Consider the following 114,505-nt stretch of genomic DNA (forward strand, 5'->3'; position numbering starts at 1 on the left):
GTGCGCCCATCCGCGGGCGGCGCCGCTGCCAAGGGCCAGGCCAAGGCGGGGTTTTCGTGCCACTGTGCGTCTCCTGTTGTGAGTTGGGGTTCCAGCTTACTCCTGCTTCTCCTGTGCGTCACCCTGCCAGCCTTCGCTGCGGTTGCGACCATTGGCCTTGGCCCGATAGAGGGCGAGATCGGCACGGCGGATGACCTCCTGCAGGCGAACGCCGGGGCCCTGGCGGCAATGGCCCAGGCTGACGGTCACCCTCAGCTCGGGGGCTATCTCGGCCCAGTCGTGTTCCGCAATGCGCAGCCGCAACTGTTCGGCAAGCTGAGCCAGGGGAAGCTCCTTGTCTGCGACCAGCAGCAGAAACTCCTCGCCGCCCCAGCGGACCAGTATGCTGCCTCTCCCCAACAAGGGGCGGCATATCCGCACCAGCTGGATCAGTACCTGATCGCCCACCCCGTGACCGAAGCGATCGTTGACCAGCTTGAAGTGATCGCAGTCGAACATGATGGCGCCGATATGGGTGGTGCCAGCCAGGGCGTGCCGTTGCTCGAAGGCGTTGAAATGATGGCGATTGAAGGCGCCGGTGAGGGCATCGTGACGGGACAGATAGTTCAGCTGCCGGTTCAGCAAACGGGCTCTGAGGCTGGAGATGGCGGCCACCACCAGGCAGAGCAGGGTGAGCAGCGCCGTGGCGGACTGCCAGATCAGTGTCTGCAGCAGGGGCAATAGAGGAATACGGTGGATCAGGGTCAGCGGGGTGCCGGGAATGGCATGGGTGAGCTGGAAGGCTCCTTGTTGCCAGTGATAGCCATCCTGCGCCTCGTCAGGGGTCAGGGGCGGCGCCGTACCCGGTTGGCTGCGAGCCAGGATCTGCCTGTGCTGGTTGACCAGAAACAGGGTACCCGCCTGGGGGGCGGGTTGACGCAGATGCTGCTCGAGGCGACCGAGCAGGATGTCGATGCTGATCACCCCGACCAGGGTCTGTGCCTTTGTAATGGGCTGGGACAGGGTGATCATCTGCCCCTGTCCGGCGAGATCCTGATAGGGGCGTGACAGGGTGGCGTTCCGGGTGTGGGATTGCTGTGCCAGGGCGTCTTGCCAGAAGGACTTGTGATAGATGGCTGGATCGAAACGAAACTGGCTCGAGGGCACCCAGGGATAGAGGTAGATAAAATGATCCACCCCGGTGAAATAGATCCAGGCAGCCTCCTTGCCCAGTATCTTGCTGGTGGTCGAGAGCAGGGGAGAGAGGCTGAGCGCCAGATGAAATCTGTCTTCTCGCTCGCTGCCTGGGGCCGGCAGCGGGCCCTGACCGGTCAGATTGCCAGTGAGGCCGGCAGGCAGATCGGCAGGCACCTTGTCCAGCGTGATCCCGAGCGCAGGTGTGACCTGCAGAGCCCGGTAGAGCTGGTGGGTCAGGGGGGACTGGGAATGGCTGCGCAGGCGTTCCTCGGCTTGGCCACGCATGGCTTCAAGAAAGGTCTCCATCTGCTGGAACTGGGATCCCAACCGGGCCGCCGTGTGGATGGTGTCGCGTCGATTCAGGTCGGTGATCTGGGTGAAGGTGTGTTGCAGCGAGAGCGCCAGCAGGAGTGTCACCAAGACCAGCACCAGCCATTGCAGACGGCGATACCTGGCGAGGGGATGAGACAGTTTGGACATGGGCAGACCGGGACCATGAGTGATATCGGTGCATCAGTTTAGGGCAGAAACGTCTCAGCGTCCCCGTCAGTGGCGAGTTTGATGATCTATCCCATGGGCTGTTACGTTTTGTCACATTTATACATAGTCACGGCATAGTCAGGGGGTAACATGGTGCCATCATTGATGAAGTTCCCTCTTCTTCTTATCTCTTACCTTGCATGGATTGTTTGATGAAAATGCGCGTATGGCTGTGGCTTGTTCCTCTTCTCCTGCTGCTGGGGGCCGGCACCTGGGCTTTCCGGCAGGCCAAACCGGTCAGCAAGCCCGAACCCAGACAGGTCAACATCAGGGCGGAAACGGTCAGGCAGAGCCTGGCGGAGCCTTCCATCAAGCTGGTCAGCAAGCTGGCGGCCAATCGATCCGTGGTGGTCAGCCCCGAGGTCACGGGACGCATCGTCAGGATTGCGGTGCGCTCCGGTCAGCGGGTCAAGCAGGGGGAGACCCTGATCGCCCTGGATGCGGGCAAGCAGCAGGCCGAACTCGCCGAGCAGAGCGCCAGCGTGCGCGACGAGAGCCGCAAGCTGCGGGACATGCGCCGGCTGGTGGCGCGCGGTGCCATCACCACCTCCGAGCTGGAAGGGCAGGAGGCGACCGTGGCCCAGGCCCAGGCCCGGGTCGACGCGGCGCGCTATGAGCTGTCATTGCGCACCCTGGCGGCCCCCTTCGACGGCACCGTCAGCCTGATCGATCTCAGCGAAGGGGCCCTGGTCAACAGCGGCGACGTGCTGCTCCACCTGGACGAGCTGGCCAGATTGCGGCTCGATCTGGCGGTGCCGGAGCGCTACCTCTCCCTCCTCAAACCCGGCATGACGGTGACGGCCACCAGCTCGGCCTGGCCGGATCAATCCTTCTCCGGCGTGCTGGAAACCCTCGACAGTCGCGTTTCCAACGATACCCAGAACATCAAGGCGCGGGTCATCCTTCCCAACCCGGACGGCCAGCTGAGGCCCGGCATGCTGATGAATGTAGATCTCTCTCTGCCCGCCCAGAAGATGACCCTGATCCCCGCCCAGTCGGTGGAGTATGCGGGGGAGCTTCGCTTCGTCTACCGCCTGGAGGCGGACGGCCGGGTGAAACGCATTCCGGTGGAGCTTGGGGATACCCATGGCGAGGAGGTGTGGGTCATCAAGGGGCTGAACGTCGGCGATCGCATCGCGGTGGAGGGGCTGGTCAACCTGCGTGACGGCGCCCTGGTCCGCGATCTGACCGAGGTAAAAGGCTGATGTGGCTCTCCGATATCTCAGTGCGCCGCCCCCTGGTGGCGGTGGTCATCAGTGCCCTGCTCACCGTATTCGGCCTGGTGGCCTTCGCCAAGCTGACGGTGCGGGAGATGCCGGACGTGCAGACGCCGTCCGTCTCCATCACCACCACCTATGAGGGGGCGGCCCCCGAGGTGATGGAGAGTCAGGTCACCAAGCCCATCGAGGATCAGCTCTCCGGCATCAGCGGCATCAAGAACATCAACTCGGTGACCCGCAAGGGACGATCCTCCATCACGGTGGAGTTCAAGCTCGGCTGGAACATGCTGGAGGGGACCTCGGATGTGCGTGACGCCATCTCCCGGGCCAGACCCAAGCTGCCGGACGAGGCGGACGAGCCCATGGTGACCAAGGACAACGGCAACGGTGACGTGGCGATCTGGCTCAACTTCAGCAGCACCCAGATGGACCGCACCGCCATGACCGACTATGCCAATCGCATGCTGGTGGATCCCTTGAGCCTGGTGGACGGGGTGAGCGAGGTGCAACTCTCCGGCGATCTGACCCAGGTGATGTATGTGAGGCTGCGCCCCGCCGACATGGCGGCCCGCGGCATCACGGTGGCCGACGTGCAGGATGCCCTCAAGCGGGAGAACATAGAGCTGCCCGGGGGGGAGATCCGCAACAACAGCATGACAATGGCGGTGCAGATCGCCCGCCTCTACCACAGCGCCGAGGATTTTCGCGCCCTGCCGGTCAAGACTGCCGTCAATGGGCAGAGCATCTACCTGGCGGACATCGCCGACGTGGAGGTGGGGGCCAAGAACGAAGACAGCGCCTATCAGCGCAACGGCCGCGAGAGCCTGGGGATAGGCATAGTCGCGCAATCCACCGCCAACCCCCTGGCGGTGGCCCAGGGCATAGAGCGCAAGATGACAGAGATGCAGCGCTTCCTGCCGGAAGGCGCCACCCTGGAGGTGGACTATGACTCCACCGTCTTCATCAAGCAGGCCATCGACGAGGTGTACGAGACGCTGGCCATCAGCGCCGTGCTGGTGGTGGCCGTGCTCTACCTCTTCCTCGGGCAAGGGCGCACCACGCTCATTCCTGCCATCACGGTGCCGGTGTCGCTCATTTCGGCCTTCATCGGCGCCTGGTATCTCGGTTTTTCCATCAACCTCATCACCCTGCTGGCGCTCATTCTCGCCATCGGCCTGGTGGTGGACGACGCAATCGTGGTGGTGGAGAACATCCACCACCACCTGCAGCGAGGGGAATCCCCCCTGATGGCGGCCTGGCACGGCACCCGGGAGGTGGGCTTTGCCGTGGTGGCCACCACGGCCGTGCTGGTGATGGTGTTCGTGCCCATCGCCTTCATGGAGGGCATGGTGGGGCGGCTCTTTACCGAGTTTGCGATCCTGCTATCGCTCGCGGTGCTCTTCTCCTCCCTGGTGGCGCTCACCCTGACCCCGGCCATGGGCTCCTGGCTGATGCGCACCGTCGACAAGCCCAATGCCATGACGGCGGCGCTGGATCGGGGACTCGGCCGGGTGGAGGTACTCTATCGCCGCCTGCTGGGCGCCGTGCTGCGCCGATCCGTCTGGATGCCGCTGGTGCTGCTGCTCTGCCTCGGCGGCATCGGCGCCCTGTTTGGCAAGCTGCCCGCGAGCCTGACTCCCACCGAAGATCGGGGTGTCATCTATGTGTTCGTGAAAGGGGCCGAAGGCACCAGCATAGAGCGGATGAAGCGCAACATGCAGCAGGTGGAGGCCGCCATCATGCCGCTGCTCGGCAAGGGGGTGGTGCAGGCCATGAGTTTCAGCACCCCGGCCTTCGGGCGCGGCGGCGATCAGACCGGCATGGTCATCATCCAGCTCACCGACTGGGCGGTGCGGGACGAGACCGCCACCGAATTTGGCCGCAGCTTGAGCGGGCGGCTGGCCGGCATTCCGGATGTGATGATCCGCACCTTCCAGCCCGGATTCAGGGGCGGCTCCACCGCGGCCGTACAGTTCGTGCTGCAGGGCTCCGACTATGGGGAGCTCTATCAGCAGGGGCTGGCGCTGCAACAGGCCGCCGGCCAGAGCGGGCTGATGCTGACCCCGGATCTCGACTACGCCGAGAAGACCCCTGAGCTGCAGGTGACCATAGAGCGGGAGCGGGCCAGCCAGCTCGGCATTCCTGTCTCCACCGTGGCGAGCTCGCTTCAGGCCCTGCTCGGCGGCGTCAGCCAGACCACCTATGTGGACAGGGGCGAGGAGTATGACGTCTACCTGAGGGCCAACCAGACCCAGTTCAACGGCATCTCGGATGTCAGCCGCATCTATCTCAAGGCCGCCAATGGCGAGATGGTGAGCCTCTCCACCCTGGCCACCGTCACCCAGGTGGCGAGCCCGCAGCGGCTCAACCACTATCAGCGCCAGAAGGCCATAGCCCTCACCGCGGACGTGGCCCCAGGCCACACCCTGGGGGAGGCGCTCGACTTCCTCGATGGCTGGGCAGGGGAGCATCTGCCGAGCGGTATGACGGTGGATTACGCCGGTGAGTCCAAGGATTATCGCGACAATCAGGGGGAGATGATGATGGTGTTCGGCCTCGCCCTGCTGGTGGTCTATCTGGTGCTGGTGGCCCAGTTCGAGAGCCTGCTGACCCCGACCGTGGTGATGGTGACAGTGCCGCTCGGCATCTTCGGCGGCCTGCTCGGCCTCTGGCTGACGGGACAGGAGCTCAGCATCTACAGCCAGATAGGGATGATCATGCTGATCGGCATGGTGACCAAGAACGGCATCCTCATCGTGGAGTTCATCAACCAGCTGCGCCAGCGGGGGGAATCCTTCGAGGAGGCCATCATAGCCGCCTCGGTGCGCCGTCTGCGGCCCATCCTGATGACCTCCCTGACCGCCATCATAGGCGCCGTGCCGCTGATGGTCTCCATGGGGGCGGGGTATGAGAGCCGGATGGCTGTGGGAACCGTGGTCTTCTTCGGGCTCTCCTTGGCAACCCTGGTCACCCTGCTGATAGTGCCCGCCATCTATCACCTGATCGCCAGAGGGGCGGGGATGACGGGGGCGCGGGATCGGCTGGTGGACGAGGCGCTGGCCGAGGGGAACCCCCCGGGTGTAGAGACCACCCCCGATAGCCGGGACAAGCCGGCGGCCTGATCCGTCCCCCCATCCGGGGGGCGGGATGCAAAAGAGGATGGCAGCCGAAGCCGGGCTGGTTAGCATATGACCAGTTCCCACAGGGGTCATCTTTCATGCTGCCATCCGCCATCTACGAGCCGCTGCCTTTTCTCTATCTGGGCAGCGGCTTGCTGCTGTTGAGCCTTGCCGGGCAACCTACGTTGCTGCTGGCCGGGCTGGCCCTCTATCTGGCCGGTTCGCTCGTCTGGTTCAGGCGCAGTGCCCATCGCAGGCCAGACAAGTCGCGCCAGACGCGGCGACAGGCCTGGCCGCACTGGCTCTACGAGAGCCGCCCCTTCGCCCTCATCCTGCTGGGGGTGCTGATGCTGCGCCTCGCCACTCACCCCGTCTTCCTGGCGCCAGCCTGCATCTGGTGCCTGCTCGGCGGCTATCAGTTGCTGCTGCGCCACCACCACAGGTTCATGCCGGCCCGCTTCTCTCTCTGAGGGCGGTCTCTTCTCCCCTTGTTCTATGGGGGCAAAAAGCCATCGCCCCCGCCTTGCTCTGCCGGTATAATGCGCGACCCGAATTGTTCCAGGTGTTCAAAATGCAGCCGGTTACCCCTCTCTTCTCCTATCCCCGCTACTGGGCCGAGTGCTACGGCACTGCGCCCTTCCTGCCCATGTCCAGAGCGGAGATGGACAAGCTCGGCTGGGACAGCTGCGACATAGTGCTGGTCACCGGCGACGCCTACGTGGATCACCCGAGTTTCGGCATGGCGGTCATTGGCCGTATGCTGGAATCCCAGGGCTTTCGGGTCGGCATCATCGCCCAGCCGGACTGGTCATCCAAGGATGACTTCATGCGTCTGGGCAAGCCGAACCTCTTCTACGGGGTGACCGCGGGCAACATGGACTCCATGATCAACCGCTACACCTCCGACAAGAAGCTGCGCCACGATGACGCCTACACCCCGGGCGATGTGGGCGGCAAGCGGCCGGACAGAGCCACTCTGGTCTACACCCAGCGCTGCAAGGAAGCCTATAAAGAGGTGCCTGTGGTCATCGGCGGCATCGAGGCGTCGCTTCGCCGTATCGCCCACTACGACTACTGGTCCGAGACCATACGCCGCTCCATCCTGCTGGACGCCAAGGCCGACATCCTCATCTACGGCAACGCCGAGCGGCCGCTGATCGAGGTGGCGCACCGCATCGCGGGTGGCGAGACCATCGAGACCATGCAGGACATTCGCGGCACCGCCGTCATCCGCCGTGAGCCGCTGCCGGGCTGGCGCGGGGTGGATTCGAGCAAGCTCGACCAGATTGGCCGCATCGATCCCATCATGAACCCCTATATGGAAGGGGCGCCCTGCTCGGACGATGAAGGCACAGCGCCGGTGGAGCAGGAGGCCAAGCCTATCCTGGTGCAGCCGCCCAAGCAGAAACCCTGGGAGAAGACCTACGTCAAGCTGCCGGCGTTCGAGCGGGTGAAGGAAGACAAGGTGCTCTACGCCCATGCGTCGCGCATCCTGCACCACGAGACCAACCCGGGCTGCGCCCGCGCGCTCTCCCAGGCCCACGGCGATCGCATCATCTGGGTCAACCCGCCCGCCTTCCCGCTGGAAACCGACGAGATGGACGGCGTGTTCGGCCTGCCGTACCAGCGGGTGCCGCACCCGGCCTATGGCAACGAGAAGATCCCGGCCTACGAGATGATCAAGACCTCGGTCAACATCATGCGTGGCTGCTTCGGCGGCTGCTCCTTCTGCTCCATCACAGAGCACGAGGGGCGCATCATCCAGAGCCGCTCGGAAGAGTCGATCATCAAGGAGATCGAAGAGATCCGCGACAAGGTGCCGGGCTTTACCGGCGTCATCTCGGATCTCGGCGGCCCCACTGCCAACATGTATCGCTTACGCTGCAAGAGCCCCAAGGCCGAGCAGACCTGTCGCCGTGCCTCCTGCGTCTGGCCGACCATCTGCCCGCACATGGACACCGACCATACCCCGACCATCAACCTCTACCGCAAGGCGCGGGATGTGAAGGGGATCAAGAAGATACTGATCGCCTCCGGGGTGCGTTACGACATCGCGGTGGAAGATCCGCGCTACATCAAGGAGCTGGCCAAGTACCACGTCGGCGGCTACCTGAAGATCGCGCCCGAGCACACCGAGGAGGGCCCGCTCTCCAAGATGATGAAGCCGGGCATGGGCAGCTACTACAGCTTCAAGGAGCTGTTCGACAAGTATTCCAAGGAGGCGGGCAAGCAGCAGTACCTGATCCCCTACTTCATCTCCGCCCACCCGGGGACGACCGACGAAGATATGGTGAATATGGCGCTCTGGGTCAAGACCAACCGCTTCAAGCTCGATCAGGTGCAGAACTTCTACCCGTCGCCGCTCGCGAACGCCACCACCATGTATTACACCGAGAAAAACCCCCTCAACAAGGTGAGCCGCCAGGGCGGGGACGTGTTCGTGGTGAAGGGGGAGCGTCGCCGTCGCCTGCACAAGGCGCTGCTGCGCTACCACGATCCGGCCGGCTGGCCGATGATCCGCGAAGCCCTGCTGGAGATGGGCAAGGGCCACCTTATCGGCAACGGCCCCGACTGCCTGGTGCCGCCGGAAGGCCGTGGCGAAGCCAAGGCCGAGCGCAGTCGCAACAAGGGCCTCAAGCCTGCCCTGACCCGCCACAGTGCTATCACCCATCAGCGCAGCAATGGGGCGGACAGCAAGAGCGCTGGCGGTAAGGGGGCAGGCGCGCAAGGGGCCGCCGCCCAAGGCAAGACTCGCAGCGACACCCCTGCCGCCAGCAAGGGCGGCAAGGCGGGCAATGGCAAGCCAGTCGGCTCCCAGCTCAGCAAAGGGGCTGGCAACGGCAAGTCTGCTGCACAGGGTGCTGGACAGGGAAAACCGGCAGGCAAACCTGCCCATAAGGGCAAGGCGCCAACCCGCGCGGGCTCTGCCAAGCCGGCCGCCCAGAGTGGCAAGCCTGCTGCAAAAGCTGGAGCAGCCAAGCGACCGGCAAGATGAATTTTCCTTGATGGGGAAGAGATAGAAATTAAAAAGGCGACCAGATGGTCGCCTTTTTAATTACATATAACATACTAATCAACACGATCAATTATTATTTTTTTTGCTTTCTGATTTATATTTTTGTGCTAAGGAAACTAAATCAAAAGTTGAGTATCGTTCTTTGGTTTTTACAGGGTATGTGGAATACACATAATCGACAAACTCATTAAAATACATCGATTGCGTTTTATTTATTACAGCGCTTAGTATGTCTTTTTCTCGTGTGGTCAAGTCGATATGTTCTATATTTCCATTGTAAGATATTACGTACTTGGATGTTCCGAACGTAGTATTCTGATGTTCAATATTAAAACCAATAGCACTATGTGCAGCATCAATTACATCATCGACATATGGGCCATAATGATTGAATACCCATTTGATGTTAGTAAGCTGCTTTCCATCTAGTAGTGCCGAAAACCAATCAGCTAAATAAACCATCTTTGTTAATCTAGCTTTAGTTATCTCTGATTTATGTGGGTATTTACAACATAAAAAAGCAATGATTTGCTGCAGTTTTTTCATACATCAGCCTCCATTGTTTGAAGAATATCATCTTCAACTGAGATGCCTTTACCCTTCTTCTTTATATTAACCTCTTTATCAAAAGACAGGCTATCCCTCACAAACTTAGAAAGCTGGCCTTGATGTTCGCTACAATATTGTCCAATTTTAGCGCACAGGTCATTATCAAAAAAATTTATTTCAGTACTTTCAAATACTATGACACCTATATGAATATCTGCATCGATGATTGCCCTGGCATAATATCTGCAGCTGTGCATTGTTAAAGAGCTAATTTTTTCTGATTCATAGCCATAGCTTGAACGTAGATAATCTACGTAATCCTGATAAGTGCTTGAGTGTGGACATTTATCTTCAATAAATTGTTCATGCTGCCAAGCTTTACTTATAACACCCTGATTTAAAGGGAATTTCTGCCTATGAATTTTCGCATAAGTTGGATTCTTAGAGAATCGCTCTAAAAGGTAAAATTCCTCATCATGTTCATAATAGATAGTAATTCTTGAATTACTATCTAATTGAAGCATTTTTGACATGCCCTTCAACCAAGTTTGAACGAGTTCTCCATGAAGTGAAATTATTCTTGATTTGCTGTCTTGCAATTCTTCTTGAGCTGAATTTAATTCACTCTTTGTATTATTCAATTCTTCGTTTTCTGTAACGAGTTGGTTCATCTTTTTATTCTGTCGGTCTTGATCTTTATACGTACCAATTGCACCGAAAAGAAATAACAAACCACCTCCAATCAATGCAGAGTTAGGATTATATAAGATCAACCAAGCGCATGGCCAGAAATTAGAGGTAGCATTCCAGTTAGTATCGAAGCTATAGCTACCAGCATATGCACCACCCACGGTTAGTAATATAGTCCCGCTAGCTGCACACAAAATGAACAGTCCTTTTCCAATGCCATCTCCAAGGTTTTTGAAAAAGCTTGAACTTCCACTAAAACCAAATTTACTAAACAAAAAACGCTCCTCTATATAAATAATGAAAACGTTATTTTTTAAATTTTAAACGTACGGCATCAAATATATGACTAACTTGTAATAGAAAATTGACTGTTTTATTATAAGGCTAACAGGGCCTTTTCCTGACAACAAATAAGACTTTCAGGTGTGTTTGTATTTTCTATAAAAAATGATGTGTGGGTATTTTTATTTATAGAATAAATTTTTTCTATCCATGAACGTACCAAACTAAATTTTTTATCTATGATATTTATCTACGGGACTGCTTGCAGCTTAGTGCGTTAGTAAATATAGTTTTGAGTTAACTGGCTAGAATAATCGAATGTAAATAATTGTTACGAAATAGAAATTTGGGGCTCCAATGATACCAAACGATTTTTAATGGCGGTTAAATTTTGGACACGCGCAGCTTTAATTTCGCACAGGTCTTCTGATAAAAAATACGCTACCGCCCGTGGATTACAGCTTCCAATTTGCTCGATTGGCCAGTTGTGGTTATAAACCATTGCAACTCAATAGGTTCTGAACCGCTATGGTAAGCCAAATGCTCACTTTCAAGCGAGTATTAAAAAGAAGAATTGGGACTCCCATGTTTCTTAGCTATGAGAAATGTCACCAAATCTCACGCTACCGCCCGTGGATTACAGCTTCCAATATGCTTCCTTGACCCGCGCTGGCAGCAACCCATCGCAGTTCAACAGGTTCTGGATGGCTATTATCAAAATCTAGGACACCCACCTTTTGGGGTGAGGCGTAAAGGGAAAATCTGGGACACCCACTTTTCTGTGTGAGGCGTATCACCACCAAATCCCACGCTACCGCCCGTGGATGACAGCTTCCAATATGCTCCCATGACCCGCGCTGGCAGTAACCCATCGCAGTTCAACAGGTTCTGGATGGCTATGGTAGGCCAAACGAAGCTGGGCCAGCGAGCACAAAACGGAGGTAACCATCAGAAAATCATCGTTTTTTGAACTCTGTCATCAAAGCGCACCACCGCACGCAATCAAAAGCGGCTAGGTAACTGGGACTTTGCTATCTTGGCGACTGACGAAAAGGTAGGAGAGGCATAACGGCCTCTCTCCTGAATATATTGCTGCCCTAAAAGATGGCTGTCCCAAACAGGGGAGGCTTTGTTATCTTGCCGGGTGTGTAGGCAAGGGGGGGAATGTACCCCCTGCATATCTTCCCGCGCAGGAGCAATCGGATGGCGATCAAAGCAAGATCCCGAAGAGAGAAGGTGGGTGGCGGGCTCGGGCTGGTGATGGGGCTAATAGCCTTTAACCTGATTGTGCCCCTGCTTCTGGAATCCAAAGAGATCTCGGATATGAACCGGATGATAGGGGCCATGGTCAGCGCCATGATCTGCTCCGAGCTCGGGGCCCGAATCGGCAAGTGGCTCGATATCAGGGAGCAGGCCAAATCCCCAGAATAGAGGGCGACATGGGTCGCCCTCGTTTGTCGTTTAGCTGCTTCGCCGCTCGGGTTCGCTGCGATGCAAGAAGGTGGTCAGGGTATCGCGCGGTGGCGTGATGCCGCATTGAACAAAAATGCGCCCGATAGCCCCTCTGTGATAGCCGCCGTGGGTCACCAGATGCAGCAGCATTTCCTCGCGGCTCATCTGTCCCCTGTCACCATCCACAAAGTTGAACGAGAGCACGGCCTCGCCATCTGATTGGCTCAAGCTGGCAACGTAATCCAGATACCAGGCATCCAGCGTGCCGATGGCGGTTCGCAACGAAGCCAGGGTCGGCGTCTCCGGGGTATTGGTGGCACTGAAGCCATGGGGCTTCCCCAGCAGATTGCCCTTGAAGATGGCATCGACCACATGGATATGGTTGAAGATGCGAAGGGCCGTGTGGTGCGCCTCGGGATGTCGCTGCGGGTCCAGGGTGGCGAGGGCATCCAGCAGTTCGCCATCGGCCCAGGCCTTGTAGCGAAACAGAGAGTGAAGGGGCGAATTGCTCATGGTCTTCCTTGATGGGGTCAGCGCGGTAAGAGGGCATCTTAGCCAGCGGATGGCAGCAAGAAAACTCCCCACCTGACGGGGTCGGTGACCGGCCAGTGTGCAGGGCATTGGATGTGCCCGGTGCGAGTGAGATGTTACCCTGTGCCATCGCACTCATGACAAGGAGTTCCCATGCGCATTGCCCTGATTGGCCTGGGTGATATCGCCCAGAAGGCCTATCTGCCGCTGCTTGCCAGTGACGAGCGAGTCACCCCGCTGCTCTGCACCCGCAGCCCTCAAGTGCTCGGCAAGCTGGCCCGCCAGTACCGCATTGCCGAGTGCTTTACCGAGGTGGATGCGCTGCTCGGGAGCCGACCGGACGCCGTGATGATCCACGCCGCCACCGCCGTGCATGGCAAACTGGCGGAGCAGTGCCTGCGCGCCGGCATTCCCACCTTTGTCGACAAGCCGCTCTGTGACAACGCAGCCGAAGTGGAGGCGCTTGCCGACCTCGCCCTGGCGCAGGATTGCCCGCTGTTTGTGGGCTTCAACCGCCGCTATCTGCCCGCCATGGCCACCGCCCGCAGCCAAGCGCTCACCGAGCTCAACTGGCAAAAGCACAGGCACTCCCTGCCGGGGCTGCCGCGCCAGTTCCTGTTCGACGACTTTATCCATGTGCTCGACAGCCTCTGCTGCTATGGCGGCGCCCCGAGCGGGGATCTGCACGCGGTGCTGCGGCGAAGTGCCCAGCAGCCCGAGTTGCTGGCCGGGGTGAGCGTCGCCTGGCAGAGCGGGCAGGCGGCGGTGAGCGGTAGCATGAACCGTAGCGCCGGTCTCACCGAGGAGCGCATCGACGCCTATGGCGACAACCTCTCCCTGCATATCGAGAACTGCACCCGGGGTACCCTGGCCCAGGGCAAGGTGGTGCAGACCCTGGCCCCCGACGACTGGCAGCCGGTGCTGGCGAGCCGGGGTTTTGTCGCCATGCTGGCCCACTGGTATCAGCAAATTGAAACGGGCAGGGCCGATGGGGGACTTATCGAGAGCTATCTGCACAGCCACCGGCTGGCGGAGCGACTGGTTGAGCTGGCGGGGGAGTGAGCCCGGCTCGCCCTTCCCATGGGCTGCCGATGGAGTGCAGGGGCGAAAATACAACCAGAGTACTGTACAAGATGACGGATCCCTGTGCGGTTGACAGGGGAGGGCGCCGCCGTGCGAGCCAAGGGGGCGCTTGTTTGCTATCTTGGCGCCCATGAAAGAGCAGCAGAGCAACAGAGTGTGATGAGCAACTTTTCGCAAATGGTGCCTGGCCTGCCACGGGCCCGTGATGAGCGCCCGGTCGTGGCGGACAGGGTGATCCCTTCATGAGCATTATTCTGGGCATAGACCCCGGTTCGCGGATCACCGGCTACGGCGTCATCCGCATCGTCTCCGGCAAGGCGGAGTACCTGGGCTCGGGCTGCATCCGCACCGACCTGGGCGAGCTGCCGTCACGGCTCAAGCAGGTGTATGACGGGGTGAGCGAGATCATCACCCAGTTCAAGCCGGACGAGTTCGCCATCGAGCGGGTCTTTATGGCCCGCAACGCCGACTCGGCGCTGAAGCTAGGTCAGGCGCGGGGCAGCGCCATCGTCGCGGCGGTCAACGCCCTGCTGCCGGTGAGCGAATACTCGGCGACCCAGATCAAGCAGGCGGTAGTGGGCACAGGTGGCGCCGCCAAGGAGCAGGTGCAGCACATGGTGACCCATCTGCTCAAGCTCTCTGCCACCCCCCAGGCGGATGCGGCGGATGCCCTCGGGGTGGCGCTCTGTCACTTCCACACCCGCCAGAGCCTCATCAAGATGGCGGGGCGTGCCACCGGCTCGGTGCGTGGCCGTTACCGCTGATCCCTGACGGGCTCTGGGAGGACGCCCATAGCGCCTGGCACCACCCTGTTGCCAGGCGCGCTGTTCTCAAAAGCGCTGATTGGGTCACAACCTGTCGCACGGTCAGGGGGGACTCTGATGAGAAGTGGGGCGGCGCGGGAGATGAAGCTCCCGCCGAATCAACAACTTGTGATACACGTCACACATTCTGCGTAAAATAAGCCAACTTCGTCTTATGCCACCACACTCCCATAATATGGCGCCTGTTGAATAGCAGTGTCCGTATGAGCCTTTTCCAGGCTCCTGTTCTAGTCATCATCGGGAGATATGAGAGTGAAACCATTTGCAGCTGAATTTATGGGCACCTTCTGGCTGGTGCTGGGGGGCTGTGGCAGTGCCGTGCTGGCTGCCGCTTTCCCGAATGTGGGGATAGGCCTGCTGGGTGTGGCCCTGGCGTTCGGTCTGACCGTGCTGACCATGGCCTTTGCCATAGGTCACATCTCTGGTTGTCACCTGAACCCGGCCGTGACCCTGGGTCTGTGGGCCGGTGGCCGTTTCCCTGCATCGGGCGTCGTGCCTTACATAGTGGCTCAAGTCCTTGGCGGTATCGCGGCGGGCGGCGTGCTCTATGTGATCGCCAGCGGCCAGGCCGGGTTTGACGTGAGCGCTGGCTTTGCCTCCAACGGTTATGGTGAGCACTCACCGGGCGGCTACAGCCTGCTGGCGGCACTGGTGTGTGAAGTGGTGATGACCGGCTTCTTCCTGTTCGTCATCATGGGTGCCACCGACAGCCGTGCACCGGCGGGTTTTGCCCCCATCGCCATCGGTCTGTGCCTGACCCTTATCCACCTCATCAGCATTCCGGTGACCAACACCTCGGTGAACCCGGCTCGCAGCACGGGTGTGGCGCTCTTTGTCGGTGACTGGGCCGTCAGCCAGCTCTGGCTGTTCTGGGTCGCTCCCATCGTCGGTGCCATTCTGGGGGCATTGGCCTATCGCGTGATCGCCACCAAAGAGTGAGCTGTTACTGAACTACGTGTGGTATCGACACGCCTGAGGGCGTGTTTTTTTGTTTCTGGAGGGCAGCGAAACCGGGATGACCCCGGTTCTATTGGTTGGCTGAGGAGAGGGGGGGAGGAAGGCCTTACAGGCCCCGTGCGATCAGCATCTCTTTATAGCGCTGGTGCAGCAGCTTGACCCGTGCCACCTAGGCCCGGGTTTCGGCCATGAATGGGAGGGGATGCCGCCGTGCCTGTGTCTTGGACAGGGCTTACAGGCCCCGGGCGCTCAGCATCTCTTTATAGCGCTGGTGCAGCAGCTTGACCCGTGCCACCTAGGCCCGGGTTTCGGCCATGGATGGGAGGGGATGCCGCCGTGCTTGTTCTTGCACAGGGCTACAGGCCCCGGGCGCTCAGCATCTCTTTATAGCGCTGGTGCAGCAGCTTGACCCGTGCTACATAGGCCCGGGTTTCGGCATAGGGCGGTATGCCACCGTGTTTTTGCACCGCACCGGCCCCGGCGTTGTAGGCGGCCGTGGCCAGGGCAACGTTGCCGTCATACTGCTTGAGCAGGCCCGCCAGGTATTTCACCCCGCCGAAGATGTTCTGCTCCGCCAGCAGGGCATTGCCGACCCCGAGCTCGCGGGCGGTTGCCGGCATCAGCTGGGTCAGCCCCATGGCCCCCTTGCGGGAGACCGCCAGGGGGTTGAAGGCGGATTCGGCGTGGATCAGCGCCCGGATGAGGGCGGGCTCCACCTGATAGGTCTTGGCCGCCGCCGTGATGGTGCTGGCATAGTCGTAGAGGAAGAGGCCGGTGGTACGCCAGTTGACCCTGGAGGCGGGATCGCAGGCGTAGCAGTCGTTGAACAGCAGCAACTCGTAGTGGCCCTGCTCCGGCATCATGTCGGAATAGCGCACCACACCGTTCTTTTGCACCGACTTGTAGACCTGGATCTGGCGCGCGGCGGGGGGTGGTGCGGGCTCTGCCACCTTGGGTGACGGGATCGACTCGGATGTCAGGACCACCACCTCGGCCGGTGGCGGCGTCTGACTCCAGGCACTGAGGGGGAACAGCGAAATGGCTCCCAGCAACATCCATGCTTTCAACGGCTTGCTCCTTAAGCCTTGTTAGCCACGTTGAGTAAAGCATCCGGGGCGAGGCAGAACAAGGGCCCCGGCGACGAGTGGCAAGAAAAGCCCGGGCAGAGGGCGCCAATAGCCCCAGAGGTGGATGACGCAGCCCCGCAAGGGGCCATGGATGGCGGCGCAACTCCCCAGCTGGCTATTGGCTTTTTTGTAAGTTAAAGGCGTGTTATCTTGCTGTTGCTCCACTCTGGTCTGATCTCTTCGTGGGGCCGGTTGATAGGGCAAGAGAGGGCCAGGTGGCCAGAGCGAAATGGGTATGATAAGCAGGCGGGCGATGGAGCTCAGATTCGAAGAGTACTGTGATGCGGATCTTTCCCTGATCAGGGACTATTACGAGACGACGTTTTCCCACTATGTACCGGATCTGGCCGAGCGGATCTTCGTGGTACGGGATGCCCATTGGCTGGTGGGGGCCGTGCGCCTGCGCGACGAACAGGACTATTACCACCTGTGCGGTTTCCGGCTGTTGCCGCACTACCAGTCACTGGGGCTGGGCTCCCGGTTGCTGCAGCATGCCTGCAACGATCTGCTGGACAAACCCGTGATCTGCCACGCCTTGCCCTTCGAGAAACCCTTCTACCTCAAGGCGGGCTTTGCCCACCTTCCCCTGCATGAACTCGACGGACCGCTTCATACCCTCTATCACCAGCAGCGCGAACAGGGTTACCAGATCGAGCTGCTGGTGCGTCAGGCGACGGCCCCTGTCTACAACTGATCCTTCGGCTTGGTCAGCAGGCGGATCTTGCCCGGTGACAGCTCCAGCCCCAGCAGATTCTCCTTGAGCCAGGCCTGGTTGGGATCCTTGTCGTCGAGCTTGTAGACGGGCTGGGTCTCCAGCCGCTTCTCCATGCTCTGCAGCAGCATCCTCAGCATGAAACCGAACTTCTGCTCCGCCGCCGCCGGCTCCAGCTTGTAGTCAATCAGCTTCATGTTATCGAGGAAGAGCGCGCTCTGGGCCTTGTCGTAGCGCGGCCTTGCCTCATAGGTCATGTTCAGCAGCGCGTCGTACTGGGTCTGGTCCGGCAGGGAGATCTTCAGTTTCCCCTTGCCAAAGACCCTGGCGGTATCCGGGCTCTGGCGACCGATCTGGACATCGCTCTGCTCGAGCTGGACATGGGCCTTGATGATGCCGGGCAACTCCAGCTGTTTGTCGACTTGCACCTGGGATTGCAGGTACTGGTTTATCTGTTGCTCATTGATGTCATATGAGCCTTGACCTAGCATGGCCAGACTCAGCAGCATAGATTGCAGGATCATGCTAACGACCTGATAGAATGGGTTTGTCCCACAGCATACCATTGTGGCCCTGCGGGATCTGCCCATGCCCTTTGTCCATTACACCAAGGAGTCGTCTTGCTCGACGGTCTGGAATACGACATTCAGTTGCTGTTCTCCCGCTTTCTTGGCTGGCTGTTGCTGTTGTTTCACACCGTGATAGTGGCGGGGATCTCCCTGCGAGTGGTGATGAAGCGGCGCCCCATCGGCGTCTCCCTCGCCTGGCTGGCGCTCATCTATGCCATCCCCTTCGCCGGGGTCGGCTTCTATGTGCTGTTTGGGGAGATACGGCTCGGCCGCAAGCGGGCCGAACGCGCCCAGGCCATGTATCGCCCTTATGCCATCTGGATCCGCCAGCTCGCCCGCCTCTTTCCCCAGCACTGCTGCGAGGTGGGCAGCAAGGCGCGCCCGCTCCATGATCTGATCCAGGGGCGGCTGGCCATGCCCATGCTCTCGGGCAACCGGATGACGCTGCTGCACAAGCCCGACACCATCATTCAGGAGATAGTACGCGACATCCGCGGCTCCTCCCAGTCCTGCTACCTGGAGTTCTACATCTGGCATCCTGGCGGGGACGTGGACGCCGTGTGCGAGGCCCTTGTCGAGGTGGCGGCGCGCGGCGTGGATTGTCGCGTGTTGCTCGATTCCGTCGGCAGCAAGACCTTCTTCCGCTCCCCATGGCCTAAGTCGTTGCGCGCGGCCGGGGTCAAGGTGGTGGAGGTGCTGCCGGTGGGGGCCTGGCGCATTCCGTTCCAGCGCCAGGACTTGCGCATGCACCGCAAGCTGGTGGTGATAGATGACAGGGTCGGTTACACCGGCTCCATGAACATGGTGGATCCCCGCTTCTTCAAGCAGGATGCCGGTGTCGGTCAGTGGGTCGACATCATGATTAGGGTGCAGGGGCCCGTGGTGCCCCTGATGTGGTCCACCTTCGTCTGGGACTGGGAGATGGAGACCGGCGAGCGGCTGCTCGACAGCCTGCAGCACGAACCCGAGGCCTGGCCGCAAACCAACTATCGGGCCCAGCTCATACCCTCCGGCCCCTTCGTCGGCGGTGACTGCATCCAGCAGAGCCTGTTGCTGGCCATCTATCAGGCGCGCCACCACCTGGTGCTGACCACCCCCTATTTCGTACCGGACGATCCCCTGGCGGCGGCGCTCTCCTCGGCGGCGGCGCGGGGCGTGCTGGTGCAGCTGGTGCTGCCGGCGCGCAACGACTCCCTGATGGCCAACCACGCGAGCAACTCCTTCATGGAGGATCTGCTGGCGGCCGGGGTCGAAATTTACCGCTATGATGCCGGTCTGCTGCACACCAAGAGCGTGCTGGTGGACGACGACTTCGCCCTGGTGGGCACGGTCAATCTCGACAGACGCAGCCTCTGGCTCAATTTCGAGATCACCCTGCTCATCGACAACCCGGTGTTTGTCGCCGAGATGAATCAGCTGGTGCAGGGCTACATGCTGGAGGCGACCCCCATGTCGCTGACCCAGTGGCGGGCCCGCCCCTGGTACAAAAAATTGCTGGAGAACATCTTCTACCTGTTCAGCCCCTTGCTGTGACAGTCGAGAATGGGCCATGAGCCGGGATCTGGCTTGCTTGTGTTCCCATACTCCCCGTAGAGTGCGCCTAGGCACCCGCCATAGAAAAATCAGGAGTAAGAGAGCAGATGAAAAAGACAGTGGCCATGGCTGCCGGAGCGGCATTGGTGGTGGGTGGGCTGGGCGCCTGCTGGTACACGGGCAATGCCTTCGATCGCATCCTGGGGGAGCAGATCGTGAGGGCCAAGCAGGAGAGCGGCGTCGAGATCACCTGGTTGCCCACCAGCGAGAACCTGTTCACCCGTGATGGGGTGCTCAAGGTGGTGGTGACACAGGAGACGCTGGCGAGTATCGATCCCCAGATGGCGGGAAGTGACCCCATCGAGCTGCAGCTGCGCGTCAACAGCCGCCTGCTGCCGCTCTATATCAAGAGCAACATGCTGCTCGACACCTCGGCGGGGACCCTGGCCCCGGTCTTCACCGCCCTCGGCATGCAGCAATGGCAGCTTGGCCTGGAGTCGGCCAGCAGCCTCTGGACCATGAGCAACAGCTCCCGTTTCTGGGCCAGCGACTTCAAGGTCAAGGAGGGGCTCAACGAGTTCAGCTTCCTGCCACTGAGCGGGGATTATCGCGGGGATCTCGATGGCAATGGCCACCTGGTCTTCCAGTGGCTGGGCATGACGGTCCACGATGCGCAGAGCAAGATGGATCTGGCCCTGGCGGATCTCAAGGGCAGCGCCGACATGGCCGAGATCAGCGGCATCTGGCTCTCTCCTAACAGCGAGATGACGCTGTCTGCCCTCTCCTTGCAACTGCCGGAGAGCGTCAAGCTCTCGTTGCAGGGGGTCAGCACCAACACCCAGCTGGCGGGGGACGATGCCCAGACCCTCTCCAGCCGTTATCAGATGAAGGTGGCGACCCTCAATCTGGAGAACGAGAGCGACAGCCTGGCACTGACCCAGGGAAGTCTGGATCTGGCGCTCAAGGGGCTGGATCTGGAGGGCTATCAGACCCTGCAGGAGGCCAGCAGCCAGCGGGTGGACGAGGCGGCTATCCAGCAGGCGCTGGACAAGATGCTGCAACGGGGGGCCACGCTGGAGCTGACCGATCTCAGCGCCCAGCTCAACGGCGAGCCCGTCAGCCTGCAAGGGGAGGCCAAGCTTGCCCCCACCACTCTGGAGCAACTGATGGGAAGCGAGGAGGGGATGCAGGCCCTGTCCGGGCTGCTCAATGCCAGTCTCGGTGACCAGCTGGGCAAGGCGGTGCCGCAGCTGGCGCCCATGCTGGCCCAGTTCACGGCCCTGGGTTATCTGAAGGCGGAGCCGGCGCACCTCAATGCCGAGCTCAAGCTCGACAAGGGAGTGGTCACCATCAACGGTCTGCCCCTGCCTCAATAAGCGCAGGCAGACGAAAAAGGCTCCCTCGGGAGCCTTTTTGCTGGGCGTCGAACGACGGGCTGGGTTACTTGAACACCACCGTCTTGTTGCCGTAGACGAAGACCCGCTCGTTCAGCACCAGCTCCAGGGCACGGCTCAGCACGGATTTCTCCACATCCCGTCCCGCCTTGGCCATGTCGTCGGCGCTGAAGGTATGGCCCACGTGGATCACGTCCTGCTCTATGATGGGGCCTTCATCCAGATCGTCGGTGACGAAGTGGGCGGTGGCACCGATCAGCTTGACCCCGCGATCGAAGGCCTGACGATAGGGGCGGGCACCGATGAAGGCGGGCAGGAAGGAGTGATGGATGTTGATAAGCTTGCGCGGATAGGCCTCCACGAAGCTCGGGGTCAGCACCCGCATGTACTTGGCCAGGATCACGTAATCCGGCTGGTAGCCGTCGATGAGGGTGCGTACCTGCTCTTCATGCTCGGTGCGGCTGAGATCCTCATGGCTCACGGCATGGAAGGGGATGTCGAACTTGCCCGTCAATTCTGCGAGCGTGTCGTAGTTGCCGATCACCGCCACTATGTCCATGTCCAGCGCGCCGGCGTAGTTCTTCATCAGGATGTCGCCGAGGCAGTGGGTCTCCTTGGTGACCAGGATGACGATGCGCTTCTTGCCCGCCTTGACCAGACGGCGCTGGGCGCCCGCCGGCAGGGCGTCGTCGAGATCCGCCAGCAGGGTCTCGTCGTTGAAGCGACCCTCCAGCTCGGTACGCATGAAGAAGCGGCCGTTCTCGTGATCCACGAACTCGTCGTTCTTGTTGATGTTGAGCTGGTGCTTGTAGCAGATGTTGGTGATCTTGGCGATGAGTCCCTTGGCGTCGGGGCAATCGGTCAGCAGTATTTTCTTTTCCATCTCTGTCATGATTCCGTTTGTGGTGTTGGCGCCCGAGTCTGCGCGGGCTGCACGTTTTTGCTGGCACTATGCCATAAACAAAATCAGAAAGGACAGCGCGCCGTGCAGCTGAGTGGCAAGTCGCCAGCGGGGGGCGGTGCACTGCATCCTATTCATCTTTGATGGGTTTTGGGCTGGTATCCTGGGTTTTTTTTCTTTAGGCTGTCTGCGCTTATTCTCAGGGCGGGGTGAAATTCCCCACCGGCGGTATCCCGATCTGACTCGGGGAGCCCGCGAGCGCCCGAGCCTGGTTTGAAACCGGGGTCGGGGTCAGCAGATCCGGTGAGATGCCGGAGCCGACGGTCACAGTCCGGATGAAAGAGGATAAGACAGATATTGCACTCCTGGCTCCCTATGGGCCGGCTGCTGCATACCTATCTCTGTCTGCCTTTCCATGCCCTGATTCTGGTCCTTGTCTTGTTTAGGAGTCTTACCATGAATCAGTCTCTACTCAGTGAATTTGGTGATCCCATTGCCCGCGTCGAAGCCGCGCTGGCCGCATTGCGTGCCGGTCAAGGGGTGCTGGTGGCCGATGATGAAGATCGGGAGAACGAGGGCGACCTCATCTTCGCCGCCGAGTCCATGACCAACGAACAGATGGCCATGATGATCCGCGAATGCTCCGGCATCGTCTGCCTCTGCCTGACCGACGAGCGGGTACGCCAGCTCGAGCTGCCCATGATGGTGGAGGCCAACTCCAGCCATTATCAGACCGCCTTCACCGTGACCATAGAAGCGGCCCAGGGCGTCACCACGGGTGTCTCCGCCGCCGACCGCATCACCACCATCCAGGCCGCCATCGCCGACGGCGCCCAACCCTCTGATCTGCATCGCCCGGGCCATGTCTTCCCGCTGCGTGCCCGCACCGGCGGCGTGCTGACCCGGCGCGGTCATACCGAAGCCACGGTGGACCTGATGCAGCTGGCCGGTCTCAAGCCTTACGGGGTGTTGTGCGAGCTGACCAAGGCCGATGGCTCCATGGCCAGGTTGCCGGATCTGGTGACCTTCGGTCGCCTGCACCGGATGCCGGTGCTGACCATCGAAGATCTGGTGCAATATCGTCAAATGCTGTCTGAACGTTCAGCTTAAGCTTCATACGAAATTGTATTAAGGGCATTTTTTGGTTACGCTTGGTGCGAACCTCATCCAGGGCACTCGTTTTTGACTTAAATTTGCACAAAAAGTGTGCGTTTAAAAAAAAATGAGGGTTTTAATGCATTTATCTGTGATGGGGCCTATCCAAACTCGTATTTATTTGTGCCATAATCACGCCGCTTGCTAAACGTCTGGCGAGTTAAAGGGAGCTTTAAAAATGAAGAAAATGTTGTTGGTAGGTGTTGTTGGTCTGTCTGCCCTGCTGGGCGGTTGTGCAAACACCAGCGAACTGGAAACTTCCGTTCAGAATCTGTCTAACAAAGTTGACCAACTGGCTCAAGATGTTAGCGCAGTTCGTGCTGATCAATCCAAGATGGCTGCTGATATCGCAACTGCTAACCAAGAAGCAGCTCGTGCTAACCAGCGCATCGACAACATGGCTACTTCCTACAAGAAGTAATCCATGCGAAAAAATGGCGCATTTCAATGCGCCATTTTTTTTTGCCTGAAATTCGTCATTTCTCTTATTACTGCACTGCCTGCCTGAACAAGGCAATGCCGATTGCTCGGCATCCCCTGATATCTTCATCGATCAATAAAGCAGGCTGTAGAGCTTGCGGCGATAACTCTGCGCAGCCGGGTGTGCTCCCATGGTGGTCAGAATATCGAGATAGATCTTCTTGGCATCGCCAAACGCCATGTCGCGCTTGAGAATGTTGAACAGCAACGCCAGGGCTTCTTCCTGACGGCCAACCTGACTGTACTGCACCGCCAGCTCCTGGGTGAGGGCGTCGTCGTCCGGTGTCTCTGCGTGACGCTGCTCCAGGGCGCGCAGCTCCGGGCTGTCGCTGGCTTGTAGCGCCAGGGCCAGGCGGGAACTCAGGGTCTGATAGTGATCATCCTGCGCCACCATGGGGATGGTCGCGAGCAGGGCCTGCGCCTCATCCAGCAGAGCCAGATCCAGCGCCGCCTGCACCAGCCAGAGGCTGATGTCGTGACGCTCGGGGGCCAGTCGGTGGGCCTGGGTGAGATGGGCATGGGCCACATCTGCCTGACCCTCAGCCAGGGCTTGCTGACCCTTCTCGAGCAGCAGCTCCTCTTCCTTGGCGGCGAAGGCGGCGAAGTACTGGCGCAGGGTGGCCTCATCTTGAGGCCCTTCCAGGATGGCCTGCTCGTCCGGGCGCCCCTGATGGAACAGCACCAGCGCGGGCAGCGCGCGCAGACCCAGCTGGCTGGCCAGGGGTTGCAGCTGGGGATCGTTCATGTCGACCTTGGCCAGGGTGACCGCGGGATTGGCCGGGCCGACCAGGGTCTCCACCAGCGGGGTCATGCCCTGGCATTCTGGCATCTGCGGGGCGTGGAAATAGATGACGACCGGCTTTTTCATGGACGCATCGATCAGTTCGGCGTGGAAGTTCTGGGGATTGATGTCGACGATCATGAGGCTGACTCTCGGAAAATGGTGTGGATCAACATGGGGTCCAGGGACGTGGATTTCAAGCGCTCATCCAGCAGGTAGCCATTGATCTGGCGAGTCGGGGCGGCGAGGCTCAGCCAGCCGCTGCCAACATGCCAGTCCAGCACCTGATAGCGCCGGGTATCGAGCCGGTTGTCCAGCCGCCACCCCTCTTCCGGTACAAAGCGCACCTTGTCGAGCCCCGCGGCAATGCCGGCCCCCTGGGCTTTCAGCACCGCCTCCTTGCGTGACCAGAGCCGATAGAAGGCCGAGGCCTGCTCCCGGGATGGCAGGGCAAGCAGCCACTGATATTCCTCAGGGGCATAGAAACGCCGGGCCAATGGCAGGACGGGGCGCCGGCGCAAGCCCATCTCCACGTCCACGCCGAGGGGGCCTTGCTGGCAGAGGGCGAGTACTAACCAGTCCCCGCTGTGGCTGAGATTGAACTGCCAGTCATGGCTGATCAGGGTGGGCTTGCCGTGCTCGCCGGTGCGAAACACCAGCGCATCGGGCGGACAGCCAAGCCGCTCGGCCAGCAGGCGGCGCAGCAGTATCCGGCCGAGCAGGTACTCGCGCTGGCGGCCAGGCTGGCGGATCTCGTGCCAATGGCGATATTCGTCCGGCGAGAGCTCTGATTGCAGCCCGATCAACTGCTCGGCGTCGATGAGCGCCGGTTTTAACAAATAGAGATCCGCATAGAGCATAATATTTCACTTTAAAATGAGGTCGAAATAGCGATAACGATCCGTTTTGACAGGGCAAAACCGCTACTTTTGCGATTGTATATTGTTTGGCCATGATCACATTAATCATGCAAAACAGTGCATTTCCTTGCAAAAATGTGAGGTCGATAGGGATTTTCGCTTGCCTCGATAGAATTCTTGGATATAGTCGGGTGCTGTTGCCTTATAAATTGCCCTGTCGGGCTGCATTTTAACAAGTTTCACTCTATTTGCGGGGATAAAGGATTGCGCCACCTGATGCTACTGCTGGTCGCGCTCGGAATGGTGGGTTGTGCTTCTGCACCCCAGCCCGAGGTCGCGAGCAAGATCGAGGTTTCCATGATGGAACCCGTGATTGAACCCGAAGTTTCACCCACACCAGATGTCAACGAAATCCTGACCGTATACAAAGAGTGGCGTGGCGTCCCTTACCGCATGGGGGGCAGCAGCCAGCGAGGCATAGATTGCTCCGCCTTCGCCCGTGAAGTGTTCCGCAATGCCGTCGGCATCGAATTGCCCCGCGATACCCGCTCCCAGGTTCATGAAGGCACCCGCGTTTCCAAGCAGGATCTGGTGGAAGGGGATCTGGTCTTCTTCAAGATCAACCGCCGCCTCAATCATGTGGGCATCTATGTCGGCAACGGTGAATTCATCCACGCCTCCACCCGCGCCGGGGTGACCCGCTCCAAGCTCGACAACTCCTATTGGCGCAGCAAGTTCTGGCAGGCACGCCGGATCGAGATCTGAGTCAGGCTGGACAAACGGCTCGCAGTACGGACTGTTTTTCCAACCTCACTTGAACCGGGCTCCTGGAGGCCCGGTTTTTTATGGTCCTCGTTTAGACTTTCCCTGGCCGACTCTCTATAGTGTGGCCCCCTCGATCCTCGGCAGGCCCAGCATGAAGACCCAGCACAAATCCGGATTGCACCCGCGCAATCGTCATCAGACCCCTTACGATTTTGACGCCCTCTGTCAACGTACCCCCGAGCTGCTGCCTTTCGTGTTCGTGAACGAACATGGCACCCGGACCCTGGATTTCGCCGATCCGGCTGCCGTCAAGGCGCTCAACCGGGCCCTGCTGGCGCTGCACTACGGCATCCAGCACTGGGATCTGCCGCCGGGTTACCTCTGTCCTCCCATCCCGGGCCGGGTCGATTACCTGCATCGGGTGGCGGATCTGCTGGCCGAGAGTGCGGAGGAAGTACCAAGGGGCAAGGGGGTGCGGGTGCTGGACATAGGCGTCGGGGCAAATTGCATCTATCCCCTGCTGGGGGCCCGTGAGTATGGTTGGCGCTTCGTGGGATCGGACATCGATCCCGTGTCGGTCAAGGCGGCGACCCTGCTGGCGGCGAGCAATGGCCTGGGCAGCCAGATAGCGTGCCGCCATCAGGACAACCCCAAGCAGATCTTTCGCGGCGTCCTGGGGCCGAAGGAGCGCTTCGCCCTGACCCTGTGCAACCCGCCGTTCCACGCCTCGCTGGCGGAGGCGAGCAAGGGGACGGAGCGCAAGCTGCGCAACCTCGGCAAGGCGCTGACGGGGGCTCCCGTGCTCAACTTCGGCGGACAGAAGGCGGAGCTCTGGTGCGAGGGCGGCGAGGCGGCGTTTCTGGCCGGCATGATAGAGCAGAGCAAGGAGTTTGCCGGCCAGTGTCTCTGGTTCAGCTCGCTGGTGTCAAAAAAGGAGAATCTGCCTGCCGCACGAAAGGCGCTGGCTCGGGTGGGGGCTCAGGATGTCAGGGTGATCGACATGGCGCAGGGCAACAAGGTGAGCCGGATCCTGGCCTGGAGCTTCCTGGACGAGGCGAGCCGAACCGCCTGGTGGTCTGCTCCCGGCCGCTGAGGAAAAAGGGGGTGTTGAGAGCAAAAACACCCCGAACCACGCCCTTTGCCAGCCTCGAGGTTTTCCGTCTCGTTCCCCTCGTTGCAATCGTTTTTCCGCTGTAAGCCAGCCCGTTTTTCCCTGCGTGTTAGTGACCACTTTCATCCCCGGTACAGTTGTACGCCGAGATTTTTTTGTACTTACCTGTGAAACTTTCATAAAATGGGACTGGTTAGACCTCTTTACAGGCTTTGAATCGAATAGGGATCGGTACATGAAAGTTGTCGATTTTCTGAAGCACAAGCGCGAAATCCTGGCGCAACACCCCTTTGAGCTCAAGGATTGGCTCTCTCCGGCGATCCGTGACTACTGGCGTGAGTTTCAGCAAAAGGCACACCTTCACCCTTTGCTGGGGAGAGTGCTGGATCTGCAGGCCGACCAGTCGCTGGTGCGGCAGCAGCGCGCATCCCAGGTTCAGGCGGTCAACAGTCAGCCGACCCTGATCGAAGATAACCCGGTTGAGCTGAGTGGCGAAGCCGCCACCCTCTATGCCGAGCTGCAGGCCCGGATCGGGGAAGAGACCCATGTGGGTGAGTGGTTGCAGATAAATCAGGGGTTGATCGATCAGTTCGCGGCCGTGACCGGTGACCATCAGTGGATCCACACCGACCCCGAGCGTGCGGCGGCCGAGTCGCCATTCAAGACCACCATTGCCCACGGTTTCCTGACCCTGGCCCTGCTGCCCCAGCTCACCGGCTCGGTGGACGAGGCGGCGCCGGAATTCCCGAGCGCCCGCATGGTGGTGAACTTCGGTCTGGAGCAGGTCCGCTTCCCTTACCCCATCAAGGTGGACAGCAACATCCGTGCCCGTACCAGGCTGTCGCGAGTCACTCCCATCAAGGGGGGGATCGAGTTGCTCAAGGAGATCAAGATAGAGATCGAGGGGATCCGCCGCCCTGGTTGCGTCATCGAGTCGGTCACTCGTATCTATTTCTGACGCCCGTCCCTCACGGCGATACACAGGCCCACTTCGGTGGGCCTGTGTCGTTTCTGGGGGCTAGAAGCTGGCGCCCAGGGTGATGATGTGACGCCACTCCTTCTCGCTCACATCCATGTCCAGGCCGTGGTAGTCGAACCAGACATCGTCCCAATCCAGCTCGCTCGACCAGGAGAGACGCAGGTGATCGTTGAAGTAGTACCTGAGCCCCAGGCTGCCGCTGACGGACTGTTTTCTGGTCAGGTAGGGGGAGGGCTGATCGACGAACTTTTCATAGCTCCCCTTGCTGAACAACTCGAACTTCTCCTCCCAGAAGGTGAGAGGTTGCCGGTAGTCCCAGCCCAGGTTGACGAAGGGGTAATTGATTATCCTGTCGTCAAAAATGTCCGAATTGCTCCACACCTCCGGCCTGAAATAGGCCCGCTCCAGACCCAGCTGGGTGATGAACTCCAGGCGGCGCCGCTTGTCATTCCAGAAGCGGTAGCCGGGGCCAGAGGCATAGTCGATTTCCAGGTAGCCCGCTTCGATCAGGTTGTAGTCGATGTCAATGGAGGAGCTCAGGAACCAGTGATCGTCGAAGAAGAAGTCGAGTTTGGGTTTTAGCTTGTATTCGTGGCTGTCGGTGATGTTGTTCGCCGTCTCGTAGATGTACTCGCCATCCAGGCTGTAACGCCAGTCCAGATTGGCCAGCTCGGTGGAGACCTTGAGGTTGACGTTGTTGGTCTTCTTGGTGTTCTCCTTGAGCTTGATGTTCAGATCGCTGGTGCCGGTCAGGAGCCAGGCATTCACTTCGTCAGGAGCGTCCAGCAAGGGGATCCCCGTCTTGGTCAGCGGCTTTGGCTGCTCCTGCTTGTCCAGGCGCCAGCGCTTGATGGCATGGCGCTGGACGGTCAGGGCCTTGCTGTAGGATGGCTTGATGCGGATCTGATCGTCCGTGATCTCTTCTATGGTACCGGTCAGGCGATCGCCGTTCTGCATCCACAGTATGTCCGCCATCGCGGCTGAGCCGGGCAGCAGGGTCAACAGGAGCGCCAGCAGGGGAAGGCCGCATCTCGTCATGGTGATCTCCGGGAGGATCTTAGCCACTGATGGGGCGGGGCAGTCCGTTCTTGTGGTCGAGCAGGGCCGTCACCCGGGCGCCGTCTATCTCGGGGGCCGCGATAAACTGCTCGACCTCGGGGGAGAGCACCAGGGGCGCCCCCTCGGCCATCTCCGCTTCGGTGCGGGAGAGGGGGGAGTGCACCTCCAGCCAGCGGCGGCCATCGGGCTCGACCGCCATCTTGACCGGCTGGTTGATCACCTGCACCCGGGTACCGACAGGTACCAGGCTGAACAAGGTCTCTATGTCATCCGGGCGCAGCCGGATACAGCCCGCGCTGACCCGCAGACCGACCCCGAACTCCTTGTTGGTGCCGTGAATGAGGTAGTCCTTGTTGCCATAGCCGAGGCGCATGGCGAACTTGCCGAGGGGATTGTCCGGGCCCGGGGGCACCACGGCCGGCAGATCTATGCCCTTTTGCTCCAGCCAGGACTTGCGCACCATGGGGCCTGGCACCCAGGTCGGGTTCGGATTCTTCGCGATGACTGTGGTGGTCATCTCGGGCGTCTCGCGGCCTATGTCACCTATGCCGATGGGCAGCACCATCACCTCCGCCTTGTCCTTGGGGAAGTAATAGAGGCGCAGCTCCGGCAGGTTGATGACGATGCCCTCCCGCGGCACATCGGGCAGCAGCATCTGGGTCGGCAGGGTCAGCCGGGTGCCGGGTGTGGGTAAATAGGGATCTACCCCGGGATTTGCCTCGAGCAGCGCCAAAAAGCCAATCTGGGTATGTTTGCCGACCAGCTCCAGATGATCGCCAGGTTGGACTATGTAATCTTCCAGCTCACCGATGAGACGGCTGCCCGCCGGTGGAAGCGGATAGGTTATCGACCAGGCCGGTGTGGTCCAGAGGCTGGCAGCGGCCAGCAGCAGTGAGACGATACGGATATTGCGCATGGTTTTTCCTATCGGCAGTTCTCGAGGGAAGTGCTTCCCTCCCCAAAAATGAGCGGAGATTGTCAACCAATCGACCGGGGATTACCAGCGCCAGACCGTGCTTCTCCCGGGCCGTATTGCGGCATGTCGAGGGGAGTTTTCGGCCCGCAGCCCCCGGTTTGTCGGGGAAAGGGGCATAAGCCGGGATCGACGCCGGGGTGGCAGGCCCTGGGACCAGGTCCGACACCTTGGCGTCGCATGTCGCCAAGCGAGCCTGGGCCTGGCAAGGGGAGGGCCGCCACAGGCTGACGGTTTAATAGCCAGTCGTCTGATCTGCAACGAGATTTACGTTGATTTCCCGGCTCGGGTTGGGTCAATATGAGGGCCCGCGGAGAGATGCCGGAGTGGCCGAACGGGATTGACTCGAAATCAATTGTGGCAGCAATGCCACCCAGGGTTCGAATCCCTGTCTCTCCGCCATCTTTTGAAAAAGCCCGGTCGATGACTCGACCGGGCTTTTTGCATTTCTTGCTCTGGCTTGGCCAAGCCATGGCCCAGCGTATCTGAGCATCAGGCCATGCTCCTGCCTAGTGTGGCTGATGATGCAATAGGCCTGCGGCCACCATGGCTGTGGTAGCGACAGCGCTGCAGCGAGTGGAATCCGTGCAGGCGGTCGACTCCTGAGCGCTCTGCCCGTCACGTCGGTAGATGGAGACCCCCTCCTTTATCGTCTCTTCGATCCGGATATCGGCCAAAGTCTCGGGCTTGACCTTGAGCGGATTGGCCGAGAGCACCACCATGTCTGCCAGCTTGCCGACCTCCAGAGAACCCTTGTCGTGCTCCTCCTTGTATTGGGTTGCCGCCCACAGGGTCTGGGCCTTCAGTCCATCCAGAGCGGAGACCCGTTGATCCGGCCCGATGGGGCGTCCGGTACGGCTGATCCGGTTGACGGTCGCATAATAGACCCGCATGGCATCAGGCAATGCCACGGGGGAGTCGTGGTGGGAGGTGAAGATCATCCCCAGTTCACGGGCCCATCCGGTGGGAGAGATATGCTGCGCCCGCTCCTTGCCGAGCACGGAATCACTGTGCCAATCCCCCCAGTAGAAGGTATGCATCGGGAAGAAGGAGGGGAAGATGCCGAGTCGCTGGAACGAGGCGACCTGATCCTTGCGGGCTGTCTGGGCATGGATGGCAACAAAGCCGCGATCCGGTTTGCCATGTTGCTTCTCGCTGGCCTCAATCCCCTTGATCAGCTGATCGATAGCCGCATCACCGTTGACGTGGGTGAGCAGCTGCCAACCGTTGCGCTGGGCCAGTTCGATATAGTGGGCTGCCTGTTCGTCACTCATGCTGGGATAGCCCTTGTAATCGGCCTTTTGTCCGGCAGGGGGAACGAAATAGGGCTGGGTCAGCCAGGCGGTCTTGCCCTGAGGAGAGCCATCGAGGTTGAGCTTGGCTCCCGCGACCCGGAACCCGTTCTGGTAGTGGCTGGAGTAGTAGGGAGGGGCGATGACATCCCGCGCAATCTGGATATCGGGATAGGCCGCGACATCCAGGGGCAGCCTGGCTTTCTGGGCCAGCTGGTACATGGTCTTGACCGCGGAGGTGGAGGCGCGTCCCTCCTGGGCCGTGGTGTAACCGAAGCTGGCATAGAGTGTCATGCCTGCCTTGAAAATCGCCTCGTTCTCTTTGTCGTTCAAGTTGGCGAACATCGGCAGCAAGGTGCCAAAGAAGGCCGTCTCCTCCAGTACCCCATTGGGCGTCTTGCCGTCCGCTTCACGGCGGATCTTGCCCCCTTCCGGATCCTGGCTGTCGGGCCCGAATCCGGCCAGCGCCAGTGCCTTGCTGTTGAGTGTCGCGAGGTGACCGGACTGGTGAATGATGAGCACCGGGAGCTCTTGCGATACGGCATCGAGCTCCTGACGGGTGGGGTGGCGCCCCTCCTTGAGCTGGGAGTCGTCATAACCGAAACCCAGAATGATCCCGTGCGCCCTGTTTTGCGGTTTGGCGACCCAGTTTCGCAGCGATTGTTGCAGGGTCGCAATGCTGGTCACTGCTCCATCCGGCGGGGCCAGCAGATTGGCGGAGAGCGCCTGGATCCCGGTGTTGAACACGTGACCATGGGCATCGATAAAGCCCGGGATCAGGGTCTTGCCCTGCAGGTCGACCACCCGGGTTTCGCCATCTCGCAGCGTGAGGATGTCGCGCTCGCTGCCCAGCGCCAGAATGCGGCCATCCCTGATGGCCAGCGCCTGCGCCGTCGGCGCCGCATCATTGACGGTCACGATATCGCCACCGAGATAAATGGTCTGGGCGGTGGGATTGGCTGGGCTGGCGGCATGGGCCGAACTGGCCGCCAGCAATGCGATGGCGATAGGGGTGATGTTCATGTGACATGCTCCATGCTGAAAGGTCACTGGGGGAAGGATCACGGCGTTTGCCCAATCAGGCGCGTTGTGAAGGGAATATGCAGAATATACAAGGATATACCCCGCTCAAATGTGACACAGCAGGGAAATTCATCTGAGCCTCCACACCGGTTCAGAGCACGCCCTCTTCCCGGGCCTTGCCACTCCAGCATGGGCTCACCGTCGTGTCTCGTGTCTGCGCAGTGACAGTGCGCACGTCAAGCACCTGCTGCTTGTTGGCCAGTCTCAGGGCAACCCCCATCGCAGCCAAAGCGTGGCCTCGATCGGCCGGTTGAACCGTCCGTATCAAAGAAGAGGTGGCTATGGCGCGCTACGCGGCTGCCGCGACCCTCCAGGCTGCGCCATGGCCGGGGTTGTCGTGTCGTCACCACCACAAAAAGCGAGGCTGATCCGGCGCCCTGATCGGGCCGCACAGGGTCAGGCAGGGTTGTGTCCAGAGCAGGCCAGCCCGACGGACTGGCCTGGGGGTCAGTGGCCGATAAACCAGCGGTAGTAGGGGTTGGCCCGCTCCTCTGGGGTCATCTGGCCGACCCCGCGCACCCAGGCGTCCCTGTCTCCCTGATAGGCATAGAAGGCCACCGAGTAGAAGTGATCCAGCGACTGCCACTGGCGCTCGACCTCTCCCTTGAAGGCCGCATCCGCCTGCCTTAGCGGGGGCGGTGAGCGCAGCGCCAGCAGTTCGGGCAGCACCCGGGTGATCTCGTTGCGCCTGACCCAGGGGGCGTATTCGATGCGCGGCCAGTCATCGGTGACCGGCTGGGCGTCACCGGCAAAGCGCAGCAAGCCATCCCTGTCCGTGACCCAGGTGGCCAGCAGGGCGGCGGGTGTGTCTATGCCGACTTCGGTCAGGGCCGCGGCCACCCCAGGCTCGGCGAAGCGCGCCCTTATCCGGGGGACATCCAGCGCCAGCGGGTCGAGGGATCCTATCAACAGCATCTCGTGAAACTCGGTCGTCCACAGGGTGGCGTGAGGAAAGACCTCCACGAAGCTGCGCACCAGGGAGCGACTCTCCTCGCTGTTCTGGGTGGGCAGCGGCAACCACTGGGCCACCATGCCCCCCCGATGCAGGCGCCGGGCGGCCAGCTGATAGAAGTCACGGGAGTAGAGGTTCACCACCCCGGCCGCCGAGGGGGGGGGCGGCTCCAGGGTGATGAGATCGTACTGCTCGTCGCTGCGCAGCAGCTCCCGTCGCCCGTCCCGCAACCTGATGTCGAGGCGTGGATCATGGACGGCATCGTAGTTGCCCTTGAAGAGGGGGGCGGCTTCCAGCACCTCAGGCAGCAGCTCGGCCACCACGGGGCGGGTCAGTCCGGGGTCGCGCAGCATGGCGCCGGCCGTGATGCCGGTGCCAAACCCGATGACCAGGGCCGAATCCGGCTGCTGGCCGTGGATCAGCAGCGGCAGCAGGGCTTGCAGCCGCATGTAGCGCAGCGAGGGCATGGCATCCCCGGTGTTCGAGACCCCCTGAATGTAGAGACGCTGGAAGCGGCGATCCCCCTGTCCCTGGGTGACGACGGCCACAGTGCCCCCCTTGCCCTCATGGTAATAGGCAAGGTGCCCGTTTCTGGCCCCGGGCAACAGCTCGGCCAGCCGCTGTGGTGGCGTAAGCGCGCCGAGGAGGATCGTCATCAGCGTCATGGCCAATGTGGCTCCGGCCAGGTAGCGGCGAGGAGCCGGGCTCTGCCAGGTCGCAATGCAGCCAAGCAGGGCCGCCAGCACGGCCAGGAGTGCCAGGGTGCGCACCAGGCCAAGGCTCGGGATGAGCAGGAAGCCGGTCAGGGCGACCCCGGCGATGCCCCCCAGGGTGTTGAGGGCCACCAGGGTGCCCACGTCCCGGCCTATCCGCGAGCTGGTGGCCGCCAGCCGCAGGGCCAGTGGAAAGGCGGCACCGAGCAGTGTGGTGGGGAGGAAGACGGTGGAGAGGGCCACGGTGAGGAAGCGGGCACACATGCCGGCCAGCTCGTTGCCGGTCACTTGCAGGGTCCAGAGCTCCATCTGGGATTGGGCCATCACGAGCCAGCGACCGAGGCCGGCCACCTGCAACAGCGCCAGCAGGCCGGCCGCGGTGATCAGCAGGCCAAACAGGCCCCAGGGGTTCTGGATGCGCTCGGCTCGCCTCGCATAGAGCGCGCTGCCGAGCATCAGGCCGGTGAGATAGGTGGCCAGAACCACGGCGAACGCAAAGGTGCGGGTGCTCATGAACTGCACTATGGACTGGCTCCAGACCACCTCGTAGCCGAGGGCTATGCCCCCGGCCACGCAATAGAGGGCTACGGCCACTCTGGCCCGGGGCGAGGGGCTGCCCTGGGGCGGGGCGACGGGGAGGGGCGTGCGCACCTTGCGACACCAGAGCCAGGCCCCGAGGGCGGCCAGCAGATTCAGGGTGGCGGCGGCGAAGGCGCTGCCATGGACACCGAGTTGGGGCAGCAGCAGGAAGGCGGTCAGCAGGGTGCCGAGGATGGCCCCTGCGGTGTTGGCCGCATAGAGGCTGCCCCCGGCGCTCGCCACCCTGTCACTGGCAGGGGTCAGGGCACGCACCAGGACCGGCAGGGTGCCCCCCATCAGCACGGCGGGCAGGCCGACCAGTACGAAGGGCAGCACCCAGGCGAGCAGGCCCAGACTCGCTTCCAGGCGAGCGAACGGCTCGGCCAGGTGGGAGAGGGCCAAGGTGGCTCCAACGCCGAGCAGCGCCACGGCCAGCTCGAGCCAGGCGTAGAGGCGCACCGGATCCTGCAGCCGGTCGGCTCTGCGACCGAAATAGAGACCGCCGAGGGCAAGGCCGGCAAAAAAGGCACTGATGCCGGTGGTGACGGCATAGACCTCCACCCCCACCACCAGAGAGAGTTGTTTGACCCAGAGTACCTGGTAAATCAGGGCCGCGCCGCCGGAGGCGAACAGGAGAGCAGCGGGAAGCAGCATCTTCAAAGAGGCCCGTTGACGGCAGGGTGCCTCCACCTTGTCACGGCGGTTGGCAACGGGGGAATGGGCGGCTTTGGACATCGAATTAGCCTTATCGGGCGGGACTATCCGCACGAACAGAAGAGAGAAAAGGTGCCCGCCGGGGCGGGCACCTGGCACAATACTTATTGTTTTTGGTTCATTTTTTCTTCTATTTTCTTGTCCACGTCGGCCCGGATCTGGTCGATGCTGAAGCTGGCAGGACGCTGGCTGGGCGGGTAGTCCACGAAGGTCTGCAGGAACTTCGCCGCCTTCTGGGTGCCCTGGAACAGCAGGTAGTCGTTCTTGGTCAGCCAGTCATAGTACTGATCGGAGACGATGTCAGCCCGCTCGTACGGATCCATGCGCAGGTTGAACAGCTTGGGCACGCGCAGGCAGGTGAAGGGCTCGCTCCAGACCTGCAGGCCACCCGGCGCACGCTGTTCGCACCAGACGATCTTCCAGTTGTCGAAACGCATGCCTACCAGCTCGGCATCATCGTTGAAGTAGTAGAACTCCTTGCGAGCCCCCTTGTCGGCCTTGCCGGTCAGCAAATCGAGCTGGTTGTAACCGTCGAGGTGCACCTTGAAGTTCTTGCCACCGAGATCGGTGCCCTTGAGCAGTCTCTCCTTGATGTCGGTGTCACCCACGGCGGCCAGCAGAGTCGGGAACCAGTCAAGACCGGAGAACATCTCGGTAGAGATGACATCCGGCTTGATGTGGCCCGGCCAGCGGACCATGGCAGGTACCCGGTAGGCCCCTTCCCAGTTGGAGTTCTTCTCGTTGCGGAACGGCGTGGTGGCCGCATCCGGCCAGGACCATTGATTGGGCCCGTTGTCGGTGGAATAGACCACTATGGTGTTGTCCGCGATCTTCAGGTCGTCCACCGCCTTGAGGATCTTGCCCACATGGCCATCGTGCTCGAGCATGCCGTCGGCATAGTCGTTGCCCGGCATGCCGCTCTGGCCCTGCATGGATGGGCGAACATGGGTAAAGGCGTGCATGCGGGTGGTGTTCATCCAGACGAAGAAGGGCTTGTCGGCCTTGACCTGTTTCTCCATGAAGTTGATGGCGGCCTGGGTGGTTTCGTCGTCTATGGTCTCCATGCGCTTGCTGTTGAGCGGGCCCGTGTCCTCGATCTTGCCGTCCGCGGTGGAGTGGATGACCCCGCGCGGTGTCGCGGCCTTGGTGAACTCGGTATCATCCTTGGGCCAGAAGGGGCGCTCGGGCTCTTCTTCGGCATTGAGGTGGTAGAGGTTGCCGAAGAACTCGTCGAAGCCATGGGCCGTCGGCAGGTACTCGTCACGATCCCCCAGGTGGTTCTTGCCGAACTGGCCGGTGGCGTAGCCGTGGGACTTGAGGGCCTGGGCTATGGTGACATCACGGGCCTGCAATCCGACAGGCACGCCGGGCATGCCCACCTTGGACAGACCGGTTCGCAATATGGTCTGGCCCGTGATGAAGGTCGAGCGTCCCGCCGTGCAGCTGTTCTCCGCGTAATAGTCGGTGAACATCATGCCTTCCTTGGCGATGCGGTCGATGTTGGGAGTCTGATAGCCGACGACCCCCTTGCCATAGGCGCTGATGTTGGTCTGGCCAACGTCGTCACCGAAGATCACCAGGATGTTGGGCTTGTCTGCCGCCATGGCGGCCGAGGCCCCCAGGGCCGTCGCGATGGACAGTGCCAGCCCGGGCATCCATTTTCTTGCAAATGTCATAGTTGTATCTCCGTATCACGCTACAGTCCTTGTCCGCGACGGCGAGTGCCGGAAAGCTGATGACGGTGCGTCATCCCGAGACATCCTGCGGTCCTCTTGCACTTACTTACGCTACCTGGGCGACTCGAACGGATAGACACGGCGCCACTCTCTGGCCATGTCCACGACGGTCCAGTTACCTCTGTTCGCTGCACTCAAGGCCTTGTCCAGGCGTCCAACCTTGCTGTTCCTGTCATAGGCCCATTCCCGTTTGGCATCGGTGTGATGCACCAGACCGGCGAAGCGCTTGCCTGCCCCCGCCATGGTCCATTGCAGCATCTGCAGGTCGCCATCCGAGTTGCCAAACGCGAAGAGGGGGCGGCGACCTATGATGCGGTCTATGCTCTCCGGCTTGCCGACGCCATCGTCGTTGTGCACCAGCTTGGGCAGACGCTGGATGCTGAGGCGACCCGCCTTCTCCTCGAAGCGGCTGCCGAGGGTGGTGCCTATCACCTGCTCGGGGGGGATGCCGTACACCTGCTCGGCGAAGGCGCGCATGAAGACCACCTCGCCCCCCGACACTATGTAGGTCTTGAAGCCGTTGGCCCGCAGGTAATCGAGCAGCTCCAGCATGGGCTGGAACACCATCTCGGTGAAACGGCGCCCCGTGGTGGGGTGGCGGGCGGTGTCGAGCCAATGCCGGGCATTCTGGATGAACTGCGCCGAGCTCATGCCGCTGTGGGTGGCGAGCACTATCTGGAGCAGGCCCGCCATGCCGCTCTTGGCCAGGGTCTGCTGATCCCCCTCCAGGGCGGCCTTGAAGGGCTGCTGTTGTTTCCATTCCGGGTGCTCAGGTGCCATCCGCTTGAGCTCGGACAGGGCAAACAGCACCTGGAAATAGGCGGGCTGCTCGCTCCACAGGGTGCCGTCATTGTCGAACACGGCGATCCGCTCGGCGGGGGCCACATAATCCTTGCCCCCTTCCGTCGTCACCGCGGTGACGAAGGCCTCGATGGCCTGGCGCGAGGGGCCATCCTGCCAGGAGGGGAGCGGATCGGCGGCCCGTGCCAGCAAGGGCAGTACGAGCAGCAGCAAGGCACACCAGCGCATGAACGACAGCATGGGGGGATGACGCATTATGACCTCCTTGTATGACGACGATGATCCGGTTCATCCAGCCCAGGATGCAGTGGTTGCAAGGCATGGGGCCGGGATCGGCGATCGGTTGCTTCCATCATGGCCCCTTCGAGGGCCGGCACTATCTCCTCGGCGAGGCCGGTGGTGGCGTCCTCTCCCGAGGGCTTGTTGTCAAGGCCGTAGTTGAGTCTGAAGAAGGCTAGCACAGGGTGGAGGCGACTCGTCGGGCCGCTCTTCAGCAAGGGGGCAATGGCCAGCAGCCCGCTGCGCCGCCTCACCCAGAGATAGAGTCCGCCCAGCTCGGCGGGTTGCTGCCGCAACTGGGTGCGTGCGAGGCGCAGTGCGTAGTCGGGGGAGTCGAGCCAGGCGAGCCGGCGGCTTGCCCGCCACCGCTGGAGGCGGTGCCACAAGGCTTGCAGCCGGGGCCGCACCAGCCAGAGGAGGGCGACCGCCATCAGCCCAAGGCCAGCGAGCAGCACTCCCTTACCGGCCAGGGTGATGCGGGCCTGCTGCCCCAGGGCGTGCAGATCCTCGCTGATGGAGAAGGGGGCTTGATAGGTGCCAGCTGCCGCGCTCAGGGCGACCTCGGGAACCGTCAGCTCCTGGGACTGGCCACTGCCTGCATCCCACCAGATGAGCCGGATGGGGGGCAGGGTGAAGTGGCCGCTCTGCTCTATCACATAGCTGACCTTGTCCTCGCGCACGCCCCCCGTGGTGGTCCCGCGGCCGTCGTCCATGGCCATGACACTGGGGGTCTGCACATAACGCCTGAGCCCCTTCACCGCCGCGAAGTGCGGCACCGGCAGCAACATGGCCTGGGCACCCTCCGCTTCGATGCGCAGCTGACGCTGCACGCTGTCACCCACCCGCAGCGGGGTGTGAGAGCGCTGGATCTGCTGGGTGAAGCGCACCTCGTTGGCGACCAGCTGGGGTGTCTTGCCCCCATGAGGCAGGGCCCTGGCCTGGAAGCTCAGGGGCGGGCTGCTGAGGCTGACCGGCCCCGTGCCCTGCCCGGGCTGAACCTGAAACTGCAGGGGGGGGATCTCGAATGTCTGGGCAAGCTGAGGGGTGATGCGGTAGGTGAACCTCATGCCAAAGAAGGTCTTGCCATCGATCTGCTCGGTGAGATGGCTGGCCTCGCTGCTGGGAGGGGCAACCACGGCCCCCGCCAGCTGGAGGGGCGCCAGCACGGGGGCGGCGGTAAACCAGGTGTCCACCAGCAGATCCACCTCCAGATTGAGGGTGCCGCCCACGCTCACGCCGTCGGCGGGCACCAGTCTGCTCTGAATGCGGACCTCGGGCTCGGCTGCCCGGGCAAGGGCGCCGAGGCCGAGCAGCAGGATGAGCAGCAGGGCTCTCATGGGGCAGGCTCCGGCGTGCGCGCGCTGGCCGCATCCTGCAGCAGGAACTTGCGCCTGAGGAACTGGGCCGGCGAGGTGCTGAGGTTGTCGAGCCAGAGCTGATCCGAGCTGGCCTGGGGGGTCTGCTGCTGTTGCGCCTTGCCGCCCTTGGATGGTGTCTGGTCCTCCAGGGTCTGGTCGGCCTTCTCATCCGGTGTGCCGGCCTCCTGCTGATCCTCGTGATCCTGCTGGAGCGCCCGGGCCAACGCCAGGTTGGCCTTGGCCTCGGGGAAGTCGGGTTGCTGCTTCAGGGCCTGCTGATAGGCGAGGATCGCCTCCGGGAACTTGAACAGCTTCACATAGGTGTTGCCGAGGTAGAAGTAGGCATTGGCCGTGTCCAGCCGGGCCAGGCTGGCCTGGGCGAGATCGAAGTCGGCGGCCAGGTAGGCCGAGAGCCCTTTCCAGTAGGGATCCTTGAAATGGGCCGCCGCCTCTGGGTAGTGGCCCTGCTCGAAGGCCCAGCGGCCCTGTTGATCCGGGGTGAAGAAAGCGTCGGCCAGGGCGTTGGCGTGCGCTGGCGCCGGGGCTGCGCCCAGGAGCTGCATCAGCAACACGCCCCCCAGCCAGTGCACCTGCCAGCCCCGGCGCACGCAGCACAGGGCGATCAGTGCCAGGGGCCAGCACAGCCAGTAACCGGCATCCTGCCAGTGGATCTGCTGATCATCTCCCTGGGCGGCCTGAAAATGCTGCTGGGCGTGCAGCCCAATCCAGTCGAGATCGTCATCGCCGAGGGTCAGGCTGCCCAGGGGGGCATTGGCGGCGCTGGCCAGCCCCTTGAGGGCGGCCTCGTCGAAGCGGCTCACCAGGGGGCGGCCGTCAGGCCCTGTGCGGGGCTGACCCTTCGCATCGCGGATCAGGGTGCCATCCTGGCTACCCACCGCCAGGATCAGCACCTGAAGCCGGCTGCCCGCGAGGCGCTTACGGATGGCATCAAACTGGCTGGGGTCGGCGCCGTCGGTCAGCAGGACCAGGGTGCCGGGGGAGTGCTCGGCGGCCAGCACGCGCTGGGCCTCATCGATCACCCCCAGCACGTCCTTGCCGGGCTTGGGCATCAGATCGGTGGCCAGCGCCTGGATAAAGGTGTCCAGCAGGGCGGGATCCTCGGTCGCGGGCAACACCAGGTGTGCGCTGCCGGCATAGGCAATGAGGGCGGTGCGGGCACCGGCCCGGCGCTGGACGAGGTCGTGCAGCTTGTGGCGGATGGCGGCGAGCCGGGTCGGCGGTACGTCATCGGCATCCATGGAGGCGGAGAGATCCACGGCGAGGATGAGCGGGGCCCGATCGTCGAGGAAATCGGGAATATCTTGTTGCCAGGTGGGGCCGGCGGCGGCCAGCCCCCCCAGTACCAGCAGGCTGGCCAGCAGGTGTATGGGGTGCAGGGTGCGCTCCCTGGCCGGGGTGATGACCAGGGATGCCACCAGATGGGGGGCTATGATGCCGCGCAGCTGCCGCTTGATGTCGTGGCGACGCAGCCAGAGCAGCGGCAGCACTATCCCCGGCACCATCAGCAGCAGCCAGAGTGGGCGCAGGAAATGGAAGGCCGCCAGATCGATCGTCATGACTCCTCCTCGATACGGGAGGGGGGCGTGCGCCTGCCGAGCAGGGCGGCCAGGAGGTGGCACACCAGCAGCAACAGCAGGCCGGCCCCCAGCGGCCACCAGAACAGGTCGCGCTTGGGCTGGTGGCTGAAGGTCTTCACCCTATGTGGGGTCAGCTCGTCCAGGGCGGCATAGACAGCGTGCAGTGCCTGGCGATCGTCGGCCCTGAAGAAACGCCCGCCCGTGGTGTTGGCGATCTCCATCAGCACCTGCAAGTCGACCCTGGCATCGCCGCTGGCCGCTGGATCGCCTATGCCAATGGTGTGCACCCTGATCCCCCGGTCGCGGGCCAGCTGGGCGGCGTGGGCCGGGGTGATGGCGCTGCCGGTATCATTGCCGTCCGTCAGCAGGATCAGCACCTTCTCTCTCTCCCGGGTCTTCTCCAGCAGCTTGATGGCCAGACCAATGGCGTCCCCGAGCGCCGTATTGGGGCCCGCCATGCCGATGCCGACCTCATCGAGCAGCAGTTGCAGGCTGGCGTGATCCAGGGTCAGCGGCGCCTGGGGGTAGGCGCCGGTGCCAAAGACGATGAGGCCGAGGCGATCCTCCTTGCGGCGCTGGATGAAGTCCTGCACCGCCCCCTTCACCGCGCTCAGGCGATCGCTCTGGCGGCCATCCGGGGTGGTGTAATCCCGGGTCTCCATGGACTGGGAGATGTCGATGGCCAGCATGATGTCGCGGGTGGGGCTGTCATGGCGAATGGGGGGCTCGATCAGCACGGGGCGGGCGCAGGCCGTCACCAGCAGCGCCCAGACCAGCAGGTTGAGACCAAGCTGCCAGCGCCCCCCGCCCAGGGTGCGGGGAGACTGGCCAAGGGCCTGATCCATGGCGGCGAAGAAGGGCACGCGCAGGGCACTGCGGGCGGCGCGATAGGGGGGCAGATAGCGGTAGGCCAGCCAGGGCAGGGGCAGCAGGAGCAGTGCCCAGGGGGCGTCAAACTGCCACATGATGCTCTCCTATCCAACGTCGGCTGAGCTGGAAGAGCTCATCGATGCGGCCGTGGGGGATGTCCAGCACCCGGCTGGACGGGGCATAGGCCAGGGTGAACAGATCCTCGGCAAAATGGGTGGGCAGGGGGAAGGGGGCGCTGCGGGCCAGGAATGCCATCCAGGCGTCGCCACCGAGCGGCCGGGCGCCCTCGCCGCCGGGCATGGAGATCGCCACCCGCTTGAGCAGGGCGGGTAGTGCCCGCAGGGCCGCCAGACGGGATTGGGGATCGGCGAGGGAAAGACGCAGCGCCTCTAGCCGTGCCTGCGCCTCTCGGCGGTAGCGATCGCGCCGCCATTGCCACCAGCGGCGCCCTCCCCAGAGCAGGATCAGGGAGAGGACGATCAGCAGCAACAGCAGCCAGCCCCAGGTCTGGGGCAGATAGCTGACCGGGGGCGTGGGAATGGCCAGCTCCTTTAGCTGGGCTATGTCGGGGACCTGGGCCGTCATCGAGCGCTCCCGGTCAGGCGGCCGAGCGCCAGGCGCAGTTGCCCCAGCACCTCCTCCCCCGTGCCGAACATCATCAGGGGCACCCGACTGCGGCGCAGCAGTTCGGCCACGTCCCGCAGACGACCTGAGAGGAAGTCGCCGAGCGGCCCGTGTACCTGGCGCTTGTCTACCTGCAGCTCCCGTTGCACCGAGCCCTGGGTGATGGTGATCCTGCCCTTGTCGGGGAATTGCAGGGCGATGGGGTCATAGACCTGCATGGCGATCACGTCGTTGTGGGCGCTGAGCTGGCGCAGCAGCTGCAAGGTCTGATCGCCGGCACCGGCGAAGTCGCTGATGATGCAGATGAGGTGGTCGTGGCCGGCACTGGCGAGGCAGTGGCGCAATACAGTATCTAGCCTGTCCGGCTGGCCGGCCTCCGGCAGGGCGGCATGGAGGGCGTGATTGGCCCGGATCACGGCGGCGCACAGGGCTTCGATGCGGGCGCGGCTGCGCTGGGGGCGGATATGCTCCAGGGTCTCATCGCCAAAGACCAGGCCGCCGACCCTGTCGCCGGCATGAAACGCCATCCAGGCGCAGAGGGAGGCCAGCTGGGCTGCCGCCACCGACTTGAAGCAGTGGCGGGAGCCGAAATACATGTTCATCCGCTGATCCACCAGCAGCAGGGTCGGGCGGTCGCGCTCCTCGGTAAAGGTGCGCACGAAGGGTTTGCCGTAACGCAGGGTGGCGCGTGCGTCCAGGTGACGAAGGTCATCCCCGGGGGTGTAGTTGCGCAGCTCGTCGAAGCTCAGGCCGCGTCCCCGCAGGCGGGAGGCATGGACGCCCGAGAGAATGCTCGACAGGGGCTGGCGGGAGAGGAAGCTGAGCCCGCGGCTGTGGTGCTCCAGCGCCATAAGCTGGGGAAGGGAGGCATATACGAAGCCATCTGGCGGGTGCAGACCCGTCTCTGCTGTCATGGTGCTCCTTAGGCCGGAATGGCCACCTTGTCGAGCAGCCGGTCGATGACATCATCCCCGTTGACCCCGTCGGCGATGGCATCGTAGGAGAGCTGCAGCCGGTGGCGCAGCACCGGGTGCACCACGGCGCGAACGTCATCGGGCGAGACGAAGTCGCGCCCTGACAGCCAGGCTTGCGCCCGGGCGACCCTGTCCAGGCTGATCCCGCCCCGCGGGCTGGCGCCGATGGCGATCCAGCGGGCGAGATCGGCATCCACTTCGGCCGGGTGGCGAGTGGCATTGATGAGGGCCATCAGGTAGGTGTCGATGGCCTCGGAGACATGGATGGCCGCCACCTCGCGCCTCGCCGCGAAGATGACCTCTTGGGGCAGGTGGCTCGGTTGGGGATGTTCCCCCGCCTGCTGCCGATCCTCGCCCCGGATCAGGCGCAGGATGCGGATCTCGTCCTCCACCTTCGGGTAGTCCAGTTGCAGCTTCATCAGGAAGCGATCCATCTGGGCTTCCGGCAGCGGATAGGTGCCCTCCTGCTCTATGGGGTTCTGGGTGGCCAGCACCATGAACAGAGAAGGCATGGGGTAGCTCTGCCCCGCCACCGTGATCTGGCGCTCCTCCATGGCTTCGAGCAGGGCGGCCTGCACCTTGGCGGGGGCGCGGTTGATCTCGTCGGCGAGGATGACGTTGCCAAACAAGGGGCCCTGCTGGAAGCTGATCCGGTTGCCGCTGGGGGTCTGCTGGAGGATTTCGCCCCCTGTGATGTCGGAGGGCAGCAGATCCGGGGTGAACTGGATGCGGCTCATCTGCGCATCGAGGTGGGTCGCCAGTGCCTTGACGGTGCGGGTCTTGGCGAGCCCGGGCAGGCTCTCCAGCAACACATGGCCGTTGGCCAGGAGCCCAAGCAGCACGTGGCGTATGGTATCGGCCTGACCGAATACCAGCTCGGCGACATTGGCCTCCAGCTGGGCAATCTGTTCGCGTGTCGTCACCATTCCATTCCTTGGCAGAGTGAGGTTCGCTCATCGACGGCGTCCCCATGGGGCGGCGCGATGAGCCGTCAGATCCAGACTAACAAGCTTTTTGTTAACAACTGAACAACCATAACACAGCATCTCGGCGCTATCGTAGTGAGAACATTACTGTTTCTCAATTACCCATTTGTGACGCCGAGTGCTGACGCAGACGCCTGGTTCGCGCCAGGCCAGGTCGCCAGGCAGGTGCAGAATGGGGTATGAATGCTCCCCATTCCGAGGGTCACTTGGTCCAGTAGGGTTCGATGGCCAGCAGCCGCGGATCCTGCGGGGCGGCCTTGCGCATCCGCTTGACGTATCCGAAGGCTTCCTCCTGTTCACCGGCAATGGCATGCAGGTAGATCAGGGTGTAGATCAAGTCGGGATCGTCCGGCGCCTGCGCCAGTCCTGCCCGCAGGGCAGCCAGCGCCTCCTCGCGCCGGTTCAGCTGGGAGAGCAGCAGACCCTGGTTGTAGCGGATCCGCACGTTGCCAGGCAGTTCGGCGGCGGCCTTGTCCAGCCAGTCGACCGCCTCTTCGGTCTTGCCCCGCTCCACCAGCAGCAGCGCCAGCATGTAGGCGAGATTGCCATGGTCGGCGACCGGCATCTTGTCCAGGGCGACGCCGTCGCGCAGCAGGGTTTCCGCCTCATCCAGCTGTTGGGCCGCGCTGGCGAGGGTCACCAGGTTGACCCGGGCCGGCACGAAGTAGGGATCCATCCTAAGGGCCTGGTGATACTCGTCCATCGCCTCCTGCTGGCGCCCCTGGCGCGCGAGCAGCACCGCCAGATTGAGGCGCCCGCCCGGCAGATCCGCATTGCCACGCAGGCGCCGCTCATAGTCGGCAAGCAGGCTTTGGAACAGGGCGCGATCCTCGGCGGGCAGGTGCGCAGGCGCAATGTCCGCCAGGGCCCGAATGGCCTCGTCCCGCACCGCCAGGGTCGGGTCCCGCAGCAAGGGGAGGAGGTCGTCGAGTCGTGCCATGGGAGGCGTGTTGGCAAAGCCGGAGACGGCATAGGCCCGTACCAGTGCACTGTCGTCCTTGAGGGCGAGACGCAGCTCAGGGATGGCAGGCAAGCCGAGGTCGGCCAGCTGCTCGGCCGCGGTGGCCCGCACTATGGCGGGCTTGCTCTTGTCCGCCAGCAAGGGGGGGAGCAGGGCAAGGGGGGAGCCCTGGCCGCTTTGTACGGCGTGGAAGCTCTCCCCGTAGTGGGGGGGCCGTTTGGGCTTGCCATACCAGGTGTCGATGGCCTTGGCCGCCCAAGCGGGCTCCTTGTCCTGATGACAGGCGGTACAGGCATCCGGGCTGCCGGTCCTGGCCGCCAGATCCGGGCGGGGGATGCGCAGGCTGTGGTCACGGCGCGGGTCGACCACCATGTAGGTCTTGGTCGGCATGTGGCAGTTGACGCACTGTGCCCCGGCGCTGCCCGGCTCATGGTGATGGTGGGCCTTGCTGTCGTACTCCCTGGCCTGCAGGCTGGGGAAGCGGCTGGTCGGGGGCTGGGGATTGTGGCACTGGAGGCAGAGGCCGTTGCCCTCCAGCTTGACCTTGGTGGTGTGGGGGTTGTGACAATCGGTGCAGCCCACCCCGGCGGCGGACATCTTGCTCTGCACGAAGGAGTCAAACTCGTAAACCTCGCCATCTATCTGGCCATCCGCATGATAGAGGGAGGCCCGCAATGTGGTGGGCAGGCTCTGATCCAGCTGCGGATGACCCGGCTGCTGACCGGTTCCCAGCCCTTGCCGACGGCTGTGGCAGAAGGCGCACTGCTCCACCTGGCCCTGACTGCCGAGGGTCTTGAGGTTGACGGCCAGGCCGTAGTGACCGTCCGCCGCCTTGGCGCCCGCCCCTTCCTTGTGCTGATTGGCCCAGGTCACATGGCTCTGGCTCGGGCCGTGACAGGCCTGGCAGCCGACGGTCTGCTCGTGCCAGGTGGTGGTGAAGCTGTCGTTCTTGTCGTCGTAGCCCTTGTCGAGGGCGGTGGAGTGGCAATCCGCGCACATGGCGTTCCAGTTCTGATAACGCCCGGTCCAGTGCAGGGGATCGCTGGTGGCAAAGCGCTGACCGGGATAGAGGGAGAACCAGCGCTGTCCGCCTTGCGCCCTGGGGCGGCTGTCCCAGGCCAGGGTCAGGGCTTGCAGGCGGCCGCGGGAGAGGGCGACCAGGTATTGCTGCAGCGGATCATGGCCGAAGGTGTAGAGGATCTTGACGTCTACCGGCTTGCCGTCTTCCCCCTCGAGATTGACGAAATAGTCCTCTCCCTTGCGAAAGAAGCGGGCCTTGACGCCAGCCTCGTCGAAATGGGCGTCGTTGAAATCCCCCAGCACGTTGTCAGGGCTGGCGTGGCGCATGGCCCAGGCATGGTCGGACCCCTTCCACTGGGCCACCTGGCTGTCGTGACAACCGAGGCAGCTCGCCTCGGCGGCATAGCCCTCGGCCTTGGCGGCGAGCGCAGGGCGCTGACCTGGGCTGGTCGGCTCCGCTGCGGCATGGGCCAGGGTGGCGATACACCAGATCCCCCCCCAGAGGGCGGATAACAAGCATGTCATGACCCTGCGCGGCAACCCGCCCTGATAACGCCTCTCCCTCACTGATCGCTCCTTGATCCTGTATCACCCCGGATCTGGCTGCTTGCCTGTGTCCGGGATGGTGCTCCCCTGCCGCTCGGCATCGAGGTCGCTGGCGTGGTCATGTGTCCGACATGACTGATTTTTCTGGTTATTTAACTATCACTAAGCGCCAGGACCATCAAGCGCTAAATGGAAACCTGGCCGTGTTCTCGTCAACGCAGGCGGTGACGAGGCCGTGGCGAAGAGGCTGCTGGCGGCCTTTTGCCGTCAGCTTGCAGAGTCTCGAGTCTGCCGATCTCTTGGCCCCCGAACGGCTCGCTGGCGCTTTCTCAAGGCGCATGGAGCAGAGGAGATCGTCTGGGGTAAATGCCAGCGGAAACAAGCCCCTGGACAGGGCCAAGGCCCCTGGATGGGGGGAGGATTCAGGCCAAGTTCAGCGCTCCCCCGGTATGGTGCTCGGCGTCGATGCGAGGCAACGAATGGCAAACTGAGGTGGCTGTAGGCGCAGTCCTGCCCGTTTCTCTTCAAGCCCGCCAGGGCGCGGAGGAACGGCGACATGGGGTGACATCCTGATCCGGGCCTGCTCCCACGGACTACACCCTTTTCTGCCGCGCCGAGCGGCCGCCCCCATGCCGGTCCACGACCTTTTTCTGCCGCACCGGCGCCCCTCATTCTCATGCCGTCCAGGAGGACATATGACCGAAGGCCATCTGCGCAAGTGCAACCCCGCTTCCCTCATTCGCCAGATAGGGATAGGTCTGGCGGCCGGCGCCCTCTGCTTGCTGATGTTGAGCTATGTGAGCCCCACGGCTCGGCAGGACGAGCCCGAGGTGGGGAAGGCCGCTACGGATCAGGTCAGTGGCGCCAGAGCGACGTTGATCCCGCCGGCTGAGACCGGGTTCCTGCCTTCTGCTCCCGAGTCGATCGAACTGCAGGTCGACGGTGCGGCCGGCAAGCTGACCCCCATTCTGGGTATGCCGGCCAGCGGCGCCCTGCCGATCGTGGCCGAAGACGTCGTACAGCCTGAGCCGCCAATACCTGCCCCCTCGGCGCCTCTGGTTGAGGTCGAGCCTGCCATCCCCGAGCCCGTGTCCACGCCTGCCCCGGAGCCTGTGTCCAAGCCGGCAGCGAAATCGCAGTCTAAACCAGCCACCGTGCCCGAGCCGCAAGGCAAGGCATCCGGCAAGGTCAACCTGACACCCGCCAGCGTCCTGCACCAGAAGAACATCAACCACCTCAGCATCCAGCTGATGGGAGCGAGCAGTCTGGATGCCGTAGCGAAGTTTGTGCGCGTCAATCGGCTCGCCGATCAGGTGTGGATCTATCGCACCAACTACCATGGCAGTCCCTGGTATGTGGTGCTGAAAGGGGATTATGTCGGCCTGAGCCAGGCGCAGGCAGCCATTCGCCAGCTGTCGCCAGCCCTGCGGAAGGCACAGCCCTGGCCCAAATCCTTCGCCCAGGTGAATAGAGAATTGAAGCCATAAGCCGGGTGACAGGAGATAGGCCTGAGTGAACAGGCCTCATCCCATGGGCGTTGGGCTACCGGCGCCCTTGGGGGGAGGTGAGCGTTGGCTGACATCGGGTAGGCTGTATGCCCTCGTTCGGGATGTGCCAAACCGCTTGCTGAGTCGCACCGCCGGAGCAGCCCCTGCGCCCCAATGGCACAACCTCTAAAACACCACACCCGCGTCATTCGCGGGTGTGGTGTTTTTGGCATGTCATCTGCTCGATATCTCGGGCTCATGTCGTCAACGGAAGAGAGGTCACCCGAGATAGCAGCAGAACCTCAGCCCTTGCGGCTGGCGAGCTGGCGCAACAGTTGGGTGCTCTGGTGCAGGCTCTGCTGCTGCACTTCGCTCAAGGGGCACTGCTTGAGCACGTATTCGGCGCTGGCCACCACCGTCTTCCAGCGGGGCGCCTTGGGCAGGGTGTCCAGGCTCAGGTATTTGTCGAGGGTGCGGGTCTGGGGGCTGGATCTGTCCATGTAGACGCGCCACAGCTTGCTCTTCTCCGCCAGCACTATCTTGCCCTTGCCGGTGCTCTGCTGCCAGGTCTCCAGGGTGAGGCGCATGGTGTCCACCAGGGCCCGGCGCAGGGGCTCGTCATCCTGCTGGCGAATGAGGTTGTCCGCCAGCGATCTGAACTCCCCTCCCAGCCTGCTCAGCTCCCCCAGCAACTGGCCATCTTCGATGATGGCCTGGCGCGACAGGCTCTTGAGGGCGTTCTCCAGGGCCATCACCCTGTTGTCGTCCTGGCGCTGCTCGGTGCTGAGGGTCAGCGCGAAGGCGTGCTGACCTCCCAGGCTGATGGGCAGGGCCCGGGCATTGAGCCCGTCCTTCTGGCCCGCCACCAGGAAGCTCAGATCCTGCTCCGGCCGCGCCGCCATGTCGGGCCACTGGCTCGCCAGCGGGGTCGCCAGCCACTCGTCCAGCGGCAGCCCCTCCATGGCTTCCGGCTCCTGGCCCAGCAAGCGGGCCAGGGCCCGGGAGGCAAACAGCACCACCCCTTGCTCGTCGATGAAGACCATGGGGTCGGCCCCTTCCCCGAGCAGCGCAAGCAGCCGCTCCTGATCCTGATGCAGCTGGGCCTGCAGCCGCAGGCGGTGCTCTATCTCCTGCTTGAGCAGGTGATTCTCCACTAGCGAGGCGCGGCCGGCGCTGGCCTCCAGCAGGGCCCTGACCCGGGCAAACAGCTCCTCCTTGCAGAAGGGTTTCACCAGGTAGTCGTTGGCCCCGGCGTTGAAGCCCTCTTCGATCTCCTTGGGCTGGTTGAGGGCGGTGAGCAGCAGCACCGGCAGCTTGTCCTTGGGATGCTGCTGGCGCAGCCGGCGGCAGACGTCGAAGCCCGACAGGGTCGGCATCATCACGTCCAGCAGGATGAGGTCCACCGGCTCCTGGGCCAGCTTGGCCAGGGCGTCGTGGCCGTCGCTGCTCGGTAGTATGCGGTAGCCGCAGGGTTGCAGCAGGTGGCGGAGGATATGCAGGTTGATGGGCTCGTCATCCACCACCAGGATGAGGGGCGCGCCAGGTGGGGGCGGGGGCAGATCGTCGCTCTCCCAGTCCGGCAGTATCAGGGGCTGCTGGCGCATCAGCTGATGCTCTATCTGGCGGCTGTCGAGCGTCAGGCTGCCCGCCTTGCCGCTGGCGAGCGGCAGGGTGAAGGCGAAGGTGGAGCCGACGCTCGGCTCGCTCTCGACGAACAGCTCGCCCCCCATCAGGTGCACCAGCTGACGGGTGATGGAGAGGCCAAGGCCGGCCCCCTGCTTGCTCACTTCCGGGCTCATCTGCACCAGGGGTTCGAAGATGTGTTCCAGATGATCTTTGGCGATGCCGATGCCGGTGTCGGTCACCCTGATGCGCAGGAAGTTGCCCTCCACCAGGGCGCTCAGCACCACCTTGCCCTGCGGCGTGTACTTGATGGCGTTGCCCACCAGGTTGTAGAGGACCTGCTCGAGGCGCTGTTCGTCCGCCAGCACCGGAGGCAGCTCCGCCGGGCTGATGTCCACCAGGGTGAGGGGCTTGGCCTGCACCAGGTGCTGGCAGAGATCCAGCACCAGCCGGATCACCCCCTTGGAGGAGACGGGCTGGGGGTGGATCTCCAGCTGGCCGTAGCGCATCTGGTGGTAGTCGAGCAGATCGTCCACCAGCCGGGCCAGGCCGTCGGCGCTCTTGATGATGAGGCCGAGCTGCTTCTGCTGCCCCTCGGTCAGATCCTGCTGGCTGGCGAGCATGGACTCGGCCATCCCCTTGATGCCGTGGATGGGGGTGCGCAGCTCGTGGGAGGTGTTGGCTAGGAGCTCGTCTTTGAGCTTGTCCGCCTGTTGCAGGCTGAGGTTCTGCTTGTGGGTCAGCTTGACCTGCTGTTGCAGCTCCTGGGTCTGGCGTTCGATGAGCTCTATCTTGTCCTTCACCGAGCGCTGCATGTGGCGGAACGCCTGGGCCAGCCGGTCTATGTCGTCGTCGGTGCGCGGTATGGTGATGGGGTGCTCCAGGGCGCCATCCGCCACCTGCTCGGCGGCGGCGGTGAGGGAGCGTAGGGGCGCCGTGATGGAGTGGGAGAGCCAGCGGGAGAAGAGGATCAGCAGCAGCAATGAGCCCGCCCCCAGCAGGATCACCAGCGTCTCAAGCTGGCGTATGGGGGCATAGGCCTCGCTGGTGGAGATCTCGGCGATGAAGGCCCACTCGGTGTCGAATACCTTGACCTGGGTGTAGGCGGCCAGCACCTCGTCGTCGTGATAGGAGAGGAAGGGGCCGACCCCCTGCTCGCCGGAGAGGGCCTTGATGACGAGGGGGGTCTGCAGCGGCCGGAAGTTGGGGCTGAAGCTGTTCTCCACACTGAATTCGGGGGCCAGCCAGGCGTTGGCGCGCATCCGCTTGTCCGGGCCTATGAGGATGGTCTCGCCGGTCTCGCCGAGCCCCTCCCGCTCCGCCATGATCTGGTTGAGCTTGTCCGGCAGCAGCTCGAAGATCACCACGCCGCGCACATAGTCGTACTGCATCACGGGGGCGGCCAGATAGGCGACCACCTGGCCGGTCAGCTCGTTGCGGCCAAAGTCGGTGAACTCGAAGATCTGCTGGGGCTTCTGGCCGCCGTCGAGGCGGCGCTTGATCTTGGCGAAGGTGTTGCCAAGACCGCTCGCCTGATAGGGGCCGGAGAGCAGGTTGGTGGCGAAGTTGGGGTGCTTGGTGACCGAGTAGACAACGTCACCGTTGAGATCCACCAGGAAGATGTCGCTGTAGTTGGACTTGCGCACCATGTCGGCGTAGCCGCGGTGAAAGCGCTGGTGCACCCGGCCATACATCTCGTCAGCGAGGATCAGGGCGCTGATGGACGGCTCTATGTCCACCTGGCTGTCCGGCTGTTGCAGCTTGTCCCAGGAGCCGGGCACATAGCGGGCCTGGGCGCGGGCGCGGGCCTCCTGCGGCGTGGTGCCGAGCTTTTCGAAGGCCCCGGTGAAACCGTAGAAGCGACCGATACTGTTGCCGGCAAAGTCCTGCTGGGAGAAGTTGATGATCTGCTCCTTGAGGTTGCCGAAGTAGTCTTCCAGCTGGCTCTTCTTGATGTTGCGCACCGACACCAGATGGTTTGACGTCTGGGTGGTGAGATCCTTGCCGTGGCTGTAGAGGAAAAACAGGGTGACGACCAGGAAAGGCACCAGGCCCAACATGAAGAAAGCCAGCATCAGCTGCGGTCTGAGCCCACGAGGCCTGAAAATCCATTTCATGGTGTGAATTTCAATTGAGAATCCAGTTACTAAGCGGCTTGAGTTTCTGACTAAAGACTAACTATTTCAATGGCTTTATCTTAAATTCGCTCGTCGGGTCACAGGGAATGGCGGGAATTTCGACCAAGGCGTTTAAAGCCTGAGCAAACGCTCCCAAAAAGCGCTCAAAGTCATAAAAAAGGGTTGTGCCCGGGCTCGGGGTACGTATAATGCGCCTCGTTGTCAGGCAACTGGCATCATGCAGTCAGGCGGGAATAGCTCAGTTGGTAGAGCACGACCTTGCCAAGGTCGGGGTCGCGAGTTCGAGTCTCGTTTCCCGCTCCAATTTTCCATGGCACCAATCATGGATATCACTTTCAAGACAATCAGTCTTGTCAGCATGGCGCGTTAGCAAAGCGGTTATGCAGCGGATTGCAAATCCGTTTAGTCCGGTTCGACTCCGGAACGTGCCTCCATCTTCTTCCTCGGTTTCATTCTTGTTCCATGCCAGGTTTCATCCCAAGAACCTCTTTCGGCATATCCCCTTGCGTTCAATATCCTTGCTGGGTCAATAACAGCTCGCAGCCCTGATGGCGCCACTCTCTTTGCAGATAGTGACTTATCTCGTCGAGGGATTGCCCCCGATACTGAAGTTGCAGCTCGGCGGCGTGGTCGGTCAGATCGGCCATCTTCTGCTTCAGTTGACCGCATTGCCACAGGCTGACGACAGGCACCCCCTGATACGCCAGCGTGATGGCGTCGTTCTGGTTGAGCCGCCACTCCTGCCACTGTGACCAGGCGAGCAGACCCAGTACGCTCAGGACAGCAATGTCTGCCAGTTTCATGCGCTTCTCCCCCCATTTACCTCTCCATGTTCTAACTCTTGCCCAAGGCGTGGTTTTTGCCAGCCTTGTTACTCTTTGGTTAAATAATGTAACCCAGTTTCACTTTCTGGTTTTTAGGCGGTTTTTTTATAAAAAAGTGGGCTTGTTGGTGTAGTAATCCTACAGATTGTGGAGTAATCTTTGCTCAGTGGTCTTACCAGTGAGGCGTTAAATCATGTTTCATCCCTTCTCCCTGACTCAGATAATCCTTCGCCGCATCTTCGTACTGATGGTGGGTCTGCTCGCCTTCCCTGTGATGCTGTTTCGCCGCGATCGCGCCCGCTTCTACAGCTACCTGCACCGGATCTGGAACAAGACCAGCACCAAGCCGGTGTGGCTCAAGATGAGCGAACGGGGTGAGCGGATCTTCTACTGATCCCCGTCGCGTGACCTGCCTCGTCCGGCCCATGTCGGCGCAAAAGGAAAACAGGGCGCACCTCCCGATACAAAAAACCGACACCAAGGGTGTCGGTTTTTTTATGGGTATCATACAGCCACAGCACGCCTTGCGGCTGGTCGCTGGCCCGGCGCTGGCTCCCATCTCATCCCATCTTCACTCTCCTCACTCCATACCTCAGAAGGGGCCGCCAAGCACCGCACAGCGCCCGCGCCATTCGGGTGCCGGCAGAAATAGGATTGCCTGACCGGAAATGGCCAGCATAGGGCTGCGCCATGGCTAAGATGGTGCCTTTGATCAGAGGGAGTGCCGTGATGAACACCGATTTCAGGATTCAGGGGTTAGAGAAGGGTCTGTTTGCACGCTTCATGGCGATGAGCGAGGAGGAGCTGCAGGGCATCAACGCAAGATGGGTGACGGCCGATGCCAGACCCGGTTACCCGTGCCGGGTTTCCCTGCAGGATGCCATGCCGGGGGAGAGGGTACTGCTGATCCACTTCCTGCACCATGACGTCGACTCTCCCTATCGGGCAGGGGGGCCCATCTTTGTGCGCGAACACGCCGACACTGCGGTGCTGGGTGTCAATGAGATACCGGAGATCCTGCCAGGGCGCCTGCTCTCGGTCAGGTCCTATGACAGGGCGCACATGATGATCCACGCCCAGACCATTCAAGGCAGTGAATTCGAGCGAGCCATTCGTCAGCAGCTGTCGAATGGGGAGGTTGCGTACATGCAGGTACACAATGCCAGCCCGGGTTGTTTCAGCTGCACCGTCAGCCGTGCCTGAGCCAGCTCTGGTTCATGCACCGCTCAAGGCGCAGCCCTGTCTTCAGGGCGGGTCGTGCTCCTTGCCCCGCCGGACAACCGCTCCTCTTGCGAAATGGCGCCCCGTCATGCCTCCCGGCCGAATTCGGCCAGCGCCGCGCGCAGGCGGGCGAGACCTATGGGTTTGAACAGGCAGTCGTTCATGCCGGCGGCGAGGCAGAGCTCCCGCTCCCTGGGCAAGGCGTGGGCGGTAAAGCCCCAGACTGGCAGCTCATGGCCACGGGCCCGCAGGTTGCGGGTCAGTTCGAAGCCGTCCATCACCGGCATCTGGCAGTCGGTGATGACGAGATCGAAGGGGTGGCTGCCGACGGCCCGCAGCGCCTCCAGCCCGTTGCTGCGCACGCTCACCTCGTGTCCCAGGTGCTTGAGCTGCTGGCGCAGCAGGATCTGGTTGGCATGGTTGTCATCCACCACCAGTATCCGCAGCCGGGGCCCTGGCTCCCGCGGGGGGAGGGGGGCCATCACCTGGGGGCGATCCGGGGTGGCCAGGGTCAGGGGCAGTTTTATCTCGAGGCGGGTCCCCCGTCCTGGCGCACTGTCGACGCCTATCTCTCCCCCCATCAGCTGGCACAGGATGCGGGCCAGGTTCAGGCCGAGGCCGCTGCCCGGGTACTGCTCGAGGGAGTGCGCACGGTAGAAGGGGGTGAACAGCCGGGGCAGCTTGTCCGCCGGGATGCCGACCCCGGTGTCTGCGATGACCAAGTGCAGCACGGGGGCCTGCTGGGGGTTTCCCGTCAGGGCGGCGCTGATGCTCACCTCCCCCTGCTCCGTGAACTTGATGGCGTTGCCGATCAGGTTGAAGAGGATCTGGCGCAGCCGAAGGGAATCGATCAGCACGGTCGGCAGGGGGGCGCCGGGCAGCTCGACGCGATAGGCCACCCCCTTTTGCCCGGCCATGCCATGGAACACCCGGGTGACCGACAGTAGCAGCGGCGTCAGCTCGCAGGGGGTCGGGGTCAGGGTCATCTGGCCCGCCTCTATGCTGGCGATATCCAGGGTATCCCCGAGCAGATCCAGCAGACCGTGGGCCGAGTCCGCGGCGATGCGCAGCAGCTCGGCGCTGTGACGACTGAGGGCGGGATCCTCGGTGGCCAGCTCCAGCATGCCGAGGATGGCGTTCATGGGGGTGCGGATCTCGTGACTCATGGTGGCGAGAAAGTCGCTCTTGGCACGGCTGGCGCTGTCGGCCTGCAGCTTGGCCTGGCGCAGGGCCTCCTCCAGCCGCTTGCGGTCCGTGATGTCGATCCAGCCGTCGATCACCCCGCTGATGGCCCCCTCGGCATCGAAGTAGGGCACCATCCAGTGATAGATGTGGGTCTGCCTCCCTTCGCGGTTGAAAATCCGATCGGCGAAGACGGGCTGGCCATGCTGCAGCACCTTTGTAAAGTCCTGCTCCAGGGCGGCGATGCTCCGGGGTTCGATGAGCCCCTCCAGTCCCTGGACAAAGGGGTGCCCCATGACGTCTTCCGGGCGGGCACCGAGCTGGGCCAGGTATTTGCTGTTGCACAGCAAGACCTTGCCGCTCTTGTCCCGCACCACTATGGGGTGGGGCTGGCTCTCCCCGAGCGCCTTGATGAACCTCACGTGGGCCTCCAGCTGCTGGCGGGAGGCCTGCTCGGCGCGGGCCAGCCCCTTGAGCATGAGGTTGCGATAGAGCAGCACCAGGGCCAGGGCGAAGAGCACAGCAAACAGCAGGTAGAAGGCGTGGGCGTGGCGCTCCATGAAGCCGGGCATCGGCAGTTTGCGGTTGCGCCACTCGTAGCTCGTCATGGCCAGCTCGTTGGGCGGGATGGCGAGCAGGGTCTTGTCGAGGATCCCCATCAGCATCTCGTTGCCGGGCTGGCTGGCAAAGCCCATCCGTATGGGCTCGTCATCGGCGGGCCCCGCGATGCGCAACCGGGTTTGCGGATCGTTGTCCAGGGCGTGGCGGGCAAAATAGAGCGGCACTATGGCGGCATCCAGCCTGCCCCCCTCGACGGCCTGCATCGCCTCCTCGGCGCTCTCCATGGTGGTGAGCCGGCTGCCCTTGAGCTGATCGGCGAGCGGGTTGTAGCGGGTCATCCCCACGCGCTTGCCCGCCAGACCCTGCAGCGAGCCCATGCTCTCCTCCCCCTGATGGGTGAGGATCACGTAGATGTCGTCCGTGGCATAGGGGACCGAGGGGCGCAGGCCATAGCGCTCGGCCACGGGCCGGGAGATGGCACCGATGAGATCGAGGCGCCCCGAGCGGATCGCCTTGTCCCGCTGCCGGTCGGAGTCGAAGCGGATGAACTCGAAGGAGAGGCCGGTGCGCTTGCTCACCTTGGCCAGCATGTCGACCGTCATGCCGGTGAGCTGGCCGTCGTGATCCAGGGCGCCATAGGGGTAGAGGTTGTCCATCAGCCACACCTTGATGGGGGGAGACTGGCGCATCCAGGCCTGCTCGGCGGCGTCATAGCGCTCGCTCGCGCCGTCGTTCATGTCACGTATGGGCCCATTCCACTGGCTGAAGATGGCATTGCGGGTCCCGTCGTCGATGGCGTCCAGGCCGCGATTGATGAGGCCGAGCAGGGCCGGCACGCGGGCGGAGACTGCGAAGCGAAAGTCGGCCGGAGCCAGGCTGGGCTGTGCCTCGCCGCGCTGCCTGAGGTGGTCGAAGCGCTCGCTGTTGAGGTAGTGCATGGCGTGGGCGTCGCTGAGCAGTATCTCCTGGCGGCCGAAGAAGACGGCGTCGAAGGCCTCCATGTTGGAGTCATGGGTCACCAGGGTGAGGGTGGGGTAGTAGAGCCTGAACCGCTGCGCGTCTATCTGGCCCTTTACGGCGGCGACGCGCTGGCCCGGGGTCAGCAGTGGGCCCTGATAGGCTTTGGGGGCCGAGAAGACCAGGGCGCTGCTGAAGTAGGGTTGGCTGAGCCGGATCCCGGAGGCCTCGGTGTCCGCCAGGGTCAGGTTGCCGAGGTTGACCAGATCGATTTCTCCCCGGTGCAGGGCGAGCAGGGCGCTCTCCTTGTCGGCGAAGAGCTGCAGTGACAGGGGCTTTTGCAGCATATGGGCGAGGATGCCGAGGTAATCGGCGGAGATCCCCTCGAACCTGTGCCGGGAGACGATCATGCTGAAGGGGCGGTAATCCTGTGCGAGGAGGCCGACCCGCAACTGCCCGGCCTGCCGCAACCAGCCCTGCTCGGCCTTGGACCAGCGGGGAGGGACTATCTCGGGATGGTGGCGGCTGTGCAGGGTCAAGGCCAGCGCAGGCTGGCCGAACAGCAGACAGAGCAGGATCAGTGATCGATAGAGGTTCATCATGCCACCTGGAACGGGACAGCCATCCTTGCCGGGTCTGGGCCAAAGACGGCCATTCTACCGGAAAATGGCTATAACGAGTCCCCTATTTGGTCGCAGCCAGCATGAAAGGCACAAGCATGGCGGTGTGCGCCGCCATGCTTGTCCAGAGTTGCCGGGATCAGCCGAACCGGTAGGCGCCCATGTAGAGGCTGCCATAGTCCCAGCTCTGGTGCAGCCTGGTCGGCCTGTCGTCTCCCGCCGCCCCGAGCGCCACGAACAGCGGGCGCAGGTGATCGTCATGGGGATGGGATTCCACGGCACCCGGTGCCCGGGCCCGATAATCTTCCAGCGCCGCCCTGTCACCCTCATCCATGGCCTGCTCCAGCCAGTGCACGAAGGCGCTCGCCCAGCGGGGCACCGGGCTGTCGTCCGGCCCGAGCGCCCTCAGGTTGTGGGTGATGGCGCCGGAGGCGACTATGGCTATGCCCTGCGCGCGCAGGCCCTGCAGCGCCTCCCCCAGTTGCCACAGCTGGGCCGGGGTGAAGCCGGCCGGAATGGAGAGCTGCACCAGGGGGAGCTCGCTCTGGGGATCCATCAGGGAGAGGGGCGACCAGACCCCGTGATCCAGCTCGCGCTTGACCGGCGTGGCGGGCAGGCCCGCCAGCAGCAGCTGATCGCTCACCGCCTCCTGCAGCCACTGGGGGCTCCTGGCCGGCCAGCGGATCTGGTAGAGAGGATCGGGGAAGCCGTAGAAGTCGTACATCAGGGCCGGGTTCGGCTCGACGTTGAGCTGCGGCTCGCTGCGGCTGAACCAGTGGGCCGAGATCACCACCAGCCCCCTGACGCCCTCGAGGCGCAGCTGTTTCAGGAACCGGGTGGCAGGCTGATCCCGCAGGACCAGATCCGGGGCGCCGTGGGAGATAAACCAGACGGGGGCGATAGCCATGACAGACTCCATATGCGTTATGCCGATGCGTGCTGCGCACCGAAAACCCGAGGTCAGGGCGACATGCCGCTGACGATGTGGTCATTATCTGCCCCAATGATTGGGTTAACAATCAGGCTTTATGGATAAGCACCGTTCACTTTTGGTTGATAGTCTGAGCGGAAAGGACGAACGAAATGGCGCAGAAACGACAACGCCGGCGCATTGCGCCGGCGTTGTGATCAAGGTCCGTCGGAAGTAGCCCCTGACGGGATGCCCCGCAGCGCCACCTCCAAGATCAGCACGGGCCCTGTCGGGTTTATTGAATACCCAGCAGTTCCACATCGAAGATCAGCACCGAACCTGGCGGTATCTTGCCGGCGGCGCGGTCGCCGTAGGCCAGGTTGGCGGGAATATAGAAGCGGGTCTTCTCCCCTTCCACCATCAGTTGCACCCCTTCGGTCCAGCCCTTGATCACCTGGTTGAGGCCGAACTCGATGGGCTCGCCGCGGGCGACCGAGCTGTCGAATACGGTGCCGTCCAGCAGCTTGCCCTCGTAGTGCACCTTCACCTTGCTGGTGGCGGTGGGGTGAACCGTGCCGCTGCCCGGTGTCAGCACCTCGTACTGCAACCCGGAGGCCGTGGTGGTGACCAGGGGCTTCTCCTTGTTGCTGGCGAGGAACTCGGCCCCCTTGCGCACGTTCTCTTCGGCCAGTTTTTTGTTGTTGCTGCTGGAGTAGAAGTAGTAGGCGGCGCCGGCGATCAGCAGGGCGATCAGAATGAATTTCATCGGGTTTTCCTGTTCCTTGAAATCAGAGTGCAATGAAGGGGCATCTTATCCCAGCCGGGGAGGGAGGGCGAGGGGGGATGCCGGAGGATGTGACCGGACGGGCAAGGCACCGGGGGCATCATGCCCCCGGTTCGGATTTACTTGGCGGCCACCATCATCAGGGCGGGCAGGGCGAAGAAGAGCCCGGCCACGTAACCCAGCGCCAGCAGCTTGTTCTCGCTGCCCACCCGGGCCAGGGTCTCGGCGGCCTTGATGGGCAGCTCCCGCAGGAAGGGAACCCCGTAGATGAGCACCACGGCAAACAGGTTGAACAGCACGTGGACCAGGGCGATGGTCAGCGCCAGCTGGGCACCTGCACCGCTGATGGCGGTGGCGGCCAGCAGGGCCGTGATGGTGGTGCCGATGTTGGCCCCCAGGGTGAAGGGGTAGAGCTGACGGGTGGTGAAGACACCGCCGCCGGCCAGGGGGATCATCAGGCTGGTGGTGGTGGAGGAGGACTGCACCATCACCGTCATCAGGGTGCCGGAGGCGATGCCGGTCAGCGGGCCACGGCCCAGCGCCTTGTGCAGCAGCTCCTTGGCGCGGCCCACCATGACCCGTTGCAGCACCTTGCCGAGGCTGGTGACGCAACCCAGGATCAGCAGTATGCCGATGACGATGGTGGCGATGGCGGGGCCCTTGCCCGGCAGGAAGGCGACGGCAGCGTCGATGAGATCCAGGGACGGCGAGATGAGGGGCTTCATGAAGTCCATCCCCTTCATCGACATGTCGGCGGAGCCCATCAGCAGGCCGGAGATCCACTCAGCGCTCTGTTGCAGCAGGCCGAACATCAGCTCCAGCGGCAGGAAGATGAAGACCGCCAGCAGGTTGAAGAAGTCGTGTACCGTGGCGGCGGCGAAGGCGCGGCGAAACTCGCCTCTGTCCCGGATGTGACCGAGGGAGACGATGGTGTTGGTGATGGTGGTGCCGAGGTTGGCCCCCATCACCATGGGGATGGCCATCTCCATGGGCAGGCCACCGGCCACCAGACCGACGATCACCGAGGTGACAGTGCTAGAGGATTGCACCAGGGCGGTGGCCAGGATGCCGAGCAGCAGGGCGACGAAGGGGTTGTTGGCAAAAGCGAAGATCTGGGCCGCGCCCTCGGCGCCACCGGAGAAGCCCTTGAAGCCGTGGGAGACGGCGCCAACGGCGACCAGGATCAGGTAAATCAGCGTGATCACCGCGAGCCAGTTGAACAGGGGGCCGGGACGGCGGGTCTGCTGGGGTGCGGAAGATGCGGTGCTGTGCATATGGCCTCTTGGGGTCGTTCTGCGTTGAAATGGACGGGCGCATTAAAGCAGCGCTCCATGACAGAAATATGACAAAGTGACACTTTTATGATGTTTTGGTGACAGGGCGGCAGGGGGCGTCGCAGACAAAAAGTGTCGGAGCAAACGCCGATATGGCGCCATCCGGCTCAGCGCCGGTCTCCGTCCTTGCACTGAGGCCTCTGGGTTATATGCTGCCAGGCTTTCCTGTCTTCAAACTGAGGAAGTGATGATGCGTGCATGGGTTTTGTGTCTCTCCCTGGGTCTGCTGTCTGCCGGTGCGCAGGCCAGCGTGTTCAAGTCCGAGTGCAACCTCGACAAGGCGGCCAGAAACGAGGCGATGAATGCGACCCTGGGGGTCAAGGGCAACTGCGATGCCGACAAGCTGGTGCGTCAGCAGAAGGAGAAGGCCAAGGCCGAGGTGAAGAACACCACCACGGACGCGCTGGACAAGAAGACGGCGGGGCTGAAAGAGGCGAAGCAGAACACCAAAGCGGCCATGGACAAGCAGAGTGCCGATCTGAAGCAGGCGCAGGACAAGGTCAACCAGACCCGCAAGGACGTTAACGCCGTGGCCAGGGATCCGGTCAAGGCGGCCGCCACCGCGGTGATCAACCAGGGGTGAGGAAGAGTCAGGCGCAGGTCTGCATGCAAGAAGGGGAGCCATGGGCTCCCCTTCTGTTTGGCTGTCGTCGGGCCGGTCTTACTGGCCGTCGGCCGTCTCCTCGTACTGACGGAAGGGGATGCGGAACACGGCGAGGCGCAGGAACAGGTAGGTGACCCCGATCCCCGCCCAGATGAGACCAAGCTCCAGGGAGCTTTGCTCCAGGTTGATCCAGAGCGCCCCTATGGTGGCGGCCCCCAGCAGCGGCAGCACCAGGAACAGCAGGTGCTCCTTGAGGCTCTTGTTGCGCTGCTCGCGCACCCAGAACTGGCCGATGACCGACAGGTTGACGAAGGTGAAGGCCACCAGGGCGCCGAAGTTCACCAGCGCCAGCGCCATGTCCAGATCGAACGACACCGCGGAGAGCGCCAGGGCCCCCACCAGCAGCACGTTGATGGCCGGGGTGCGCCAGGTGGGGTGGATGTAGCCGAACACCCGCTCCGGGATCATGCGATCGCGCCCCATCACGTAGAGGATGCGGGACACGCCGGCGTGGGCCGCCATGCCGGAGGCGAGCACGGCCGCCGTGGTGCACACCAGCACCACGCTCTGGAACAGGGTGCCGCCGACGTAGAGGGCGATCTCCGGCAGCACGGCGTCCGGCTCCTTGAAGCGGGCCAGATCCGGGAAGAAGAGCTGCAGGCTGTAGGAGACGGTGACGAAGATGATGCCGCCGATGAGGGCCGTCAGCACGATGGCGCGAGGGATCACCTTGCCGGCGTTCGGGGTCTCTTCCGACAGGGAACTCAGGCCGTCGAAGCCGAGGAAGGAGAAGCAGAGAATGGTGGCGCCGGTGAACAGCGGCAGCATGCCGGCGGACTCCAGGTGGAAGGGGCGGCTGCTCAGCAGGGTGCCCGTTCCTTCGCCGTGCAGCAGTCCCCAGGCGATGAGGCCGAGGAAGGTGAGGATGATGGCGACCTGGATGAAGACGATGAAGCCGTTGAGGTTCGCCACCAGCTTGATGCCGCGCAGGTTCAGGAAGGTCATGACCGTCACCAGGCCGAAGATGAAGATCCAGGGATCGACGTTCGGGAACATGGCGGTCAGATAGATCTTGGCCAGCAGGATGTTGATCATCGGCATGAACATGTAGTCGAGCAGGGAGGACCAGCCCACCATGAAGCCGACATAGGGGTGGAACACCTTCTGGGCATAGGTGTAGGCGGAGCCCGCCGAGGGGAAGCGACGCACCAGGTGGCCGTAGCTGAAGGCGGTCAGCAGAATGCCGCCGAGCGCCAGCAGGTAGGCGGTGGCGACCCGGCCCTCGGTGATGTCACCGACGATGGCGAAGGTGTCGAACACGGCCATGGGGGTCAGATAGGCCAGGCCCATCACCACCACTTGCCACATGCTGAGGGTTTTTATCAGACGAACGGGTTGCTGGCTCACTCAGGCTCCCTCCTTGCACGGCTGGCAGGAGGTGGAATGGCGTGAGGCCATGGGACTGGTTTCTCGCATCCGCAGCGAAGCGGTATGCAAACCACAGACGTTGGTCGCGCGGCGACCAAAGCAGGTTCCGGTGGCAACCGGAGACAAAGCCAATAAGAGCCCCATGTTTTTCCTCATTGCGGCATTAGGTTCATCTGAACCTAGATATCATTTCCGGAATGGTTCCGGCCTCGAAGTAGACACTTGTTTTCAAAATGAAAAATAACCGATGTGAGGATCACATCGGTTATTCAAATCGGCGCGCATTTTGCCCCAGATGGGGGGGGATGACAAGCCAGGATCGGCATTCCCGGCAAGAGAATGCACAAGGACAGGGTTTACATCAATAAACCGCGCCTATTCAGGTGTCGACGGCAGGGGGGCCAGCCCGCTGCTGGCAAGGCTTGCCGCCTGCTGGCTCGGCAGCGAGACCCGCCAGACCGTGGTGCGCAAAAACAGGTAAATCCCGCCGATGGCGGCCCAGATCAGCCCCAGCACCAGGGAGGTCTGCTCCAGGTTGAGCCAGAGTATGGCCACGGTCCCGGCCCCGAGCAGGGGCAGCACCAGGTATTGCAGGCGATCCTGCCAGGTCTTGTTGCGCCCCTGACGCAGGTAGTAGCAGGAGATCACCGACAGATTGACCACGGTGAAGGCCACCAGGGCGCCGAAGTTGATCAGCGCCAGGGCGATCTCCAGATCGAAGCTGACGGCCGACAGGGCCAGCAGGCCCACCAGCAGTATGTTGAACACCGGGGTGCGCCACTTGGGATGGATATAGCCGAAGGTGCGCTGGGGCAGCACCTTGTCCCGCCCCATCACGTAGAGGATGCGGGAGACCCCGGCGTGGGAGGAGAGCCCCGAGGCCAGCACCGCCACGCAGGCACAGACCAGCACCACGCTCTGGAACAGCTTGCCGCCGACGTAGAGGGCGATCTCCGGTAGCACGGCGTCCGGCGCCTTGAAGCGGGAGGCATCCGGGAAGTAGAGCTGCAGGGCATAGGCCACCACCACGAAGATGAGGCCGCCAAGCAGGGCGGTCAGGATGATGGCTCTGGGGATCACCTTGCCGGCCTCCGGGGTCTCCTCGGAGAGGGCGCTCAGGCTGTCGAAGCCGAGGAAGGAGAAGCAGAGGATGGTGGCCCCGGTCAGCAGCGGCAAGATCTCTGTGCTGCCGCTGTAGATGGGCTGCAGGCTGAGGGTGCCGAGCCCTTCCCCCTGATAGACCCCATGTGCGATCAGGCCGAGGAAGACCAGCATGATGGCCACCTGGATGAAGATGATGAGACCGTTGAGATTAGCCACCAGATCGATGCCGCGCAGGTTGATGGCGGTCATCAGCACCGTCATGCCGAGGATGAAGATCCAGGGCTCGACGCCGGGGAAGAGGGCGCTCAGATAGATCTTGGCCAGCAGCATGTTGATCATCGGCAGGAAGATGTAGTCGAGCAGGGAGGACCAGCCCACCATGAAGCCCACCACGGGGGAGAACTCCCGCTGGGCATAGGTGTAGGCCGAGCCCGCGATCGGGTAGTGACGCACCATCTTGCTGTAGCTGGAGGCGGTGAACAGCACCCCGACCAGGGCCAGCAGGTAGGCGGTGGTGACATGACCCTGGGTGATGTCGGTGACGATGCCGAAGGTATCGAACACCACCATGGGGGTCATGTAGGCCAGGCCCATCACGACCACTTGCCACAGGGTCAGGGTTTGTTTCAGTCGCGCAGGGCGTGGGGCCATGGGGCCTGTCTCCTAAGAATGCAGTGGTGAAGGGCCCGCCTGCCGAGCAGGGACAGGGCCCTATGACAGGGTGACTGGTCACAGAGGGAGCCAAGTGCTCCTGCCATCATTTTTTGGGGGCGAGATGATACCGTATAAGCAGGCCATCCGCGATGGACGGCCTGTCGTTATCTGACGATATTGTTCGTGCCAGCGAGAACCGCGGGCACTAACCCTGACTGGCGGCGGCCAGCGCCTGCTCCAGCAGGTCGAGTCCCTCGTCGATCAGCGCCGGGGAGGCAGTGAGGGGGGCGAGGAAACGGATGACGTTGGCCCGCACGCCGCAGGCCAGCAGCACCAGGCCGCGCTTGCCTGCCTCTGCCACCAGCCGCCTGGTGAGATCCGGGTCCGGTTTGGTGGCATCGCGCCCCTTGACCAGCTCCATGGCCACCATGGCGCCGGGGCCGCGGATGTTGCCAATGCTGTCAAACCGCTCCGCCAGCTGGTGCAGACGCCCCTTGATCTGCTCTCCTTGCACCAGGGCTTGCTGGTTCAGGCGCTCCTCCTCGATGACCTCCAGCACCGCCAGGGCGGCGGCGCAGGCGATGGGGGATCCCGCATAGGTGCCCCCCAGGCCACCGGGCTTGGCGGCGTTCATCACCTCGCTCTTGCCCACCACGGCGGAGAGCGGGAAGCCGCCCGCCAGGCTCTTGGCCAGCGTCATGATGTCCGGCTCGACGCCGCTGTATTCGGTGGCGAAGGTCTTGCCGGTGCGACAGAAACCTGTCTGGATCTCGTCGCAGATGAGCAGGATGCCGTGCTGATCGCAGATCTTGCGCAGGGCTTGCAGGAAGCTCGGGGAGGCGACATAGAAGCCCCCCTCACCCTGCACCGGCTCTATGATGATGGCGGCCACCCGGGCCGGCTCTATGTCGGCGCTGAAGCAGAGATCCAGCGCCGCCAGGGCATCGGCCTCGCTCACCCCCAGGTAGTCGGCCGGGAAGGGCAGGTGATAGACCTCCCCCGGGAAGGGGCCGAAGCCGGTCTTGTAGGGCACCACCTTGCCGGTGAGCGCCATCCCCATCATGGTGCGGCCGTGGAAGCCCCCCTTGAAGGCGATGGTGCCGCTGCGACCCGTGTGGGCGCGGGCGATCTTGATGGCGTTCTCCACCGCCTCGGCGCCGGTGGAGAGGAAGAGGGTGCGCTTGGGGGTCGGCCCCGGCACCAGGGCGTTGAGCTTCTCGGCCAGCTTGATATAGCCCGGGTAGGGGGTGACCTGGAAGCAGGTGTGGCTGAACTTCTCGAGCTGCTCGCGCACGGCGGCGACCACCCTGGGGTGGTTGTGACCGGTGTTGAGCACGGCGATGCCGGAGGCGAAGTCGATGTAGCGGTTGCCCTCCACATCCCACAGCTCGGCGTTTTTCGCCCGGTCGATGAAGACCGGCAGCAGGGTGCCGACCCCCTGTACCACGGCCGCTTCGCGGCGCGCTTGCCACGCCTGGTTTGAATGCTGTTCTGACTGACTCATCTTTCCTCCCTGAGGGGCATGGGCCCCTGATATTCCTGTGCAATCTGCTCATCGATTGAACCGCGCTGCCATCTGGCAGGGCGGCATGTCCGGTGCGGTGCGCGGGTGGCGTGCCGCAGGGTGCCGTCGACGCTCTCGTGAGGCCGAGCGAGCGCCCATGTCTATCTATAAAAACGATGGACGGGTGTCAGAGGCATCTTTTTCGGCGATGCCTTTGTGGGTCATGGGCATCAGCGGATGCCGCCGAAGCAGAGGTATTTGGTCTCGAGGTACTCCTCCAGCCCCTCTGCCGCCCCTTCCCGACCCAGCCCCGACTCCTTGATGCCGCCAAAGGGGGCCAGCTCGGTCGAGATGATCCCCTCGTTGATGCCCACCATGCCGTACTCCAGCTGCTCGGCCACCCGCCACACCCGGGCGATGTCGCGGCCATAGAAGTAGGCGGCCAGGCCATAGGGGGTGTCGTTGGCGATGGCGATGGCCTCGGCCTCGGTTTCGAAGCGCACCAGCGGCGCCACCGGCCCGAAGATCTCCTCCTGCAGTATGGGATTGTCCGGGGTCACGCCGGTCAGGATGGTGGGGTGGTAGAAGAGCGGGCCGGCGGGGTGGGCTTGCCCCCCCACCAGCACGCGAGCCCCGGCGGCCTCGGCCTGGCTGACCAGGGCGGCGACCTTGTCGGCGGCGGCGGCATTGATGAGGGGGCCTATCTGGGTGCCTTCCCCCATGCCATCCCCCACCTTGAAGGCGCGCACCGCGGCGGCCAGCTTCTCGGCGAAGGCGTCATGGACGCTGGCCTGCACCAGGATGCGGTTGGCGCAGACGCAGGTCTGGCCGGCGTTGCGGTATTTGGAGGCGAGGGCCCCGGCCACGGCGGCGTCGAGATCCGCATCGTCGAACACGATGAAGGGGGCGTTGCCACCCAGCTCCAGAGAGAGCCGTTTCATGGTGTCGGCGCACTGGCGCATCAGGAGCTTGCCGATGCGGGTGGAGCCGGTGAAGGAGAGCTTGCGCACCCTCTTGTTGCTGCACAGCTCATTGCCCACGGCCGCCGCCTGATGGGAGGTGACTATGTTGATGACCCCGGCGGGGATGCCCGCCTGCTCGGCCAGGGCCGCCAGCGCCAGCGCGCACAGGGGGGTCTCGGCGGCGGGCTTGATGACGATGGTGCAACCGGCGGCGAGTGCCGGGCCCGCCTTGCGGGTGATCATGGCGATGGGGAAGTTCCAGGGGGTGATGGCGGCCACCACGCCCACCGGCTGCTTGATGGTGGCCAGGCGCCGGTCACCGGAGAAACCCGGGATGGTGCGGCCATAGGCGCGCTTGCCCTCTTCCGCGAACCACTGGATGAAGCTGGCGCCGTAGGCCACCTCCCCCTTGGCCTCCGCCAGCGGCTTGCCCTGCTCGCAGGTCATGATGCGGGCCAGTTCATCCTGACTGGCCATGATGAGCTCGAACCAGGCGTGGAGCCGGCTGCCGCGCTCCTTGGCGGTGAGGGCGGCCCAGGCGGGCTGGGCTTTGTGGGCCGCCGCGATGGCGAGCCGGGTGTCCGCCTCGTCCATGTCGGGTACCTGGGTGATGAGCTGGCCGGTCGCCGGGTTCAGGACCTCGAACCTTTGTCCGCCATGGGCCTCGCACCAGCGGCCATCTATATAGGCAAGGGACTTGATCAGGGAGAGAGCGGGTTGTGATGCTGACATAGATAGGAAGCCTCGATTGTTGGTCTGGGTGGCCGACTCATCCCGTGGTGCCACCGTATAGAATAATAAGCACCTAACGACCATAAAGTGAGCCGAAATGTTTTTCAAGTGTTAAATATATTTGAGTGAACGGGGCGCTGCATGCTAGAAATGGGGCTGTCAGGACGATTCTAGCGTCTCTCATTGTGTTGGGTGTGCAAAATAATGAACGCTCTCGGCTGTGCAGGATAGCGAACAGGGTGCCGGGATTGACGCATTATATTAACCAGCCGCCACAAGGTATTCGAATGGCCATACAAGGAGGTGGGGATGCAGCAACCACAAGGTGAGGTCCAGTGGCAGACCATGACGGATAACCCCTTGTCTGACAAAGGGATGGATAAAACCATGGGGGAGCGGCTCGCCCTCCTTCGCCGTAGTCTCGGGCTCTCCCAGCGCCGGGCCGCCGAGCTGAGCGGCCTGACCCACGGTGCCATCTGCATGATAGAGCAGAACAAGGTGAGCCCCTCGGTCGCCTCGTTGCAAAAATTGCTCTGCGTCTACGAGCTGCCGCTCTCCCGCTTCTTCGCCGAGGAGGAGGCGCGGGCGCCGAGCGTGGTGATCAAGGCGGAGCAGCTCATCGAGCTGGGCAGCCAGGGGGTCTCCATGAAGCTGGTGCACAACGGCAACAATCGTCGCCAACTCGGCTTCATGCTGGAGACCTATGCCCCCGGCACGGACACCGGGGGCCAGGTCAAGCACCTGGGGGAGGAGGTGGGCACAGTGCTGGAAGGCTCTGTCGTGCTGAGCCTGGCCGGGCAGACCTATGAGCTTTGCGCCGGGGACAGCTATGTGATCGACACCGGCGAGCCCCACAGCTTCAGCAATCCGTCGGGGCAGGTCTGCCGCATCGTCAGCGCCCACACCCCCGCCAGCTTTTGACATTGAACAGCGCGAATATTGGAAACGAACCGGTAAGGAAACAGGGATCATGACCGAACATGTAAAGAGTTACTACGCAGCCAGTGCCAACAAACACGCCCCCTATCCCACGCTCACCGAGCAGCTTGAGTGCGACGTCTGCGTCATCGGGGCCGGGTATACCGGTCTCTCCAGTGCCCTGCACCTGGTGGAGAAGGGCTACAAGGTGGTGGTGCTGGAAGCCGCGCGAGTCGGCTTCGGCGCCAGCGGTCGCAACGGCGGCCAGATCGTCAACTCCTACAGCCGCGACATCGACACCATAGAAGCGAACTGCCCGCCGGATCAGGCCAGGCTGCTCGGCTCCATGTTGTTTGAGGGGGGAGAGATCATCCGCGAGCGGATCCAGCGCTACAACATCCAGTGCGATCTGCAGCAGGGGGGCGTCTTTGCCGCCGAGACCGAGAAGCAGCTCCACGAGCTCAAGGCACAACATGCTCGCTGGCAGAAGTGGGGCAACGATCAGCTGGAGCTGCTCGATGCCGACGGGGTGCGGGAGGTGGTGGCAAGCGATCGCTACGTCGGTGCCCTGCTGGACAAACGCGGTGGTCATATTCACCCCCTCAACCTGGCGCTCGGGGAGGCGGAAGCCATCCGCATGCAGGGGGGGCAGATCTTCGAGCAATCCGCCGTCACCAGCATCACTCCCGGCCAGCCGGCTCTGGTCAAGACCGCCAAAGGGGCGGTGAAGGCGCGCTTCGTGGTGGTGGCCGGCAACGCCTACCTCGGCAACCTGGTGCCCGAGCTGGCGAGCAAGAGCATGCCGTGCGGCACCCAGGTCATCGCCACCGAGGTGCTGGGGGAGGAGCGGGCCCGCGCCCTGCTGCCGCAAAACTACTGCCTGGAAGATTGCAACTACCTGCTCGACTACTACAGAACCACTGGGGATCACCGGCTGATCTACGGCGGCGGCGTGGTCTACGGCGCGCGGGATCCGGCGGACATAGAGCGGCTGATCATCCCCAAGATGCTCAAGACCTTCCCCCAGCTCAAAGACGTCAAGGTGGAGTACACCTGGACCGGCAACTTCCTGCTCACCCTGTCGCGCCTGCCGCAGTTTGGTCGCATCGGCCCCAACATCTACTACATGCAGGGTTACAGCGGCCACGGCGTCACCTGCACCCATCTGGCGGGCAAGCTGCTCTCCGAGGTGCTGAGCGGTCAGGCGGAGCGCTTCGATGCCTTTGCCAGGCTGCCGCACTACCCCTTCCCGGGCGGCCGCCTGCTGCGTATCCCCTTCACCGCCGCAGGAGCCGCCTGGTATACCCTGCGAGACAGGCTGGGGGTGTGACGCCCATAAAGGGCATAGCGCTATGGCGCCATGACTGTTGAATGGTGAAGGACGTGAGTCTCTGGTGATTAGGCTGTCGCATAAGGGAAGTGGCAAGCCATTCCCTGTATCGCAGCGAGGGCACCCCAGGCACTTCTTTCAGGGGAAGCGGCTGCCCACAGGTGCCCGCCGGCAGCCAGGAGGCAGAACGACAGAGGGAGGCATCATGCCTCCCTCTGTTCTGGGTGAACAACCTGGATCCGCTTCAATGGCATGGGACCCTCATCTGCCCGCTCAGGCTGCATCGACTCGCCGCTCTCAGAACCTATAGGGGAAACGCAGCCCTAGGCTGTAGTCAGGCGCATCCGTGGTGAGCCCTGCCGACCAGTTGACTGCCATGGAGAGCTTGTCCGTGATGGCCCAGGTGGACCCCATACCGAAACTGGCCGCATTGGCATCGGAGCCGGTCACCTTCTCCATGTCAAAGCCTTCGGCCCCCTGGCTGGATTCGAGGGTGATGCGCTGGTTGATGTTGAAGGAGAGGCTGAAGCGCTCGTTCAGTGCAAACGCGACCCCCAATCCATATTCATACCAGTCACCGAGCTGGATGCTGCCGGGTTGATCGCCGGGCTGGTAGGAGACATCGTCAAAGTCTTGCTTGAGGCTGTGGCCATAGTTGAGGTTGGCGAACAGGATGGCGGGATCCAGGGTCTTGACCAGGGAGAAGCCGGTGGACAGCTGCCAGAGCCCGTTGCCGGTGGCGAGCTCCTTGGGGACCATCAGGTTGCCAGATTCTGAGGTCATGAGCTCTATCCCGTAGGGATCCTTGCCGGTCGGCGCCTTGGCCCGCAGGTTCCAGACCAGATCCGGCCAATCTTCATCCTCGGCCAGGACCCTGTAGTAGATGGCGAGACTGAGATCGCCGAGCCCGCCATCGCTGACGCTCTGCTCCTCAAAGTCGCGGCTGGAGTTCTCCTTGCCGGTGCTCTGATAGTTGGTGTTGCGATACATGTAGGGCACCGCAAGTTCCAGCTGCCAACGATCATTGAGGGTGTAACGGGTCACCAGATCGGCCGTCCATTGATCCGAGCGGACCCTGTCCAGGTTGATTTCGCCCAGGAAGATGGCGTCCAGCGCCAGGAAACCGCGCAGGGCGAGATCCTTGCGGTTGTAGTGCTGATAAGAGAGGCCGAAGTCGAGGGTCAGCGCGCGATCGAACACGTTGTGTTGCTCGATCATCAGGTCTTCGGTACTGCGACCGACTTCCGGCGTGCGCCGTGCCGTATCGGGTTGGGAGGAGGCTGCGACGGCGGCCCCGCTTGTTCCTGCTGTGGCGGCAGGCGTGGCCCCCGAGGCCTTGACGGCCTCCAGGCGAGCCTGTAACTGATGGAGGGCCTGATTCTGCTGGATCAATTGCTGACGCAGCTGATCCAGCTGTTGTTGCAGGGCCTCTTCTTCTGCAGTTGCGCCCCAGCAGGTGAAGGGGGTCAGTGCAATCAACAGCATGGTCGACTGTTTCATCGAGATACGTCCTTGTTGTTTATTATCCTTTTTATTGTTCAGCCAATGGGGCTCATCTGTTCTCAGCGAGAGAACCAGATCCGGGTCTGATTGAGGGTCTGCAAACCGTCACCCTTGACTCTATTGAGTTGCAGCAGACCTCGACTGAAGTCGGTGCCTCTCAGACTCTGTTCCAATCGAACGCGTCCGTCGGAGGAGTTTAGTTGCAGCCCCGCATAATTGCCTGACACGCGGTAACTGGCAGTACCAAGGTTCCCCTGGTGCTCGTAATTGCCTGCGGAGACGATCTGCCCCGTCATTGCGGGGGGCGTCAGTGTAATACCTGCCTGGTTCACCGAGCTGTTGCCGCTCCCCTCCAGTTGCACGACCTGCACCAGGCCTGCGCCTTGTACGGAGGCACTCTGGGGCGTCGTTGTGACAGTCTTGACCTCATCCTTGATGCGGACATCCAGCTTGGGCTTGTTTTGCACCACGCTCAGCGCCAGGTTCATGGCGGCCGTTTGTTGAGCCTGGGCCGTGGTCAGGGATGAGATGAACTCGATGCCGAAGTAGCTGATCCCGTGGCTGCTGACGTAGCGGCCACGCAGATGGGCCAGTTCCCCATCGGCCAGTTCGGGGGCAAAGCTGTCTGACAGCAGTGCCAGAGGATCCGGGGCGGCCAGCAGCGGAGAGGCAAAACCACCCAGACTGCAGATGAGGCATATGGCGGGTCGGGTATTCATGATGACCTCACATTAACTCTTTGTGCTGAAAACCAAATTCCAGCAGGGATGTTTCATTGAGGGGGGCGAACAGCCCATCTTTTCCTCTGGCAGACAGGGGAGGAGCAGGGTTGGCAAGGGGCGCATCAGGCCGATAGCCAGCGCCGATCACGGCAAGCAGTATGCCGTTCCAGCTCTCCTTGAACTCCTTGAAGGTGATCACTCGATTGCCGAGGGCGGGGTCTGCCAGATAGACACGGTCGTGGCGATCGATGGCGCGCAGCACGGCAAAGTGCTGGTAGCCGCGAATATTGAGCAGCACTATGGTGGGGACTCTCACCTGCCGCAATTTTTCATCTCCCAGGCGATAGCCTCTGACACGCATGCCGAGCATCTGCAAATATTGCTTCATGTCGAGCATGGAAAAGCCGTAATTCTTGACCTGTTCAGGGTCAGCCATGGCCAGCATGCCATCCATCACCCAGCGTTCATTCGTTACGTGGCCGTAGGAGTAGCGCAGTATGGTGGCGACTGCGGCGGCCCCACAGCTGAAATCTGTCTGTTGGCGCTCGATATTGGCATAACGGCGCTCCAGAATGCTCTGTACCGGTTTGTTGAGATCCCCCAGTGCCGGGAGATGTTCTCCCAATGGCATATTGGCCGACCAGGCAGCAGGGCAGAATAACAACAGCAGTAGCCAGCGCATTGAGACCTCCATGTCCTGAAAAAAGGGGGCGCAAAGGCCCCCTCTGAAGTGCATTACTTGGCAAAACCTGCGGCCAGCGAGAGGTTGTTCGCTTGCAGGTTGTTGGTGCCCGACGACACGTTCACCCCGATGTTGCCCACGGCACCGTTGAAGGCGCCGCCATCGATGGTTGCCCGGTTGAAGGTTTCGCGGCTGGTGTAGGTGTTGACCACGGGAATGAAGCCGGTGGCATAACCGCTCAGCTTGATATCACCCTCTTCTTCGAACTTGAACTTGGAGTCCTTGCTGCCATCATCGTCCTGATTGTCATAGTCGATGTGGCCCCAGAGACTGCCGCCATTGGGATGATCACCATCCTTCCAGATTTCCGGATAGACGTTGTTGGTCTGCTTGCTCGTTCCTTCGTACTCACCCTCGGCTTTGAGCTTGAGGAAGATGGGGTTGTAGTCCACGGTCTTGGTGGCGCTCAGGCTCTTGTTCTCGGTCATGTTCTTGGACACGCTCTGGCTGTTTGCCACCGTGGCCACGGCCATGTTGCCGGTGGACACCGAGGCAGCCATGTTGTTGGCCTGAACGTTACCCGAGCCAGACGTCACGTTGGCACCTATGTTGCCTGCGGCATCCTTGAATGCCCCATCGCCTACCCCGGCCTTGTTCTGATGACCGTGGTTGGTAGTCCAGTTCTGGCTGGCGCTTTGGGTGGAGAAGATCTCGGCATCCGAAGATCCACCGGCCATGCCATGTTGCTGGCCACGACCCATGATGAATTCGGCATCGACTTCGTCATAGGCGGCCAGGGCGCCACTGTTGCCTTGTACGTTGGAGTCACCGGCTGCCACGTTGGCGCCGACGTTACCGGATGCACCCTTGAACGAGCCGTCAATCTTGCTCGTGTTTTCTGTTCTTGAGTTAGCAGTGCCGATCATGGAGCTGGATTGCTGGTTGTCCACCACCGCCATGCCGAGTTTGTTGACATTGATGTAGCCGCCGACATTGACTCTGCCTTCGTACTCCACATCGACTTCTGCCTTGACCTTCTTGGTCAAGGTTGCCCCTGTCTCATCCCTGTCACCGCGGTAATCGGCGGAGGCGGTGCCTGACATGGCCATGACAACCGCAGCGGCTAATGAGCTATAAATAAGTCCACGCATAATGAGTCTCTCCATTGAACTTTCTGTGGAAGATTTGCCCATCGGCTGAATCTAAGCCCCCGGACTCGGCTTCCGATCCCTGCGACATCATGGGGATGTCGTTACTGCGCCAGCCAGAGGCAGGGAGACCATGTTGACTGCCTGGTTTCCCTGTCCCGTGACCTGGTTCACCTGGATGACGCCTTTGCTGCCCGTCAGGGCGTTGTCATCCAGATAGATACTGGTGGTGGTGTTGGGGGGCACCTTGCCTGAAGGTGTCTTTGCCACACTGGTGCTGAGGTTGATGTCGGTCACCACGCCGATGCCGCTGTCATCCAGCGACAAGGCGAAGGCATTCAGCTGCTGGTTGGCTTCACCGGCGCCCTGATTGATCCCGACCAGCCCCTGGCTCTGGCTCAGCGCCGAGTCCAGAATGGCCACGCTCTGGTTGCCATTGAGATTGGTAGTGGATTGATTCTGCTGGCTAAACTGAATGATGGCCGGCCCTGATAGGGCGATGGCGGCGAGGTTGCCCTGCTGGTTGTTATCACCGGCAACCATATTGACACCCATGGCGCCACGAATGTTGCTGAGTGCTTGCGAGCCGAGATCAACCCGATTCTCTGCTTGTGACTGAGGTGCGAATGCGGAAAGGGAAATAGTTGCCAATGCAATATATGTTTTCATGCTCTGTCTCCATATGCCAGGAGGGCTTATTAGAGAGAGCAATGAATGTGCCACTTGGTAATTTATTGATATGTATTGCTTTCGTATTTTAGTTATTTGTTTTTAAGTCTCAATTTTGATAATGAACTTTTATATGATTCATCAACACATTGTTTATTAATGACTTTATTGTTTCTCATCGTTAATTCTGCTGTCTCATGATTGTGTTGCCACTAGTCCAAATGCGGGATGGTTTATAGTTATCATCGTTTGGTTGCCTTGGGTTGGCGTCACTTGATAATAACCATGCTCTTTCCAGATGAAATAATGGGTCTCAAAGAGAAATGGTCTGACTCTCTCGTGCAGAGGCGATAACAAGGAGTTTCCCTATGACAGAAACGGCATTGTTACTCATCAATTCATGTGCCGTGCTGGAAAGCCTGCTGATAAAAGGCGAATGGCAAGTGGAGCAGGCGAGCTCCCTGGCGGTGGCAGAACAGAAATTGCAGGAAAAGGCGTATCCCCTGGTGCTGGTGGCCATCGAGCCGGAGCAGCATGACGCCTTGTATTCCCTGATTGGCCAACACTCCAGCAGCCTGTGGATTGGCCTGATCGAGCGTGATTGCCTGGCCAGCGAGGCCCTGCGCAACCTGCTTGCAGCCTGTTTTCATGATTTCCACACCTTCCCGCTCGATCAGGAAAGACTCTCCCACAGCCTGGGTCATGCGCTGGGAATGGCGCGGTTGATCCGGCGCCATCGCCCCAAGGCGCCGGCTCAGCTGCGCTTCATCCAGGGGGAGAGCAGCGCCATTCGCCAGTTGCGCGAGCAGATCATGCGGCTGCAACATTGTCGCCTACCCGTGCTGGTGACCGGGCCCAGCGGCACCGGCAAGGAGCTGGTGGCTCGTGAGCTGCACTACAGCACCTTCGGCGAAGACGGCCCCTTTGTGGCCGTCAACTGCGGTGCCATGCCCCATCAGCTGATCCAGTCCGAGCTGTTCGGCCACGTCAAGGGCGCCTTCACCGGTGCCCAGAGCCGCAAGATAGGCAAGATTGAGGCGGCCGATGGCGGCACCCTGTTCCTCGACGAGATCGGGGAGTTGCCACTGGAGGATCAGGCGACCCTGCTGCGCTTCCTGCAGGAGCAGAGCATAGAGGCCGTGGGCAGTCATCTGACTCGGAGTGTGGATGTGAGGGTCATTGCCGCCACCAATATCGACGTGGAGCAGGCGGTGGCCAACGGCGGATTTCGCATGGACCTCTACTATCGGCTCAATGTGGTGCGGCTGCGCACCCCTGCTTTGTGCGAGCGGGCCGAGGACATCCAGCTGCTTGCCGATGACATCCTGGCAGAAGTGCGGGGAGGGCGGGTGCTGAGCTTTACCCACAAGGCGCGTCAGGCCATGCAGTCCTATTGCTGGCCCGGCAATGTCAGGGAGCTGCGCAACCGGGTGCAGCGGGCAGCCGCCCTGTGTTCGGGCCCCTTCATCGAGGCCGATGACATGGAGCTGACCAACATGGACACCCTGTTGATCTGTGGCTCGCTCAAGGCCGTGCGTGAGGGGGCAGAGCGCCAGGCGCTGCAACGGACGCTGGCCCGCTTCCCGGACCAGCTGGAGGAAGTGGCGCGCACCCTCGACATCTCGCGCGCCACCCTCTACCGGCTGCTGGACAAGCACGATCTGCTGTAGTCCCCGTCATTGCGTGCATGGCGGTCCTTGCCCATGCCGTTTAGTGCCAAACCCCGGGCAACAGGCCCGGGTTTTATTTGTGCCAATATGCGCAAACCGGTCGGGCGATGGATGCGCTCGAGGGGGTCGTCAGGAGGCGTGCGTTGCCAGCTGGCACAGACGGCGCGCCGCCTCCTCTTCACTTTGGACCACCTGATGGGCGCCGCGGATCAGCAGGTGATGCACCTCTTCCGCCTGGTGACCACAGGCGGCAATGCGCAGCAGGTCTCCCTGTTCACGGGCTCTCGCAGCAATTTCTCCGGCCAGCAGGCTGTCATCCAGGGTGATGAGCAACCAGCTGGCATCGGGGAGCGCCACCGAGAGCAGGTCGTTCTGGATGGGGTGGCCTGCGAGGCAGGTGATCCCCTGAGCGCGCCAGGGTTCCAGCAACTGCTCATCCGGATCTATCACTACCATCTCCCTTCCTTGCTCATGCAACTGCCGAATCAAATGGCTGCCGATGGCGTCGGCCCCGACCACCACCACATGACCGTGCAGGGGACAGAGGGAAGTACCGGTCTCGACCCGGGGCTCAGGCTTGCTTCTTAGCCAGCGCTCGACCTGGTTGAACACCAGTGGATTGAGCATGATGGAGAAGCAGGCGCCTACCAGCACCAGATCGCGCGCCACATCGGGTACCAAGCCGAGCATGGCACCCAGCCCCATCAGGATGAAGGAGAACTCCCCCACCTGGGCCAGGCTGGCCGAGATGGTCAGTGCCGTGCGCAGGCTGTGGCCAAACAGGCGCACTATGGCGAAGGCTGCCACCGACTTGCCGATGACGATGACAAAGAGGGTTGCCAGCACCGCCAGCGGCTCGCGCAGCAAGATGGTGGGGTCAAACAGCATGCCCACAGAGACGAAGAAGAGCACGGCGAAGGCATCCTGCAGCGGCAGGGTATCGTTGGCGGCCTTGTGGCTGAGGTGGGAGCTGTTCATCACTACCCCGGCGAAGAAGGCGCCGAGGGCGAAGGAGACACCGAACAGCTTGACCGCCCCGAAGGCGATACCCAGGGAGCAGGAGAGCACTGCCAGGGTAAAGAGTTCGCGGGAGCCGGTGGCGGCGGTGCGGGCCAGCATCCAGGGGATGAGGCGGCGGCCCCCTATGGTCATCAGTGCGATGAAGGCGGCCACCTTGGCCAGGGTGAAGCCCAGATCCCGGAGCACATGGGCCAGGGTCAGGGTCTCGCCTCCGGTCTGCAGGTTCGCCAGTATGGGGAGCAGCACCAGGGCCAGCACCATCACCAGATCCTCGACGATAAGCCAGCCGATGGCGATGCGCCCTTCCTTGGTATCCAGCTGCCCCCGGCTCTCCAGCGCCCGCAGCAGCACCACTGTGCTGGCGGTGGAGAGTGCCAGCCCGAACACCAGGCCGGCGGTGATGCTCCAGCCGAGCAACTGGGAGAGGCCGAGCCCGAGCAGGGTCGCCAGGGTGATCTGCACTATGGCGCCCGGGATGGCGATGTGTTTGACCGAGAGTAGATCTTTCAGGGAGAAGTGCAGGCCGACGCCAAACATCAACAGAATGACGCCGATCTCCGCCAATTCGGGGGCGAGTCTCAAATCGGCTACATAGCCGGGGGTGAATGGGCCGCACACGACCCCGGCCGCCAGATAACCCACCATGGGGGAGATGCGCAGGCGTTGAGCCAGCATGCCAAAGAGATAGGCGAGCACGAAGCCGCCAACCAAGGTTGTTATCAGGGGGAGTGAATGGTCCATGTCGTCACCTCGCTAATGGCAGTCAGGGGCTACCAGATCACCAGGAGGCGAAGAGGGCAGCTGTCAATGAGCAGGGGGCGAAAGAGACAGAAGTTGGCCGCATCAAGCACAATATCTTGGGGACAACAGATGCCGTTTCCATTGAAAAATAATGTATTTTTACTTCTCGAGCAACACTTATCCAAGTTTCAGATCTAATTTGACTTCAAGCTCATATAAAACATTGTTTTATGGGTGATTAAATAGTCTTTCCCGGTAAATATTGGCAGGAGTAATCAATCCTTGATGGGTTTTTGGCTCGCCGGGGAGCCCAGATGATTGAGGCGGCCTCCGGGCCGCCTCCGTTGATGCGCGCCAAGGGATCACTCGCCCCTGGCAATCCCCTCCCGCCTCGGGTCTGCGGCGCCAAACCAGCCGGTGGCGTTGCGCTGTACCCCCTGCAAGCCCGAGGTTTGCTCGCTGAGCACGATTTCGTGACCCCTGGCCTTGAGTCCCTGGATAACGACCTCGGGCGTGCGCCCCTGCTCCAGCTCGGTGGGGCCGTTGCGGCTGCCGAAGTTGGGCAGGTTGATGGCCTGCTGCAGGTTCAGCCCCCAGTCCTGGGTGCCGAGCAGCGCCTTGCCCACGTAGTTGATGATGGCCGAGCCACCCGGGGAGCCCAGGCTCATCTCCAGCTGCTTGCTCTGCTTGTCGAACACCAGCAGGGGCGACATGGAGGAGCGCGGGCGCTTGCCCGGCTCCACCCGGTTGGCCACCGGCAGGCCGGCGGCATCCACCGAGGTGAAGGAGAAGTCGGTGAGCTGGTTGTTGAGCAGGTAGCCATTGACCATCAGCCGGGAGCCGAAGCCGTCCTCGATGGAGCTGGTCATGGAGACCGCCATGCCGTCTCCATCCACGATGGAGACGTGGCTGGTGGAGGGCAGCTCGGGGGTGGCATCCTGGCCACGGGCCAGTGCCTGCGGCGGCGTGCCCGGTTGGGCGATGCCCATGGACCTGGCGCCGATGAGTCGACCCCGCTCGGCGAGATAGCCCTTGTCCAGCATGCCGCGCACCGGCACGGCGACGAAGTCGCCGTCGGCCACGTACTGGTTGCGATCGGCGAAGGCGAGCCGCGCCGCCTCGCTGTAAAGGTGGATTGCCTCGCTCGAGGCGGCCAGCCGGCCATCCGGTCCGGGCACGGGTTTGAGCGCTGCCATGTCTCGGCTCTCCAGCATGCCGAAGATCTGGCCGAGGGCCAGGGTGCCCGAGGAGGGGGTCGGGAAGCCGCACACCTCGCTCTGGCGATAGTCAAAGCAGAGGCCGTCCCGCAGCCTGGCGCTGTAGCTGGCCAGATCCGCGGCGCTCAGCACCCCGGGGTTGGTGGGATGGGCGTGCACCTTGGCCACCATGGCCTCGGCGATGGGCCCTCGATAGAAGGCATCGGCACCGTCCCGTGCCAGCGTCCTGAGTACCCCGGCCAGTGCCGGGTTGGTGAGGCGGGTGCCCGCCGTCTTGGGGCTGCCGTCCGCCTGGTAGAAGTAGGCCCTGGCCTCGGGGTCTTTGGCCAGATAGGGATCCTTGGCGAGCAGGGTGGCCAGGCGTGGGCTTATCACAAAGCCCTGCTCTGCCAGGGTGATGGCGGGTTCGAACAGGCTGGCCCAGGGCAGCTTGCCATAACGCTCGTGGGCCAGGGCCAGGGCGCGCACCGTGCCGGGGGCGCCGACCGAGCGACCGCCCACCACGCCGTCATAGAACGCCATGGGTTTGCCGTCCTTCATGAACAGCTGATCCGTGGCCGCCGCTGGTGCCGTCTCACGGCCATCCACGGCCGCCACCTGCTTGCCATCCCACACCAGCATGAGGGAGCCGCCGCCGATCCCGGAGGATTGCGGCTCCACCAGGGTCAGTACCAGCTGGACGGCGATGGCCGCATCGACGGCGCTGCCTCCCGCCTTGACGATCTGGTAGCCCGCATCCACCGCCAGCGGGTTGGCCGCGGCCACCATGAAGTCGCGCCCCTGCCAGCCCGCCTTGTCGGTCCAGCCGCTGGCCGCCTCCGGGGCGATCAGTGTCTGAGGAGGGGGGGCATAATGAAAGGCACTCTGGGGGGCGCAGCCGGTGAGCAGGCCGAAGGCGACCAGCAGGGCGAGGGGTTTGAGGGACATGACAGGCTCCTTGTCGGTTTCTTGTACACTCGTCGAAATGTGGCACAGTTGGAGCCCGATTGAAAGATTGTCTTTATACTCATATGGTTACAAAAATATCAAGGAGGAGCCCAGGATGCACAGAGAGGAGCTGGTGAGGCGTTGCGTGACGGGGCTGCTCTGCCTGCTGCTGGCCGCCTGCGGGGAGCCAGGGCTTAGACCCCTGGCGGCGGGGGAGACCATATTGGCATTTGGAGACAGCCTGACCGAGGGGCGCGGGGTCAACCCGGCCCAGAGCTACCCCAGCGTACTGGCGAGCCTGAGCGGTCACCCCGTCATCAATGGCGGGGTCTCGGGGGAGTTGAGCCGGGCCGGGCGGGCCCGCCTGCCCGGGTTGCTGGCCGAGCACAGGCCCGCTCTGGTCATACTGCTGGAGGGAGGCAACGACATACTGCACGGCAGCGGGGAGGGGGCGCTCAAGGCCAATCTCGCCGCCATGATAGAGGCGGTGCAGGGCAGCGGTGCCCAGGTGCTGCTGGTGGCCGTGCCTCGCAAGTCCCTGTTTGCTGACGGCGCCCCCCTGTACGGGGAGCTGGCAGAGCAGTACGGGCTGGTGCTGGACAACGACAGCCTTGGCGAGCTGCTGCGCACTCCCGGGCTCAAGTCCGACACCGTGCACTTGAACGCGCAGGGATATGGCACCCTGGCCGAGCGGCTGCACCGGCTGTTGCAGGCCCGCGGCGCGCTATGAGGGCGGTGTTCCTGCGCGTCGGCGGGGCAGCCCGGAATAAAAAAAACCGCCGAGGCGGTTTTTTTACAGGCAGGGGACAACTCAGAGGGACTGCTCTTCACCACCCAGGGCGGCAAACAGCGCCGGGATGAACTGGGCCAGCTCGGCGGTCACCAGGGCGAAGTCCGCATCCAGACGGGCGGCGGGATCCTCGCTGGTGACGTCGTCGTTCTGCTCGCGCAGCTCCTCGCTGAACTTGAGGCGCTTGATGGAGAGATCGTCCCCCAGCACGAAGCTCAGGGTCTCGCCCCAGTTCAGGGCCAGCTTGGTCACCAGCTTGTCGTTGGCCAGGTGATTCTTGATCTCCTCGCTCATGAGATCCTGCTGCTTGCAGCGGATGATGCCGCCGTGCTCCATGGCACTGCGCAGCTCGGCCTCGTCTTCCAGGGTGAAGCTGGCGGGCAGATTACCCTCGTTGAGCCACTCGGTCATGGTGATCTCGGGCGGGTTCTTGAGGGCCACCGGCACCACCGGCAGGGTGCCTATGCTCTTGCGCAGCAGCGCCAGCAGATCGTCCGCCTTCTTGGCGGAGCCGGCGTCCACCACCATCAGGTTGTCGGCGGGACTTATCCAGGCGAAGGTCTGGCTGGTGCGGCTGAAGGCGCGGGGCAGCAGGGTATGCATGATCTCCTCCTTCAGCGCCTCCTTCTCCTTCTTCTTGAGGGCGCGGCCCTGTTCGAATTCGATCGCTTCCACCTTCTCCGCCAGCATCTCCTTGACTACTGTGCCCGGCAGCATCTTCTCTTCCTTGCGGGCGCAGAGCAGGATGTGACCGGAGGCTGAATGGGTCAGGGTGGAGCCGAATTTACCGAGGGGCTTGACCCACCCGAACCGGGAGATGTCCTGACTGCCGCACGGGGTGAAGGCACAGGCCTCGAGCTGGGTTTCCAGCTGATCCACGGTCAGGTCAAAGGGGCGGGTAAAGCGATAAATCTGCAGGTTTTTAAACCACATGGCGTCCTCGGTCTCATAGATTGTCCGGCGGGCATTGTACTAGAGAGGCGCTTTGTGATCAGCCAATCATTCTCGCTAAATAAAGGGCGATCGACTTCACATGGCCTCATCTTGACCGCCCGTCTTGTCATCGAACTCCCCTAGACTGCGAGTGTTCAAATTGTTAACAAGGATGCGAATATGTTGAGAGCGAGCCGGCCGGAAGACATGGAAGAGATCGTCGAGATCTGGCTGCTGGCATCCTTGCAGGCCCATGATTTCGTTGACGCTTCCTGCTGGTGGCAGGCTCAGGAGGAGCTGCGTACCCGCTACCTCGACCATGCCCGCATCTGGGTGTTCGAGGAGCGCGGCGAGCTGCTCGGTTTCATGGCCCTGGTGGATGACTACCTGGCCGCCCTCTTCGTGCGACCCGACCGCCAGGGGCGCGGGGTCGGCCATGCCCTGCTGCAGGAGGCCAAGCAGCAGGGGGGCGCGCTCCATACCCGGGTCTTCGTGGAAAACGAGCCGGCGGTGCGCTTCTATCGCCGCCACGGATTCAGGATCGGGAATGAAGTCTCGGATCCCCTGACCGGTCATCCCCAGTATGAGATGCATTGCCAGCCCGTCTGAATCTGACGTCAGCGGCCTGTTTTGCTTGAAAAAAGAGGGGCGTATCCTCATCTTGTCCTCATCGGGTACCACTGGCACCTCCCCTCTTATCTTTCGAGCCGTTTTTCATGAAGATCCTGCACACAGCCGACTGGCACCTTGGCCATCAACTCCATGGTCATGAACGCCGCTTCGAACACGATGCCTTTCTCGACTGGCTGACCGACACCATCAAGACGCGGCAGATCGATGCCCTGCTGGTTGCAGGGGATCTGTTCGATACCGCCAATCCTCCCGCCAGCGCCTGGCAGCAGCTCTATCGCTTCCTGGCCAGGCTGCGCGCCGAGATGCCCCGTCTCAACATGGTGCTGATCGGTGGCAACCACGACTCCCCCTCCAAGCTGGACGCCCCCCACGAGCTGCTGCGGGCCTTCGACCTGCACCTGGTGGGCAGCATCAGCCGGGACGGGGAGGGCAGGCTCGAAACCGATCGCCTGCTGGTGCCGCTGCAAGACAGGGAGGGCAAGGTGGCCGCCTGGTGCGCCGCCGTGCCTTTTCTTCGCAGCAGCGATCTGCGGGTGGAGCCGCTCGAAGAGGGGCAGGATCGGCTGATCGAGGGGGTTCGCCAGATCTATCAGGACGTGCTGACGCAAGGCCGCGCGCGCTGCGAGCCCGGCCAGGCCCTTATCGCCATGGGCCACGCCTACCTGGCGGCGGGCCAACTCTCGGAGCTCTCCGAGCGGCGGGTGCTGGGGGGCAACCAGCACGCCCTGCCTGCCGACATCTTCGCCACCGCCGACTACACGGCCCTTGGCCACCTCCATCTGGCCCAGAGCCCGGCCGAGGGGGTGCACTATAGCGGCTCGCCGCTGCCGCTGTCGCTGGCCGAGGCCAACTACAACCACCAGGTGCTGGAGGTGACGTTTGAGGGGGGCAAGCTGGCGGGGCTGGAACGGATCCCTGTGCCCCGTGCGGTGGAGATGATCCGCCTGCCCCAGGGCACGCTCGAGGAGGCGCTGAACGCCATAGAGGCGCTCTCCCTGCCCGAGTGTCCCCAGGAGGCGCAGCCCTTCCTCGAGGTGCGGCTGCTGCTGCCCAAACCCGAGGCGCGCATCCGCGAGCGCATTCTGGCGGCCATGGCGGGCAAGCCGGTGCGTCTGGCCCGCATCAGCACCCAGTATCAGGGCTCGGGGGCGGGGCTGGCCGATGGTCGCGAGCGGCGCAGGCTGGATGAGCTCGCTCCCACGGAGGTGTTCCGCCTCTGCTATCAGCGGCAGTTCGAGGGGGAGCCGGCGGCCGAGTTGGTGGCGTCGTTTGAAGAGATCCTGGAGCAGGTGAAGGAGTCCAACTCATGAAAATCTTGTTGCGCTCCGGTGAGGGCCAGGCGGGAACAAGCCGCCCCGAGCATAAAGAGATGCGGATGAAGGAGTGCCATTCATGAAAATCTTGTCTCTGGCAGGGGAGAACCTGGCCAGCCTGACCGGGGCTTTCACCATCGACTTCACCAAGGGGGCGCTGGGCGCCGCCGGGCTCTTTGCCATCACCGGCAATACAGGCGCGGGCAAGAGCACCTTGCTCGACGCCATCTGCCTCGCCCTCTATGACGAGATGCCGCGCTTTATCGCCAATCGCAAGCACGTGGCCGAAGTGGGCAGGGCGGATGACGAAGAGAAGCTCAAGGCCAACGACGTGCGCGGCATCTTGAGCCGTGGCCACGCCAGTGGCTGTGCCGAGGTGCAGTTTCGCGGCTGCGACGGCCGCATCTGGCTGGCGCGCTGGGCGGTGCGCCGTGCCCGCAATCGCTCCGAGGGGCGCTTCCAGGCCCAGGAGCGCAGCCTGACCGACGTCGAATCGGGGCAGGTGTTCAGTGGCAGCAAGCGGGAGCTGCAGGATCGCATCGACGAGCTGGTGGGCCTCTCCTGGGAGCAGTTCCGCCGCGCCGTCATCCTGCCCCAAGGGGAGTTCGCCGCCTTCCTCAAGTCGAGCGCCGATGAGCGCTCCGCCCTGCTCGAGCGGATGACGGGCACCGAGCTCTACTCCGCCATCTCCATCCAGACCCATGAGCGGGCGCGGGCCGAGCAGCAGGCGCTGGCGACCATACAGCAGCGGCTCGGCGACGTGGCCTTGATGGACGACGAGACGCGCGAGCACTGGGTCGCCCAGCAGCTGAGTCTCTCCACCAGCCTCAAGCACGAGCAGCAGCAGCGTCAGCTGTTGCAGGACTTGCGGGATCTCAACGGACGGATTGCCGCCCAGTTGCAGGCCTGCCGGGAGGGACAGGAGGCGCTGGCCGCCGCGGAGGCGGCCCACGGCGAGGCGGCGCCCGGGCGGGAAGAGTTTGCCCGCGCCGAGCAGGCCCAGGTGGCCCGCGCCGATCACGACGAACTGGCCCGCCTCACCCTGGAGGTGCAGCAGCAGGAGCTGCAGATAGGCCAGCTTGCGTCCCAGCTGGAGCAGGTTGAACCCGTGTTGCAGCAGGCTGCGCTGCGCGAGCAGCAGCTGCTGGCCGACAAGATTACCGCAGAGCGGGAGTGGGGCGCCCTGCAACCCGAGCTCAAGCGGGCGCAGGAGCTCGATACCCGGCTCAAGGAGAAGAGCCAGCAGTTGCAGGAGACCCGGCAGCAGGGGACCCAGGCACGGGCCCTGCAACAGGCGCTGCAGCAGGAGTGGCAGCAGCAGGCGAGCCGGGTCGAGGCCCTGACGGTGCGCCGTCAGCAGTGGGCTCTCTGGCTCGAGGAGCGTAAGGCCCTGGCCCCGTTGGCGCGTCAGTGGCAGCCCTTGCTCGCGGCCATCCAGGACTGGGCGGCGGACAGAGAGCAGTTGCAGCGCGTGCTGCAAATCCGCGAGCACAAGGGTCATGCCCTACGGGATCTCGTCAGCCGGCTGGCGCTGGGGCAGCAGGAGCGTGACTACTGGCAGCAGGAGCGTACCCGATTGCAACAGCAGCACGATGAGCTGCAGGGGCAGGAGTGGGACGCAGAGGTGGCCAGGGCGCAGGAGCAGCGTCAGGCCCGGACCGAGCAACTGGCCCGGGTTCGCCAACTGCTGGAGCTGGCCCAGGCGGGCCGCAACCACAGCGAACAGCAGGAGCGCTTGCTGCAGGAGATGGCGCAGCTCGAGCTGCATCTTGCCCGGCTGAGGGCCCAGCATGAGGAGCTGGCGCCGGCGCTGGCGCGGCTTGCCACTCAGCGCGGGGAGGCGCGCCATGCCCTGGAGCAGGCCCGCGCCGTGGCGAGCTTCGAGCAGTATCGTCACGTGTTGAGCGACGGGACGCCCTGCCCGCTCTGCGGTGCCGAGGAGCATCCCTACACCCGAAGCCAGCCCCAGGTGGCCGGCATACTGGCGCAACTGGCCGAGCGTGTCCGCCAGCTGGATCTGGAGTGGGAGCAGCTCAACCATCAGCATATTCAGGGGGAGAGCGAGCGGGTCGAGCTGGCGCGTCAGCTGGCCGTCCGTCAGCAGCATCAACCCGAGCTGGAGGCACGGTCCGAGCAGTTTGCCCTGCGCTGGCTGCAACTGGGAGGGGATGCCCTGCCGGGGCAGGGGCTGCCCTTGCGGCAAAGCCCGGCGCAGTGGACCGAGCTGCTGGCTCGCCTGCTGGCACAGGGGGAGGCTCTGGAGTCGGATCTCGTGGCCGGGCAGCAGAAACTGCAGCAGGCCCAGCAGGGGCAGCAGAGGCTGCTGGGGCTGCGCAACCAGCTGACCGAGCTGACCGCCCGCCATCAGCAGTTTGAGCAGCAGTGGCAGGAGGCTGAGCGGCAAAGGATTGAGTGGGAGGCCGAGCTGAAGGCATTGGCCGAACAGGAGGCGTCACTGCGCCAGCGCCTGGCACTGGGGGAGGCCCGCCTCGATGAACAGATGGGGGCAGAGCCCTGGCGCCAGTGGCTTGGCAGCCGGCAATGGCAGGAGTGGCAGCAGACCTGCGAGGCGTATCTGCGTGGACAGAGTGAGTGGGAGCAACTGGGCGGCGAGCTGGCCACTCTGACCCCGGCCCTGAGCGCCCAGGAGGCGCGGGTGCAGAGCCAGAACGAGCTGCTGCACAAGCTGGAGCGCGACTACAAGGAGCATGAGCAGCAGCGTCAGGGGCTGCTCGCCAGCCGGGAGGCCTGCCTCGAAGGCCGATCCATAGCCCTGGTCGAGCAGGAGTGGCAGCAGCGGCTGCAACTGGCGGCCAGCCAGCTCGAGGAGGCGGTGACGGCGCTGCGGGTCGCCCGGGAGAAGCAGACCGAGCTCAAGGCCAGGCTGGCCCATCTCGAGCAGGACAAGCAGGTGAGCAGCCGTCGTCGCCGTGAGGCGCTGGGGCGCTGGGCGGCCCATGCCGGCACCCTTGGCATCGCCGAATATGATCTGCGTCGACTGCTGGCGATCACGCCGGATGAGCTCAGGGCTCGCCGCAGCGCCTTGCAGCGCCTGGACGATGCCCTGGCCGAGGCCCGCACCCGGCTGACCGAGCGTCAGCGGGCGTTGGCCCAGGAGGAGGCCAAGCTGGCTCGCTATCGGGAGCATCATGGGGAGCTGACCGCCCTCACGGCCGAGGCCCTTGCCGAGCGCCTGGGGGCCTGCGAGGCCCATTGCCGAGAGCTGGAAGAGCAGCTGTTCCAGTGCAAGAGCACCCTGGCCCAGGCCGAGGCCGCGGCGCTGAAGGCGGGGAGTCTGCAGGAGGCGCTGGCGGCCCAGCAGGCGGTGGCGGATCACTGGCAGCAACTGTCCGAGCTTATCGGCTCCGCCAGCGGCGCCAAGCTGCGCACCTTCGCCCAGAGCCTCACGCTCGAACGTCTATTGTTGGAGGCCAACGCCCAGCTTGGCGAGCTGTCGCCGCGCTATCGGCTGGAGCGGGTGCCCGGCACGGATCTGGCGCTGCAAGTGGTGGATCTGGACATGGGGGACGAGGTGCGCTCCGTGGACTCCCTCTCCGGCGGCGAGAGCTTCCTGGTGTCGCTGGCCCTGGCGCTGGCACTATCCAGCCTCTCCTCCCGCCAGACCCAGGTCGAGTCGCTGTTCATCGACGAGGGGTTTGGCACCCTGGATCCGGACAGCCTGGATCTGGCGCTCTCCAGCCTGGACTCCCTGCAGGCGGCGGGCCGCCAGATCGGGGTCATCTCCCACGTTCAGACTCTGGTGGAGCGGATCGGCGTGCAAATAAGGGTCGAGGCCCTCGGTGGGGGGGAGAGCCGGGTGGTATTGCCCTGAGGATGATGTGCGTCCATGGCAAAAGGCCCCTGTCACCGGGGCCTTTTGTTGGGAGAGGGGCGAGCGCCGCCCATAAAAAAACCGAAGCCAGGGGCTTCGGTTTTTTGTTGCGGCAGCTGGCACCCGCCAGCGGCGCATTATTTCTTGATGCGGATAACCGGGGTCTCGCCCACGGTCACGGCGCCAGTCATCTTGATCAGCTCTTTGATCTCATCCATGTTGGAGATGACGACCGGAGTCAGGGTGGACTTCGCCTTCGCTTCCAGTACGGCCAGATCGAACTCGATGATGGTATCACCGCGCTTGACCTTCTGACCTTCCTGGGCGATGCGGGTGAAGCCTTCGCCTTTCAGCTCGACGGTGTCGATACCGAAGTGAACGAACAGCTCGATACCAGAGTCGGATTCCAGAGAGAACGCGTGGTTGGTCTCGAAGATCTTGCCGATGGTGCCGTCGCACGGTGCAACCATCTTGTTGCCAGCCGGCTTGATGGCGATGCCGTCACCAACGATCTTCTCGGCGAAGACAACGTCAGGCACATCTTCGATCGGCACGATTTCGCCAGACAGCGGAGCAAAGATTTCGATGCCGCCGGTGTCAGAACTGTCATCGGAGACCAGTTTCTTCAGTTTATCAAACAGACCCATAGTAAAAGCTCCTAGAGATGATTGTCGCTGTTTGCAGCCGATCTTAGCAGACTGCCTTCTGCTTAATAAAGTTATCTACACAGGCTTCGATTTCGGCGGCGGTCGCATAGCTCAGTGCCTGGTCTGCCATTGCCTTCACATCTTCGAAGTTGGTGTTGCGGATAAGCTTCTTGATACGCGGTACAGAGATGGCGCTCATGGAGAACTCATCCAGACCCATACCCAGCAGCAGCAGGGTGGCGCGTTCGTCACCAGCCAGTTCACCGCACATACCGGTCCACTTGCCATTGTCATGGGAAGCGTCGATTACCATCTTGATCAGGGTCAGGACGGAGGGTGACAGCGGGTTGTACATGGCGGAAATCATCTCGTTACCACGATCGACGGCCAGGGTGTACTGGGTCAGGTCATTGGTACCGATACTGAAGAAATCCACTTCCTTGGCCAGATGATGAGCCATCACGGCAGCAGCCGGGGTCTCGATCATGATACCCACTTCGATGGATTCATCAAAGGCTTTGCCGTCGGCACGCAGTTCGGCCTTCAGCTGTTCCACGGTTGCCTTGAGGCTGCGGAACTCTTCGACGGAGATGATCATCGGGAACATGATGCGCAGTTTGCCGAAGGCAGAGGCGCGCAGTATGGCCTTCAGCTGGGCGTGCATGATGTCTTCGCGATCGAAGAAAATACGCACTGCACGCCAGCCCAGGAAGGGGTTCATCTCTTTCGGGAAATTCATGTAGGGCAGTTCTTTGTCGCCGCCGATGTCCATGGTGCGGACGATGATCGGCTGATCCGGCATGGCCTCTGCCACTTCTTTGTAGGCCTTGAACTGCTCCTCTTCGGTCGGCAGCGCATCACGATCCATGAACAGGAACTCGGTGCGGTACAGACCCACGCCTTCGGCGCCATTGCGGATGGCACCCTCGGTATCCTTGACGGTACCTATGTTGGCGCAGACTTCGACCTGATGACCATCCAGGGTGATGGCGGGCAGGTCTTTGAGCTTGGCCAGTTCGTCCTTCTCGGCCTGGAACTGGGCCTGGAATTTCTTGGCTTCAGCCAGCTGCTCTGCGGTCGGGTTGATGATGATCTGGTTGTTGATGCCATCCAGTACCAGCATGTCACCGTTGTTGACGCGCGCAGTGATGTCGTTGGTGCCCACGATGGCCGGCAGCTCCAGGGAGCGGGCCATGATGGAGGTGTGGGAGGTACGGCCACCGATGTCGGTAACAAAACCCAGCACGTATTTCAGGTTGATCTGAGCGGTTTCGGACGGGGTCAGGTCTTTGGCGACCAGGATGACCTCTTCGTCTATGGTGCTCAGGTTGACAACGGCGATGCCCAGCACGTTCTTCACCAGACGGGTACCGATGTCACGGAAGTCGGTGGCGCGTTCGCGCAAGTAAGGGTCATCCAGCTCGGCCATCATCTTGGCGTACTGTTCGATCACCTCATAGATGGCTTTGTCGGCGGACGCCTTGTTGTCTTTGATGAAGGATCTGATATCCCCTTCCAGCTCCTCATCTTCGAGCAGCATGATGTGGCCTTCGAAGATGGCCTCTTTTTCTTCACCGAAGGTACGACCGGCCATCTCTTTGATGGCTTCCAGCTGTGCGGCTGACTTGGTGCGGGCTTCGAGGAAGCGGTTGATCTCGACGTCAATCTGGTCAGCAGAAATCTTGCCCTGATTGATAACGATTTCATCTTCTTTCAGAAGAAGCGCCTTACCGAATGCGATACCGGGGGACGCAAGAATGCCAGATATCATAATCCTTCCTATTAAAACGACTGTGGGGGAGGAGTAAAGCTGGATTACTCCAGCTCGTCCATCAGGGCAACCAGCTTCTCAACGGCTTTCTGAGCGTCCGGGCCGTCGGCCTGGATGGTCACGTTGGTGCCTTTGGTCAGGCCCAGGGTCTGCAGCTTGAACAGGCTCTTGGCGCTGGCGGATTTGCCACCGGAGACCACAGTGATCTCGCTTTGGAATTCTTTGGCTTCTTTCACGAACTGAGCTGCGGGACGGGTGTGCAGGCCGTTTTCAGCAGTAATAACAACAGACTTCTCGTACATGGTTTCACCCCATATTATTGATATTGTGTGGAGAGATGGTCGCTAATGAGGCTTCCTGTCTCACCGTGTCAGTATGGATATGTTGTAAAGTAACGAAATCAGACCTGCAATGGTTTAATCCAGGTCAATTTTCTGTGCAGTATTCGGCGTCCAGGCTAAGTCTTTTCGTTATCAGGCTGCAAGCCGCGTCAGGACTGGCCTGAAATTAATTTATAACGAAAAATAACACTTTGTTACCTTGTGATACCTAGCCGGTAAACACCTCGTGACGCGGCACAGGATATGAGATTTATCACAGAATGTCTGCTTTTTTTGTCAGACCCAAGTTTGTTATTTTACCCCAAAAAATAAGGGGTCGACTGACACTGATGGCTACTGAGTTTAGCGCATAATGAAAACGGCGCCCCAGGGGCGCCGCTGTTTTGATGTAAGACGATCAATTACTGCTGCAGTTCCTGCTCGCTGAACACGCCGGCGAACAGGGCGCTGGAGAGATAGCGTTCGGCGGCGCTCGGCAGCACGACGACGATGGTCTTGCCCTCGAACTCCGGCAGCTCGGCCAGACGGGCGGCAGCCACCACGGCGGCGCCTGAGCTGATACCGGCCAGTATTCCTTCCTCTTCCATCAGACGGCGAGCCATCTCGATGGAATCCTCGCTGCTCACCTGTTCGACGCGGTCCAGCAGGGTCAGGTCCAGATTGCCCGGAATAAAGCCGGCGCCTATGCCCTGGATCTTGTGGGGACCGGGCTTGATCTCTTCACCCGCCAGTTTCTGGCTGATGACGGGGGACTCGGAGGGTTCGACCGCCACGGAGACGATGGCCTTGCCCTTGGTCTGCTTGATGTAGCGGGAGACCCCTGTGATGGTGCCGCCGGTGCCGACGCCGGCCACAAACACATCCACCTCGCCGTCGGTGGCGTCCCAGATCTCGGGACCTGTGGTCTGCTCATGGATCTCGGGGTTGGCGGGGTTTTCGAACTGCTGCAGCAGCACATACTTACCCGGCTCGGATTCCAGGATCTCGTTGGCCTTGGCGATGGCGCCCTTCATGCCCAGCGGCCCTTCGGTCAGCACCAGGTTGGCACCGAGCGCCTTGAGCAGCTTGCGGCGCTCCAGGCTCATGGTGGCCGGCATGGTCAGGGTGATGGGATAGCCACGGGCCGCAGCCACGAACGCCAGGGCAATGCCCGTGTTACCGCTGGTAGGCTCGATGATCTCCTTGCCCTTGGTCAGCACGCCGCGTTTCTCGGCATCCCAGATGAGATTGGCGCCGATCCGGCACTTGACGCTGAAGCTCGGGTTGCGGCTCTCGATCTTGGCCAGCACGCGGCCCTTGGTAACACGGTTGAGACGAACCAGCGGGGTGTTGCCTATGGTCTGGCTGTTGTCCTCAAAAATTTTGCTCATGGTGCTATCCCTGTGTTTGTTAAGGCGATGAAACAAGATTACCCTGTGGTTTCTGAATGAGAAGTGACGAATCGTTATAACAATATGTTATTACAACATATAGAAATTATTCTCTCTCGCCGAAGGACCCCCGGGGTTCTCCTGCGACCAAAGGAATGGATCTCATGGGATTTGCAGGAAGCGATCGCTATCTCGCATCAACGTCACTGAGTATGACCGTCAATGCCGCCATCGTGCTGGAGAAGCCGCTGCTGATAAAAGGTGAGCCGGGCACCGGCAAGACGGTGCTGGCGGAGGCGGTGGCCGAGTCGCTCGGTGCCGACCTCATCAGCTGGCACATCAAGTCCACCACCAGGGCCCAGCAGGGGCTCTATGAATATGATGCGGTGGCCCGGCTGCGGGACTCCCAGCTCGGGGATCCGCGGGTCGGGGACATCAATCACTACATCCGCCGTGGCAAGCTGTGGCAGGCCTTCGCTGCCTCGCAGAGGCCGGTGCTGCTCATCGACGAAATCGACAAGGCGGACATCGAGTTTCCCAACGATCTGTTGCTGGAGCTGGATCGGATGGAGTTCGACGTCTATGAGACAGGGGAGCGCGTCAAGGCGCGCCAGCGTCCCGTGGTCATCATCACCTCCAACAATGAGAAAGAGCTGCCGGACGCCTTCCTGCGCCGCTGCTTCTTCCATTACATCCGCTTCCCCGACAAGGCCGAGATGCAGGCCATAGTCCAGCTGCACCATCCCGACCTCAAGGAGAGCCTGCTCGGCGAGGCGATGGATCTCTTCTTCGAGCTGCGTAACGTGGAGGGGCTGCGCAAGAAGCCCTCCACCTCCGAGCTGCTGGACTGGATCCGCCTGCTGCTGGCCGATGACATCGCCCCCGAGGCGCTGCGCAGCCGGGAGCCCGGCAAGCTGGTGCCCGCCCTCTATGGTGCCCTGCTCAAGACGGAGCAGGACTTGCACCTCTTCGAGAAGCTCGCCTTCCTGGCGCGTAGCGGCGGCTGAATGCTGATCGACTTCTTCCTTCACCTGCGCCGTCACAAGCTGCCCTGCAGCCTGCGCGAGTTGCTGGATCTCCACGGAGCCCTGGCGGCCGGACTCGCCAGCGTGGACATGGACGACTTCTATCGCTTGTCCCGCAGCCTGCTGGTGAAAGACGAGGCTCACTATGATCGCTTCGATCGCGCCTTCGCCGAGTACTACCAGGGGCTGGAGGCCATCCCCTTGCTGCCCGAGACGCTGCCGGACGACTGGCTGCGCCAGGAGTTCGAGCGGCTGCTGAGCTCTGAGGAAAAAGCCTTGCTCGGATCCCTCGGCGGGCTCGACAAGCTGCTGGAGACCCTCAACCAGCGCCTGCGGGAACAGAAGGCGCGCCACGCCGGCGGCAACAAGTGGGTGGGCACCGGGGGCAGCAGTCCGTTCGGCCATGGCGGCTTCCACCCCGAGGGGATCCGCATGGGAGGCGAGGGCCGGCATGGCAAGGCAACCAAGGTGTGGGAGGCGCGCCACTATCGCAACTTCAGCGACGACTCGCCGCTCGGCCAGCGGGCCATCCAGCTGGCCCTGCGCAAGCTCAGGCGCTGGGTGCGCAAGGGCAATCCCTCGGAGCTGGATCTCGACGACACCATCCAGAGCACGGCCCGCCAGGGCTGGCTCGATGTGAAGCTCAGACCCGAGCGCCACAACGGGGTCAAGCTGCTGGTGTTCTTCGATGTGGGGGGCTCCATGGATGCCCACGTGGCCGAGGTGCAGCGTCTCTTCAGTGCTCTGCGCCACGAGTTTAAACACCTGGTGTTCTTCTATTTTCACAACTGCCTCTATGACGTCGTCTGGCAGGACAACAGCCGTCGCGCCCAGGAGCGCGTCGACACCCTGAGCTTGCTGCGCACCTACGGCAGCGACTATCGGGTGATCCTGGTGGGGGACGCCAAGATGGGCCCCTACGAGATCACCTGGCCCGGTGGCAGCGTGGAGCAGTGGAACGAGGAGCCCGGCCAGGTGTGGCTGGAGCGACTGCAGCACCACTTCCCCAGGTTGGTGTGGATCAACCCTGTCTCCAGGCAGGAGTGGCTCTGGCACCCCTCCATCAGGCTGATGAATGACGTGATTGGCGGGCGCATGCACCCGCTGACCCTGGCTGGTCTCGCCAGAGCGATCGACCAGCTGTGACCCTCTGACCCCTAAAAAACAGACAAGCCGGGATTGCACCCGGGCAGGAGCAAAGATGACCTCTATCGTAATCAGTGGCTCAGGCCTCTATACCCCGCCCTTTGCCGTCAGCAATGAAGAGCTGGTGGCGGCCTTCAACCAGTATGTGGATCTCTACAACGAGGAGAATGCCTCCGCCATCGACGCCGGCCAACTGCCCGCCAAGCAGCATTCGAGCTGCGAGTTCATCGAGAAGGCGTCCGGCATCAAGAGTCGCTATCTGGTGAGCAGGGAGGGGGTGCTGGATCCGGACATCATGCAGCCCCTGCTGGCGGAGCGCCCCGATGACCAGCCCTCCATCATGGTGGAGATGGCGGTGGCCGCCGCCGAGCAGGCGCTGATCGCCGCCGGTCGCGAGCCGGGGGAGATAGATCTGGTCATAGTCGCGGCCTCCAACATGCCGCGTCCCTACCCGGCGCTTGCCATCGAGCTGCAGCACTATCTGGGGGCGAGCGGCATGGCCTTTGACATGAACGTGGCCTGCTCTTCAGCTACCTTCGGCATCAAGACGGCGGCGGATCTGCTGGCGGCCGGTACCGCCAGACTGGCCCTGGTGGTGAACCCCGAGATCTGCTCTGGGCATCTCAATTTTCGCGATAGAGACAGCCACTTTATCTTCGGTGACGCCTGCACCGCCGTGCTGCTGGAGCGGGAAGAAGATTGCAAGGTGGCCAACCCCTGGCAACTGGTGGCCAGCAAGCTGGTGACCCAGTATTCCAACAACATCCGCAACAACTTCGGCTTCCTGAACCGCTTCAGCCCGCGTACCCGCTATGGGGATGACAAGCTGTTCCGCCAGCAGGGGCGCAAGGTGTTCAAGGAAGTGCTGCCCCTGGTGTGCACACAGATAGAGGAACAGCTGGGGGAGCAGGGCTGGCAGGCGGGGGAGCTGAACCGCCTCTGGCTCCATCAGGCCAACCTCACCATGAATCAGTTCATCGGCCGCAAGCTGCTGGGTCATGACGCCAGCCAGCAGGAGGCACCGGTGATCCTGGACAGCTACGGCAACACCAGCTCGGCGGGCTCCGTCATCGCCTTCCACCTGTTCAACCAGGACTTGCCGAGCGGGGCCCGCGGGGTACTCTGCTCCTTCGGCGCTGGTTACTCCATCGGCAGCCTGCTGTTGCAGCGTCGCTGAGTGCCGCCATCCGGCGGCGGCAGCAAAAAACCACCCGAGCGGGTGGTTTTTTTATGGGCCTGGGCTGGCGAGGAGAGGATCAGGCGGGCTCTATGGCCGACACCAGGCAGTCTGGCTCGCGGATGCGAAAACGCACATTGAGCTCGAACAGCCGGACCCCGTACTCCTTGTCGTCCGGCTTGCCCTTCTTGTAGGCGGGACGGGGATCCTGGGCCAGCACCTCGCTCACCAGCTGGCGCAGCTCGGGGTGGGTCTTGAGCCAGGGCATGAGCTGCTGCTCCGCCTCTGGGCTGAAGCTCACCGCCAGCGGCGGAGTGGGGGCCTCGGGGGCGAAGCCACCCCGGGCCTGGGGCAGGCTGTCGGCATAGGGAATGTAGGGCTTGATGTCGACCACGGGGGTGCCGTCCAGCAGATCCACGGCGCCGAGGTCGAGCCACAGCTTGCCCCGCTCGCGGCCCACCCCGTGCAGCTCGACCACGGAGAGGCCGAGAGGATTGGGGCGGAAGGTGGAGCGGGTGGCAAAGACCCCGACCCGCTCGTTGCCGCCGAGGCGTGGCGGACGCACCGTCGGGTGCCAGCCCTGGGCCATGGTCTGGTGAAACACAAAGCTGAGCCAGAGGTGGGAAAACTGCTCTATGCCGCGCAGCACGTCCGGCTGATCGTAGGGAGGCAGCAACTCCAGGCGGGCACGGGCCGATTTGACCAGGCCGGGTTGGCGGGGGATGGCGAACTTCTCCTTGTAGGGAGAGCGGATGATCCCTAGGGTGTCGATGTCGAACTTCATGGCGGATCCTGGCTGAAAACCCCGGCAATGTAGCACAGGCGGACCGAAAACGCAGGCGTCGCCACAGTCGTGGGCCCCTGTGATCCCGGTCGCAGAGCGCGGCATCCGAGGCTGTGCCCTGGCGTCAACTTGCGTAGGGTGGAGGAAGAACAGGGATTGGCCGGGGTCATGGCACCGCGGCGCACAGGAGAGACAGGGATGAAACTGCTTATTATCGGCGGCACCGGCTTTTTGGGTCGCCACCTCACCTCGCTGGCACTGGATTGGGGCCATGAGGTGACGCTGTTCAATCGGGGTCACCGCCAGCACCCTGACTGGCGCGAGCTGACCCAACTGCAGGGGGACAGGGATCAGAGCCTGGATCCCTTGCTGGGGGAGGAACTGCACTGGGATCTGGCCATCGACACCTGCTGCTATGACCCAGCCCAGGCGGCCAGCCTCTCGACGGCCCTGCTCGGGCGCTGCGAGCGGCTCATCTTCATCTCCACCATCAGCGTCTATCGGGACTTCGCCCGGCCCGAGATGGATGAGTCGGCGCCGCTGCACCAGGTGGCCCCCGGCGAGTCCGCCAGCGGCTACGGTCCGCTCAAGGTTTTGTGCGAGGCCGAGTATCGGGCCCGCTGGGGGGAGCGACTCTGCATACTGCGCCCCGGCGTGCTGTGCGGCCCCTTCGACCCGACCGGTCGCCTGGCCTGGTGGGTGCAACGGGTGCAGCAAGGAGGACCCTGGCTGCTGCCGGGGGAGGGGCAGGACAGGCTGCAATACCTGGACGTGCGCGACTGCGCCGAGTTCGTGCTGCGGGCCGCCGAGCAGCGGCTGGAGGGCTGCTTCAACCTCGTCAAGCCCGGCATCTTGCTGGTGGACTGGGTGGAGCGTCTGGCGGCCCGCCTGATACCTGCCTCCCCCCTGCAACTAGAGTGGACCCCCTGGCCTGCCCTGATCGCGGCCGGGGTCGAACCCTGGCAGAGCTATCCCACGCTGCTGCCCAACACCCAGGCCGAGTTTGCTGGCTATGGCAGCATCAGCGCCGAGGCCGCCATCGTCCACGGTCTGAACTTCCGACCGCTGGAGGAGACGGTGGCCGATCTGGTGGCGTGGCTGGCCAGCAACGAGCAGGCGACTACGGCGGGCATGACCCTGGCCGAGGAGGCGGCGCTGCGGCAGCGGGTGCGGGAGCTTTCACCGTCATAGGTCGGCAGGGGGAGGCGTAGAGGCAAAACGAGAGAGGGCAGGGTGCCCTCTTTGCCCTGGCGTCAGCGCAGCAGCGCGCCGCACTCTGCCAGCAGTGCCTTGAGCACGGCGCGATGGCAGCGGGACTCCTGCTCGCAGTAGCAGCCCACTGACAGGTTGGTGGTGTGGGAGAGGGCCGCCAGCAGCGCCAGATCGTGGCGGGCAGCGGGGCTCGCCATCTCGGCCTTGTACTGCTTGCAGAAGGCGGCCCACTGGGCCGGGGTCTCGGCGGCCTGACCGAGCTTCATGGTCTCGGCGCTGGGGGCCAGGTTGGGGAACCAGACGTCGTACCAATCCTGGCTGGCAAAATCGCTCTTGGGCACGCCGCGGGGCGGGCGGCGCACTGTGCCGATGCGCAGCCCCTCATCGGGGAGACGGGGGCTGCCGAGGCGGACGATGGCGAGGGCCATGTCGAGACCTTACTTCTCTTCGGCCACTTTCAGCGCCTGGCCGTAGCAGATCACCTGCTTCAGGCAGCCCGGCACATCGCTGAACTCGGCGCACTTGTCGAAGCTGACGCCGTTGCCGCCCATGTCGGCCACGCGGCGGCGGGCCAGGGTGCGGGCCTCGCCGGCATTGGGCACCGCCTGATTGGCGTCGGCCTGGCAGGACTCGCCCTCGACTGTGCCGAGGTAGAGGTAGTTGAGGTCGGCGAGCTGGTTCTGCTCATAGATCCGGACGCCGCCCGGCTTGAAATACTCGTCGAAGTTTTCCTTGTCCAGATTGCTGTTGAAGGCGAAGTCGGCACAACCGGAGGCAATCAGGGGCATCATCAGGATCAGGCGTTTCATGTCGAGGTCTTGTTGAACAGTGAGGGGGCCATTATAGGGGTCAGTCGCTGCCTGCGACCAGCCCCATTTTTCGCCCGGGAGGCGAGCTGTGACGGGGATCTTGGCACTCTCCACAAGACAAGGGGCAGATCCCTGCCCCTTGTTCATTGGCTTTCATCAGGCGGGAGCCAGCCGCTGGTGCAGGCTGCGGTAGTAGTCATCTTCCAGCAACGTCTGGTGCGGGGCGCAGAGGCGGATCTTGCCCTCTTCCATCAGGGCCACCCTGTCCATCTGCTCCAGCCCCAGCAGGCGGTGAGAGATGAGCAGCAGGGAGCGCCTTGCCCCCAGCTTGAGCAGCAGGGCCATGATCTCCCGCTCGGTCTGGCTGTCGAGACCTTCGGTCGGCTCATCGAGCAGCCAGAGCGGGGCGTCGTGCAGCAGGGCGCGGGCGATGCCGATGCGGCGGCGCTCGCCGCCGGAGAGGGGGCGGCCGCCATCCCCGAGCCAGGCGTCCAGTCCGCTCTCGGCCTCTTCATCTTCCCCTGCCAGCAGGGTGGCGAGACCCACCTGGGTGAGGACCTCGATCAGCCGCTCGTCGCTGGCGTCGGGGGCGGCCAGCTTGAGGTTGCCGCGCAGGGTATCGGCAAACAGATGCACCCGCTGGCTCACCACCGAGCAGGAGGCGCGCAGTGCCCCTTCGCCATACCGGGTCAGGGGCTTGCCATCCAGCAGTATCTCGCCGGTCTGCGCCGTCCACTCCCGGGTCAGCAGCCCCATCAGGGTGGACTTGCCACACCCTGTCTGCCCCAGCAGTGCCAGCTTCTCGCCGGGGTTCAGTTGCAGGGTGCAGCCTCGCAGCACGGGGCCGTCCTGGCCCGGGTAGGCGAAGTGGAGATCCCGTATCTGCAAGGCGCCTTGAGTCGCGGGGGCTTGCTCCTCTCCCCACTCTGGTGCCTTGGCCTCCTGCAGTATCTCGTTGAGACGACGGGCCGAGGTGAGGCTGGTGGAGAGGTGCTGGAAGGCACCCGCCAGGGGCAGCAGCGCCTCGAAGCTCGCCAGGGTGGCGAACACCATGAGCGCCGTGATGGGATCCGGGGTGCCACCGCCGACGCCGTGACCGGCGAGCCACAGCATCAGGGTCAGGGTCCAGCCGCTGAGCAGCTGGACCGAGAAGCTGGCGAGGCCGCTCACCCTGGCCATGCGGGCCTGGGCCTGGATCAGGGCCTGCTCGGCCTGTTGCAGCTCGGCCAGCGCCTTGGGGGTGGCGGCGAACATCTGCAGCTCGGCATGGCCGTCCAGGTAATCCACCATGCGGGTGCGCATGGTGGACTTCTCGGCGATGAGTCGACGACCGGGCGACCGGCCGGCGAAATAGAACACCAGCGGCAGGGCCAGCATGCCAAAGAGCAGTATGGCCCCCAGGGTCAGCGCCAGGCGGCTGTCGAAGAAGGAGAGGAAGAACACCAGCCCGGCACAGCTGAGCAGGGCCGCCCCTATGGGAGTGACGAGGCGCAGGTAGACGTGATCCATGGCGTCGATGTCGGCCACCAGACGGTTAAGCAGATCCGCCTGACGAAAACCGGCCAGGGTGCCGGGGGAGAGGGGGGAGAGCCTTTGCCAGAACCAGACCCGCAGCCGGGTGAGCACCCGGAAGGTGGCGTCGTGGCTCACCACTCGCTCACCCCAGCGGCTGGCGGTGCGCACTATGGAGAAGAAGCGCACGCCGCCGGCCGGGGTCATGTAGTTGAAGGTGTCCCGGCTGGCGACCGCCAGCCCCGCCACGGCGGCGGCGGAGAGGAACCAGCCTGAGAGGGAGAGCAGCCCCATCCCGGCCACCAGGGTGACCAGGGCCAGCAGCAGGCCGAGGGAGAGGCTGAGCCAGTGCTGGCGGTAGAGACGCAGGAACGGCAGTAGATCAGTCATCGAGAGAATCCCCTGAACGTTGGGATAGCAGACGGGCGAAGGGCCCCTGTGCCTGGCAGAGTTGCGCGAAGTGGCCTTGCTCCACCAGCTGGCCGCGCTCCAGCACCAGTATGTTGTCCATCTGGCTGAGCTGATCGAGGCGGTGGGTGATCATCAGCAGGGTCTGGCCTTTCGCTGCGTCTTCGAGCGTGCTCATGATGGCGCGTTCGGAGTGGCGATCCAGGCTGGCAGTGGGTTCATCCAGCACCATCAACTGGGTGGACTTGAGCAGGGTGCGGGCCAGGGCGAGGCGCTGGGCCTGGCCGACGGAGAGGCCACCGGCCTGATCCCCGACCGGATAGTCGATACCCTTCTCCCTGGCAAATTCCCAGGCCTGGGCCCGCACCAGGGCGGCTTCCAGCTCGGTGTCGCTGGCCGTGGGCCTGGCCAGCAGCAGGTTGTCTCTCAGGGAGGCGTGGAACAGCTGGGGGTTCTGGGAGAGCCAGCCCAGTTGCAGCCGCCACTGGCTCATGTCCAGCTCGGCGAGCTCCTGGCCGTTGACATGGAGCGAACCGCGATAGGGGGCAAAGCCGAGCAGGGCGTTGACCAGGGAGCTCTTGCCGGCCCCGCTGATCCCGACCAGGGCTGTGCGCGTGCCTGCCTCAAGGGTGAAATCGATGGGGCCGACCAGTACCTTGCCCTCGGCGCTCAGCACCTCCAGGGCGCGGGCCTCCACCCTGATGGGGCCATCGGCCTGGAAGGGGGCACTCCCAGAGGCCGGTTCGCTGACCTCGGCCTCGAGAAACTCCAGCAACTGCTCGGCGGCGCCTATTGCCTGCGCCTTGGCGTGGTAGTGGGCGCCGAGTTCCCGCAGCGGCGCGTAAAACTCGGGAGCGAGAAACAGCACGAACAGGCCGGTAAAGAGCGTTACCTTGACGCCATAGTTGCCGAAGTTGAGGTGATCTATGTAAGAGAAGCCGAAGTAGACCGCCACCAGGGCCACCGCGATGGCGGCGAAGAACTCCAGCACGGCCGTGCTCAGGAAGGCGAGCCGCAGCACCTCCATGGTGCGCTCCCGAAAATCTTCCGAGGCGTCGCGAATGGCCTCACCCTCCGCCTGGGTACGCATGAAGAGCTGCAGGGTACGCAAGCCCTTGAGGCGATCGAGGAAGTGGCCGGAGAGCCGCGCCAGGGACTGGAAGTTGCGGCGGTTGGCATCGGCGGCGCCCACCCCCACCAGGATCATGAAGAGCGGGATGAGGGGCGCGGTGCCGAGCAAGATGATGCCGGCGGCCCAGTTGACCGGGAACACGGCCACCAGGATCACCAGGGGAATGAAGACGGCTATGGCCATCTGGGGCAGATAGCGGGAGAAGAACTCCTGCATCTCTTCGATCTGCTCGAGCAGCAGGCTGGCCCAGCTGCCGGCGGGACGGCGCTGTATATAGGCAGGGCCGAGGCGGGCGAGGCGGGTGAGCACCAGCTCGCGGATGGCCTGGCGCACCGCACTGCCCGCCCTGAAGCTTGCCACCTCACGGCCATAGGCTAACGCGGCCTTGGTCAGGGTCACCAGCAGCAGGGCAATGAAGAGGGGAATGGACTGCTCGGGCGTGGTGCCCTCGATGATGAAGCCGTGGAGCAGGGTGGCAAGCAGCCAGGCCTGCATCACCATCAGTATGCCCTGGCCCATGCCCAGACCAATGGAAAGACCGATCCAGCGCCGGCCATGACCCGATTGTTTGCGCAACCAGCCATAGAGATGTTTCTGCTTGTTCTTGTCCATTACCACCCTCCTCGGTCGAGTGGCGCAAGACTATCGTCGCCCCCACGGCTTGGCAACCTCGCAGATCCGGGAGTGTGAACGTCTTTGTTTGAAAAAGCAGCGCCATGCTCAATAGTTGGCCGAACAGCTTGATTTATGGCAAAAAACACGAAGGCGGTGATTGCGCTCGCCGGCAAAATGCATATAGTAGAGGCCACTGACGCGGGTGTAGTTCAATGGTAGAACGGTAGCTTCCCAAGCTGCATACGTGGGTTCGATTCCCATCACCCGCTCCACATTCTGATACCCGGTACCTGTCCCGTCTCGTTGCTGCCTCCTTCTGGCACGTCTCTTCAGACGCCGATTCCATGCCTTGTATCTGCTGCGTTCCTGATGCCTTGCGGGCATCGTATAATGGCTATTACCTCAGCCTTCCAAGCTGATGATGCGGGTTCGATTCCCGCTGCCCGCTCCAGCTTTCATGCAAAAAGCCCACTCGACTGAGTGGGCTTTTTGTTTTGGCGGATCCGCGCGGTGGAGGAAACAGAAGAGGCGCCCGCAGGCGCCTCTCGCTTCACCGGGCAGGGATTATTCCTGCTCCAGCTCGCCACAGAAGCGGTAGCCTTCGCCATGAATGGTGGCGATGATCTCCGGGGTGTCGCCCACGCTCTCGAAGTGCTTGCGAATGCGGCGGATGGTGACATCCACGGTACGGTCGTGGGGCTTGAGCTCACGGCCTGTCATCTTCTTGAGCAGTTCGGCACGGGTCTGGATCTGGCCCGGGTTTTCGCAGAAGTGCAGCATGGCGCGGAACTCGGAGCGGGGCAGCTTGAACATGTCGCCCGCCGGGCTGACCAGGGCACGGCTGTTGATGTCCAGCGCCCAGCCATTGAACAGGTAGCGCTCCACCAGCTTCTTCTCTTCGCCACCGGCGGCCACGTTCATGGTGCGGCTCAGCAGGTTGCGGGCACGTATGGTCAGCTCGCGGGGGTTGAACGGCTTGGTGATGTAGTCATCGGCGCCTATCTCCAGCCCCAGGATCTTGTCCACTTCGTTGTCACGGCCGGTCAGGAACATCAGGGCGATGTTGTCATCTTCACGCAGCTCGCGTGCCAGCAGCAGGCCATTCTTGCCCGGCAGGTTGATGTCCATGATCACCAGGTTGATGGTGTGACTGGTCAGGGCTTGGTGCATCTCGTCGCCATTGTTGGCTTCCAGCACTATGTAGCCTTCGGCCTCGAAGATGCTCTTGAGGGTGTTGCGGGTGACCAGCTCGTCTTCGACGATCAGAATATGTGGTGTTTGCATGAGTATTCCCAGATTCTTATCAGTTAATTATCGAAATTTTAACACTCTTTGGCGTTATCCGACCGGTCCTGAAAATTTATTACGTCATCCTGGGTATGAATATCAGGTCGAATCATCGCGAATTTGGTATCTATGTTGGCAAACATCCCTGTGCCGCACATAGGCTCTCAACAAGTCTGATCGAGAGGAGCCTGGAAGGGTAGTCCATTACAAAAGTTGCTGCATTTTATCAGTTAACAGGCGCATAACAACACTCTTTGCCGTCAGATAGCAACTTTTTAACTCAGGTTTGATATAAGTCAATCCCGAGGTTCGCTGCATCATACTTGGGCTGGCCCGCTTTTTCGCCCTTAAGAAATGTAATGGGATGCAACATGTGGTTGACATGACTTTGTGGGAAAACTACAGAAATGTGTGTTTTATTGCCCCCTTCGCCCCGCCCCCCTGGCCTGCCTACGCCATCGTCACGGCCTGGAATCCGGCCAGTCGGTGGGTGGGGATGCGCCGCAACGCCCGGCGTCAACGCGCACTGTCACGTCAGCTTGCCGATGCCCTGGTGATGGGGCCCGTGTGGGGCAGCGATCCGGATGAGCGCTGGCAGGAGGCATCCCTGTTGCTGCGTCTTCCTCGGGCCGAGGCCATTCGGCTGGCCGCCCGCTTCGGCCAGAACGCCCTCTACTGGGTGGAGGAGGGCGAACTCTGGCTGGTGCCCGTCCTGCTGAAGGGAGCGCCATGCCACCTTGGCAAGCTGGCGTCCCGCTGGACTCTCAGCGCCTCTGCATGATGAGAGGCTGAATGGGCCTCACACCATACGGGGATAGCGGCTGCTTGCTGGATTGTCAGCCTGTCCACATGATGAAAGAATGAGCGGACTCATTCACTCCATGGAAGGATGCTGACAATGCTGGATCTACTGCCCGACCTTTGCGATCAACATGGCGATACCCTGCAGGTGGCAGAGCCGCTGTTTCACGATTATGGCGGCAAGCCGCTGTTTTACGGCCAGGCGGTCACCCTCTCCTGCTTCGAGGACAACAGCCTGGTGCGCGAACTGGTCAACCGTCCAGGTCATGGCAAGGTGATGGTGATCGACGGGGGCGGCTCCCTGCGCCGGGCGCTGCTGGGGGATCAGCTGGCCATCAAGGCGGTGGAGCAGGGATGGGAAGGGATCCTTATCCACGGTGCGGTGCGGGATCTGGGCACCCTGGCGACGCTGGCGCTCGGGGTCAAGGCGCTGGCGGCCTGTCCGGTCAAGACCGAGAAACGCGGACAGGGGGAGCTGGATGTGGTGCTGTCGTTTGCCGGGGTGAGCATAGCGCCAGGGGACTATGTTTACGCCGATCTCAATGGCGTGCTGGTCAGTGGCGCCAGGCTCCTCTGAGCCCTCAGAAGTTGAACCCCACCCCCAGGGTGAGGAAGTGCTCCGTGCTGAAGGCGCTGAGGCCGTAGTTGGCCGTGATGGCCAGCTGCGGCGTCACCAGCAGGCTGCTGTTGAGCTCCACCAGGGTGCTGGCCTTGCTCACTTCCAGCTGCTTAAGCTGGCTGCCGATGTTGAGCGAGGGGGAGAGGCGGTAGCGCACCCCCGAGCTGATATTGAAGCCGGCCTGCTCGCTGTGGCTGCCCACCGCCGGCCCGGCCTCCATGTAGAGGCTGATATTATCTTCTACCGGATACTGGTAGCCGGTGTTGATGAGCCAGATATCGAAATTGTCGCCGGTATGGGCCTGATTGCCGAGCAATACGCCGGAATAGCTTTTCACGTAGAGCTGGCTGTCGGCTTCGTTTTTGAGGAAATCCCAGTCGGCAGCCTGGGCCGAAAAGGCGAGGCTTGATGCGAGTGCGATAACGAGAGACTTGACCATTCGTTTCCCCTCCTTGGGTCCGAACAGGACTACAAGCATGGCACATGCCAGCAGGGAGTAAAGGGAACCCCGATCACAATAAAAGAGTTTTAATCGGCGCCAGAGTCGTGATAAACAGGCCCCTCACTCTGTGTCTTCACGACTTTCTCCATCACGAGGTGAACTCATGAACAAGAAACTGACCCTGCTGGCCGCGCTGGCCCTGGGAGGCTGCGCCATAGCAACGGGTTCCACCCTGGCAGAGCTGCAAGCATCCACCTGGCAGTTGCAAGGGGCGAGCGGTGATACCTTCACCCTGCAGGTCGCCGGCGACAAGGTGGCGGGCAAGGGCGGCTGCAACCGCTACTTTGGCGGCATCACCCAGCAGGGCGACGGGGTATTGACGCTGGGCGCCATGGGCTCGACGCGCATGATGTGCACAGGGGATCTGGCCGGCAAGGAGATGAACTACCTGCAAACGCTGGAGAAGGTGGCGAGCTTCCAGATAAGCGGCAAACAGCTGGTGCTGAAGGATGCCGGCAAGGCCACGCTGCTGACCTTCGATGCGGTGAAATAAGCGGGTTTGTCGTCAGGGGCTGTCGCAGCCTGACGCCAGAAAAAGGGACGCCACGGCGTCCCTTTTTGCTGTTTCAGCCGGGTTCATCCCCCCCGCTGAAAGCGAAAGCGCTTCTTGCGCCTGTAGGGATAGACATCCTCGAACACCCCCTCCTTGATGTTGCCCTGCAGCATCTTCCAGTAGTTGGCATCGAACAGCTCCTTGTGCAGCTGCATCATGATCTCCCGCACCTGGGGCTTTTGCAGCAGGAAGGTGGCGAACTCCTCGGGGAAGATGTCGTTCGGGGCGACCGAATACCAGGGCTCGGCGCTCCACTCGTCCTCCGGGTAGCGCGGCGGCGGGATCTGGCGGAAGTTGCACTCCGTCATGTAGCAGATCTCGTCGTAGTCGTAGAAGACCACCCGGCCGTGGCGGGTCACGCCGAAGTTCTTGAACAGCATGTCCCCGGGGAAGATGTTGGCCGCCGCCAGCTGGCGGATGGCGTTGCCATACTCCTCCAGGGCGAGCCGGGTCTGCTGCTCGTCTGCCTGATCCAGATAGAGGTTCAGCGGGATCATTTTGCGCTCTGTGTAGAGGTGCTTGATCACCAGCTTGTCGGCGGTGATGGTGAGCGCCGAGGGGGCCACCGACTTGAGCTCGGCCAGCAGTTCGGGGGAGATGCGGTCCAGGGGAAACTCGAAGTTGGTGAACTCCTGGGTGTCGGCCATTCGGCCCACCCTGTCGTGCTGTTTCACCAGCCGGTATTTCGCCTTCACCTGCTCGTGGCTCACATCCTTGGGCGGGGTGAACTCGTCCTTGATCACCTTGAACACCACATCGTAGGAGGGGAGGGTGAACACGCTCATCACCATCCCCTTGATGCCGGGGGCGATGACGAATTGCTCCCGGCTCTGGGCCAGGTGCTGCTGGTAGTGACGATAGAGCTCTGTCTTGCCGTGCTTCTGGCAACCGATGGCGTTGTAGATCTCGTAGTCCGGCTTGCGGGGCATGATCTGGCGCAGGAAGAGCACGAACAGGGCCGGCACAGGGGCATAGACCATGAAGTAGGCTCGGGCGAAGCCGAATACGATGGAGGCGAGCTCAGGCTCGAAGATGACGGTGTCCACATAGATGCTCTGGCCCGTGCTGAGCAGGGGCAGGATGAAGGGATGCACCTCGCCCTTCACCCGAATGAGCCCCACCAGATAGGCCCCCTTGTTGCGGTAGAACACCTCCTTGAGCAGCTCGATGGCGAACGGCTCCTCGTGCAGTATGGCCGGGCCGCTCTCCGCCAGATGGCGATGAATGTCGAAGATGTCCCGCTGTTTGTCCTCAAAGGGCAGGGTGAAGCTGTAATCCCCGAGCAGCTGGCTCAGGGTCTGGGGCAGGTGGGCAAGGTCGGTGCGATAGACTCGCAGCAAGGCGCTCAGATCCGGGTGCTCACCCCGGCTGCGAAAGGGGTGGATGTAGAGGTTCTCGTCGCGGATGTTGCGATGGCGGAAGATCCGGCGATAGACGGAGTTGAAGAAGGACTCCGCCACCTCGAAGTTGTCGCAGCGGGGCAGCAGATCGCTGAAGGCCCCCTTCACCTGCTTGAGCAGGGCCTGGGTCGGCAGCAGCTCCCCCATCATCTGCTTGATGAGGGCCGTGGTGGCGCCGACGTGATGATCATAGAGGCGAATGCGCTCGCGCCCGGCGAGCTGCACCCCCAACCAGTCGCTGTTCTCGAAGCGGCTCTTGCTGCCCTGGGTTATCTCGAGAAAGCGGCTGTAAAACGATTCGAAACGCTGCAAGATCGTCTCGGCGACCGCCTGTTCCAATGGCTGCTGCATCTCTCTCTTCCTTGTGATGTATCGGGCCCATGGCGTCTGTGCCGGTAGGGCGGGGACCCACTCGTCCGGCCACTATGGCAACATCCAAACATCTGTTCAAGTGGCAATGTTCGGGGATAAACGGTAGATTGCGCCCCTGTTTTGCCGGCGGTTTGCTGCAGTTCGCGGCGCTGGCCCTGTTCAGGAGAAACCCGATGAAACTCTATTTTGTACTGGTGGCCCCCGCTCGCGCGGCGAACGTGGGTGCGGCCGCCCGCGCCATGAAAACCATGGGCTTCGATGCCATGCGACTGGTAGGGAGCCGGGTACACGAAGAGGAGGAGGCGAGCTGGGTCGCCCATGGCGCCCAGGAGATCCTGACCGAGGCAGAATCCTTCGACACCCTGGAAGCTGCTCTGGCCGACATGGATCTGGTGGTCGCTACCACGGCCCGCCAGCGCGGCCGCTATCAGCACTACCTCACCCCGGCCGAGATCCGCGATCAGATCCGCGCCAAGCCCTCCCTTGGGAAGGTGGCCATCGTCTTCGGTTGCGAGGAGTCTGGTCTCTCCAACGAACAGCTTGCCCAAGTGGATCTCATTAGCTATCTGCCCCTCAAGGTGAGTTATCCCTCCTTGAATCTGGGGCAGGCGATCATGCTGTATGCCTACGAGATGAGTCCCCTGCTGGACGAACCCCAGGCAGTAGCAGAAAATTTTGATGGTGTCGGGCAGGTTCGCGTACTCAAATCAAAAACAGCAGAATTGCTTGGTGAACTCGGAGTTTATCAGGATGAAAAACTGCATCAATGGGTGATGGACCGAGTGCCCATGCTGCCGCAGCGGGATCTGAATATGCTGCATCTGCTCTGCAAAGACCTCGCCCGCAAGTTTGGCAAGGAGGTTTAGGTTGACAGCCCAAGGTCCGGCAAGGTATTGCTAACAACCAGTTTCGTTCAAGAGTGTTCGTCATGCAGCTATTCACCAACATCACCACCACCACCATTATTACCGGTACCACCACAGGTGGCACTGGGGCCGGTTGATGCGCTGACGAACAAGCACAGAAATCTTAAAAGGCCCGTACCCACCCAGTACGGGCCTTTTTGTTGGATTGGTTTTTAGATTGAATTTCATAGATTTACAGGGAGAGAAAGCGATGAGAGTGTTGAAATTTGGCGGGTCGTCACTGGCCGACGCAGAGCGTTTCTTACGGGTCGCCGATATCGCGGTGAACACCCACGGCCAATCCCAGGTTGCCCTGGTGCTGTCGGCACCGGCCAAGGTGACCAACCACCTGGTCGCCCTGGTGGAGCAGACGAGTCGCGGCATGGATGCAAGCAGTACCCTGTTCGAGATCAACGGCATCTTCTCCCGCCTGCTGGCGGGCTTGAAGGCAGCCTACCCGGCGCTGGATGACAAGGCGCTGCAGGCTCGTCTCACCGCCGAGCTGGAGCAGGTGGAGCGCCTGATGCAGGGCATCCGCCTGCTGGGGCTCTGCCCGGACAACGTCCAGGCCCGCATCCTGAGCCGGGGGGAGAACCTCTCCATCGCCTTCATGCACGAGTTGCTGCGGGTGCGCGGCCTCGAACTGGATCTCATCGTGCCGGAGCAACTGCTGGTCACCGACGGCGGCTATCTGGAGGCTCACGTCGACATCGAGGCCTCCCGCCTGCGCTTTGCCGCCAAGGGCTTGCGCTCCGACTGTCTCTACCTGATGCCAGGCTTCACCGGCGGCAGCGACAAGGGCGAGACCGTGCTGCTGGGCCGTAACGGCTCCGACTACTCCGCCGCCGTGCTGGCCGCCTGCGTGGACGCCGAATGCTGCGAGATCTGGACTGACGTGGAAGGCTGCTACAACTGCGACCCGCGCCTGGTGCCGGATGCCTACCTGCTGAAAACCCTCTCCTATAAAGAGGCGATGGAGCTCTCCTACTTCGGCGCCAAGGTGCTGCACCCGAAAACCATCGCCCCCGTGGCCCAGTTCCACATTCCCTGCCTCATCAAGAACAGCTTCAACCCGCAGGGGCCGGGCACCTTGATCGGCCTCGAGCAGGGGGATGATGACCTGAAAGTGAAGGCCATCTCGGATCTCTCCGGCATGTGCATGTTCAACGTCTCCGGCCCCGGCATGAAGGGCATGGTGGGCATGGCTGGCCGCATCTTCTCCGCCGTCTCCCGCGCCGGGGTCAGCATAGTGCTGATCACCCAGTCATCCTCCGAGTACAGCGTCAGCTTCTGTATCCACAGTTATGACAGCGACAAGACCCGCAAGGTGCTGGAGCGCGAGTTCGAGCTGGAGTTCAAGAACCAGCTGCTGGATCCGCTCGAGATCATGACAGATCTCGCCATCATCTCCCTCATCGGGGATGGCATGCGCACCTCCAAGGGGATGGCGGCCCGCTTCTTCACCTCTCTGGCCCAGGCCTCCATCAACATAGTTGCCATCGCCCAGGGCTCGAGCGAGCGATCCATCTCCGCCGTGGTGCGGGATCGCAAGGTGGCGGAAGCCATCAAGGCATGCCACCAGAACTTCTTCGGCAGCCAGCAGTTCATCGATCTCTTCGTGGTCGGTGTGGGGGGGGTCGGTGCGGCCCTGGTGGATCAGATTGCCCGCCAGCAGCCGGTCTTGGCCGAGCAGGGCACCGGCCTGCGGGTGGTCGGCATCGCCAACAGCCGCCAGATGGCGGTCAACAAGGATGGCCTGAGCCTCGCCAACTGGCGTGAACAGCTGGTGGAAGCCCGTGACAGTTTCAGCCTGGAGGCGGTGAAGAAGCTGGTGGAAGAGAGTCACCTCATCAACCCGGTGATCGTCGATTGCACCTCGAGCGAGGCCGTCGCCGTCCAGTATGCCGACTTCCTGGCCGCCGGTTTCCATGTGGTCACCCCGAACAAGAAGGCCAATACCGGATCGCTGGATTACTACAAGGCGCTGCGCCGCACCGCCCGCCAGACCCGCCGCAAGTTCCTCTACGAGACCAACGTGGGCGCCGGCCTGCCGGTCATCGAGAACCTGCAGAACCTGATCAAGGCCGGTGACAAGCTGCGCGCATTCGACGGTGTGCTGTCCGGGTCGCTCTCCTTCATCTTCGGCAAGCTGGATGAGGGCATGGCGTTCTCCGAGGCGACCAATATTGCCCGCGGCAACGGCTTCACCGAGCCGGATCCCCGCGACGATCTCAACGGCATGGACGTGGCCCGCAAGCTGCTGATCCTGGCCCGCGAGGCCGGCATGGCGCTGGAGCTCTGTGATGTGGAAGTGGAGCAGGCGCTGCCGCCGGGCTTTGATGTGAGCGGCGACGTGGAGTCCTTTATGGCCCGCCTGCCGGAAGCCGACGGCTGGTTCCGCGACCAGTTCGCGGCCGCCCAGCGGGAAGGCAAGGTGCTGCGCTACGTCGGCTCCATCGAGGGTGGCAAGTGCAAGGTCGCCATCAAGGCGGTCGGTGCCGACGAGCCCCTGTTCAAGGTAAAGGACGGGGAGAATGCGCTCGCCTTCTTCTCCACCTATTACCAGCCCATCCCCCTGGTGCTGCGCGGCTATGGCGCAGGGACCGAAGTGACCGCCGCCGGTGTCTTCGCCGACGTGCTGCGCACCCAGAACTGGAAGCAGGAGCTGTAACATGAGTTCAGCGATGAACCCCGATTTTGAACAAGATACCATGGCGCAAGGCGGCAGCGTGGTCGCCTATGCCCCGGCCTCCAGCGCCAACCTGAGCGTGGGCTTCGACGTACTGGGGGCGGCGCTCGCCCCCGTGGATGGTTCCCTGCTCGGGGATCGCGTCCAGGTAAAGGCGGCCGATGTGGCGTTTGCCCTCTCCTCCGTGGGCCGCTATGCCCACAAGCTGCCGGATGATCCAAAGAAGAACATCCTCCATGACTGCTGGCTTGCCTATGGGGAGGCCCTGGAGAAGCGCGGCCTGAGACTCAAGCCGCTGGAGATGGTGCTGGAGAAGAACCTGCCGGTGGGCTCGGGTCTGGGCTCCAGCGCCTGCAGCGTGGTGGCGGCGCTGGAAGGCCTCAACGCCTTCCACGGCGCCCCCCTTAATGAACACGACATGCTGCTGCTGATGGGGGAGATGGAAGGCAAGATCTCCGGCTCGGTTCACTACGACAACGTGGCGCCCTGTTATCTCGGCGGCATGCAGCTGGTGCTGGAAGAGCACGGCGTCATCAGCCAGGGCATTCCGGTGTTCGAGCAGTGGTACTGGGTGGTCTGCTATCCGGGGACCGTGGTCTCCACCGCCGCCGCCCGCGCCATACTGCCGGCCCAGTATCGCCGTCAGGATTGCCTCACCTATGGCCGCCGCCTGGCGGCCTTCGTGCACGCCAGTTACACAGGGCAGGAGGGGTTGGCGGCCAGCGTGCTCAAAGACGTGATCGCCGAGCCGTACCGCGCGGCCCTGATCGAAGGCTTCAACGAGGTGCGGGCCCAGGCGGCCCAGAACGGGGCGCTCGCCACCGGCATCTCGGGCTCAGGTCCCACCGTCTTCGTGGTGATGAAGGATCTGGCCCAGGCCGAGCGGATGAAAGAGTGGATGGAAGCGCATTTCGTGCGCAATGAAGATGGATTTGCCCGGGTCTGCAAACTGGACATGGCCGGGGCACGGGTAACAGGAAGCGAGCTATGAATCTTTACAATATCAAGGACAAGAGTGAACAGGTGAGCTTCGCCCAGGCGGTGCGCCAGGGTCTGGGCCGCGAGCAGGGGCTCTTCTTCCCCGAAACCATCGCGCCCCTGGCCGATGTGGATGCCCTGCTGGCGCTGCCGCTCGCCGAGCGCTCCTCTCGCATCATCAGCCACCTGCTGGGGGACGAAGTGCCCAAGCCTAAGGTGAGCGAGCTGATCAATGCCGCTTTTACCTTCCCGGCGCCCCTGGTGAAGCTCAAAGACGGCACCTATGCCCTCGAGCTGTTCCACGGCCCGACCCTGGCGTTCAAGGACTTCGGCGGCCGCTTTATGGCCCAGTGCCTCGCGACCTTCAGGACCAACGACAAGATCACTATCCTCACCGCCACCTCCGGCGACACCGGCGCCGCCGTGGCCCACGCCTTCTACGGCCTGGAGGGGATTGAGGTGGTGATCCTCTACCCCAAGGGCAAGATAAGCCCGCTGCAGGAGGCGCTCTTCTGCACCCTGGGCGGCAACATACGTACCATCGCCATCGACGGCGACTTCGATGCCTGCCAGGCGCTGGTCAAAGATGCCTTTGACGACGAGGCGCTGAAGAAGGCGATTGGCCTTAACTCCGCCAACTCCATCAACATCAGCCGCCTGCTGGCCCAGGTCTGCTACTACTTCGAGGCCCTGGCCCAGCTGCCCAAGGCCGACCGCGCCAAGGCGGTCATCAGCGTGCCGTCCGGCAACTTCGGCAACCTCACCGCGGGCCTCATCGCCAAGGCGCTGGGTCTGCCGGTGAAGCGCTTTATCGCCGCCACCAACGCCAACGATACCGTGCCGCGCTACTTGAAAACCGGCAGTTGGGAGCCGCACCAGACGGTGGCGACCCTGTCCAACGCCATGGACGTGAGCCGCCCCAACAACTGGCCGCGGGTAGAGGAGCTTTGCCGCCGGGAAGGCTGGGCGCTGGAGACCCTGGGCTCCGGCATGCGCAGCGATGCCGAGACTCGCGATGCGCTCAAACGCCTGCATCAGCAGGATTACCTGTGCGAGCCCCACGGCGCCATTGCCTGGGATCTGCTGAACGAGCAGCTCGCCGAGGACGAGGTCGGGGTGTTCCTGTGCACCGCCCATCCGGCCAAGTTCAAGGAGTCGGTGGACGAGATCCTGAATCTGGATGTGCCGCTGCCGGGCCCGCTTGCCAAGCATGCCGCGCTGCCGCTGCTCTCCCACAACCTGCCCGCAGACTTTGGTCGCCTCAAGACCTTCCTGCTCGGCTAAGTCGCCATGAGACGCTGAAGATCCCCCGCTTTTATCACGAGAGCGGGGGATTTTTTATGTCTGGCAGAGGGCGGGAAACCCCGCCCTGGATGATGACCCTGAAACAAGGAGCACGACATGAGCCAGCATCCCCTTCGCACCTTGATCGAGACCTGCGACGCCGCCATCTCCCGGCGCGACTTCGATGCCCTGATGGCCTTCTACGCCGAGGATGCCGCCCTGGTGGTCAAACCCGGCATGGTGGTGCGCGGCATTCCCGCCATCCGCCGCGCCTTCACCGCCATCTCCGATTACTTTGACGGCCGCCTTGAGGTGACCCAGGGTGCCATGGAGGTGATAGAGGGGGCCGACAACGCCCTGGTGATCATGGAGACCCGGCTGCGCTACCCGGGCGGCGAGGGCTGGATTGATGAAACCCGCCGCGCCACCTATGTGTTTCGCAAAGAGCTCGGCGGGCAGTGGCGCTGCACCATAGACAACTCCTACGGCGCATCCCTGCTGGCGGCGCAGCAGCCCGGCGATCGGCCTGCAAACGATTAGGGGGAAGTTGGGAGGGATAAGTTGGAGGAGGAGGGGTTAGTTGGGACACCCACATTTTTGACACTGACAAAGCTGTGTGTCCCAGATCCACTCCCAGATCCCTACCTCACTCGCGACGTGTAAGTCGGGACACCCACCTTTTTGACAGCGGTTTAGTCGTGTACTTGGCTTGAGAGGTTACAGCCCAGGGGGTGAGCCATGACCATTGCCCGTTCACGTCAAATCAGCCTGCAAGATACGCCTTACTACCATGTGGTCAGCCGCTGCGTGCGGCGAGCTTTTCTATGCGGGGAAGATGCCCATTCTGGTCAGAGTTACGAGCATCGTCGCCAATGGGTGGTCGACAAGCTGGGCCAACTGTCGCGACTGTTTGCCATCGGTATTTGTGCTTATGCGGTGATGAGCAACCACTATCACCTGGTGCTCAAAGTGGAGCCCGACACCGCAGCAAGTTGGAGCGAGCGGGAGGTGGCCGAACGTTGGGCGGCACTGTTCCAGTGGCCGCTATTGGTACGGCGCTGGTATCAGGGGGAATCCCTGATTGAGCCCGAGCGGACTGTGGTGCAACAACTGATAGGGCAGTGGCGGGAGCGGCTTCATTCCATCAGCTGGTTTGTGCGGCTGCTCAATGAAAATCTGGCACGGCAGGCGAATCGGGAAGATGGCTGCAAGGGCCATTTCTGGGAAGGACGCTTCAAGAGTCAGGCTCTGCTCACCGAGCCAGCCCTGTTGGCCTGCATGGCCTACGTTGACCTCAACCCGATACGGGCGGCATTGGCTGACCGACCTGAGGAGAGCGATTACACCAGCATCAAGCAACGCTTTGAGGGAGAGCAACCAGACGCGCCATTGCCACCTTTATTGCTGCCATTCGCAAGCCAAGCCCAACCGGAGGGCCTGCCTTATGCCTTTACCGATTATCTAATGCTGGTGGATTGGACAGGTCGCGCGATAAGAGCTGACAAGCGGGGCTATATCCCTGCTCACCTGGCTCCCATTCTGGCGCGATTGGGCCTTGATGGTGC

At 62.5% G+C, this 114,505-nt stretch carries 93 protein-coding genes, 5 tRNA genes, 1 pseudogene and 1 riboswitch (2 of these 100 cut by a window edge); of the genes and pseudogenes, 45 read left to right on the forward strand and 54 right to left on the reverse strand.

All coding sequences use genetic code 11. The annotated features are described in order from the left end of the window. Positions 1 to 63: the beginning of a patatin-like phospholipase family protein gene (locus AAHB08_RS03660; protein WP_139438218.1), read on the reverse strand. Its footprint begins 801 nt before the window's first position; only the first 63 of its 864 coding nucleotides appear in the window; it begins with the start codon at positions 61 to 63; its stop codon lies off the left edge, out of view. 33 nt (positions 64 to 96) lie between these two features. Further along, positions 97 to 1,656, reverse strand: a complete 1,560-nt coding sequence (locus tag AAHB08_RS03665) for a sensor domain-containing diguanylate cyclase (protein ID WP_342058130.1) — start codon at positions 1,654 to 1,656, stop codon at positions 97 to 99. A gap of 212 nt (positions 1,657 to 1,868) precedes the next feature. On the opposite strand from AAHB08_RS03665, the gene AAHB08_RS03670 reads away from it, so the two are divergent. The 4 genes from AAHB08_RS03670 (at position 1,869) to AAHB08_RS03685 (ending at position 9,050) form a co-directional block, all read left to right on the forward strand. Next, positions 1,869 to 2,921, forward strand: a complete 1,053-nt coding sequence (locus tag AAHB08_RS03670; protein ID WP_342058131.1) for an efflux RND transporter periplasmic adaptor subunit — start codon at positions 1,869 to 1,871, stop codon at positions 2,919 to 2,921. Beyond that, complete coding sequence (locus tag AAHB08_RS03675) at positions 2,921 to 6,058, forward strand: efflux RND transporter permease subunit (protein WP_342058132.1); 3,138 nt, start codon at positions 2,921 to 2,923, stop codon at positions 6,056 to 6,058. Before AAHB08_RS03670 ends, AAHB08_RS03675 begins: the two co-directional genes overlap by 1 nt. 95 nt (positions 6,059 to 6,153) lie before the next feature. Next, the gene (locus AAHB08_RS03680; RefSeq protein WP_342058133.1) at positions 6,154 to 6,525 is read left to right on the forward strand and encodes a hypothetical protein; all 372 of its coding nucleotides are present in this window, start codon (positions 6,154 to 6,156) and stop codon (positions 6,523 to 6,525) included. Positions 6,526 to 6,626: 101 nt separating this feature from the next. Beyond that, positions 6,627 to 9,050: a YgiQ family radical SAM protein gene (locus tag AAHB08_RS03685; protein ID WP_342058134.1), complete on the forward strand. Its 2,424-nt coding sequence runs from the start codon at positions 6,627 to 6,629 to the stop codon at positions 9,048 to 9,050. An 87-nt stretch (positions 9,051 to 9,137) separates the two neighbouring features. Here AAHB08_RS03685 and AAHB08_RS03690 read toward each other — a convergent pair whose 3' ends face one another. After that, positions 9,138 to 9,617, reverse strand: coding sequence for a Panacea domain-containing protein (locus AAHB08_RS03690; protein WP_342058135.1), 480 nt, complete (start codon positions 9,615 to 9,617; stop codon positions 9,138 to 9,140). Further along, complete coding sequence (locus AAHB08_RS03695) at positions 9,614 to 10,585, reverse strand: hypothetical protein (protein ID WP_342058136.1); 972 nt, start codon at positions 10,583 to 10,585, stop codon at positions 9,614 to 9,616. The genes AAHB08_RS03690 and AAHB08_RS03695 overlap by 4 nt, the downstream gene beginning before the upstream one ends. A 1,210-nt stretch (positions 10,586 to 11,795) precedes the next feature. Here AAHB08_RS03695 and AAHB08_RS03700 point away from each other — a divergent pair. Next, entirely contained in the window at positions 11,796 to 12,023 is a 228-nt protein-coding gene (locus AAHB08_RS03700; protein ID WP_342058137.1) for a hypothetical protein, read from the forward strand. Between the two features lie 30 nt (positions 12,024 to 12,053). Here the strand turns inward: AAHB08_RS03700 and AAHB08_RS03705 are convergent, their stop codons facing one another. Next, positions 12,054 to 12,557 carry a DinB family protein gene (locus tag AAHB08_RS03705; protein WP_342058138.1) on the reverse strand — a complete coding sequence of 168 codons (504 nt, stop codon included), beginning with the start codon at positions 12,555 to 12,557 and terminating at the stop codon, positions 12,054 to 12,056. 171 nt (positions 12,558 to 12,728) lie between these two features. Here AAHB08_RS03705 and AAHB08_RS03710 point away from each other — a divergent pair, with 171 nt between their 5' ends. From AAHB08_RS03710 to aqpZ, 3 genes are all read left to right on the forward strand, one after another. Then, positions 12,729 to 13,637: a Gfo/Idh/MocA family protein gene (locus AAHB08_RS03710; protein ID WP_342058139.1), complete on the forward strand. Its 909-nt coding sequence runs from the start codon at positions 12,729 to 12,731 to the stop codon at positions 13,635 to 13,637. Positions 13,638 to 13,900: 263 nt separating this feature from the next. After that, a complete protein-coding gene (gene ruvC / locus AAHB08_RS03715; RefSeq protein WP_139438236.1) occupies positions 13,901 to 14,422 on the forward strand; it encodes a crossover junction endodeoxyribonuclease RuvC in 522 nt (173 codons plus the stop codon). Positions 14,423 to 14,734: 312 nt separating this feature from the next. Next, entirely contained in the window at positions 14,735 to 15,421 is a 687-nt protein-coding gene (gene aqpZ, locus AAHB08_RS03720; protein WP_025327805.1) for an aquaporin Z, read from the forward strand. Between the two features lie 250 nt (positions 15,422 to 15,671). Here aqpZ and AAHB08_RS21135 read toward each other — a convergent pair. After that, positions 15,672 to 15,764, reverse strand: a pseudogene (locus AAHB08_RS21135) (lytic transglycosylase domain-containing protein); the annotation flags it as partial. 31 nt (positions 15,765 to 15,795) lie between these two features. Continuing rightward, positions 15,796 to 16,494, reverse strand: a complete 699-nt coding sequence (locus AAHB08_RS03725) for a lytic transglycosylase domain-containing protein (RefSeq protein WP_202047142.1) — start codon at positions 16,492 to 16,494, stop codon at positions 15,796 to 15,798. A gap of 325 nt (positions 16,495 to 16,819) precedes the next feature. Here AAHB08_RS03725 and AAHB08_RS03730 point away from each other — a divergent pair, with 325 nt between their 5' ends. After that, a complete protein-coding gene (locus AAHB08_RS03730; protein WP_263685730.1) occupies positions 16,820 to 17,260 on the forward strand; it encodes a GNAT family N-acetyltransferase in 441 nt (146 codons plus the stop codon). Here AAHB08_RS03730 and AAHB08_RS03735 read toward each other — a convergent pair. Continuing rightward, a complete protein-coding gene (locus AAHB08_RS03735; RefSeq protein WP_161507403.1) occupies positions 17,251 to 17,802 on the reverse strand; it encodes a DUF1439 domain-containing protein in 552 nt (183 codons plus the stop codon). The genes AAHB08_RS03730 and AAHB08_RS03735 overlap by 10 nt on opposite strands. A gap of 96 nt (positions 17,803 to 17,898) precedes the next feature. On the opposite strand from AAHB08_RS03735, the gene cls reads away from it, so the two are divergent. Both cls and AAHB08_RS03745 read left to right on the forward strand, forming a co-directional pair. Then, on the forward strand, positions 17,899 to 19,380 hold the full coding sequence (gene cls, locus AAHB08_RS03740; protein ID WP_139438243.1) for a cardiolipin synthase: 1,482 nt from the start codon (positions 17,899 to 17,901) through the stop codon (positions 19,378 to 19,380). A 107-nt stretch (positions 19,381 to 19,487) separates the two neighbouring features. Continuing rightward, positions 19,488 to 20,756, forward strand: coding sequence for a DUF945 family protein (locus tag AAHB08_RS03745; RefSeq protein ID WP_342058140.1), 1,269 nt, complete (start codon positions 19,488 to 19,490; stop codon positions 20,754 to 20,756). A gap of 64 nt (positions 20,757 to 20,820) precedes the next feature. Here the strand turns inward: AAHB08_RS03745 and purU are convergent, their stop codons facing one another. Continuing rightward, positions 20,821 to 21,657, reverse strand: a complete 837-nt coding sequence (purU, locus tag AAHB08_RS03750; protein ID WP_139438247.1) for a formyltetrahydrofolate deformylase — start codon at positions 21,655 to 21,657, stop codon at positions 20,821 to 20,823. Positions 21,658 to 21,866: 209 nt separating this feature from the next. Beyond that, a riboswitch (FMN riboswitch) is annotated at positions 21,867 to 22,026 on the forward strand. A gap of 105 nt (positions 22,027 to 22,131) precedes the next feature. Here purU and ribB point away from each other — a divergent pair. Then, positions 22,132 to 22,785: a 3,4-dihydroxy-2-butanone-4-phosphate synthase gene (gene ribB, locus AAHB08_RS03755; protein WP_319913216.1), complete on the forward strand. Its 654-nt coding sequence runs from the start codon at positions 22,132 to 22,134 to the stop codon at positions 22,783 to 22,785. Between the two features lie 223 nt (positions 22,786 to 23,008). Beyond that, the gene (locus AAHB08_RS03760; protein WP_025327798.1) at positions 23,009 to 23,251 is read left to right on the forward strand and encodes an Lpp/OprI family alanine-zipper lipoprotein; all 243 of its coding nucleotides are present in this window, start codon (positions 23,009 to 23,011) and stop codon (positions 23,249 to 23,251) included. 132 nt (positions 23,252 to 23,383) lie between these two features. Here the strand turns inward: AAHB08_RS03760 and AAHB08_RS03765 are convergent, their stop codons facing one another. After that, entirely contained in the window at positions 23,384 to 24,232 is an 849-nt protein-coding gene (locus tag AAHB08_RS03765; protein WP_342058141.1) for a tetratricopeptide repeat protein, read from the reverse strand. After that, the gene (locus AAHB08_RS03770; protein ID WP_342058142.1) at positions 24,229 to 24,951 is read right to left on the reverse strand and encodes a 4'-phosphopantetheinyl transferase family protein; all 723 of its coding nucleotides are present in this window, start codon (positions 24,949 to 24,951) and stop codon (positions 24,229 to 24,231) included. The genes AAHB08_RS03765 and AAHB08_RS03770 overlap by 4 nt, the downstream gene beginning before the upstream one ends. 276 nt (positions 24,952 to 25,227) lie before the next feature. On the opposite strand from AAHB08_RS03770, the gene AAHB08_RS03775 reads away from it, so the two are divergent. From AAHB08_RS03775 to AAHB08_RS03785, 3 genes are all read left to right on the forward strand, one after another. Further along, positions 25,228 to 25,716 (forward strand): C40 family peptidase, encoded by a 489-nt coding sequence (locus AAHB08_RS03775; RefSeq protein WP_162519271.1) that lies wholly within the window; start codon positions 25,228 to 25,230, stop codon positions 25,714 to 25,716. A 151-nt stretch (positions 25,717 to 25,867) separates the two neighbouring features. Beyond that, positions 25,868 to 26,809, forward strand: coding sequence for a 23S rRNA (adenine(1618)-N(6))-methyltransferase RlmF (rlmF, locus tag AAHB08_RS03780; RefSeq protein WP_342058143.1), 942 nt, complete (start codon positions 25,868 to 25,870; stop codon positions 26,807 to 26,809). 253 nt (positions 26,810 to 27,062) lie between these two features. Next, the gene (locus AAHB08_RS03785) at positions 27,063 to 27,785 is read left to right on the forward strand and encodes a MaoC family dehydratase (RefSeq protein ID WP_202046868.1); all 723 of its coding nucleotides are present in this window, start codon (positions 27,063 to 27,065) and stop codon (positions 27,783 to 27,785) included. Positions 27,786 to 27,845: 60 nt separating this feature from the next. Here the strand turns inward: AAHB08_RS03785 and AAHB08_RS03790 are convergent, their stop codons facing one another. Both AAHB08_RS03790 and AAHB08_RS03795 read right to left on the reverse strand, forming a co-directional pair. Beyond that, the gene (locus AAHB08_RS03790) at positions 27,846 to 28,844 is read right to left on the reverse strand and encodes a DUF481 domain-containing protein (RefSeq protein ID WP_202046867.1); all 999 of its coding nucleotides are present in this window, start codon (positions 28,842 to 28,844) and stop codon (positions 27,846 to 27,848) included. 19 nt (positions 28,845 to 28,863) lie between these two features. Continuing rightward, on the reverse strand, positions 28,864 to 29,781 hold the full coding sequence (locus AAHB08_RS03795) for a L,D-transpeptidase family protein (protein ID WP_139438264.1): 918 nt from the start codon (positions 29,779 to 29,781) through the stop codon (positions 28,864 to 28,866). Between the two features lie 369 nt (positions 29,782 to 30,150). On the opposite strand from AAHB08_RS03795, the gene AAHB08_RS03800 reads away from it, so the two are divergent. Continuing rightward, positions 30,151 to 30,240, forward strand: a tRNA-Ser gene (locus AAHB08_RS03800). 107 nt (positions 30,241 to 30,347) lie between these two features. Here the strand turns inward: AAHB08_RS03800 and AAHB08_RS03805 are convergent. The 11 genes from AAHB08_RS03805 to AAHB08_RS03855 all read right to left on the reverse strand — a co-directional run bounded on the left by AAHB08_RS03805 (position 30,348) and on the right by AAHB08_RS03855 (position 46,903). Continuing rightward, positions 30,348 to 32,153, reverse strand: a complete 1,806-nt coding sequence (locus AAHB08_RS03805; RefSeq protein WP_342058144.1) for an amidohydrolase — start codon at positions 32,151 to 32,153, stop codon at positions 30,348 to 30,350. A 507-nt stretch (positions 32,154 to 32,660) separates the two neighbouring features. Next, positions 32,661 to 35,192, reverse strand: coding sequence for a fused MFS/spermidine synthase (locus tag AAHB08_RS03810; protein WP_342058145.1), 2,532 nt, complete (start codon positions 35,190 to 35,192; stop codon positions 32,661 to 32,663). 83 nt (positions 35,193 to 35,275) lie between these two features. Next, positions 35,276 to 36,847, reverse strand: a complete 1,572-nt coding sequence (locus AAHB08_RS03815; protein WP_342058146.1) for an arylsulfatase — start codon at positions 36,845 to 36,847, stop codon at positions 35,276 to 35,278. Positions 36,848 to 36,958: 111 nt separating this feature from the next. Next, positions 36,959 to 37,963: an HAD family hydrolase gene (locus tag AAHB08_RS03820; RefSeq protein WP_247626985.1), complete on the reverse strand. Its 1,005-nt coding sequence runs from the start codon at positions 37,961 to 37,963 to the stop codon at positions 36,959 to 36,961. Then, positions 37,963 to 39,324 (reverse strand): hypothetical protein, encoded by a 1,362-nt coding sequence (locus AAHB08_RS03825; RefSeq protein WP_342058147.1) that lies wholly within the window; start codon positions 39,322 to 39,324, stop codon positions 37,963 to 37,965. Before AAHB08_RS03825 ends, AAHB08_RS03820 begins: the two co-directional genes overlap by 1 nt. Then, positions 39,321 to 40,922: a VWA domain-containing protein gene (locus AAHB08_RS03830; protein WP_342058148.1), complete on the reverse strand. Its 1,602-nt coding sequence runs from the start codon at positions 40,920 to 40,922 to the stop codon at positions 39,321 to 39,323. The genes AAHB08_RS03825 and AAHB08_RS03830 overlap by 4 nt, the downstream gene beginning before the upstream one ends. Continuing rightward, entirely contained in the window at positions 40,919 to 41,908 is a 990-nt protein-coding gene (locus tag AAHB08_RS03835; protein WP_342058149.1) for a vWA domain-containing protein, read from the reverse strand. The genes AAHB08_RS03830 and AAHB08_RS03835 overlap by 4 nt, the downstream gene beginning before the upstream one ends. Beyond that, the gene (locus AAHB08_RS03840; RefSeq protein WP_342058150.1) at positions 41,895 to 42,398 is read right to left on the reverse strand and encodes a DUF4381 domain-containing protein; all 504 of its coding nucleotides are present in this window, start codon (positions 42,396 to 42,398) and stop codon (positions 41,895 to 41,897) included. Before AAHB08_RS03840 ends, AAHB08_RS03835 begins: the two co-directional genes overlap by 14 nt. Further along, positions 42,395 to 43,351 (reverse strand): DUF58 domain-containing protein, encoded by a 957-nt coding sequence (locus tag AAHB08_RS03845; RefSeq protein WP_342058151.1) that lies wholly within the window; start codon positions 43,349 to 43,351, stop codon positions 42,395 to 42,397. Before AAHB08_RS03845 ends, AAHB08_RS03840 begins: the two co-directional genes overlap by 4 nt. A gap of 8 nt (positions 43,352 to 43,359) precedes the next feature. Beyond that, positions 43,360 to 44,337 carry an AAA family ATPase gene (locus tag AAHB08_RS03850; RefSeq protein WP_139439653.1) on the reverse strand — a complete coding sequence of 326 codons (978 nt, stop codon included), beginning with the start codon at positions 44,335 to 44,337 and terminating at the stop codon, positions 43,360 to 43,362. Positions 44,338 to 44,599: 262 nt separating this feature from the next. After that, a complete protein-coding gene (locus AAHB08_RS03855) occupies positions 44,600 to 46,903 on the reverse strand; it encodes a tetratricopeptide repeat protein (RefSeq protein ID WP_342058152.1) in 2,304 nt (767 codons plus the stop codon). A 716-nt stretch (positions 46,904 to 47,619) separates the two neighbouring features. Here AAHB08_RS03855 and AAHB08_RS21140 point away from each other — a divergent pair. Continuing rightward, positions 47,620 to 48,411, forward strand: coding sequence for a hypothetical protein (locus tag AAHB08_RS21140; RefSeq protein ID WP_446699507.1), 792 nt, complete (start codon positions 47,620 to 47,622; stop codon positions 48,409 to 48,411). Between the two features lie 302 nt (positions 48,412 to 48,713). Here the strand turns inward: AAHB08_RS21140 and AAHB08_RS03865 are convergent, their stop codons facing one another. Then, positions 48,714 to 52,151 (reverse strand): ATP-binding protein, encoded by a 3,438-nt coding sequence (locus AAHB08_RS03865; RefSeq protein ID WP_342058153.1) that lies wholly within the window; start codon positions 52,149 to 52,151, stop codon positions 48,714 to 48,716. A gap of 248 nt (positions 52,152 to 52,399) precedes the next feature. Between AAHB08_RS03865 and AAHB08_RS03870 the strand changes: the two genes are divergently transcribed. Beyond that, positions 52,400 to 52,475 (forward strand) — tRNA-Gly (locus AAHB08_RS03870). 57 nt (positions 52,476 to 52,532) lie between these two features. Further along, positions 52,533 to 52,606: transfer RNA gene (locus AAHB08_RS03875), tRNA-Cys, on the forward strand. A 75-nt stretch (positions 52,607 to 52,681) separates the two neighbouring features. Here the strand turns inward: AAHB08_RS03875 and AAHB08_RS03880 are convergent. Then, a complete protein-coding gene (locus AAHB08_RS03880) occupies positions 52,682 to 52,975 on the reverse strand; it encodes a hypothetical protein (RefSeq protein ID WP_202046854.1) in 294 nt (97 codons plus the stop codon). Positions 52,976 to 53,189: 214 nt separating this feature from the next. Between AAHB08_RS03880 and AAHB08_RS03885 the strand changes: the two genes are divergently transcribed. Both AAHB08_RS03885 and AAHB08_RS03890 read left to right on the forward strand, forming a co-directional pair. After that, on the forward strand, positions 53,190 to 53,390 hold the full coding sequence (locus AAHB08_RS03885; RefSeq protein WP_025327782.1) for a YbfA family protein: 201 nt from the start codon (positions 53,190 to 53,192) through the stop codon (positions 53,388 to 53,390). Positions 53,391 to 53,725: 335 nt separating this feature from the next. Beyond that, the gene (locus AAHB08_RS03890; protein WP_247626975.1) at positions 53,726 to 54,199 is read left to right on the forward strand and encodes a DUF1203 domain-containing protein; all 474 of its coding nucleotides are present in this window, start codon (positions 53,726 to 53,728) and stop codon (positions 54,197 to 54,199) included. 104 nt (positions 54,200 to 54,303) lie between these two features. Here AAHB08_RS03890 and AAHB08_RS03895 read toward each other — a convergent pair whose 3' ends face one another. The 4 genes from AAHB08_RS03895 to AAHB08_RS03910 form a co-directional block, all read right to left on the reverse strand. Beyond that, entirely contained in the window at positions 54,304 to 57,516 is a 3,213-nt protein-coding gene (locus AAHB08_RS03895) for an ATP-binding protein (protein WP_342058154.1), read from the reverse strand. A 160-nt stretch (positions 57,517 to 57,676) separates the two neighbouring features. Next, the gene (locus tag AAHB08_RS03900; protein WP_342058155.1) at positions 57,677 to 58,444 is read right to left on the reverse strand and encodes a DODA-type extradiol aromatic ring-opening family dioxygenase; all 768 of its coding nucleotides are present in this window, start codon (positions 58,442 to 58,444) and stop codon (positions 57,677 to 57,679) included. A gap of 298 nt (positions 58,445 to 58,742) precedes the next feature. Next, positions 58,743 to 59,213 carry an FKBP-type peptidyl-prolyl cis-trans isomerase gene (locus tag AAHB08_RS03905; RefSeq protein ID WP_005331844.1) on the reverse strand — a complete coding sequence of 157 codons (471 nt, stop codon included), beginning with the start codon at positions 59,211 to 59,213 and terminating at the stop codon, positions 58,743 to 58,745. Positions 59,214 to 59,350: 137 nt separating this feature from the next. Continuing rightward, positions 59,351 to 60,505, reverse strand: coding sequence for a sodium:phosphate symporter (locus AAHB08_RS03910; protein ID WP_025327778.1), 1,155 nt, complete (start codon positions 60,503 to 60,505; stop codon positions 59,351 to 59,353). A gap of 250 nt (positions 60,506 to 60,755) precedes the next feature. Between AAHB08_RS03910 and AAHB08_RS03915 the strand changes: the two genes are divergently transcribed. Further along, positions 60,756 to 61,148 carry a hypothetical protein gene (locus AAHB08_RS03915; protein WP_139437520.1) on the forward strand — a complete coding sequence of 131 codons (393 nt, stop codon included), beginning with the start codon at positions 60,756 to 60,758 and terminating at the stop codon, positions 61,146 to 61,148. A gap of 78 nt (positions 61,149 to 61,226) precedes the next feature. On the opposite strand, the gene AAHB08_RS03920 is transcribed toward AAHB08_RS03915, so the two are convergent. The 4 genes from AAHB08_RS03920 to AAHB08_RS03935 all read right to left on the reverse strand — a co-directional run bounded on the left by AAHB08_RS03920 (position 61,227) and on the right by AAHB08_RS03935 (position 67,553). Continuing rightward, positions 61,227 to 62,537: an APC family permease gene (locus tag AAHB08_RS03920; RefSeq protein ID WP_139437586.1), complete on the reverse strand. Its 1,311-nt coding sequence runs from the start codon at positions 62,535 to 62,537 to the stop codon at positions 61,227 to 61,229. Positions 62,538 to 62,972: 435 nt separating this feature from the next. Then, positions 62,973 to 64,352: an APC family permease gene (locus AAHB08_RS03925; protein ID WP_139437521.1), complete on the reverse strand. Its 1,380-nt coding sequence runs from the start codon at positions 64,350 to 64,352 to the stop codon at positions 62,973 to 62,975. A 208-nt stretch (positions 64,353 to 64,560) separates the two neighbouring features. Next, a complete protein-coding gene (gene gabT, locus AAHB08_RS03930; protein ID WP_342058156.1) occupies positions 64,561 to 65,859 on the reverse strand; it encodes a 4-aminobutyrate--2-oxoglutarate transaminase in 1,299 nt (432 codons plus the stop codon). A gap of 230 nt (positions 65,860 to 66,089) precedes the next feature. Then, positions 66,090 to 67,553 carry an NAD-dependent succinate-semialdehyde dehydrogenase gene (locus tag AAHB08_RS03935; protein ID WP_342058157.1) on the reverse strand — a complete coding sequence of 488 codons (1,464 nt, stop codon included), beginning with the start codon at positions 67,551 to 67,553 and terminating at the stop codon, positions 66,090 to 66,092. Positions 67,554 to 67,862: 309 nt separating this feature from the next. Here AAHB08_RS03935 and puuR point away from each other — a divergent pair, with 309 nt between their 5' ends. Both puuR and AAHB08_RS03945 read left to right on the forward strand, forming a co-directional pair. Further along, positions 67,863 to 68,474 (forward strand): HTH-type transcriptional regulator PuuR, encoded by a 612-nt coding sequence (puuR, locus tag AAHB08_RS03940; protein ID WP_202046845.1) that lies wholly within the window; start codon positions 67,863 to 67,865, stop codon positions 68,472 to 68,474. Between the two features lie 49 nt (positions 68,475 to 68,523). Continuing rightward, positions 68,524 to 69,801 (forward strand): NAD(P)/FAD-dependent oxidoreductase, encoded by a 1,278-nt coding sequence (locus tag AAHB08_RS03945; protein ID WP_265436334.1) that lies wholly within the window; start codon positions 68,524 to 68,526, stop codon positions 69,799 to 69,801. 297 nt (positions 69,802 to 70,098) lie between these two features. On the opposite strand, the gene AAHB08_RS03950 is transcribed toward AAHB08_RS03945, so the two are convergent. From AAHB08_RS03950 to AAHB08_RS03970, 5 genes are all read right to left on the reverse strand, one after another. After that, a complete protein-coding gene (locus tag AAHB08_RS03950) occupies positions 70,099 to 71,301 on the reverse strand; it encodes a transporter (protein WP_342058158.1) in 1,203 nt (400 codons plus the stop codon). 62 nt (positions 71,302 to 71,363) lie between these two features. Further along, positions 71,364 to 72,023, reverse strand: a complete 660-nt coding sequence (locus tag AAHB08_RS03955) for a hypothetical protein (RefSeq protein ID WP_342058159.1) — start codon at positions 72,021 to 72,023, stop codon at positions 71,364 to 71,366. Positions 72,024 to 72,030: 7 nt separating this feature from the next. Then, positions 72,031 to 72,657, reverse strand: a complete 627-nt coding sequence (locus AAHB08_RS03960; RefSeq protein ID WP_342058160.1) for a C39 family peptidase — start codon at positions 72,655 to 72,657, stop codon at positions 72,031 to 72,033. 104 nt (positions 72,658 to 72,761) lie between these two features. Beyond that, positions 72,762 to 73,754 (reverse strand): hypothetical protein, encoded by a 993-nt coding sequence (locus AAHB08_RS03965; RefSeq protein WP_342058161.1) that lies wholly within the window; start codon positions 73,752 to 73,754, stop codon positions 72,762 to 72,764. Between the two features lie 192 nt (positions 73,755 to 73,946). Beyond that, the gene (locus tag AAHB08_RS03970; protein WP_236661678.1) at positions 73,947 to 74,399 is read right to left on the reverse strand and encodes a hypothetical protein; all 453 of its coding nucleotides are present in this window, start codon (positions 74,397 to 74,399) and stop codon (positions 73,947 to 73,949) included. Positions 74,400 to 74,893: 494 nt separating this feature from the next. Between AAHB08_RS03970 and AAHB08_RS03975 the strand changes: the two genes are divergently transcribed. Continuing rightward, positions 74,894 to 76,195, forward strand: a complete 1,302-nt coding sequence (locus AAHB08_RS03975; protein ID WP_202046838.1) for a sigma-54-dependent transcriptional regulator — start codon at positions 74,894 to 74,896, stop codon at positions 76,193 to 76,195. A 129-nt stretch (positions 76,196 to 76,324) separates the two neighbouring features. Here the strand turns inward: AAHB08_RS03975 and ybaL are convergent, their stop codons facing one another. Beyond that, positions 76,325 to 77,956, reverse strand: coding sequence for a YbaL family putative K(+) efflux transporter (gene ybaL / locus AAHB08_RS03980; RefSeq protein WP_342058162.1), 1,632 nt, complete (start codon positions 77,954 to 77,956; stop codon positions 76,325 to 76,327). Between the two features lie 362 nt (positions 77,957 to 78,318). After that, the gene (gene ggt / locus AAHB08_RS03985; protein WP_342058163.1) at positions 78,319 to 80,100 is read right to left on the reverse strand and encodes a gamma-glutamyltransferase; all 1,782 of its coding nucleotides are present in this window, start codon (positions 80,098 to 80,100) and stop codon (positions 78,319 to 78,321) included. Positions 80,101 to 80,215: 115 nt separating this feature from the next. Between ggt and AAHB08_RS03990 the strand changes: the two genes are divergently transcribed. After that, positions 80,216 to 80,830 (forward strand): GDSL-type esterase/lipase family protein, encoded by a 615-nt coding sequence (locus tag AAHB08_RS03990; protein WP_342058164.1) that lies wholly within the window; start codon positions 80,216 to 80,218, stop codon positions 80,828 to 80,830. 81 nt (positions 80,831 to 80,911) lie between these two features. Here the strand turns inward: AAHB08_RS03990 and rdgC are convergent, their stop codons facing one another. Then, positions 80,912 to 81,823: a recombination-associated protein RdgC gene (gene rdgC / locus AAHB08_RS03995; RefSeq protein ID WP_139437535.1), complete on the reverse strand. Its 912-nt coding sequence runs from the start codon at positions 81,821 to 81,823 to the stop codon at positions 80,912 to 80,914. 180 nt (positions 81,824 to 82,003) lie between these two features. On the opposite strand from rdgC, the gene AAHB08_RS04000 reads away from it, so the two are divergent. From AAHB08_RS04000 to AAHB08_RS04010, 3 genes are all read left to right on the forward strand, one after another. After that, on the forward strand, positions 82,004 to 82,432 hold the full coding sequence (locus AAHB08_RS04000; protein ID WP_005331882.1) for a GNAT family N-acetyltransferase: 429 nt from the start codon (positions 82,004 to 82,006) through the stop codon (positions 82,430 to 82,432). A gap of 107 nt (positions 82,433 to 82,539) precedes the next feature. Next, a complete protein-coding gene (locus AAHB08_RS04005) occupies positions 82,540 to 83,766 on the forward strand; it encodes an exonuclease SbcCD subunit D C-terminal domain-containing protein (protein WP_342058165.1) in 1,227 nt (408 codons plus the stop codon). An 82-nt stretch (positions 83,767 to 83,848) separates the two neighbouring features. Then, positions 83,849 to 87,601, forward strand: a complete 3,753-nt coding sequence (locus AAHB08_RS04010) for an AAA family ATPase (protein ID WP_342058166.1) — start codon at positions 83,849 to 83,851, stop codon at positions 87,599 to 87,601. A gap of 137 nt (positions 87,602 to 87,738) precedes the next feature. Here AAHB08_RS04010 and crr read toward each other — a convergent pair whose 3' ends face one another. The 4 genes from crr to cysK form a co-directional block, all read right to left on the reverse strand. Then, positions 87,739 to 88,248, reverse strand: coding sequence for a PTS glucose transporter subunit IIA (gene crr, locus AAHB08_RS04015; protein ID WP_005325875.1), 510 nt, complete (start codon positions 88,246 to 88,248; stop codon positions 87,739 to 87,741). Between the two features lie 43 nt (positions 88,249 to 88,291). Further along, positions 88,292 to 90,019 carry a phosphoenolpyruvate-protein phosphotransferase PtsI gene (gene ptsI, locus AAHB08_RS04020; protein ID WP_139437541.1) on the reverse strand — a complete coding sequence of 576 codons (1,728 nt, stop codon included), beginning with the start codon at positions 90,017 to 90,019 and terminating at the stop codon, positions 88,292 to 88,294. A 44-nt stretch (positions 90,020 to 90,063) separates the two neighbouring features. Beyond that, the gene (locus AAHB08_RS04025; protein ID WP_005303128.1) at positions 90,064 to 90,321 is read right to left on the reverse strand and encodes an HPr family phosphocarrier protein; all 258 of its coding nucleotides are present in this window, start codon (positions 90,319 to 90,321) and stop codon (positions 90,064 to 90,066) included. Positions 90,322 to 90,761: 440 nt separating this feature from the next. Continuing rightward, positions 90,762 to 91,730: a cysteine synthase A gene (cysK, locus tag AAHB08_RS04030; RefSeq protein WP_342058167.1), complete on the reverse strand. Its 969-nt coding sequence runs from the start codon at positions 91,728 to 91,730 to the stop codon at positions 90,762 to 90,764. 164 nt (positions 91,731 to 91,894) lie between these two features. On the opposite strand from cysK, the gene AAHB08_RS04035 reads away from it, so the two are divergent. The 3 genes from AAHB08_RS04035 to AAHB08_RS04045 are packed head-to-tail and all read left to right on the forward strand — an operon-like array spanning position 91,895 to position 95,078. Continuing rightward, complete coding sequence (locus AAHB08_RS04035) at positions 91,895 to 92,737, forward strand: AAA family ATPase (RefSeq protein ID WP_342058168.1); 843 nt, start codon at positions 91,895 to 91,897, stop codon at positions 92,735 to 92,737. Continuing rightward, complete coding sequence (locus AAHB08_RS04040) at positions 92,738 to 93,901, forward strand: vWA domain-containing protein (protein ID WP_342058169.1); 1,164 nt, start codon at positions 92,738 to 92,740, stop codon at positions 93,899 to 93,901. It abuts the gene before it with no gap. A 55-nt stretch (positions 93,902 to 93,956) separates the two neighbouring features. Beyond that, complete coding sequence (locus AAHB08_RS04045) at positions 93,957 to 95,078, forward strand: beta-ketoacyl-ACP synthase III (protein WP_342058170.1); 1,122 nt, start codon at positions 93,957 to 93,959, stop codon at positions 95,076 to 95,078. Positions 95,079 to 95,157: 79 nt separating this feature from the next. Here AAHB08_RS04045 and tsaA read toward each other — a convergent pair whose 3' ends face one another. Then, complete coding sequence (gene tsaA, locus AAHB08_RS04050) at positions 95,158 to 95,862, reverse strand: tRNA (N6-threonylcarbamoyladenosine(37)-N6)-methyltransferase TrmO (protein ID WP_139437552.1); 705 nt, start codon at positions 95,860 to 95,862, stop codon at positions 95,158 to 95,160. 198 nt (positions 95,863 to 96,060) lie between these two features. On the opposite strand from tsaA, the gene AAHB08_RS04055 reads away from it, so the two are divergent. Continuing rightward, a complete protein-coding gene (locus AAHB08_RS04055) occupies positions 96,061 to 97,053 on the forward strand; it encodes an NAD-dependent epimerase/dehydratase family protein (protein ID WP_342058171.1) in 993 nt (330 codons plus the stop codon). Between the two features lie 62 nt (positions 97,054 to 97,115). Here the strand turns inward: AAHB08_RS04055 and AAHB08_RS04060 are convergent, their stop codons facing one another. The 4 genes from AAHB08_RS04060 to cydD form a co-directional block, all read right to left on the reverse strand. Next, positions 97,116 to 97,502 carry a DUF488 domain-containing protein gene (locus AAHB08_RS04060; protein ID WP_205641322.1) on the reverse strand — a complete coding sequence of 129 codons (387 nt, stop codon included), beginning with the start codon at positions 97,500 to 97,502 and terminating at the stop codon, positions 97,116 to 97,118. A 9-nt stretch (positions 97,503 to 97,511) separates the two neighbouring features. Next, positions 97,512 to 97,883: an Rcs stress response system protein RcsF gene (gene rcsF, locus AAHB08_RS04065; RefSeq protein WP_005325859.1), complete on the reverse strand. Its 372-nt coding sequence runs from the start codon at positions 97,881 to 97,883 to the stop codon at positions 97,512 to 97,514. A gap of 156 nt (positions 97,884 to 98,039) precedes the next feature. Beyond that, positions 98,040 to 99,785, reverse strand: a complete 1,746-nt coding sequence (cydC, locus tag AAHB08_RS04070; protein ID WP_342058172.1) for a heme ABC transporter ATP-binding protein/permease CydC — start codon at positions 99,783 to 99,785, stop codon at positions 98,040 to 98,042. Further along, on the reverse strand, positions 99,778 to 101,547 hold the full coding sequence (gene cydD / locus AAHB08_RS04075) for a heme ABC transporter permease/ATP-binding protein CydD (protein WP_342058173.1): 1,770 nt from the start codon (positions 101,545 to 101,547) through the stop codon (positions 99,778 to 99,780). The genes cydC and cydD overlap by 8 nt, the downstream gene beginning before the upstream one ends. A gap of 201 nt (positions 101,548 to 101,748) precedes the next feature. Here cydD and AAHB08_RS04080 point away from each other — a divergent pair. Continuing rightward, positions 101,749 to 101,822, forward strand: a tRNA-Gly gene (locus AAHB08_RS04080). A gap of 104 nt (positions 101,823 to 101,926) precedes the next feature. Continuing rightward, a tRNA-Gly gene (locus tag AAHB08_RS04085) sits at positions 101,927 to 102,001 on the forward strand. Positions 102,002 to 102,114: 113 nt separating this feature from the next. Here the strand turns inward: AAHB08_RS04085 and arcA are convergent. After that, entirely contained in the window at positions 102,115 to 102,834 is a 720-nt protein-coding gene (gene arcA, locus AAHB08_RS04090; protein ID WP_010673581.1) for a two-component system response regulator ArcA, read from the reverse strand. A gap of 385 nt (positions 102,835 to 103,219) precedes the next feature. On the opposite strand from arcA, the gene AAHB08_RS04095 reads away from it, so the two are divergent. Continuing rightward, positions 103,220 to 103,618, forward strand: coding sequence for a DUF3293 domain-containing protein (locus AAHB08_RS04095; RefSeq protein ID WP_342058174.1), 399 nt, complete (start codon positions 103,220 to 103,222; stop codon positions 103,616 to 103,618). Between the two features lie 117 nt (positions 103,619 to 103,735). Next, entirely contained in the window at positions 103,736 to 104,215 is a 480-nt protein-coding gene (locus AAHB08_RS04100; protein WP_342058175.1) for a putative 4-hydroxy-4-methyl-2-oxoglutarate aldolase, read from the forward strand. A gap of 4 nt (positions 104,216 to 104,219) precedes the next feature. Here the strand turns inward: AAHB08_RS04100 and AAHB08_RS04105 are convergent, their stop codons facing one another. Continuing rightward, positions 104,220 to 104,696, reverse strand: coding sequence for a hypothetical protein (locus AAHB08_RS04105; RefSeq protein ID WP_342058176.1), 477 nt, complete (start codon positions 104,694 to 104,696; stop codon positions 104,220 to 104,222). Between the two features lie 166 nt (positions 104,697 to 104,862). Between AAHB08_RS04105 and AAHB08_RS04110 the strand changes: the two genes are divergently transcribed. After that, positions 104,863 to 105,252, forward strand: coding sequence for an META domain-containing protein (locus tag AAHB08_RS04110; RefSeq protein WP_342058177.1), 390 nt, complete (start codon positions 104,863 to 104,865; stop codon positions 105,250 to 105,252). An 83-nt stretch (positions 105,253 to 105,335) separates the two neighbouring features. Here the strand turns inward: AAHB08_RS04110 and aceK are convergent, their stop codons facing one another. Further along, positions 105,336 to 107,063 (reverse strand): bifunctional isocitrate dehydrogenase kinase/phosphatase, encoded by a 1,728-nt coding sequence (gene aceK, locus AAHB08_RS04115; protein ID WP_342058178.1) that lies wholly within the window; start codon positions 107,061 to 107,063, stop codon positions 105,336 to 105,338. A gap of 194 nt (positions 107,064 to 107,257) precedes the next feature. On the opposite strand from aceK, the gene AAHB08_RS04120 reads away from it, so the two are divergent. The 6 genes from AAHB08_RS04120 to AAHB08_RS04145 form a co-directional block, all read left to right on the forward strand. Next, positions 107,258 to 107,950 (forward strand): tRNA/rRNA methyltransferase, encoded by a 693-nt coding sequence (locus tag AAHB08_RS04120; RefSeq protein ID WP_342058179.1) that lies wholly within the window; start codon positions 107,258 to 107,260, stop codon positions 107,948 to 107,950. 250 nt (positions 107,951 to 108,200) lie between these two features. Beyond that, complete coding sequence (gene thrA, locus AAHB08_RS04125) at positions 108,201 to 110,660, forward strand: bifunctional aspartate kinase/homoserine dehydrogenase I (RefSeq protein WP_342058180.1); 2,460 nt, start codon at positions 108,201 to 108,203, stop codon at positions 110,658 to 110,660. A gap of 40 nt (positions 110,661 to 110,700) precedes the next feature. Continuing rightward, positions 110,701 to 111,669: a homoserine kinase gene (gene thrB / locus AAHB08_RS04130; RefSeq protein WP_319913417.1), complete on the forward strand. Its 969-nt coding sequence runs from the start codon at positions 110,701 to 110,703 to the stop codon at positions 111,667 to 111,669. Further along, positions 111,666 to 112,940, forward strand: coding sequence for a threonine synthase (thrC, locus tag AAHB08_RS04135; protein ID WP_342058181.1), 1,275 nt, complete (start codon positions 111,666 to 111,668; stop codon positions 112,938 to 112,940). Before thrB ends, thrC begins: the two co-directional genes overlap by 4 nt. 117 nt (positions 112,941 to 113,057) lie before the next feature. Then, complete coding sequence (locus AAHB08_RS04140; protein ID WP_342058182.1) at positions 113,058 to 113,480, forward strand: YybH family protein; 423 nt, start codon at positions 113,058 to 113,060, stop codon at positions 113,478 to 113,480. Between the two features lie 198 nt (positions 113,481 to 113,678). Continuing rightward, on the forward strand, positions 113,679 to 114,505 hold the 5' portion of the coding sequence (locus AAHB08_RS04145) for an alpha-amylase family glycosyl hydrolase (protein ID WP_342058183.1). The gene runs 124 nt beyond the window's last position; only the first 827 of its 951 coding nucleotides appear in the window; it begins with the start codon at positions 113,679 to 113,681; the stop codon falls past the right edge of the window.

Source organism: Aeromonas sp. OTU364 (assembly GCF_038440395.1).
In the GTDB taxonomy this organism is placed as follows: domain Bacteria; phylum Pseudomonadota; class Gammaproteobacteria; order Enterobacterales; family Aeromonadaceae; genus Aeromonas.

Coding starts and splice junctions, on each gene's coding strand:
- AAHB08_RS03700 (WP_342058137.1), top strand. CDS start 11,796: ATGGCGATCAAAGCAAGATCCCGAAGAGAGAAGGTGGGTGGCGGGCTC.
- AAHB08_RS03730 (WP_263685730.1), top strand. CDS start 16,820: ATGGAGCTCAGATTCGAAGAGTACTGTGATGCGGATCTTTCCCTGATC.
- AAHB08_RS03925 (WP_139437521.1), bottom strand. CDS start 64,352: ATGGCCCCACGCCCTGCGCGACTGAAACAAACCCTGACCCTGTGGCAA.
- AAHB08_RS03710 (WP_342058139.1), top strand. CDS start 12,729: ATGCGCATTGCCCTGATTGGCCTGGGTGATATCGCCCAGAAGGCCTAT.
- AAHB08_RS03805 (WP_342058144.1), bottom strand. CDS start 32,153: ATGAACATCACCCCTATCGCCATCGCATTGCTGGCGGCCAGTTCGGCC.
- AAHB08_RS04010 (WP_342058166.1), top strand. CDS start 83,849: ATGAAAATCTTGTCTCTGGCAGGGGAGAACCTGGCCAGCCTGACCGGG.
- AAHB08_RS03915 (WP_139437520.1), top strand. CDS start 60,756: ATGCGTGCATGGGTTTTGTGTCTCTCCCTGGGTCTGCTGTCTGCCGGT.
- AAHB08_RS04100 (WP_342058175.1), top strand. CDS start 103,736: ATGCTGGATCTACTGCCCGACCTTTGCGATCAACATGGCGATACCCTG.
- AAHB08_RS03935 (WP_342058157.1), bottom strand. CDS start 67,553: ATGTCAGCATCACAACCCGCTCTCTCCCTGATCAAGTCCCTTGCCTAT.
- AAHB08_RS03735 (WP_161507403.1), bottom strand. CDS start 17,802: ATGATCCTGCAATCTATGCTGCTGAGTCTGGCCATGCTAGGTCAAGGC.
- AAHB08_RS04005 (WP_342058165.1), top strand. CDS start 82,540: ATGAAGATCCTGCACACAGCCGACTGGCACCTTGGCCATCAACTCCAT.
- AAHB08_RS04045 (WP_342058170.1), top strand. CDS start 93,957: ATGACCTCTATCGTAATCAGTGGCTCAGGCCTCTATACCCCGCCCTTT.
- AAHB08_RS04110 (WP_342058177.1), top strand. CDS start 104,863: ATGAACAAGAAACTGACCCTGCTGGCCGCGCTGGCCCTGGGAGGCTGC.
- AAHB08_RS03820 (WP_247626985.1), bottom strand. CDS start 37,963: ATGCGTCATCCCCCCATGCTGTCGTTCATGCGCTGGTGTGCCTTGCTG.
- AAHB08_RS03970 (WP_236661678.1), bottom strand. CDS start 74,399: ATGGTTGCCGGTGATAACAACCAGCAGGGCAACCTCGCCGCCATCGCC.
- rdgC (WP_139437535.1), bottom strand. CDS start 81,823: ATGTGGTTTAAAAACCTGCAGATTTATCGCTTTACCCGCCCCTTTGAC.
- AAHB08_RS03790 (WP_202046867.1), bottom strand. CDS start 28,844: ATGACGAGATGCGGCCTTCCCCTGCTGGCGCTCCTGTTGACCCTGCTG.
- thrB (WP_319913417.1), top strand. CDS start 110,701: ATGGCGCAAGGCGGCAGCGTGGTCGCCTATGCCCCGGCCTCCAGCGCC.
- AAHB08_RS04105 (WP_342058176.1), bottom strand. CDS start 104,696: ATGGTCAAGTCTCTCGTTATCGCACTCGCATCAAGCCTCGCCTTTTCG.
- AAHB08_RS03855 (WP_342058152.1), bottom strand. CDS start 46,903: ATGACATGCTTGTTATCCGCCCTCTGGGGGGGGATCTGGTGTATCGCC.
- AAHB08_RS03945 (WP_265436334.1), top strand. CDS start 68,524: ATGACCGAACATGTAAAGAGTTACTACGCAGCCAGTGCCAACAAACAC.
- puuR (WP_202046845.1), top strand. CDS start 67,863: ATGCAGCAACCACAAGGTGAGGTCCAGTGGCAGACCATGACGGATAAC.
- AAHB08_RS03670 (WP_342058131.1), top strand. CDS start 1,869: ATGAAAATGCGCGTATGGCTGTGGCTTGTTCCTCTTCTCCTGCTGCTG.
- AAHB08_RS03795 (WP_139438264.1), bottom strand. CDS start 29,781: ATGCGCAATATCCGTATCGTCTCACTGCTGCTGGCCGCTGCCAGCCTC.
- AAHB08_RS03830 (WP_342058148.1), bottom strand. CDS start 40,922: ATGACGATCGATCTGGCGGCCTTCCATTTCCTGCGCCCACTCTGGCTG.
- AAHB08_RS03785 (WP_202046868.1), top strand. CDS start 27,063: ATGAAAGTTGTCGATTTTCTGAAGCACAAGCGCGAAATCCTGGCGCAA.
- AAHB08_RS03665 (WP_342058130.1), bottom strand. CDS start 1,656: ATGTCCAAACTGTCTCATCCCCTCGCCAGGTATCGCCGTCTGCAATGG.
- rlmF (WP_342058143.1), top strand. CDS start 25,868: ATGAAGACCCAGCACAAATCCGGATTGCACCCGCGCAATCGTCATCAG.
- AAHB08_RS03760 (WP_025327798.1), top strand. CDS start 23,009: ATGAAGAAAATGTTGTTGGTAGGTGTTGTTGGTCTGTCTGCCCTGCTG.
- AAHB08_RS03845 (WP_342058151.1), bottom strand. CDS start 43,351: ATGACAGCAGAGACGGGTCTGCACCCGCCAGATGGCTTCGTATATGCC.
- AAHB08_RS03990 (WP_342058164.1), top strand. CDS start 80,216: ATGCACAGAGAGGAGCTGGTGAGGCGTTGCGTGACGGGGCTGCTCTGC.
- AAHB08_RS03725 (WP_202047142.1), bottom strand. CDS start 16,494: ATGTTGCTGGGAGCCATTTCGCTGTTCCCCCTCAGTGCCTGGAGTCAG.
- AAHB08_RS03975 (WP_202046838.1), top strand. CDS start 74,894: ATGACAGAAACGGCATTGTTACTCATCAATTCATGTGCCGTGCTGGAA.
- AAHB08_RS04055 (WP_342058171.1), top strand. CDS start 96,061: ATGAAACTGCTTATTATCGGCGGCACCGGCTTTTTGGGTCGCCACCTC.
- AAHB08_RS03900 (WP_342058155.1), bottom strand. CDS start 58,444: ATGGCTATCGCCCCCGTCTGGTTTATCTCCCACGGCGCCCCGGATCTG.
- AAHB08_RS03905 (WP_005331844.1), bottom strand. CDS start 59,213: ATGAAATTCATTCTGATCGCCCTGCTGATCGCCGGCGCCGCCTACTAC.
- tsaA (WP_139437552.1), bottom strand. CDS start 95,862: ATGAAGTTCGACATCGACACCCTAGGGATCATCCGCTCTCCCTACAAG.
- AAHB08_RS04095 (WP_342058174.1), top strand. CDS start 103,220: ATGACTTTGTGGGAAAACTACAGAAATGTGTGTTTTATTGCCCCCTTC.
- AAHB08_RS04140 (WP_342058182.1), top strand. CDS start 113,058: ATGAGCCAGCATCCCCTTCGCACCTTGATCGAGACCTGCGACGCCGCC.
- AAHB08_RS03770 (WP_342058142.1), bottom strand. CDS start 24,951: ATGCTCTATGCGGATCTCTATTTGTTAAAACCGGCGCTCATCGACGCC.
- AAHB08_RS03955 (WP_342058159.1), bottom strand. CDS start 72,023: ATGAATACCCGACCCGCCATATGCCTCATCTGCAGTCTGGGTGGTTTT.
- AAHB08_RS03880 (WP_202046854.1), bottom strand. CDS start 52,975: ATGAAACTGGCAGACATTGCTGTCCTGAGCGTACTGGGTCTGCTCGCC.
- cydD (WP_342058173.1), bottom strand. CDS start 101,547: ATGGACAAGAACAAGCAGAAACATCTCTATGGCTGGTTGCGCAAACAA.
- AAHB08_RS03815 (WP_342058146.1), bottom strand. CDS start 36,847: ATGACATTTGCAAGAAAATGGATGCCCGGGCTGGCACTGTCCATCGCG.
- ybaL (WP_342058162.1), bottom strand. CDS start 77,956: ATGGACCATTCACTCCCCCTGATAACAACCTTGGTTGGCGGCTTCGTG.
- rcsF (WP_005325859.1), bottom strand. CDS start 97,883: ATGAAACGCCTGATCCTGATGATGCCCCTGATTGCCTCCGGTTGTGCC.
- AAHB08_RS03825 (WP_342058147.1), bottom strand. CDS start 39,324: ATGAGAGCCCTGCTGCTCATCCTGCTGCTCGGCCTCGGCGCCCTTGCC.
- AAHB08_RS03960 (WP_342058160.1), bottom strand. CDS start 72,657: ATGCCATTGGGAGAACATCTCCCGGCACTGGGGGATCTCAACAAACCG.
- AAHB08_RS03885 (WP_025327782.1), top strand. CDS start 53,190: ATGTTTCATCCCTTCTCCCTGACTCAGATAATCCTTCGCCGCATCTTC.
- AAHB08_RS03850 (WP_139439653.1), bottom strand. CDS start 44,337: ATGGTGACGACACGCGAACAGATTGCCCAGCTGGAGGCCAATGTCGCC.
- AAHB08_RS04000 (WP_005331882.1), top strand. CDS start 82,004: ATGTTGAGAGCGAGCCGGCCGGAAGACATGGAAGAGATCGTCGAGATC.
- gabT (WP_342058156.1), bottom strand. CDS start 65,859: ATGAGTCAGTCAGAACAGCATTCAAACCAGGCGTGGCAAGCGCGCCGC.
- AAHB08_RS03765 (WP_342058141.1), bottom strand. CDS start 24,232: ATGATCGTCGACATCAATCCCCAGAACTTCCACGCCGAACTGATCGAT.
- AAHB08_RS04040 (WP_342058169.1), top strand. CDS start 92,738: ATGCTGATCGACTTCTTCCTTCACCTGCGCCGTCACAAGCTGCCCTGC.
- AAHB08_RS03920 (WP_139437586.1), bottom strand. CDS start 62,537: ATGTGGCAAGTGGTGGTGATGGGCCTGGCCTATCTGACCCCCATGGCC.
- ribB (WP_319913216.1), top strand. CDS start 22,132: ATGAATCAGTCTCTACTCAGTGAATTTGGTGATCCCATTGCCCGCGTC.
- AAHB08_RS03685 (WP_342058134.1), top strand. CDS start 6,627: ATGCAGCCGGTTACCCCTCTCTTCTCCTATCCCCGCTACTGGGCCGAG.
- arcA (WP_010673581.1), bottom strand. CDS start 102,834: ATGCAAACACCACATATTCTGATCGTCGAAGACGAGCTGGTCACCCGC.
- AAHB08_RS04060 (WP_205641322.1), bottom strand. CDS start 97,502: ATGGCCCTCGCCATCGTCCGCCTCGGCAGCCCCCGTCTCCCCGATGAG.
- AAHB08_RS03775 (WP_162519271.1), top strand. CDS start 25,228: ATGCTACTGCTGGTCGCGCTCGGAATGGTGGGTTGTGCTTCTGCACCC.
- AAHB08_RS21140 (WP_446699507.1), top strand. CDS start 47,620: ATGACCGAAGGCCATCTGCGCAAGTGCAACCCCGCTTCCCTCATTCGC.
- AAHB08_RS04035 (WP_342058168.1), top strand. CDS start 91,895: ATGGGATTTGCAGGAAGCGATCGCTATCTCGCATCAACGTCACTGAGT.
- AAHB08_RS04025 (WP_005303128.1), bottom strand. CDS start 90,321: ATGTACGAGAAGTCTGTTGTTATTACTGCTGAAAACGGCCTGCACACC.
- AAHB08_RS03840 (WP_342058150.1), bottom strand. CDS start 42,398: ATGACGGCCCAGGTCCCCGACATAGCCCAGCTAAAGGAGCTGGCCATT.
- thrC (WP_342058181.1), top strand. CDS start 111,666: ATGAATCTTTACAATATCAAGGACAAGAGTGAACAGGTGAGCTTCGCC.
- AAHB08_RS04120 (WP_342058179.1), top strand. CDS start 107,258: ATGAAACTCTATTTTGTACTGGTGGCCCCCGCTCGCGCGGCGAACGTG.
- AAHB08_RS03745 (WP_342058140.1), top strand. CDS start 19,488: ATGAAAAAGACAGTGGCCATGGCTGCCGGAGCGGCATTGGTGGTGGGT.
- ggt (WP_342058163.1), bottom strand. CDS start 80,100: ATGTCCCTCAAACCCCTCGCCCTGCTGGTCGCCTTCGGCCTGCTCACC.
- AAHB08_RS03890 (WP_247626975.1), top strand. CDS start 53,726: ATGAACACCGATTTCAGGATTCAGGGGTTAGAGAAGGGTCTGTTTGCA.
- AAHB08_RS03835 (WP_342058149.1), bottom strand. CDS start 41,908: ATGTGGCAGTTTGACGCCCCCTGGGCACTGCTCCTGCTGCCCCTGCCC.
- AAHB08_RS03865 (WP_342058153.1), bottom strand. CDS start 52,151: ATGAAATGGATTTTCAGGCCTCGTGGGCTCAGACCGCAGCTGATGCTG.
- AAHB08_RS03910 (WP_025327778.1), bottom strand. CDS start 60,505: ATGCACAGCACCGCATCTTCCGCACCCCAGCAGACCCGCCGTCCCGGC.
- ptsI (WP_139437541.1), bottom strand. CDS start 90,019: ATGATATCTGGCATTCTTGCGTCCCCCGGTATCGCATTCGGTAAGGCG.
- ruvC (WP_139438236.1), top strand. CDS start 13,901: ATGAGCATTATTCTGGGCATAGACCCCGGTTCGCGGATCACCGGCTAC.
- aceK (WP_342058178.1), bottom strand. CDS start 107,063: ATGCAGCAGCCATTGGAACAGGCGGTCGCCGAGACGATCTTGCAGCGT.
- thrA (WP_342058180.1), top strand. CDS start 108,201: ATGAGAGTGTTGAAATTTGGCGGGTCGTCACTGGCCGACGCAGAGCGT.
- AAHB08_RS03705 (WP_342058138.1), bottom strand. CDS start 12,557: ATGAGCAATTCGCCCCTTCACTCTCTGTTTCGCTACAAGGCCTGGGCC.
- AAHB08_RS03810 (WP_342058145.1), bottom strand. CDS start 35,192: ATGTCCAAAGCCGCCCATTCCCCCGTTGCCAACCGCCGTGACAAGGTG.
- crr (WP_005325875.1), bottom strand. CDS start 88,248: ATGGGTCTGTTTGATAAACTGAAGAAACTGGTCTCCGATGACAGTTCT.
- AAHB08_RS03895 (WP_342058154.1), bottom strand. CDS start 57,516: ATGAACCTCTATCGATCACTGATCCTGCTCTGTCTGCTGTTCGGCCAG.
- AAHB08_RS03680 (WP_342058133.1), top strand. CDS start 6,154: ATGCTGCCATCCGCCATCTACGAGCCGCTGCCTTTTCTCTATCTGGGC.
- AAHB08_RS03950 (WP_342058158.1), bottom strand. CDS start 71,301: ATGAAACAGTCGACCATGCTGTTGATTGCACTGACCCCCTTCACCTGC.
- AAHB08_RS03675 (WP_342058132.1), top strand. CDS start 2,921: ATGTGGCTCTCCGATATCTCAGTGCGCCGCCCCCTGGTGGCGGTGGTC.
- AAHB08_RS03690 (WP_342058135.1), bottom strand. CDS start 9,617: ATGAAAAAACTGCAGCAAATCATTGCTTTTTTATGTTGTAAATACCCA.
- cysK (WP_342058167.1), bottom strand. CDS start 91,730: ATGAGCAAAATTTTTGAGGACAACAGCCAGACCATAGGCAACACCCCG.
- cydC (WP_342058172.1), bottom strand. CDS start 99,785: ATGACTGATCTACTGCCGTTCCTGCGTCTCTACCGCCAGCACTGGCTC.
- purU (WP_139438247.1), bottom strand. CDS start 21,657: ATGGAAAAGAAAATACTGCTGACCGATTGCCCCGACGCCAAGGGACTC.